This is a genomic window from Bradyrhizobium canariense, from assembly GCF_018130465.1.
GTDB lineage: Bacteria > Pseudomonadota > Alphaproteobacteria > Rhizobiales > Xanthobacteraceae > Bradyrhizobium > Bradyrhizobium canariense_C.
Genome location: NZ_JAFCKJ010000007.1, coordinates 55,621 through 165,135, shown reverse-complemented (window position 1 = coordinate 165,135; position 109,515 = coordinate 55,621). Strand labels below are relative to the sequence as shown.

The window sequence follows — 109,515 nt, the reverse complement described above, 5'->3', positions numbered from 1 at the left end:
ATCTCGCCGACCTTCGAAGCCATGATCATGCTCGCAAACGAGATCAGGCTGCCGATCGCAAGCGCGATGCCGAGCGCTTCGTCGCTGCCGCCGGTCTTGCGGATGCGGGGGATGCAGAGCAGCGCAAGGTAGATCGCAAAGAACGCCACCACGGTCAGTCGTCCCAGTGCCAGAAGCCAGGCGGCGCGCACCGTGTCCATCCCCGCCATCTGGAGATGGTCGCTGAGGAAGAGAGCCACCGCGACGCTCGGCCGCTCATAGAGGCCGTGCACCGGCGCCACCATGATGTTGAAGGCAACGAGGGTCCAGGCCGGGATGAAATAGGCCGCCAGAAGCGCGCCGTTGACCGAACCGATCCGCCAATTTCCGAACATGCCGCTTCCCGCTTCGCCTGGACCGCGCCTTCGATGGAAGGCTTTGCCGGGAGCTAACTCGCATCAGACTGTGGCGGCAATTTAAACCCTTTGTTTACCTTAACTGCCCCGATGGACCGCGCACCAACGAAAAGGCCCCGCCTTCCGGCGGGGCCTTTCGTCACTCCTGGGTTCCCAACTCCTGGGCTCCCAAACTACTCGTTGTCCTGACCGCGCTGGCCGCCCTGTTGCTGGCCGGGACGATCGCCCTGGCGCATCGGATCATTCTGCTGCTGCTGGCCGGGTTTCTGACCACCGCCCTGCTGCTGCCCTGGCTGCCGATCGGGGCGCTGCTGGCCGGGATTCTGACTCTGCTGACCCGGATTCTGGTTTTGCTGCTTCGTCATTCGGGGAAACTCCCTTGTTGGACGTCAGGGTCGAGATAACGACTGGCATCCACTTTGGTTGCCTCGCGGAACCGGTTCCGCCCATTGCGGGGGGAACCGGAGCGCCAAATGATCTCTGTAAAAGCCTTTGTGCGGAGGTGGGGCCGGTTGCAGCCGCCAGTTCCCTCCTGTTACAAAACCAGAATGCTTAAGGGCTGCCGGGGCCCGAGAAGAAACCAGCACTCTCTCTCGAAGAGCTCCCTTTGAGCCGCGTCAGATTTGGGTACGGCAGCCTATGGATTATTTCGCCCAGCAGCTCATCAACGGCCTCGTGCTCGGCTCGATCTACGGGCTGATCGCGATCGGCTACACGATGGTCTACGGCATCGTCGGCATGATCAACTTCGCCCATGGCGATGTCTTCATGATCGGGGGCTTCATCGCGCTGATCACCTTCCTGCTCCTGGTCTCGACCGGCCTGACTGCGGTCCCGGTGATCCTTTTGATCGTGATCCTGGTCTCGATGGCGATCACCGCCCTGTATGGCTGGACCATCGAGCGCATTGCCTACCGTCCGCTGCGCCACTCCTTCCGCCTCGCCCCGATGCTGTCGGCGATCGGCATGTCGTTTGTGCTGACCAACTATTCGCAGGTGGCGCAAGGCGCGCGGGTGAAGCCAGTGCCGCCAGTGATCACCGGCGGCTATACGCTGCACGAGAGCGCCGATGGCTTCGTCATCCAGCTCTCCAACATCCAGATCGTGGTGGTCGTCACCACCATCGTGCTGCTGGCGATCTTCACCTGGCTGGTGTCGCGCACCCGGCTCGGGCGCGACATGCGCGCCTGCGAGCAGGACCAGACCATGGCGGCGCTGCTCGGCGTCAACGTCGACCGCACCATCTCCATGACCTTCGTGATCGGCGCCGCGCTCGCCGCAGTGGCCGGCCTGATGTACCTGCTCTATTACGGCCTGGTCGATTTCTTCATGGGCTTCGTCGCCGGCATCAAGGCGTTCACCGCGGCCGTGCTCGGCGGCATCGGCTCGCTGCCCGGCGCGATGCTCGGGGGGCTCGCGATCGGGCTGATCGAGACGTTCTGGTCGGCCTATTTCTCTGTCGAGTACAAGGACGTTGCCGCGTTCTCGATCCTGATCGTCGTGCTGATCTTCATGCCGACCGGCCTGCTCGGCCGCCCCGAAGTCGAAAAAGTCTGACGGGACGCGCGCGTGAAAACTCCCTCGATCAATACGGCCAAAGCTGCATCGGGCATCCCCGCTCTCCTGAAGACCGCCGGCTTCAACGCGCTGATCGCGCTGGTGCTGTTCTCGCTGATGGTCGGCGTCCGCACCGAAGCCGGCTCCGACGGCCAGCTCACCTATTGGACGCGCTTCGGCGAGGTCGCCTCCCTCGTCGCAGCGGTATTCGGCGGCTCGATCGTGATCGAGCTGCTCAAGCAATGGATCGGCCCGACCGGCGCCGAGAAGCTGGTGCCGCCGGCGGTGCAGAGCGGAATGTCGTTCCTCGGCCGCTATCTCGCGCCGGCGCTCCTGATCTTCACGCTGCTGGTGCCCGTGATCTTCTACGACCAGCGCTACATCCTCGATCTCGCCATCCTCGTGCTCACCTATGTGATGCTGGGCTGGGGGCTGAACGTCGTGGTCGGGCTGGCTGGCCTGCTCGATCTCGGCTACGTCGCCTTCTATGCGGTCGGCGCCTATTCCTACGCGCTGCTCGCCACCAATTTCGGCTGGTCATTCTGGATCTGCCTGCCGCTAGCGGGCGTGCTCGCCGCATTCTGGGGCGTGCTGCTCGGCTTTCCCGTGCTGCGCCTGCGCGGCGACTACCTCGCCATCGTGACGCTCGCCTTCGGCGAAATCATCCGCCTCGTCATCATCAATTGGCAGGATCTGACCGGCGGCCCCAACGGCGTCTCCAGCATTCCCCGCCCCTCCTTCTTCGGCATCCCGCTCGACAACAGCGACAACGGGCTCGCCGCCAGGCTCGGTATCGAATATTCGCCGACCCACCGCATCGTCTTCCTGTTCTACCTGATCCTGGCGCTCGCACTGCTCACCAACTGGGTGACGATCCGACTGCGCCGCCTGCCGATCGGCCGCGCCTGGGAAGCCCTGCGCGAGGACGAGGTCGCCTGCCGTGCGCTCGGCATCAACACCACGACCACCAAGCTCACGGCATTCGCTACCGGTGCGATGTTCGGCGGCTTTGCCGGCGCGTTCTTCGCGACCCGCCAGGGCTTCATCAGCCCGGAATCCTTCACCTTCCAGGAATCGGCGCTGGTGCTCGCCATCGTCGTGCTCGGCGGCATGGGCTCGCAGCTCGGCGTGGCGCTCTCCGCGCTCGCCATGATCGGCGGCTTCGAGCTGTTCCGGAGCCTCGAGGGCTATCGCATGCTGGTGTTCGGCATGGCCATGGTGCTGATCATGATCTGGCGGCCGCGCGGCCTGATCGGCCATCGCGCGCCGACCGTGTATCTGACCAAGGCACACGCGATCTCCTCCGACCTCGTCAAGGAGGGGCACGGATGAGCCGCGACCAGATTCTCGAGGTCGACCGGCTCACCATGCGCTTCGGCGGCATCGTCGCGGTGCAGGACTTGTCGTTTGCTGCCGAGCGGAAGAAGATCACCGCGCTTATCGGGCCCAACGGCGCCGGCAAGACGACGGTCTTCAACTGCATCACCGGGTTCTACAAGCCGAGCGCCGGCGCCATCCGTCTCACCCATGACGACGGCAAGGTGATCGCGCTGGAGCGACTGAACGATTTCCGCATCGCCAAGCAGGCCAAGGTCGCCCGCACCTTCCAGAACATCCGCCTGTTTCCCGGCATGACCGCGCTGGAAAACCTGATGGTGGCGCAGCACAACGCGCTGATGCGCGCCTCCGGCTTCACCTTGCTCGGGCTCATTGGCGCGCCCGTCTACCGCGACGCCGAGAAGCGCGCGATCGATCTCGCCACCGACTGGCTCAAGCGGGTCAATTTGCTCGATCGCGCCGACGACGCCGCCGGTAATTTTGCCTATGGCGACCAGCGACGGCTCGAGATCGCACGCGCGATGTGCACCGAGCCTGCGCTATTGTGTCTGGACGAACCCGCAGCCGGCCTCAATGCGCGCGAGAGTGCCGCCCTGAGCGAACTGTTGCTGTCGATCCGCGACGAGCTCGGCACCTCGATCTTGCTGATCGAGCACGACATGTCTGTGGTGATGGAAATCTCCGACCACATCGTGGTGATGGACCATGGTGTGAAGATCGCGGAAGGCTCCCCACGCGAGGTACGCGACGATCCAAAGGTGATCGCCGCCTATCTCGGCACCGACGAGGAAGAGGCGGCGGCCGTGATGGAGAGCGGGTCGTGACGTCGCCTAACCCCCTGCTCGCGATCCGCAGCCTTCGCGCCGCCTACGGCAAGATCGAGGCGCTGAAGGGCGTCGACCTCGAGATCAATGCCGGCGAGATCGTGGCGCTGATCGGCGCCAACGGTGCCGGCAAGTCGACGCTGATGATGACGATCTTCGGCAAGCCGCGCGCCCGCGCCGGCCAGATTCTGTACGAAGGCCGCGACATCACCGAAGTGCCCACCCACGAGATCGCGCATTTGCGCATCGCGCAATCGCCGGAAGGCCGCCGCATCTTCCCGCGCATGAGCGTGGCGGAAAACCTCCAGATGGGGGCGGACGCCACCGAATGCACCGACGCCGAACGCGAGGAGACGCTACAACGCGTGTTTACGCTGTTTCCGCGGCTGAAGGAACGCTACGCCCAGCGCGGCGGAACCCTGTCCGGCGGCGAGCAGCAGATGCTGGCCATCGGCCGCGCCTTGATGAGCCGTCCTCGCCTGCTCCTGCTCGACGAGCCCTCGCTCGGTCTGGCGCCGCTGATCGCGCGCCAGATCTTCGATGCGATCCGCACTCTGAACCGGCAGGACGGCCTGACCGTGCTGATCGTCGAGCAGAACGCCAACCATGCGCTCAAGCTCGCCCATCGCGGCTATGTCATGGTCAATGGCCTGATCACGCTGGCCGGGACCGGCGCCGAGTTGTTGCAGCGCCCCGAGATTCGCGCTGCCTACCTGGAAGGCGGCCGGCACCGTTGAGGCCGCCCAAGAACGAACCCGGTGCCCCACGTGCGGCCGAATGTGGCGAGATATCTCCACCAATGCCCGTATTTTGCCGGTGACTTCTCCTCGAATTCATTCAAGAATGGCGCCGGTTTGAACCGGGCATGCCCGGCAACGTCCACAGGCGACCACCTCGAGGTATCTCATGAAATCACTGAAGCTCATCGGTCTGGCATTCGGCGCATCGCTCGCGCTGTCGAGCGCGGCATTCGCGCAGGATGTCACCGTCGCAGTCGCAGGTCCGATGACCGGCGGCGAGTCCGCCTTCGGCCGCCAAATGAAGAACGGCGCCGAGATGGCCGTGGCCGACATCAACGCCGCCGGCGGCCTCAACGGCAAGAAGCTCGCGCTGTCCGTCGAGGACGACGCCTGCGATCCGAAGCAGGCGCGCTCGATCGCCGAAAAGATCGCCGGCGCGAAAATCCCGTTCGTGGCCGGGCATTATTGCTCGTCGTCGTCGATCCCCGCTTCGGAAGCCTATGCCGACGGCAACGTGCTCCAGATCACCCCCGCCTCCACCAATCCGAAGTTCACCGATAGCGGACTGTGGAACGTGGCGCGCGTCTGTGGCCGCGACGACCAGCAGGGCCTGGTCGCCGCCCAGTACATCGCCAAGAACTACAAGGGCAAGAATATCGCCATCCTCAACGACAAGACCACCTACGGCAAGGGTCTTGCGGACGAGACCAAGAAGGCGCTCAACAAGGCTGGCGTCACCGAGAAGATGTACGAGTCCTACAACAAGGGCGACAAGGACTTCAACGCGATCGTATCGCGGCTGAAGCGCGACAACATCGATCTCGTCTATGTCGGGGGCTACCATCAGGAGAGCGGCTTGATCCTGCGCCAGATGCGCGACCAGGGCCTCAAGACCGTGCTGATGGCCGGCGACGCGCTCGCCGACAAGGAATACGCCTCCATCACCGGCCCGGCCGGCGAAGGCACGCTGTTCACCTTCGGCCCCGATCCGCGCAACAAGCCGACCGCGAAGAAGATCGTCGAGGCCTTCAAGGCCAAGAACATCGACCCCGAAGGCTACACGCTCTACACCTACGCGGCGATGCAGGTCTGGTCGCAGGCGGCCAAGAAGGCCGGCACCACCGACGCCAAGAAGGTCATGGCGGCCATCAAGGCCGGCAAGTGGGACACCGTGATCGGGCCGATCGAGTATGACGCCAAGGGCGACATCAAGCAGCTCGACTACGTCGTCTACAAATGGGACGCCAAGGGCGGCTACGCCGCGATCAGCGGCAACGGCACGTAAGCACGCTTGCCGGGCCTGAAGGCCTCATCCAATCAACATCGCGCCCCGGCTTGCCCCGGGGCGTTTTTTCGTGGGTCAGACGGCTGCGGGCAGCTCGCCGTCCGCCGCGGCTTGGGCCTTCCGCAGTGCTTGAAAAAGATCGTTCGGCCGAAACGGCTTTTGCAGGCAGACCACGTTGGCGAGGTGGGGCGATTGTTCCATGAAGTCCAGCGCCGTCATCCCCGACACAGCAACGATCGGGAGCCTCGGTGCAAGCTCGCGCAGGGTCGCGATGACCTCGACGCCGCTGGTGTCGCCGAGGAAAATGTCCACGATTGCCGCGTCGAAGCAGGCCTCGGTGAAGGCCTTCACCCCGGCCGCGCCGCTGTCGGCCTCAACGACGTCGTAACGGTTGACGCGCAGCACGATCGCGACCATCGCACGGACGTCCTTCTGGTCGTCGATGATGAGAACGCGGGGCATTGGGAACAACTCCCGGATCCTGAAATCAAAATTCCTGATTCAAACCTGGAACCCGTAGCAGCGGGAGGGCATTATGGCACCGTCCAGTAAAGCGCATCTTACCCGATCCCTAGTGCGCGTTCCCAATAAAATTAAGTAAACTGTAACCTTCGGTTGAGTCGCGACGGGTTTTGGCATGATGCGTGCCCAGAACCCGCTACCATGGACGGAAATTCATTGGGCCAAATGAGATTGGCAAAGATGCTCAAGACCGATCTGCGAGAGCTGGACTTGTCCGCAGCGACTGATCGAAACACATTCCTTTCGACGTGGCCGGCCACCCCGACAGACCGCACCACAGCATTGACGATCGTGGGTGTCTCCTCGATCCTGTTCGCAGTAGCCGTGCCTTTCGCAGGTATCCCGCTGCTGCCTGTGCCAGCCTTCGTCGCCAGCTATCAATCCGCCCTCGCCGTCGCAGACATCGTCACCGCGGTCCTGCTGTTGTCGCAGTTTGCGGTGCTCCGGACCCGCGCGCTGCTCGTGCTCGCGACGGGCTATCTGTTCACCGCCGCGGCGGCCATACTGCATGCCCTCACCTTCCCGGGACTTTTTTCAGCGACCGGGTTGCTGGGTGCCGACCGGCAGACCACGGTCTGGCTCTACATGATCTGGCACGGCGGCTTCCCGCTCTGCGTGCTGGCCTATGCCTGGCTGAAGGAGGCCGACGGTGGCGCCCGGATCGCGGGCTCGGCACGCAAGGCGATCTACGCCAGCGTGCTCGGCGTCGCTGCAGTCATGGTCGTCTTGGCCTGGATCGTCACTGCCCAGCACGACCTGCTTCCGGTCCTGCTGCGCGATGGCCGTTACACGCAGATCATGATCGGCGTGGTGTCCTTCGTCTGGTCCCTGAGCTTCGCCGCGCTGGTCTCGCTGTGGTTCCGCCGTCCGCATTCGGTCATCGACGTCTGGCTCATGGTCGTGATGTGCGCCTGGCTGTTCGACATCGCGCTGTCGGCGATCGTCAACGTCGCGCGCTTCGATCTCGGCTTCTACGCCGGCCGCCTCTACGGCCTCTGCGCAGCGACCTTCGTGCTTGCGGTGCTCTTGATCGAAAATGTCCGCCTCCAGGCGCACACGGTGGGGCTGGTCGGCAGGCTGCGCCAGCAGTCGGCGTTGGATCGCGACTACTACGGCAAGCGCCTTGCCCTGTACGGCGCCGTCGTCGAATCCGCAAATGATGCCATCATCACGAAGACGCTCGACGGTGTCATCACGGGCTGGAACAAGGCCGCCGAACATCTGTTCGGCTATGCCGCCGCGGAGGCCATCGGCAAGCCGATCGACATCATCGTGCCGGAGGACCGCAAGGCCGAGGTCAGGGGTATCCTGAACCGGGTCGGCGGCAACGAAACGATCGCCCAGCATGAAACGGTCCGCATCCGGAAGGACGGCCGGCCGCTCGACGTCGTTCTCAATGTTTCTCCGCTGAAATCAGCCAACGGACAGATCATCGGCGCCTCCAAGATCGCCCACGACATCACGGAAGAGAAGCAGTCACGGGAAAAACTGCGCCGCGAGGTCGAGGAGCGGCAGCGGATCTTCGAGACCTCGCAGGACCTGATTCTGGTCACCGACGGTTTTGGCAATTTCATCCAGGTCAGCCCGAGCGTGAAGACCATTCTCGGCTTGAGCCCGGACGACATGATCGGGCACAGCGCCACCGAGTTTATTCATCCCGATGACCTCCAGAAGACGCGCGACGAGATGCGCGCGGCGCGGCGTGGCGCGGTCAAGCGCAGCTTCGAGGCGCGCTACTACCACTACGACGGTCACGAGGTCACGCTGAACTGGATGGGCACCTGGTCCGAACCGGTCAAGCGCCATTTCTTCATCGGCCGCGACCTCACCGAGAAGCAGGCAGCCGAGGCGCAGTTCAGGCACGTCCAGAAGATGGATTCCATCGGTCAATTGACCGGCGGTGTCGCGCACGACTTCAACAATGTGCTGACCGTCATTACCGGCACGATCGGCATTTTGGCGGACGCGGTCGCCGACCGTCCCGAACTCGCCGCCATCACCAAGCTGATCGACGACGCCGCCGAGCGCGGCGCGCAACTGACCAAGCATCTGCTCGCCTTCGCCCGCAAGCAGCCACTCCAGCCGCGCGAAATCGACGTCAACGCATTGGTGCTCGAGGCCGCAAAGCTCCTGCATCCCACCCTCGGCGAGCAGATCACCATCATGCCGCAGCTCACCGAGGATGCGTGGCCGGCACTGATCGACCCGGGCCAGCTCTCCACCGCGATCCTCAATCTCGCGCTGAACGCGCGCGATGCCATGCCAGACGGCGGCACGCTGGTGCTGGAGACCCGCAACATCTTCCTCGACGACGGCTATGCCAGCATGAATCCCGACGTGCTGGCCGGCAATTACGTGATGATCGCCGTCAGCGACACCGGCTCCGGAATCCCGCCGGAGCTGATCGACCGGGTGTTCGATCCCTTCTTCACCACCAAGGAGGTCGGCAAGGGCACCGGCCTCGGGCTCAGCATGGTGTTCGGCTTCGTCAAGCAGTCCGGCGGACACATCAAGATCTACAGCGAGGAAGGCCACGGCACGAGCGTGAAGATCTACCTGCCGCGCTCGAGCGGCGTGCAGGAGACCGAGTTCGAGGCGCTCCAGAACGCGCCCATCACCGGCGGCAACGAGAAGATCTTGATCGTCGAGGACGACGCGCTGGTGCGGCAATATGTCGTGACCCAGATCAAGAGCCTCGGCTATGCCGCCCTCGAAGCCGCCAACGCGGCCGAGGCCCTCATCATCATCGACGCCGACCAGGACATCGACCTGCTGTTCACGGACGTCATCATGCCGGGCAACATGAACGGCCGCCAGCTCGCCGATGAGGCGGCTCGCCGCCGCCCCGACCTGAAGACGCTGTTCACCTCGGGCTACACCGAGAACGCCATCGTCCACCACGGGCGGCTCGATTCCGGCGTGCTGCTGCTGGCAAAGCCCTACCGCAAGTCCGAGCTCGCCAAGATGCTGCGGACCGCGCTCGCGGGTTGAGCCAGCGGCATCCCTGCGATATCGCTGAAGCGAACGCCTTTCAGCCTGTGGAGCCGCCTTGAAAAATCTTCTCACCGATATCGCCGGCGTCCGCGTCGGCCATGCCGAGGATGCGAAAGTCGCCACTGGCACGACCGCGATCATCTTCGACGCCCCCGCGGTTGCGGCCATCGATGTTCGCGGCGGCGGACCCGGCACGCGCGAAGACGCGTTGCTCGACCTCGCCAGCACCGTCGATCGCGTTGACGCGATTGCGCTGTCCGGCGGCTCCGCCTTTGGAATCGACGCCGGCGGCGGCATCCAGGCCTGGCTCGCCGAACAAGGCCGCGGCCTGCGGATTCGCGAGGCGGTGATTCCGATCGTGCCGGGCGCGATCGTTTTCGACCTGCTCAACGGCGGCGACAAGGCCTGGGGACGCTTCGCGCCCTATCGCGATCTCGGTTACGCCGCAGCGTTGGCCGCTAGCGACGATTTCGCGCTGGGCAGTGTCGGCGCGGGCCTCGGTGCTACCACCGCCACCTTCAAGGGTGGACTGGGGTCGGCCTCCGCTGTCCTGGCCAACGGCGTCAAGGTCGCCGCGATCGTGGTCGTCAACGCGGTCGGCAGTACAACCGTTGGCGAAGGGCCTTGGTTCTGGGCTGCGCCATTCGAGGAGAACGGCGAGTTCGGCGGGCGCGGCCTGCCGTCCGCGTTCACGCCGGACATGCTGGCGATGCGCATCAAGGGCGGCCCCGCCGCGAGCGCGCGTGAGAACACCACGATCGGCCTCGTCGTCACCGATGCCACGCTGACCAAGGCCCAGGCCAAGCGGCTCGCGATGATCGCGCATACCGGGTTTGCCCGCGCGATCTATCCGGTACATGCCCCGACCGACGGCGACGTGCTGTTCGCCGCCGCAACTGGCGAGAAGCCGATCGAGCCGCTGGTGGGCCTCACCGAGCTCGGCACGGTCGCCGCCAACGTGGTCGCACGCGCAATCGCACGCGGCGTCTACAATGCGACGGCCCTGCCGTTTGCCGGTGCTCTGCCGGCGTGGAAGGATCGGTTCGGCTAGAGCATGATCCGGAAAAGTGCGAAGCGGTTTTCCGGATAGATCATGCTCAAACAAGAACCTTAAGCGCGATAACGCTTCAGAATCTCATCGCGCTTTAGAAACGAAACGGCGGATACGGCGTTTACCCTGACGGGCCAAGGTGCACCGCCATGCCGTCTTCCGTGACCCGCTTTTTCCGCTATGCGCCCGACACGCGCGAGCTGAAGGTGACTTTCGTCAGCGGACGCCTCTATGTCACGAGGACATTCCGCCCGAGGTCGCCGCCGCGTTCAGGAATGCGCGCTCAAAGGGTACGTTCTTCAACCACGAAATCCGTGATCGGTATGTCTATCGTGACATCACTCACGAATATGCCGGCTGACCGTGAGCACGGCTACACGGTCATCGACATCGATGAAGCCGATGATCCCGCGGAAGCCTGCGCCTGGCGCTGCATCATCTGCCCGAACCAGTCATAGGGCGAATTGCCGGCCCCCGCCCCATTTGAGGAGCTGGAGGCGCCCGGGACCGTCGTCGACATCTTGAAGCCGTCGGCATAGGTGACGGTGGTGGTGGTCGAGCCGTCGGCGCCGGTTGTCGAGGTCGAGGTCGAGCCGCCGCTGGACTGCGAGGAGGAATCCGAACCGCTGCCGGACGCATCGTCCGCGCCTTGCGCGTGATGGTGACCGTGATGGCCGCCCTTCAGCGCCTTCGACATCTCGTCGAGGCTGACGCTGTCGTCGGAATTCGCGTCCAGCTTGGAGAACACGTCGTCGGCCTGCGCCAGATTGGTGCCGCCGGCGCCCAGCGCGTTCTCGAATTCCGACTTGGTGATCTTGCCGTCACCGTCTGCGTCGATCCGAGAGAACAGGTCCTTCAGCGCGTCCTCACGGCTCGTCGACGTCGATGTGGACGTCGATGTGGACGTCGAACTCGACGAGGTCGAGCTGGTGGTGGTGCCGCTTGCGCTATCCGACGACTGGCTTTGCGCGGCGAGCAACGCGCTCATCGTCGCCGGCGCGATCTGTGGAGGACTGCTTGAGCTGACCAACGAGGTCGTCATGCTGCCCGTGCTGTCGATCGCGAACGGGTTGGTCGCGCCTTGCGAAGATCCGGTCTTCTGCGTCGACCCGGCCTTCTGCGTTGCCGATGACGACTTCGAGTTCGTCAGCGACTGTAACGCGTCGAGCGCACTGCCTACGGCACCAAGAGCGAACAACATTGCACAACTCCAACCGATGCGGCATGCCGCGGCCAATGTTCAGTTCCGGTGAAGTGAGCAAGCACCGTGCCAGCGCAAAAAGCTCAATGAAATCCGCGTTCACCGCGCTTTGCGCGGCCCGGGAACACCGGCAATTCATGCCGGTCGCGGCAGAAATTTCCGCCCACAGGAAGCACGCCGCCCCTGCATTGCCCGGCTGAGAGGCCCATGTTAGGCGAGTCCATCCTTCACGGCTGCCACGGGAAACCGCCATGACCCAAGCCTTCGCCCCCCGCCCCCTGGCAATCGCGCCCTCGATCCTGGCCTCGGATTTCTCCAAGCTCGGCGAGGAGGTGCGCGCCGTGGACGCCGCCGGCGCCGACTGGATCCATCTCGACGTGATGGACGGGCACTTCGTTCCGAACATCTCCTATGGCCCCGACATCATCAAGGCGATGCGCCCGCATACGAAGAAGATCTTCGACGCGCACCTGATGATCTCGCCCTGCGACCCCTTTCTCGAGGCCTTCGCCAAAGCCGGCTGCGACCACATCACCGTGCATGCGGAGGCAGGTCCCCATCTGCACCGTTCGCTCCAGGCGATCCGCGCGCTCGGCAAGAAGGCCGGCGTTTCGCTCAACCCTGGCACGCCGATCAGCGCGCTCGAATACGTCCTGGACCTGGTCGACCTCGTGCTGGTGATGTCGGTCAATCCCGGCTTCGGCGGCCAGGCCTTCATCCCCTCCGCGATCGGCAAGATCCGCGACATCCGCGCGATGACGGCGGGCCGTCCGATCGACATCGAGGTCGATGGCGGCGTCGGCCCCGACGTCGCAGGTCCCCTGGCCGCGGCCGGCGCCAACGCCTTCGTCGCCGGCACGTCCGTGTTCAGGGGCGGCACGCAGGACGCCTACAAGACCAACATCGCGGCGATCCGCAACGCCGCCGCGGGCGCACGCGGCGAAGCGATCTGAGGTCTCACGCGCTTTCGCAAAGGTGCGGCTTCTACGGGTGTTGCGACGCGCAATGCCTAAACTTGCAACCTTGATCCGTACTCCTCCGGGCTTCCCTGATTCGCGCAAATCACTGCAAGTGATTCTTGCCTGTTTTCGCGGGAGCACATCATGACGACGACCCTGGTTTGGACTGGCGTGGCGTTGTGGCTTGGTTTTTGTGCGTTTGTTGTATTTGGTCCATCGGCCGGACCGGCGAAGGTCCCGGCACGCTCGATCCGCATCGCCCGTCGCGACTGGTATCGGGCCTGAGCCCATGCAGATCGCGCTCGTGAAGCGTCAGCCGAAGCGCAGGTGCCGCATCCCACGGCGCCCGCATCCTGACCTCGACTATTTCTTCGGTCGGCTCGAACGTACCGAAGGCGAGATGCGCGACGACACCGGGCCCGACACGGCGGACCTGGATCACCCGCTCCGGTCACCGCGCCGGCATTGAATTCTTTTCTGGACCAAGCTCATGAAGCCGCATTGCCCGAACTGCCTGAAGGAAATGACCAAGGCATCCGCGTCGCGTAACCTGTTCAATTGCGAGCCTTGCCGCGAGATCATCCAGTTCTTCGGCGGCAGCGCGGATCACGGCGAGCCCGGTCCGCAATTCTCCTGGCCGATCCGCCGCAAGCGCTCCGTCCACACCGCTCACGCGGCCTGAACCTCCCAATATCCAGAGCGCGGTCCTATCCGGCCTCCTCGCCCGCATCCGCAGCCATTCGCGGCGGCCGTACCACGGTGACGGTGCAGTCCGCTTCCGAGGCCACCTTGGCCGAGACGCTGCCGAGCAGCGTGCGGCGGAACGAGGTCTGCCGTGCGCCGATGATGACATGGTCGACGTGGTTGACCTCGCAAAACTCCAGGATGGCCGCGGCGGGATCGACGGCTTCCAGCACGTGAGCCGACAGCCGGCTTTCATCCAGCTTGAGCGGCGTGGCCCAGTGTCTGAGCGCCACCAACCGGTCGATATGCTTGTTGGAGCCCTGCTCATCCAGCGTCCTGTCAATCGCGATGCGGTTGAGCTTCAGCACGTTGAGACAGGCGAGCCGCGCCGACGGCAGCGTGGCGAGAATGCGTTCCGTCGTCATGCGCAGGGCCTCGTTCAACTCCGGCTCGCCTTCCGCCGTATCGAGCGCGACCGCAACGATCGGGCTCGATGCGATTTGGGCTGCGACATCCGATTTCGCGCGGGGCGCCATGACACCCTGGTTGAACCGGCGGCGCCAGGCGACGCTGAGCGGATCGCGCTTCATTCGCTCCGAGCGCATCGTGAGCCTGATCTGGTCCGGATGGGTCAGATCGAAGGCGAGCTGCGACGCCGTCGGATAGCGCCGCACCGGCTCGATCTCGAGGCACCGCAGCACCACCTCCTGGAGCCAGGGCGGATAGTCGGCGCGCAAGCCGCGCGGCGGATGCGGATCGCGCCACAGCCGGCGCCGCATCGCACGCAGCGTCTCGCCCTCGCCGAACGGCCGCTCGCCGGTCGTGAAGAAATAGAGCAGCACGCCAAGCGAGAACAGATCGCTGCGCGGATCGTCGCGCACCCCTGACAGCCGTTCCGGCGCCATGTAGGGCGCGGTGCCGTAAGGCAGGCGAAATTCCTCCTGCAACAGGTCCGGCAGATGGTTGTGATGCGACAGGCCATAGTCGATCAGGACCGCCTCGCCGCTCTCGCGGAACATGATGCTGCTCGGCTTGATGTCGTGATGGATCACGTTCTGCCGGTGCAAATCCGCGAGCCCCGTCGCGATCCTGGCGACGAGCTGCCGCGCCTCGTCATACGGCAGCGGCAGGTCGGGCAGCCGCTTGTAGAGCGTGGTCCCGGGGATGCGTTCGATCACGACATAGGCCTGGTGGGCGAAATCGCCGGTGCCGAAACATGAGGGCACGTGCGGCCCGGCCAGTCGCGGCAGGATCATCATCTCCATCTCGAAGGAGACGATCGCCGCGGGGTCTTCGCCCTCCGATACCCGCGGAATCTTCATCAGCAGCGGCACGTCAATACCGGGATGGGTGACCGTCCACAGCGTCGCCATGCCGCCGGCATGGACGCATTCGCCGATCGTGTAGCCGTCGATCTCTGCGCCTGATTTGACCAGGGGTTTCGGCATCGGCCTCTAGCGTCCCTGCGACAGCCGGTCGGCGAGCCAATGCGGCAGGCCGTTCTCGCGGATGCGGTTCGCGGCCGTCTCGACATCGTAGGGCGCGCGGCAATAGGTGATCAGGCACGAGACCGTGTCGAACAGCACGAAAGCCGCGGATGGATCGCTATCGCGCGGCTGGCCGACCGAGCCGAGCACCGCAAGCCATTGCCGCCCGCGCAGCAGCGGTACGGAGACGTCGGTCTTGGGCACGAGTCCCGACATCTTCGCCGTCACCGACATCGAATAGATCGCCGGGCGATGGATGTGGCCGCAGAACGTGACATGAGCTGGCGTCGCGATCAGGCTCTTGGCGGCGTCCACCGTCGACCGGACATAGTGCCAGCTTCGGGGGCTGGAGGCTTCCGAATGCACGAACAGGCGATCGCCGTCCTCCACCAGCATCGGCAATTCCGCCAGGAACCGCCGCTGCGCGGTGTCGAGCCGGCCGCGTGTCCATTCGATCGCGACTTGCGCCTCGGCATTCATCGTCTCGGCCGAGGAATTCACCGCCTGGTCATGATTGCCGCGCACGGCGACGGCACCCTGGGCAACCAGCTCCATCGCGGTATCCACCACCCATTCCGGATCGGCGCCATAGCCGACGAAGTCACCAAGCAGGACGAACCGCTCGGCGCCACGCGCCCGCGCGACCTTCAGGCACGCCTCGAACGCCTGCCGGTTGCCGTGGATATCCGAGAAGACAGCGAGAAGCACGCACCCTCCAACCCAAAGGTCTTATCGGAAGCCGATAAGGCCAAATTGAGGGACGTCAAGATGCGCCGGCGCGGGTCTGTTTTCCAGCGGGCCCCTGCCGCGATCGTGAAAGGGCCTATTGCTCGTCCTTCGGCGGCATCCGGGGCGGCGGCAGCGGCGTGAACACGGCGCCTTGCGCGCCGACCGGCGGCGCCGTGAATTCGCCGGTCGAGGAATCGCCTCCGCTCGTCTCCATGATGGTCTTGGGGGTCACATATTCCCGGACCATGTCGATGAGGCTGCCATCGCCGCCGCCGAAATCGGCAGCGCGCCCGCCCTGGAGATGTCCCGACGCGATCTCGTTTTGCGCGGCATGGGTCTTGTCCGCCAGCCTGTCGTTGTATGGGATGCGGAAGGCCCGGGGGATGCCGCTTGGGCGATTGTCCTCGTCGAGCTGTTCGACCCACAGATAGATCGATCCAGGATCGCCTTCCAGCGAATGCGGCTCGACAATGCGGGCCTGGAGCAGCTTGAAGGAGGTCGGCAGCCGGTCGGCGCTGGCCCAGCCGAGCAGCCCGCGCATCTCGGTGAAGCTGACGACATAGAAGGCGCTGGTCACGACCACCGCAACCGCCTTCAGCGACCAATGCAGCCGCGCATAGACCAACACGACCAGCAGCAGTGCGCCGATGACGGCATAGGCTATCGATAGCGTGAGGATGACCGTCTGCAAGCTAGTCACGGCGCACCCTCGCAGTGTTCTTGCTCACACCGGTGCTCGGGTCCAGATCGCCGCCGTTGCGCCAACTGCTGCGGAAGGTCTCCAGCAGCGATTTCGGCCGCTGGTCCACATTGACGACCTTGCCCTCGGCATCGAGCCGGAACCGCACCGCGGTCTTCTCGTCGCCGGTGTGATCGACCGTGAACTTGTTGTCGAAGACCACTTGCGCCGTCGGATTTAGCTTCTGCACCTTCACATTGGCCGTGACAGGTTCGCCGGTCGTCGCGACGAAATGTGAGACATTGACGGTGTATTCGCCGGCAATGATGCCACGCACCGTGACGATCTCCTCGCGGATCGGCGAGGCAATCTTCTTGCCGTTGACCATGATGAAGTCGTTGGCTCCGCCGCGGTCGTCACGGTCGAGCGTGAGGAAGCCGGCCTCGCGGTGGCGATACCAGGCGATATTGCCCACGGGATCCTGCACGAACAGGTCGAGATCGTCGGGATGGCTGTCCGGCCAGTCCAGCGTGATCATGAACTCGGCCTTGGAATCGATCTTGCCGTCCTTTGCGTCCGGCGAGACCGCGAGCAGTGCGAGGAAGAACAGGAAAGCGATCACCTGGAGCGCCTTGAACAGCATCACGCCCAGGGGATCGAACGGCTCCTCGCGCGGATAGAGACCGAAATCATCCATCATGACTGGGTTCCGGCACCCATGATTCCAGAACCCGAGATTCCGGAGCCCTTGATTCCAAAACCCTTGCGCTCCAGCACCGGCGTCACATAGGTCTCGGTCAGCACCACCGCATCCGAGAACACCCGCTGGGTCGCGGCGTCCAGCATGTAATACTGGATGCGGACCAGGATCGAGCCGACGAGGCCCGCCAGCGTCGTGTACATCGCGACCGCCATGCCGTCGCTCATCAGCCCCATCGAGGATCGCATCGCGACCTTGTCGGCGGCATCCAGCCCCGCGATCGGCGCCAGCATGATGATGAAGCCGACGATGGTGCCGAGCAGGCCGAGCTTCATCAGCGTATCCGAGACGAAGGCCCCGAACCCGTTGGAGCCGCGCAGCCGGTCGGCGAGCGTCCGCAGCAACAGCGTCTGGTCGACAGGGTGGTAGTCCTGCGCCGCGGCCTTGGTCACGAGGCTCTCGATGTGGTCCCGCACCAGCCCGCGTGGCAGCGCGGCTGCGCCGGCGTCGAGCGCCCCGCCGCCCTCGGGCGCCGCGAGCACCGCGCGGCAGCGCCGGGCCGCCGCACCCTCACGGGCAATGGCCCGCGTGCGCAGGAAGCAGTGACCGCAGGTGAGGACATAGAGCAGCGCGATCACGCTGGAAATGTAGGTCCGGTCCGAGGTCAGCATCAGACGGATCAGGCCGAACCGCCACAGCAGCACGACGGCGAAGATCGAAAGCCCGGTGAAGATCATCCAGAACAGGAGCGCGCTGCGCTCGGATGGGTCGGCAGCAGGCCCCGCGATCGGCCCAATCGTCATCGAACTCATGCTGCACTGCTCCTGGCCCTTAAAGCTTGGCCTGCCGCGATTTCCCGCCCATTAGATCAAAGCCGCCGCGCCCGGTCCAAAGAGCCATGCCCAATCCGGCTTGGGAAATTTGCCCGAGCTGCCATCTTGCCTTGCCTCGCAATTGGCAAGGCGCGCCGGCGTTGTTAGGCTGACCTTACCAAACTTTGGGGTGATCGCATGCGCCTTGTGCTTCAGCTTGTCGCCCGTCTGTTTCTTATCGTCGCGCTCTGCCTTGGCGCGGCGACCATCTGGGCGACGTTCGACGCCTATCGCAGCGTCGACCGGGCGACTGCGGCCTCGGCGCAGCGGGTCGCACAGGCGCTTCAGGCGCTGTACTGGCACGAATTCTTGTTGCGTAGCAGCAGAACACGCGAGCAGCTTCTGCCGATTCCGGAGTGGCGCACGCTGGAGACGATGAAGCTGATCTCGCCCGGCGTCTGCGTCGAGTTCCAACCGGTCATCGCATTCGAAAAGCCGCTCTGCGGCCAGAGCCAGGGCATCGGCAAGACGCCGCCGCGCTGGTTCGCATCGATTGTGCCGACCTTCCTGGGCAGCCACGCCGAAGTGATACGGCCGGTCAGTCCCCGCGCGGCGACCGCCGGAACGGTGGTCGCGACGCCGGATGAAGCGGCCGCCATCTCGCTCGCCTGGGAGTACATCCTCAACGTGATCGACGTCGCGCTCTTGATGGCGGCAGCGATCGCGCTCCTGGCTTCGCTCGCGATCGCGCATGCGCTGGCGCCGGCGCGCACGATCGTGACCGCTTTGCAGCGCATGGCGCGCGGTCAGTATCGCACGAAACTGCCGCGCTTCCGCTCGATGGAGCTGGCGATGATCGGCGGCGCCGTCGACGAACTCGGCGGCCGGCTCGAGGAAGCGACCGAACAGCGCGCGGCGCTGACGCGGCGCCTGATCGAGATCCGCGACGACGAACGCCGCGCGCTCGCCCGCGAGCTGCACGACGAGTTCGGGCAAAATCTCTCGGCCATCCTAGCCTTCGCCAACATCATCGAGACGGCGGGCACGAAGGGAGACAAGCACAACGACATCGCGCAGGACGCGCGGATGATCTCGCAGGCCACGCATCATCTGATGGCCTCGCTGCGCGACGCGTTGAAGCGCCTGCGCAATCCCCTGCCCGCCGAGCTTGGACTGGAGGCGAGCCTCGTGAATTTGGTGGATAGCTGGCGCTCGCAGAGTTCAGCGCGGCCGACGATCCAGCTCGATCTCAAGGGCAACTTCACCGACATCAGCGGCCCGGCCGCCACCACCGCCTATCGCGTCGCGCAGGAATGCCTGACCAACGCGTTGCGCCACGGCGCGGCACGCGAGATTTCGCTCAGCGTCGAGCGGCGCGCGGGCGACGACGATGCCTTGCTGATCCGCGTCGAAGACGATGGCGGCGGCGACGCGGCAAGCGTAGCGCAGTCGGCCGGCTTCGGCCTCACGGGCATCCGCGAGCGCGTCGCTGCGGCCGGCGGATCATTGTCGATCCTGCCCGCCCATCGCGGCCTCAGCGTCGCCGCCACCATCCCGCTCGCCGCGTGAGGCCGGGATGAACGAGATTGCGGCAACAGGCATCTCCGTGCTGCTGGTCGACGACCATCCGATCGTGCGGCAAGGCTATCGGCGCGTGCTGGAAAGCCAGGGCGATCTGCATGTCGTGGCGGAAGCCGACAACGCCGCTGATGCCTACAGCGCCTTCAAGGCGCGCGATCCTGATGTCGTCGTGCTCGATATCTCGATGCCCGGCGCGAGCGGGCTGGAAGCCATCCGCAACATCCGCGCGCGCAGCCCGCGGGCGCGGATCCTCGTTTTCACCATGCACAACGAGGCCGTGCTGGTGAAGGCAGCCTTCAGTGCCGGCGCCAGCGGCTTCGTCACCAAGAGCAGCGAGCCGTCCGCGGTCGTGGCCGCGATCCGCAGCGTTGCCCGCGGCGAACGCGCCATGAGCGACGACATCGCGCACATCCTGGCCGAAGACAGCCTGTCCGCGGGCTCGGCGCTGGATCAACTGGGAGAACGCGAGATCGAGATCCTGCGCCAGTTCGCCGGCGGTGCCACGACCGAACAGATCGCTGCGCATCTCAATCTCAGCGTCAAGACGGTGCAGAACTATCACTATCTGATCAAGACCAAGACCGGCGCGCGCACGGATGCGCAACTCGTGCGGCTCGCAGCGACGTGCGGGCTGACAAGGATTTAGATCAGACTATTGGTAAAGCGCGCGCTTCTTCCTTCTTCCCTTGTGGCGAGGGTGCAGCGGCGCTCGTGGCTTAAGCCTTCAGCCCGCGCAACACCAGCGCCAGCGTCGCATCGACGCGCGCGGGCAAATCGGCATCCTTCCACTCATCGGCATGGGCGGGATGGTGGAAACGGACGGTCGCATCGAAGATCGCGCGTGCGGTGGTCTTGACGTCGTCCACGGCGAACACACTCTGCTTCACGCCGTCCGCCAGGATCGCCGCGATCTGATCGATCATGGTGTCCTTGTGGCACTTCACGGCCGCGCAGGCTTCGCGCGCCAGCGTCAGATAGGTGTCGAACATCTCGGGGTCGTCGAGCACGCGCGAACGCTTGGCGGCGAACAGCGTGCGCAGCCAGCGGTCGAGCCTGACAGGCGCCGGACCCTGCTCCTCGGCGATCGCCAGCAACGGCGCATCGATACGATCCAGCCAGCGTTTGGCGACGGCCTCGCGCAGCGAGGCCTTGCTCGGGAAATGGCGGTAGACGCTGCCGTGGCTCACATCGAGCGCACGGGCCACGTCGACCACGGTGGCCTTGGCGAGTCCGTAACGCCGCAGCACGTCCTCGGTGACTTCAAGGATCCGCTCCGGCGTCAAGATAACGGCTTCGTTCATGCCAGCACCATGTTCCCGTTGAGGGCTCAGTTACCCGGCGACGGAGCTGCTTCCGAAGCGCCCGTGCCGGTCGTTTCGGAAAGCTCTCGCCTTAATGAGGCAGTTTTGCAGCCTGCGCCGCGATCTGGCGCGCCACCAGTAAATTGAGCCAGTGCCCAATCGTCCCGGTCAAATTGATGATTTCGGTCGTCATTGTCGTAAGTCTCCAATCAATTGGCGGTCCCGATTGTTCAATTGCGACCCTAAATCCCCCACTTGCTTGGGACGTCGGGCTCCCGGGATGCCGCCAGACGCCCAATCGGAGCGTCCGAGAACGGATATACACGTCTCGCTGACAGATTTCAATATCTGTCAGTCAATGATCCGTGATTGACAGTTAATATCTGCGGGCCAGCCCCCTTGGGGCCGGCAGCCCATCGCCTCGCCGCGGCCGGGCCGATGACCCGGTCCAGCCCAATCATCCCCCGCTACCTTGCCGGCGCCGTTTGTTTCGTCCTCCCCGCTCTGCTAAATCACGGCGTAAAAAACATTCTGGCCGGTGCAGCCCTCTTGGGTCGCCCGCCCACCTTCCTGGAGTCGTCAGATGATCCCCCGCTATACCCGCCCGGAAATGGCCTCGATCTGGGAGCCGCAGACCCGGTTCAAGATCTGGTTCGAGATCGAGGCGCATGCAGCGGACGCCCTTGCCGAGCTCGGCACGATTCCCAAAGAGGCCGCCAGGACGGTCTGGGCCAAGGCCAAGGACGCCACTTTCGACGTCGCCCGCATCGACGAGATCGAACGCGAGACCAAGCACGACGTCATCGCCTTCCTCACCCACCTCGCCGAGATCGTCGGCCCCGAGGCGCGCTTCGTGCATCAGGGCATGACGTCCTCCGACGTGCTCGACACCTGCCTCAACGTCCAGCTCACCCGCGCCGCCGACCTGTTGCTCGCCGACCTCGACAAGGTGCTGGCGGCGCTGAAGAAGCGCGCCTTCGAGCACAAGATGACGCCGACCATCGGTCGCAGCCATGGCATCCACGCCGAGCCCGTGACCTTCGGCCTCAAGCTCGCCTATGCCTATGCGGAATTCTCGCGCGCCAAGGAGCGCCTGATCGTGGCGCGGAAGGAAGTCGCGACCTGCGCCATATCAGGCGCCGTCGGCACCTTCGCGCAGATCGATCCGCGCGTCGAAGAGCATGTCGCCAAGGCAATGGGGCTCGTCCCCGAGCCGATCTCGACGCAGGTGATCCCGCGCGACCGCCACGCGATGTATTTTTCGACGCTCGGCGTCATCGCTTCCTCGGTCGAGCGCCTCGCGGTGGAGATCCGCCACATGCAGCGCACGGAAGTACTCGAGGCCGAAGAATTCTTCTCCGAGGGGCAGAAGGGCTCCTCGGCCATGCCGCACAAGCGCAATCCGGTGCTGTCGGAAAACCTCACCGGCCTGTCGCGCATGGTACGCGCCTATGTGACGCCGGCGCTGGAGAACGTCGTGCTCTGGCACGAGCGCGACATCTCGCATTCCTCGGCCGAGCGCATGATGGGCCCCGATGCGACCGTGACGCTCGACTTCGCGCTGGTGCGCCTCGCCGGCCTGATCGACAAGCTGTTGGTGTACCCCGCCAACATGCAGAAGAACCTCGACCGCCTCGGCGGCCTCGTGCATTCGCAGCGCGTTCTGCTGGCGCTGACGCAGAAGGGCGCCAGCCGCGAGGACGCCTACAAGCTCGTGCAGCGCAACGCCATGCCGGTCTGGCGCGGCGAAGGCGACTTCCTCCAGCTCCTGAAGAAGGACGCTGAAGTGAAGAAGTATCTCACCGACGCCGAGATCGAGGAGCAGTTCGACCTCGGTTATCACCTCAAGCACGTCGACACGATCTTCAAGCGCGTGTTCGGCGAAAGCTGAGCGTCGGGTCCGTAGCCCCGGGGGGAGCACAGCGATACCCGGGGAGCACCAACAGATCCCGGATGTCGCTTCGCTCATCCGGCAACAACAACAGAGACGGAGCCCTCATGCCCATCGTCAACCGCGTTGCCGCCCTCTCCGACGAAATGGCCGCCTGGCGCCATGACTTCCACGAGAACCCGGAGCTGCAATACGACGTCCACCGCACCGCCGGCATCGTCGCCGACCGCTTGCGCGAGTTCGGCTGCGACGAGGTGGTCACGGGCATCGGCCGCACCGGCGTCGTCGGTGTGATCTGCGGCCGCAAATCCGCCTCGGGCAAGACCATTGGCCTGCGCGCCGACATGGACGCGCTGCCGATCATGGAGACGTCGGGCGTCGCCTACGCCTCCAAGGTCCCCGGCAAGATGCACGCTTGCGGCCATGACGGCCACACCGCCATGCTGCTCGGCGCCGCCAAATATCTCGCCGAGACGCGCAACTTCGACGGCACCGCGGTCGTGATCTTCCAGCCCGCGGAAGAAGGCGGCGGCGGCGGCAAGGCGATGGTCGAGGACGGGCTGATGACGCGCTGGAACATCCAGGAGGTCTATGGCATGCACAACATGCCGGGCCTGCCCGAAGGACATTTCGCGACCACGCCCGGCGCGATGCTCGCCTCCTCCGACAACATCCAGATCACGGTCCACGGCAAGGGCGGCCACGCCGGTGCGGGTCCGCACAAGTCGATCGACAGCGTGCTGATCGGCGCACAGATCGTCAACGCGCTGCAATCGATCGTCGCGCGCAATGTCGATCCGCTGAAATCCGCCGTCATCTCGATCACGCAATTCCACTCCGGCACGGCCTTCAACATCATCCCGGAGATCGCCGAGCTTGGCGGCACCGTGCGCACGCTCGACCCTGAAGTGCGCGATCTGGTCGAGCGCCGTATCGGCGAGGTCGCCGACAGCGTCGCGCGCGCCTATGGCGGTTCGGCGGAGACCAAATACACGCGCATGTATCCGGTGACGATGAACCATGCGCGCGAGGCCGGCCTTGCCGCCGACGTCGCCCGCGACATCGTCGGTGCCGAGCGCGTCAACGACAAGTTCATTCCCATGATGGGCGCCGAAGACTTTTCCTTCATGCTGGAAGCGCGCCCCGGCGCGATGATCCTGGTCGGCATGGGCGACGGCAACGAGTGCCACCACCCGGCCTACGTCTTCAACGACAACATTCTTGGCCACGGCGCGTCGTATTGGGCGCGCTTGGTGGAGACGCGGATGCCGGCGGGTTAGCGTCGCGTTCGCGATCCGTGGGGTGGGCAAAGCGAAGCGTGCCCACCATCGCGGTCTCCTCTGAGACGGTGGGCACGGCGCTTCGCGCCTTTGCCCACCCTACACTTCCCGGCCGCTCATCCCTGATATTGCAGCACGTGCATGCCGGCGTTCCAGTCGGAGACGAACATCAGCCCGTCGGGCCGGACATAAGCGTCACAGGTCTTGGCCGCGAGCGCGACGTTCGGGCGGGGGTCGATGAGCTTTTTCGGTGTCGGCGGCACCCAATACGCGATCTCCTTTGGTGCGAAGGCGTCCTTGACGTCGAACACCCTGACGCCGGCGTTGTTGTAGGTCGCAAAAATCGTGTCCTCGCTCTGGAACGAGCCCGGGCGGTTCTCGTGCAGATTATGCGGGCCGAAGGTGCCGTTCGTGCAGAAGTCGCGGTCGCGCGGGGTCGGCAGGGTTGCGATCGGCACCGGGTTTTCAGGCGCGCGCACGTCAAGAACGAATGTGTGGAACAGGCCCTTGGCGCAATTGTCCGCATTCGCCTCGTCCGCGACGATTGCGAGCTGTCGCTTGGGCAGCGGCAGCGGCGTATGCGTGCCGCCGGCGAAAGGCGGCGACCAGTTGATGTGGGACAGCAGCTTTGGATTCGTGGGATCGCTGATGTCATGAATGGTGAAGCCGCCGTCGCGCCAGGCGGCATAGCCGCGATCACCCGCCGTGATCATGTGATGGAGCGCGAAGCGTTTGCCCTTTGGCGTCGCCGGCTCGCCAGCCGCGCGGTTCATGCCCGGCAGCCACCATTTCGCGACAATCTCCGGCTTGGTGACGGTCTTGAGATCGACCACGCAAAGGATGTGGTCGGTGAACCCGTCGAGATGCGCCGACACATAGGCATAGCGGCCGCCCGGCCACCACAGCCGGTTGATGCCGAAGCCGGGCATCTCGAGGAACGCGATCTCGCGCATCTCGTTCGGCTTCGATATGTCATGGATCGAGAGGCCGCAGCGGAATTTCTTGGCCTTGGTGATGCTGTCGACCAGCGTGTTCTCGAAATAGCCGCGCATGTTATCGTAGGACTGCATCGCGACGATATTGGCGCCGTTCGCAAGCAGCAGCAGGTCCTCCGCCACCTGTAAATGATGGGTGCGGGTGTACTGTCCTGCGATGAAGAAATTGACCGGCTTCAGTGCACGCGGATCGGATGCGTCCAGGATCGTCACGCCGTCACTGAACATGTGTCCGACATAGACGTGCTGCCGGTTGAACATCACCTGCACGCTGTCGGGCCGTCCGCCGATGTCGCTATAGGAGATGTGCTTGATGCCTTTGCCGATGCCCTCCGGCGGAATGTCGTTCTCTGAAGCTGAAGCCGGCCTCGACCACCCAGGCAGCGCGGCGGATCCGAACACGGCCGACAATTGCTGAAGGTAGCGGCGGCGAGAGAGTTCAAGCATCGGTTTCCCCCATTTTTTTGGGGATGATGCTCGCCTGCGACAAGTCATGCAAGCCTCGTGTCGTCCGCCCTCATCCACACGCGCACGCCTCGCGCCGGATCATGAGCGGACCGCGACGACGATCCGGCGGGGGTCTAATTACATATCTCGGTTCGGACCATGACGCCGGTGTTGTTCTTCACATAATCCATGTGACAGCCCTTTGCGACCGGTCTGCAGCCGGCGCCGTTGCAGACCATCTGGCCGGAGGCTTGTGACTTTGGTGCCGTTGACTCGGTATTTCTGCGGTCGCTATCGCGCCTCCTCGAGTCCTCGCGCGTCGCGACCGGCTTCTTCTCTTGAATCTTCTCGCATTCGTTGTCATCGCCGACGCGGTAGCCGGCGCGGCAGGTGATCTTCACGCATTGATCGCCGTCGGCCTTGAAGCCGAAATTGCATACGAGCGGGCAGACACGTCCCGGCTTCGCCTTCAGCGCATCGAGCGCGTCGACGCTCGCAAGCTTCGCGTCGAACTGGGTGCCGGCATATTTGTTGAACAGCGTCAGCGAGCGCTGCGTTGCGGCGTTCCAGTCGCCGTCAGTGGCGGCCGAAAGACAGCCGACGCGGCGCAGTTCGCTCTGAACGGATTTCGCGAGATCGCCGGGCGGCGGGGAGCTTGGCGGCGGCGACAGCGCGGCGACCTTCCTGCTTTCGGCATCAGCCGCCTGCTTGTCCGCCGCCTGCTTCGCTGCGGCCTCAGTCGCGGCCTTCTCGAGCGCCCGCTTCTCCGCGAGCGACTTGGCCGCGGCAGCTTCCGCCGCCTTGCGATCTCGTTCGGCCGCCTCCGCCTTGGCCTGCTCGATCTGCTTGGCCTTCTCGGCCGCGATCCTCGCCTCTTCCGCGGCTTTCGCAGCGGCGGCAGCTTTCTCCAGCTCGGCCTTCTGGGCTCGTTCGGTCGCCAGCCTCGCCTTCTCCTGTTCGGCCAGACGCGCCTTCTCCGTCGCCAGCGTGCGATCCTCCTCGGCGGCAATCTTCTTCAACTGCACGCGGGCGAGGTTGGCGTAAAAGCCTTCCGGATAGGTCTGGAGGAATGCTTCCCAGGCTTCACGCAGGCCCGCCTGAAGGGCAAGCTCGTAGTCTTTGCGCACACTGTCCTGCGGGTTTGCCTGCGGACCTGCTGCCGCGACTGGCCTCAGCGGCACCAGCGGCACATCGCTGCCGCCCAGGGAGCCATAAACATACGGCTCCTGCTTGTTGCCGGTCTTCTTCAAGACGTCGTCACGGACAAACCCGAACGCCTTGCGCAGGTCGAGCCCGGGCTTCGGCAGATGATCGGTCAACGCGACCGCGAACGGGCTGTTCCGGGAATCGCCATCCGACGCCGTCGACCCCGCCTTGGCCGCAAAGGCGATCATCGTGTTCGGACTGGTCGGCTCGACCTTGGCAAGCCCGCCACCAATCGCGCGCGAGGCCATGGTGCGCTTCATCGTCTTGGCAAAGGGATTATCGCGACAGGCATCGAGGATGACGAGCCGAAGCTGCTTGGCAGGTTCAACCGCATACAGCGCACGGTCGAGCGCGACCGTCTCGTCGAGGACGTCGCCGTCGGTTTCCAGCATGGCATCGGTCGGAACGAGGTAGTTGCTGCCATCCAGCTCGATGCCATGGCCCGCATAGTAGATCACCGCCATGTCGGCATCGCGCGTCCTGGCCGCGAAATCGCGTAGCGATCGCCGCATTTCGCTGGCATTGAGGTCCAGCTTGATCTCGACCGTATCGAAGCCCGCATTCCTGAACATACCGCCGACCAGCCCGGCGTCGTTCACCGGGTTCGCGAGCCGCGGCGCGTTCTTGTAGGCAGAATTGCCGATGACGAGCGCAACGCGCTTGTCGGCGAGAGCCGGGCTGTAGCCGAGGCAGCTTGCAAGAACAACAAGCATAAGAGCGGTGGTGGCGGTCCGGAGGTCATGCTTGGTCATCAGTTACAGATTTCGGCTGGTATTTTAGCGGCGGGATTCGAAGGATGATTGGCCGTCCCGAGCCGGCATCCCTTGGCGATCGGCCTGCATCCGGCGTTGTTGCAGATCATTTGCCCGGAGGCCTGCGGCGTCGACGGCGCAGCCTCCGTTTGCTTCCGGTCCGTATCCCGTCTCCGCGAATCCTCGCGCGTTGCGACCGGCTTCTTCTCCTGAATCTTTTCGCACTCGTTGTCGTCACCGACGCGATAACCGGCGCGGCAGGTGATCTTCACGCATTGATCGCCGTCGGCCTTGGAGCCGAAATTGCAAATGAGCGGGCAGACCCGTCCGGGCTTCGCTTTCAGGGCATCGAGCGCGTCGACGCTGGCGAGCTTCGCGTCGAACTGGGTGCCGGCATATTTGTTGAACAGTGTCAGCGAGCGCTGCGAAGCTGAATTCCAGTCGCCGTCCGCAGCCGAGGCAAAGCAGCCGACGCGGCGCAGTTCGCTCTGCACGGATTTTGTCAGATCAGCCGCCGACAATGTGGATGCCGGCGCCGGCGCAAGGGCCGCAACTTTTTGCTCGACCTCAGGCATCTGCCGATCGGCCGTCGGCTTTGCCGCCTGCTCCGCCTTCTCTGCGGCCTGCTTGGCGGCAAGCTCGGCCTTGGCCTTCTCCGCCGCCTGCTTCTCGGCCTGTGCTTTTGCCGCGGCAGCCTCGGCCAGCTTGCGCTGGTGCTCGGCGGCGTCCGCTCGTGCCTGCTCGATCTGCTTTTGCTTCTCGGCCGCGATCCGCGCCTCTTCGGCGGCTTTGGCGGCCGCAGCCGCCTTGTCCTGCTCGGCCTTCTGAGCGCGTTCGGCAATGAGCCTTGCCTTCTGCTGTTCGGCCGCATTCGCTTTTTGCTCGGCCGACGCGCGCGTCTCTTCAGCGGCGATCTTGTTCATCTGGCCCTTGGCCAGATTGGCATAGAAACCTTCGGGATATTGCGCCAGGAAGGCTTCCCAACCGTCGCGCGTGGCAAGCTGCAGCGCGAGCTCGTAATCCCTGCGAATAGAATCCTGCGGGTTGGCCTGCGGCCCGGTCGCGGCCGGCTTGGTCGCGACCAGCGGCACATCGTCGCCGCCGAGCGAGCCGTAGACATAGGGCTCCTGCTTGTAGCCCGTGCTCTTGAGCACGTCGTCGCGCACGAAGCCGAACGCCTTGCGCAGGTCGAGGCCCGGCTTCGGCAGGTGCTCGACCAAAGCGACGGCGAACGGGCTGTTCCTGGAGTCACCGTCGGACGCGGTCGAACCGGCCTTTGCCGCGAACGCAATCATGGTGTTGGGACTGGTCGGCTCGACCTTGGCGAGCCCGCGTCCGATCGCGCGCGAGGCCAGCGTGCGCTTCATGGACTTGGAAAACGGATTGTCGCGGCACGCGTCCAGGATGATCAGGCGCAGCTGCTTGGCCGGCTCGACCGCGAACAGCGCACGCTCGACCGGGATGGTCTCGTCGAGCACGTCGCCATCCGTCTCCAGCGTCGCGTCGGTCGGGATGAGATAGTTGGTGCCGTCGAGCTCGATGCCGTGGCCGGCATAATAGATCACCGCCATGTCCGCGTCGCGCGTCCTGCCGGCGAACTCACGCAACATGCGCCGCATCTCGCTGGCACTGAGATCCAGCCTGACGTCGACGGAATCAAAACCGGCCTTCTTGAACATGCCGCCGACCAGAGTGGCATCGTTGACGGGATTGCCGAGCTTGGGCGCGCTCTTGTAGGCGGAATTGCCGATGACAAGCGCAACCCGCCTGTCCGCATGCGCCGGTCCGCAGGCAAGGCCCATCGCCAAAATCAACAAAGCAAATAACCGAAACGGAATCACTTGCGTCCCCCCGGATGCAATTCCCTGAGACTATTCGGTAGCATCGCCGATTGCCAATTCTTCCTGTGTGATGTCTATCACACAGGAAGCTCTATCGGGGGTATGGCTAATGCGGCGAAGCGACGCCCTGCTTTCGAGCTGACGCCGACACCGCCTGTTGGGCCCGTTACGTTTGCACCACCTCGTGGCGCATCACGAACGGTGCAAGCAGTGCGTGCACCTCGCTCGCAACCGCCTCGCGCTGATCCGCCGGCAGGCCCGCCAGCGTAACGGTGGCGATCGAACCGTGGCTGCCGTGAGCGCCGACCCTGACCCTGCAGTCGATGCCGCGCTCGGCGAGCGGTGTCAGCACCTTCGTGAACACGCGCTGCGCCGCGTCCCAGCGCAACTGCGGCTTGAACACTTTGCCGACGCCCGTCACCGGCATCGGATCGATCGGGATGACCTGCACCGGGACAGCCGCGCGCTCCGGCGTACGCTCGCGCACCCATGTTTCCAACTCGCCCGGTTCGACGATCGCGCCCGGCTTCAGCTGCACGTAACCCACCGGCAGCTCGCCGGCATAGGCGTCGGGCTGGCCGACCACCGCGGCAAAACCGACGGCGGGATGACGGAACATGATCTCCTCGATCGGCGCCGGATCGATGTTGTGGCCACCGCGGATCACGAGATCCTTGGCGCGGCCGGTGATCCAGAGATAGCCCTCGGCATCGAGCCGGCCGAGATCGCCGGAATTGACCCAGACCTCGTCGACGAAGGCACCCTTGTTGTGCTCGTCGTTGAGATAGCCGCCGAACACGCCGGGCCCGGCCATGATGACGACGCCGATCTCATCGGCTGCGCAGTCGCGGATCAGGCGGCCGTCGGCATCGAGCTGGACGATGCGGACCCGCGCGTAAGGCATGGGAAGGCCGACCGAACCGAGTCGGATTGGCCGTGACGGATAGGCCAGCGTGTGCACGCTCGAGGTCTCGGTCATGCCGTAGACCTCGACGACCGGCAACTTGAGCTTGTCCTGGATTGCAGACCCCACCGCGACCGGGATCGCCGAGCCGCCACCGGCTGCGTATTTCAGGCTGGAGATGTCGGCATTGCCAGGCGGCACCGCGAGCGTTGCGGCGAGCACCGTCGGCACGCTCGACAGCGCCTCCGGCTTGAAGCGCTCGACCAGTTGCCAGATGTTCTTCACCGCATTCGGATTGCGCCATCCGCTCGGCGACAGCACGACCAGCGAACCGCCGGCCGACAGCGTCAGCAGCACCTGCGTCAGCGATCCCCCGACGTGAAACAGCGGCATGCCGAACAGCATGTTGGCGCCCGGCTTAGACTTCAGCAGCAGATTGAGCGCCCAGGCCTGATAGACTTGGTTGGCATGCGTGTGCCGCACCAGCTTTGGCGTGCCGGTGGTGCCGCCGGTGTGGAAATAGGCGGCGATATCGCCCCCTAGAATCTTGCGGCCGCTGATAAGGCGGTCTGAAGGCTGCTGCTTGATCAGGTCGTTGAAAGCAAAGATTCCCTTCCCCGGGTCACCGCCACCGAACACCTGCACGATCGTCTTGAGATGCTTGAGTTGCGGCCGGATCTGTTCGACCTTCTGCCAGATGTCGGTGCCGGGCATCGGCCCGAGCGCCACCAGGATTTTCGTATTCGCGGCCTCGAGGATCTCCGCGATCTGATGCGGCTCCAGGAGCGGATTGACGGGATTGGCGATGCCGGCGGCCTCCGCGCCGAAGAGCGTCACGAAGGCATCGGGCACCAGCGGCAGCATGAAGCTGACGACGTCGCCCTTCTCGACGCCGAGCGCGTGAAACATATTGGCGGCCTGCGTGACGCGCGCGATGAAATCGCGGTACGTCACAACCACCGGCGTGTCGGCGGGATCGGCATTTTGCAGGAACTGGATCGCCGGCCCGTCGGGGTTACGGACCGCGCCCAGCCTGATGGCGTCGTAAGTGCTCTCGGCCGCGACGCGCTCGGCGTAAGGGGCCTGCTCGAAGGCTCGAACCTCTGCGTCCGTTGCCAGGTCCGGATAATCGCTGCCGATGAGCCGATCGAGCGCGTGGATGCCTGCCATGGAATTCCGTCCTCCCTCAGATGCATTTCCCCGAGCCCTGTCTTTTGACTTTTTGGGTTGGCGGGGCCTCGACCGATGGCCGGCCGAGCACATGCAGAATGATGGATGATTTGGCGTTCGTCCATCACCTAACGGCCGCGGCAATCGGGCTCTGATGAGAGGCTTTTGAACCTGTGCGCCCGATCCGGGGACCAAGAACAGGCATCGGACTCGCATGTCAGCGTCCTTGCCAGCGTCCTGCCAGCGCCTTGCCGCAAGACTTGAGGTGATCATGACTACGCCCCCGCGGGATTGCGCCACCCGGCTGTTCATCGCGCTCGCCGTGACAACGGGGATCATGACATCGGCGATCGCCCTGCCCCGTGCGGCACTCGCCGAGGACAGCCAGTTCGACAAGATGCGCGCCAAGATCGCGGCTTTCGTCGCCGACAAGATGGAGAAGCTCGGCGGGGCACGCATCGTCTACAAGGTGGACACCGATGGCCTGCGCGAGAGCGTCGTCACGGATTTGCGCGACGACGTCTACAAGAACCTGCGCGAGGGCAAGATCGCCTTCTCCGGCCTTGCGATCCGCGACGGTGGCGTCGAGGTGAAGATCGCCGACGTCAAGGGCCGCGAGCAACTCGCGCGCAAGCTCGCGTCGGCCGCGGAGGGATTGCCGTCGCATGCACTCGCCGTGACCGACGGCGGCGACGGAATGGTCAGGCTCGCGCCGACCGATGCAGCATCCTCCGCGCGGCAGCGCGAACTCGTCGAAGATGCGATCGCCATGATCGAGCAGCGTCTGAAGGAGGCCGGCGTCCAGCTCGCCAGCGTCCAGCCCGATGGGACCGACCGCATCCGCATTTTCCTGCCCGGTATGATGGAGCCCGAGCGCGTCACCGCGGTCTTCGCCCGAAGGGTCAAGGTCGGCTTCCGCCTGATCGACGTCTCGATGGCAGCGGAGCAAGCACAATCCGGCACGCCGCCGGCAGGCACGGAAGTCCTGCCCGGCTTCAAGGACAAGAGCCTCTATCTGGTCGCCAAGGACAGCGCACTCGACGGCGATGACATCAGCTATGCCGGTCCCGGCCTCGGGGCCGGCACGAAGGAACCGGTTGCCTCGTTCCGCTTCAACGGCCGCGGCACGCGGCGCTTCGCCCACATCACCGAAGAGAACATCGGAAGGCCCTTCGCCATCGTGCTCGACGGGAAGGTGATCTCCGCCCCCGTGATCCGCGAGCCCATCACCGGCGGCTCGGGCCAGATCTCCGGCAATTTCACCCTGGAGGAAGCGAACAGCGTCGCCATGCTGCTGCGCGCCGGTTCGCTGCCGGGGCACCTCGGCCTGGTCGAGCAGCAGGTCGTGCCGCCCGCCGCCAAGCCCTGAGGCGGAGATCGCCCGCGGCCCTTGCCCCCACCCCGTCGGGCGCCGAGGTCCACCACGCCAAGACTCATACCCGGTGGCCCCCGAATCACGGACGCGCCACGGCCAAACGCACCGCCAAACAGGCAATTGCCGAAACGCCCGATCAGGCTAAAATTTGCCTCTTGCGGCACGGCGGCCGAAAGCTTCATTCAAGAGGTCGTCGTTCGATTTCGGCTATAGGTGTCGAGAATGCCGACCGTGACTGAAGGCCTTACGCGGGGATAGTACCATGCCGTCCGGCAGCGCAGACATTTCGTCGATCCTCGACCGTATTCTCGAGGCGGCGACGGATAACCTCAGGATCGCGAAGATCCTGGTCCAGATGGGCCTCGATCCAAACAACGTCACCTATGACTCGATCTTCAATCGGATGCTGGAGATCTTCGTCCAGAACATCACCCTGGCCAATATGTTCGCCGCGGTCGGCGCCGGTTTCTTCGTCGCCACCCTCCTGATGCGGACCATGGTGCCGCTGCGCGTCGCCAACATGGTCGGCTGCGCGTTCTTTGCCGTCTTCGGCGCGCTCTCCGCCAACGTCTCGACCTTCCTGCTCTATCTCCTGCTGCTACCGATCAACGCCTTGCGCCTGCGGCAGATGCTCAAGCTCGTCAAGAAGGCGCGCCATGCGGCCGAAGGCGACATGTCGATCGAATGGCTCAAGCCGTTCATGACCGAACGCAAATATCGCCGCGGCGACACGCTGTTCAAACTCGGCGATCCAGCCAAGGAGATGCTCCTCACGGTCACCGGCAAGTTCCTGGTCAAGGAGATCAATATCGAGATCATGCCGGGGGCGCTGATGGGCGAGCTCGGCTTCCTCACGCCGGGTAACCGGCGCACCGGAACGATCGAATGCATCGAAGACGGGCAGGTGCTGACGATCACCTATGACCGGTTGCTCGAGATCTACTTCCAGGATCCGCAGTTCGGCTATTACTTCCTGGTGCTGACCAGCCAGCGGCTGCTGCAAAACATCGATCGCTTGCAGAAGCAGCTGGCGACGGAGCGGGCGGCCACCACGAACAGGATCGCGTGATCGATTGCGCGGCGCTGCTCAGCTCAGCAGCAACGCCATGCCCGGATCGCCCTTCTCCATCGCACGCCGATAGCCCGCCCGCGCGCTGATGCGGCCGAGATATTTGACCACGTTCGGACAGCGCTGGAGGTCATAGGGCTGGAAGTAGCGCATCGTGGTGAGCGAGAAAGCTGTCATGATGTCGGCGGTCGTGAAGGCGCTGCCTGCAAGATATTCGGACTCGCGAAGCCTTGCGTCGAGAAGATCGTAGGCCCGATCGAGACGCCCCTTCATCGCGAGCAGGGTCGGATTGTCCTTGGCGAGATCGAGCCGGCTCAGGATCATCATCCGTCCCATGCCGGGTTGCAGGGTACCATTGGCGAAATGAAGCCAATACAGAAACTGCGCGAAGGCGGGATCAGTGGGACCGAGCACGAGTCGACCATTGCCATATTTTGCAACGATGTAGTCGACGACCGCGCCGGATTCCGCGAGCACCAGCTCGCCGTCGGCGATCACCGGCGCCGCCCCGATCGGATGCAGCGCCTTGTATTCGGCCGGAGCCAGCATGGTGACGGAATCGCGGGTATAGCGCTTCAGCTCGTAGGGAAGCCCCAGCTCCTCGCACAGCCAGACGATACGCTCGGATTGCGACTTGCCGAGATGATGAACGATGAGCATTGCGCCTCCTGGACAGATGATTTCGGCGATTGCGCCGGCATGTGCTTGTCGTGATGCTGCATCATACTCCGTCATTGCGAGCGCAGCGAAGCAATCCAGAATCTTTCCGCGGAGGGACTCTGGATTGCTTCGCTGCGCTCGCAATGACGATGTGGAGAGACCGCCCCCTACCCCGCCTCGTCCGTCACCATCCGCGCCACGACGCGGTCGCGGCGAATGAAGTGGTGCCAGAGGGCGGCGATGACGTGAACCGCGATCAAGGCGAGCAGCACATAAGCGACGAGGATGTGGCGGTCCTCATAGGCGCCCGCCGCAGCGCGGTCGGGAGTGGTGAATTGAGGCACGTGAAACAGGCCGAAGAAGTCAGAATAATCAGGCGCGTGAGCACCCGAATGCGCCCAGCCGAGCATGGTGACGACGATGACGGCGAGGTAGAGCGCGCCGTGGCTGACATGGGCCGCGACCTTCTGCCAGCGGGACGTCTCGGCCGGCATGGTCGGCGTCGGGTTGACGAGGCGCCACACCAGGCGCAGCACCGTGAGCAGCAGGATCACATACCCGATGTCGGCGTGGATCGAGCGGTAGAAGAAGCGGTCGGGACGCGCCGGGATGTGGTTCATCCACCACCCGAAGCCGATCATGCCGATGATGGTCAGCGCCAAAATCCAATGCAGCCATCGGGAAATGCTGCCCCAGCCGTGACTGGTATTTCTGATCATGTCGGCTCTCCGGAGTTTTGCGGGCCTGTCCCTATCCGCACCGCAGTACGGCAGCTGATACCGGGAACAGGCGGCCGTCGCGAAATTGAATCGTTCCAAATCGGCCCTAAGGGCCCCTGCCGCAAAACCGCCCCAAAAACCGAATGGTAACCATGGCGGGCTAGAGTGACCACGTGACCAATTCCCCGACGATTCTGGTGTTCGATTCCGGCCTTGGCGGGCTCACGGTCCTGCGCGAGGTCGTGGCCGCGCGCTCCGACGCGCACTACGTCTACGTCGCGGACGACGCTTTCTTCCCCTACGGCCACCACAGCGAGGACGAGATCATCGCCCGCGTGGTGCCGCTGATGGGCGAATTGGTCGGCACCCACGATCCTGACCTCGTCGTCATCGCCTGCAACACGGCGTCCACCCTGGTCCTATCGCATCTGCGCGCCGCTTATTCCCTGCCCTTCGTCGGCACGGTGCCGGCGATCAAGCCGGCCTGCGCGCAGTCGAGGAGCCGGCGCGTGTCGGTGCTCGGCACCAAGGGCACGGTGAAGCGCGAATACACCAAGGCGCTGATCCGCGATTTCGCGCTGGGTTGCGAGGTGACACTGGTCGGATCGCCCGAGCTGGCCGCGCTGGCCGAAGCAGAGCTCAGCGGCTCTTCCGTCAGCGACGACGCCATCCTCGCCGAGCTCGCCCCGTGTTTCGTCGGCGATGCCGGGGACGCAGGTGCACGTACCGACACGGTGGTGCTCGCCTGCACGCATTATCCGTTGCTGCTCGACCGGCTGAAAAAGCTCGCGCCCTGGCCGGTCGAATGGATTGATCCGGCCCCTGCGATCGCCCGCCGCGTCTCGGATCTGCTCGGCCCGCATACAGGTGGCATCGCGCAGTCCGGCGCCGAGATGATCTTCACCTCGAACCGCGTGCATGGCCTCTCGGCCACGCTGACGCCGTTCTTCGGCGGCCGCATTCCCGCCTGACCTTGCGCCTCGACGGCGCGCTGCTAGGCTCCGCCGTCGTCATTGTCGCCAAGGTTATCGCAAGGCTTCCCATGTCGGTCCCCGCAACGCCGCTCAACCGTCTCCGCCAGCTCTGGCGCGAGGGTCGTCCCGCCTTCGGAGCGATCGCGACGATCCCGAGCGTGCAGACCGTGCAGATCATGGCGCGCTCACTCGACTGGATCATCGTCGATCTCGAGCACGGCCCGATTGGACTGACCGAAGCACATGCGATGATCGCAGCCACCACCGGCACACCATGCACACCGCTGGTGCGGATCGCGGCGAACGAGCCATGGCTTGCGAAGGCGCCGATGGACATCGGCGCCTTCGGCATCAATTTCCCGATGATCACCAATCGCACTGAAGCCGAGAAAGCGGTGCGCAGCGTGCGCTATCCGCCACGCGGCGATCGGCTCTGGGGTCCGTTCCACGCGCCATTCCGCTGGGGCCAGTCGATGCCGGACTACATGGCCAGCGCCGACGACGAGATGATCTGCATGATCACCATCGAGCATGTCGACGCGGTCAACCGCATCGACGAGATCATGGCGACGCCCGGCATCGACGTCGCTGTGATCGGCCCCGGCGATCTCGCCACCTCCATCAACAAGCGCGGCCAGATGGACGATCCGGAATTGCTGGAGCTGGTGGCGCGGGCCGAGGCCGGCATCCTCAGAAGCGGCGTGCCGATCGGCGGCGTGGCGCGTACCGCAGACCAGGCCAACCAGCTGATCGACCGCGGCTACCGCGCGATCGCGCTCGGCTTCGACTGGTCGCTATTCCAGCGCGGCATCATGGCGGCGTTCGAGGGGATCAAGCGCTGAACAAGCCGATTGCCACCTTGCCGGGAACGGCGGCACTGCTAGGGTCGGCCGTTCCAGGGAGGAAACAATGCTCAAAAAGACTTTGCTCGCTCTTGCCTTCACCGGCCTCGCCGTTGCGGCCTTCGCCCAGCAACCCGGCATCAAGCGCACCCCGCTCCAGAAGGTCGAATTTCCGGATGGCTACAACACCATCACCGCCATCGCGGAGGTCCCGGCGGGCGGCGCGGCCGGTCGCCATACCCATCCGGGCATCGAGACCGGCTACGTGCTCGAAGGCGAACTCAACCTCCTCATCGACGGGCAGCCGGAAAAAACCCTGAAAGCCGGCGATTCCTACCAGATCCCGGCGGGCGTCGCGCATGACGCCAAGGCCCATGGCGACAAGGCTATGAAAGTGCTTGGAGTTTACGTCGTCGACAAGACCAAGCCGCTGGCCTCGCCGGCGCCCTGATGCGGCGAACCGACCGGCCCTACGCGGGTTGGTTCGTGCTAGAGCAGGCGGCGAGCGGGAACCCGCTCGCTGCACAAACTTTAATCCGGGGAAACCAAAGAGCGATGCGCGGGAAAGCAAAAACCATTTCGCTGCCGCGTCGCCTGATCGTCGACCTCATGCACGCCTCGATGGGCGTGCCGTTCGTCTCGCTGTCCCGTTCGCTCAATATTCGCCCCCTGCTGGAGGCCCGTGCGGGCGCGATGGCGCCAGCCGGCTGGGCGGCCATGTTCGTCAAGGCTTTTGCCCTGGTCGCCAGGGACGAGCCGGTCTTGCGGACCGTCTATGCCAAATGGCCCTGGCCGTCGCTCTACGAGCTGCCGAAGAGCGTGGCGTCGGTGGCCATTGCCCGGGTCGAGGGCGGCGAGGAATGTGTGATCCTGCAGCGAATCGCGGCTCCCGAGGCCATGACGCTGGCTGCGGTCGACGCCGAGATTCGGCGCGCCAAGACCGCCCCGATCGACGAAATTCCCATGTTCCGCAAGATCATGCGGGCAAACCGCCTGCCGCTGCCGCTGCGGCGCCTGTCCTGGGCCATAGGGCTGAATTTCGGCCGCCAGCGCGGCAACTGGTTCGGCAGCTTCGCGGTGAGCTCGGTGGCCGCCTACGGCGGCGGCGAGCTTCACCCCATCACACCCGGCCCCTTCATCGTCAGCTATGGGCTGGTCGGGCCTGACCAGACCATCCATGTCGTGATCCGCTGGGATCACCGGGTGACTGACGCCGCCCCGATCGCCCGGGTCCTGACCCGGCTGGAACAGGTCCTGAACACTGAAATCGCTGCCGAATTGCGGGCAGCCGGCCCCAAGCCGATCCGGGCAGTCGGGACATGATTCCGGGGCCATTCGCATTGACAGCGAGCCCCAAACTCTCCTAAAAGCCGCTTGCTCGCGGGCCGATTTCGGCCCGCGAAGCGTTTCGCGACCCGTGGTCCAGTCCCTTAAGCTTTGGGATCGGACCTGTCAGTGCCGGGCTAGCCCGTCACACAGGAGGGCGCGTTTCCTCAAACCATGCACCTGAAGAGGACGCGATGACTAAGCGCAGTGAGGCGAAGTACAAGCTCGATCGCCGTATGGGCCAGAACATCTGGGGCCGCCCGAAGAGCCCCGTGAACCGCCGCGAGTACGGCCCCGGCCAGCACGGCCAGCGCCGCAAGGGCAAGCTCTCCGACTTCGGCGTGCAGCTGCGCGCCAAGCAGAAGCTGAAGGGTTACTACGCCAACATCTCCGAGCGCCAGTTCCACAGCATCTATGTCGAGGCCAGCCGTCTCAAGGGTGACACCGGCGAGAACCTGATCGGCCTGCTCGAGCGCCGTCTCGACGCGGTCGTGTACCGTGCCAAGTTTGTCTCGACGATCTTCGCCGCGCGCCAGTTCATCAACCACGGGCACGTCAAGGTGAACGGCCGCAAGGTCAACATCTCGAGCTATCAGGTCAAGATCGGCGACGTGATCGAAGTCAAGGAAGCCTCCAAGCAGCTCGCCCACGTCCTCGAAGCCAGCCAGCTGCCCGAGCGTGACACCCCCGACTATCTCGAGGTCGACCACGGCAAGATGACCGCGAAATACATTCGCATCCCGCACCTCTCCGACGTGCCGTTCCCGGTGCAGATGGAGCCGCATCTGGTCGTCGAATTCTATTCGCGCTGATAGTTCGGCAGATCAAAGTTCAAAGGCCCCGGTTTTCCGGGGCCTTTTTGTTGTGGTAGCCTGCCATCGATGTCGCCAATGACCGACCAGCCCGCGAACGCTCTGCCTTCGGCAATGCCGGCTGAAGCGGCGCTGCGAGCGTGGGCTACCCTCTCCCGTGACCAGCAGATCTGCCGATATCAGGGCTGTTCGCTCACCCGGATCGCAATATCTTCCCCAAACGATGCACGCGTTACATCGCAACTGCTCGACTAGATGAAATGACGAGATCAGACATGCTCTATACCCCTCCGCCCATCGATCCCAAGGCGCCGCCGGTGCGCATCAATCTGCTCTCGGACACGCAGACAAAGCCGACACCCGCAATGCGCGAGGCGATGGCGCGAGCGGAGGTCGGCGACGAGCAGGTCGGCGACGATCCGACAGTGAACGCCCTGTGCGAACGTGTCGCCGAGCTGCTCGGCAAGGAAGCCGCGGTGTACATGCCCTCCGGCACGATGTGCAACGTCACCGCGACGCTGGTGCATTGCCGTCCCGGCGATGAGATCCTCGCGCACGAGAGCGCGCACATCATCGCGCGCGAAGGCGGCGCGCACGCCGCGATCGGCGGCTTCCAGGTCACGCAATTGAAGGGGCCCGACGGCCAGTTCACGCCGGACACCTTTCGCAGAGCGCTGCATCCGCGCACGCGCTACCAGCCGCCGCAGACGGTGGTCAGCGTCGAGCAGACCGCCAATATTGGCGGCGGCACGATCTGGAAGAAGGCCGCGCTCGACGAGATCGTCGCGATCGCCAAACAACATGGCCTCGTCACCCACATGGACGGCGCGCGCCTGCTCAACGCCACCGTGGCGAGCGGCATCTCCCCGCGCGACATGACCGCGGGGTGGGATTCGGCCTGGATCGACTTCTCGAAGGGTTTGGGCGCGCCGATCGGCGGCGTGCTCGCGGGCTCGCGCGCCTTCATCGACGCGGTCTGGCAGTGGAAGCAGCGCCTCGGTGGCTCGATGCGACAGGCCGGAATCTGCGCGGCAGCCTGCATCCATGCGCTCGACCATCACGTCGAGCGGCTCGCCGACGATCACGCCAATGCGCGCGCGCTCGCCCGCGGACTGTCGCAGATCGCAGGGATCGAGGTGCAGGAGCCCGAGACCAATCTGGTGTTCTTCAAGCCCGATGGTGCCGGCATTCCCGGCGAAAAGATGGTTGCGGCCCTGCGCCAACGCGGCGTGACGCTTGCGATGATGGACGGCCGCATCCGCGCCTGCACCCATCTCGACGTCAATGCGAGCCAGGTCGAAGAGACGATCGGATATATCCGCGAGATCGTGCGCGGGGCGTAAGCCCCTAGCCGACCGCAATCACCGTCCCATCGCCTGATAGATCAGCGTCTTCAGCGCCAGTTGAATACGGCCGCGCTGCGATGGCGTCTGCACCATGAATATCCCGAACAGATCGTCCTCTGGGTCGATGAAGAAGAACGTGCCGCCGACGCCGTCCCAGCGATATTCGCCAAGTGGCCAGGATGTACCTGATGGCACCGAGGTGCGCACGGCGAAGCCGAGGCCGAAGCCGGAGCTTCCGCCCGGATAATAGTTCTGGTCGCGCGCGATCTTCGTCTCCGGCCCGATATGATCCGACGCCATCAGCGCGATGGTCTCGGGCTTGAGATAGCGCCGGCCGTCATAGGTGCCGCCATTCAGCAGCATCTGTGCGAAGCGCGCATAGTCGCCGATCGTGCCGACCATGCCGCCGCCGCCCGATTCCCATCTCGTGGGCCGCCTGATGTCGCGGACCTGCGTCGTCGGATTGATGTTGCGATCCCCAGGCATCGGCTCGGCGATGCGCTGGAATTTGGCGGGATCGGCGATGAAGAACGCGGTCTCGGTCATCCCAAGCGGATCGAGCAGCCGCTCCTTCTCGAACTGGAGCAGCGTCTTTCCGGAGATCACCTCGACGACTCGGCCGAGCACGTCGGTGGAGAAGCCGTAGTCCCACACCGTGCCCGGCTGCTCGACCAGCGGCAGCGCGGCGATCTTCGCGACGAAGTCGGCGTTGGTGAGTTCGCTGTTGAAGAGATTGGCGTCGGCGTAGCGCTCGCGCACCGCGCCGCCGCCTTGATAGCCGTAAGGCAGTCCCGAGGTGTGGCGCAGCAGGTCCTTGATCGCGACCGGACGTTCGAGCGGCTCCAGCGCCAGCGCAACTTTGCCGTCTTCTGCCTTCTTCTCGACGCCGACCTTCATGCCGGCAAAGGCCGGAATGTATTTCGAGACGGGATCGTCGAGCGAGAGCTTACCCTCCTCAACCAGCATCATCGCCATGATTGACGTGACCGGCTTCGACATCGAGTAGAGACGGAAGATCGTGTCCGCGCTCATCGATAACTCGGTCGCGACGTCGCGGACGCCGAAATTCTCGTAATAGACTGGCTTGCCGTGCTGCTGGAGCAGCAGGATCGCGCCCGGAAACGTGCCAGCGGCGATCTCTTTCCGAATGTAGTCGGAGACTTTTGCCAGGCCTTCGGGCGAGAGATTGTGCGCGGCGCGCTCGGAGCCGGCCTTCGCACCAACGACTCCGAACAGAAGAACGAGCGCCGCAACCAGCGCGCGGCGCCCGAACATGTCAATTCTCCATCGCTTCATAAACCAGCTGCTTCAATGTTCGCTGCACCCGCTGACGCTCAGTCGGGGTCTGCTCCAGCAGCACGAAGAACATGTCCTGCTTGGGGTCGATCACGAAATAGCAGCCGGAGGCGCCGTCCCATTTCAATTCGCCGAGATCGCCGGGCGGCGGCGGTTTTGCGTTGCCGGGATCGGTGCGCACCGCAAGTCCGAGACCGAAGCCAAACCCGTCGCCGGGGAAGTAGAAATAATCGCGATCGACGCCCGACTTGGGGCCGATCTGGTCGGTCACCATCAGCTTGAACGTCTCGGGCTTGAGAACCGTCTTGCCGTCGAGATTGCCGCCCTTGAGCAGCATCTGCGTAAAGCGCTCATAATCGGCCATGGTCGTCACCATACCGCCGCTGGCGAACTGGATCTTCTTGACGACCGTCGGATCGTTGATCCGCCCGACCCGGAAATCACTGTCGTTCGGCACCGGGTGCGCCAGCAGCTTCTGCTTCTCGGGATCGGTGACGAAGAAACCGGTGTCGACCATGCCGAGCGGGTCGAGCAGCTTCTCCCGCACGATCTCGATCAGCGGCTTGCCGGCCGCGATCTCCATGACCCGCGCCAGGATGTCGGTGGAATGGCCGTATTGCCACAGCGCGCCCGGCTGGTTGTGCAGCGGCAGTTTTGCGATTCGCTCGGCGAACTCCGCGAGGTCGAAATCGCCGGCATAGATGTTGGCCTCGCGATAGGCCTTGCGGACCAGGCTGTCGCCATAGAAGCCATAGGTAACGCCCGAAGTGTGCGTCATCAAATCGTGCACCGTCATCGGCCGGTTGGGCGGCACGAGCTCGAGCGACTTGGTGCCGTCCTCGGCCTTCTTCTCGACGCCGACCTTCACATTGGCGAAGGACGGAATGTATTTCGAGACGGGATCGTCGAGCTTGATCTTGCCGTCCTCGACCAATTGCATCGCGACGACAGAGGTGATCGCCTTTGTCATCGAGAACAGGCGGAAGATCGTCTTGTCCGTGATCGGCGCCTTGCTCACCACGTCCTGCACGCCGAAGACTTCGTGGTAGACCGGCTTGCCATGTTGGTTGATGAGCACGTTTGCGCCGGCGATCTTACCGGTCGCGACCTCGTTCTTGAAGAACTCGCTGATCCTCAAGAGCTTGTCCTGATTGAAATGCGCGCCGGCCGGAATCTCGTAGGTACCCTCCGCCCGCGCGAACGAGATCGTACCAAGCGACACCAGAGCGCCGCAGACCAGCGCACGCAGTCCAGATTGTGAAATCATATCCCCTCCCCGGAACATGGCCCGGCGGAGTGTACTGACCGCGTCATCAGGCACAAGGGCTGCCGTACCGCGCCAAAACGTCCGTGTGGAGATCCGCGCTCTTCTCCGAGAAACAACAAAATATGACGTCGACGACCAGCGGCGCGGCCGGCAGGGCTTCAATGGTGGCATGGACCGCAATCTTCGCAGCCTGGTCGGCCGGAAAGCCGTAAACCCCGGTCGAAATCGCGGAGAATGCCAGGGAGGTCAGCCGATTGGCCTCGCAGAGCTCAAGCGCACGGCGATAGCAGGAGCCCAGCGCCTCTGCCTCGCCGCGAGTGCCGCCGTGCCAAACAGGCCCGACCGCATGGATCACATGGCGCGCCGGGAGAAGGTAGCCCTTCGTGATCTTGGCGTCGCCGGTCTTGCAGCCGTGAAGCATGCGGCACTCGGCGACCAGCTCGGGCCCGGCCGCCCGATGGATCGCACCATCCACGCCGCCCCCACCAAGGAGCGACGTGTTGGCCGCGTTGACGATGGCGTCAACGCTCAGTGTGGTGATGTCAGCAACGACGACCTCGAGCTGAGCGCCCCTGATGCGGCGCGTCAGCCGGGTCACGTATCAGGCCGCGACAGCGACGCCCTTTTCGGAGAACAGCTGCTGCAATTCACCGGCCTGGAACATCTCGCGGACAATGTCGCAGCCGCCGACGAACTCGCCCTTCACATAGAGCTGCGGAATGGTCGGCCAGTTCGAATAGTCCTTGATGCCGTTACGCAGTTCGGCGGATTCGAGAACGTTGAGGCCCTTATAGCCGACGCCGATATGGTCGAGAATCTGGACGACCTGGCCGGAGAACCCGCACTGCGGAAATTGCGGCGTCCCCTTCATGAACAGAACCACGTCGTTCGACTTCACTTCGTTGGCGATGAATTCCTCGATGCTCATATCCGTGTCCTTATGGGGCGGAGCCCACTCCAATCGCTTCGGGCTGGCTCAGCCGATCTAACCCGATACCCAGCTATATATGTAGCCCAAACCGTTGTGCATCCAAAGTAAAATGGCGGCGAGCGGCCCCCTGGGTGGGCCGCTCTCGGCAGCGCCGGCCCATTGCATGATGGCACGAATATCATCGCCAGGGAGGACTTTCATACCGTAACGGAGCCCCTATCTAGGACGAACCCGGCGTTTTGGAACCTGACAACGCCAACAACGTTCTCTTGTCCTGTCTGGAGAAAAACGTGACGAAACAAGCCTCCGCTACGGCCCCCGCCCCGCTTTCGTCACCGTCGGCCGATTTGGGCGGCCTTGCCCAGAGGCTGGAAGACGCGTTTCTCACCGTCCGCGACGAGACCGAGCGCCGGGCCGCGCCGCTGTCGCCGGAGGACCAGCAGATCCAGTCCATGCCGGATGCGAGCCCGACGAAATGGCACCGGGCGCACACCACCTGGTTCTGGGAGCAATTCGTGCTCGGCGAGCACTGTGCGGGCTACCGGCCCTTTCACCCGGACTTCGGCTTCCTGTTCAATTCCTATTACGTCAGCGCCGGCCCGCGCCATTCCCGCAATCACCGCGGCGACATCACCCGACCGGGCGCCGATCAGGTCGGCGCCTATCGAAAATATGTCGACGCTGCCGTCGTGAAATTCTTCCGCGACGCCGGCGAGGACAAGCTTCGCGAGATCGCGCCGCTGGTCGAGGTCGGCCTCAACCACGAGCAGCAGCATCAGGAATTGATGTTCACCGACATCCTGCACGCCTTCGCGCAGAACCCGATCCCGCCGGCCTATGATCCGGACTGGCACTTCCCGACCGCGACGCCGGCCAGTGAGGATTGGCTGACGCTGAACGAAGGCATCCACACCGTCGGTCATGTCGACGACAGTTTTCATTTCGACAACGAGAAACCGGCGCATCGCGCCCTGGTCGGCCCGGTCAAGGTCGCACGCAATCTCGTCACCAATGGCGAATGGCTCGCCTTCATGCGCGACGGCGGCTACCGGACCGCAACGCTGTGGCTGATGGACGGTTTTGCGGCCGTCAACAACGAGGGCTGGGATGCCCCCGGCCATTGGCGCGAGATCGACGGCCAATGGCATGTGATGACGCTGGCCGGCCTCAAGCCGGTCGATCCCGACGCGCCCGTCTGCCACGTCAGCTACTACGAGGCTGACGCCTTTGCGCGCTGGGCCGGAAAGCATCTGCCGACCGAGATGGAATGGGAGGTGGCGGCCCGCGCGGGCCAGCTCAACGACGCCTTCGGCATCGTCTGGCAGTGGACGCGATCGTCCTACTCGCCCTACCCCGGCTATCGCGCCATCGAAGGCGCGCTCGGCGAATACAACGGCAAGTTCATGGTCAACCAGCTGGTGCTGCGCGGCTCCTCGCTTGCAACCCCGAAGGGGCACAGCCGTATCACCTATCGCAACTTCTTCTATCCGCACCACCGCTGGCAGTTCACGGGATTGCGGCTCGCCGACTACGAATAGCAGTTATCCGACGACAACCGCGCGCCGGACAGCGCGTTCAGGAGAGTATCATGAATGTGCACGCCAGCGCTTTGGCCGAAGCCCATCTTCCCGACGAGCAGACCACCGCCTTCGCGCGCGAGGCCATCGGGGACCTCTCGCAGCAGCCTAAAAAGCTGTCGCCGAAATATTTCTATGATGCGGCCGGATCCGAACTGTTCGAGGCGATCACGCGCCTGCCGGAATATTATCCGACGCGCACGGAGCTAGCGATCCTGAGGGAGCGCGGCAGCGAGATCGCGAAAATCATTCCGGAGCACGCAGCCCTCGTCGAATTCGGCGCGGGCGCGACCACAAAGGTCCGCCTGCTGCTCAATCACTGCAAGTTCGCGGCCTATGTGCCCGTCGACATCTCCGGCGACTTCCTGAAGGCGCAGGCGAACGGCTTGAAGCGGGATTTTCCGTCACTCGGCATCTACCCGGTGGCGGCCGACTTCACCACGCCGTTCGAGCTTCCCAAGGCGGTCGCGACGATGCCGAAGGTCGGATTCTTCCCGGGCTCGACCATCGGCAATTTCGAGCCGCATGAGGCGCAGGCCTTCCTGAAGAGCGCGCGCGCCATTCTGGGCCGGGGCGCGCAGATGATCATCGGCGCCGATCTCGAGAAGGAAGAGCGCGTGCTCCACGACGCCTATAACGATGCCGCCGGCGTCACCGCGCGCTTCAACCTCAATGTGCTGGTGCGGATCAACCGCGAGCTCGGCGGCAATTTCGATCTCTCCGCCTTCACCCATCGCGCGATCTACAATCGCGAGCGGCACCGCATCGAGATGCACCTGATCAGCAAGAAGAGCCAGACCGTGCGCCTGCTCGGCACCAGCTTTTCGTTCCGCGCGGGTGAAAGCATCCACACCGAGAACAGCTATAAATACAGCATCGAGCGGTTCGCGACGCTAGCGCAAGGCGCGGGCTGGCGGGTGCGCGAGAGCTGGACGGATGCGGCGAAGATGTTCTCGGTGCACGCGCTGGAGGCGGCGGAGTGAACAGCCGCCGCATCTGAGAGCGGTTCTTGCGGCGCATCCTCGAGACGCCCGCTTTGAGCGGGCTCCTCAGGGTGAGGACGGAGTGCGCGGCAACAGTTTCTACGGGCACCGACGCTGATCAGCCTCATCCTGAGGAGACCGCGCAGCGGTCGTCTCGAAGGAGGAGGCGCGCGCTCAGACCGCCGTAGCGGCTCAATGCTCCTCGGCCTCCTCCGGCGTTGATCCCAGCGAGACCGACTCCCATACCGCAACAACGATCATGATCACCGTCGCGGCGACCGACAGCCATAGCGGGGACAGTTCGGCAGCGAACCACCACAGCGCCAGCAGCAGGATGATGCCAATCCCGTGCGAGAGCTGGAGGAAGCCGCGGATCGCGTGCTTGAACAGGATGGTGCCGACCAGGAACAGCAGCGGCCCGCCGATCGTGCTCACGATGGTGCGGACGTCGGAATGGCCGACCGGATGCTTCAGCACCAGCTCGTCGGAGACCGCGGTCAGGATAATGCCGGCGACGATCGGCATATGCAGATAGGTATAGGCGAGCCGCGCCAACCGGCCGGATTCGGCCGATTTCGAGATGCGTTCGGCGCCGGCCTCGGCGCCCTTGTGGAAATAGACCCACCACATCGCGATGCTGCCGACCAGCGCGGAGACAAAGGCCAAAATGTTGTCCGCGGTCCAGTCCAGCTCGGCAAAGGTCGCGCCGTTGACGACGACGGCCTCCCCGAGCGCGATGATGATGAAGCCGGCGCAACGCTCGGCCATGTGGCCGCCTTCAACGGCCCAGGCCTCGACCGACGAGAAGCCAAGCTTCGGGACCCAGAAACGTGCCGCCGGCGAGATGTATTCCCAGCTGACCGCCGCGATCCACAGCCATAGCCGCGTCTCTCCGTCGGAAAGACCGCCCGCGATCCACATCACCGCGGAGACCGAGAGCCACGTCAGGATACGGATCGCATTGTGCCGGACCGCAGTTCGATGCCGCGGCGTTGCAAACATCCAGAAGGCGGTACGCCCGACCTGCATCGTTGCGTAGGCGATCGCAAACCACAAGCCCCGCCCCTCGAAGGCGGTCGGGATCGTGGTCGACAGCACCAGGCCGCCCAGCATCATCAGGAAGAGCAGGATCCGGACCGGCGTCAGCTCGGGATCGAGCCAGTTGGTGACCCAGGCGGTGTAGACCCACACCCACCACACCGCGAGAAACAGCACCGCGACGTGCACCGCACCGAGCGGCGTGAAATGGTGCAGCAGTGTGTGCGAGACCTGCGTGATCGCGAAGACGAAGACGAGGTCGAAGAACAGCTCGGCATTGGTGACGCGGCTGTGCTGGTTCGGCAGGATGACGCGAAACATCGCGCCGCGCGAATTGTCCGCAGCCATTGTCATGCCCCCGTCACGATCAGATCAAGCGCCCGGCACCCCGGTTTGCAGCGCCAGCGCATGCAGCACGCCGCCCATCTGGCCGCGCAGGGACTGATAGACGATCTGGTGCTGCTGGACGCGGGACTTGCCGCGGAAGGATTCCGAGATCACGGTCGCGGCATAGTGATCGCCGTCCCCGGCGAGGTCACGGATGGTCACCTCGGCATCGGGGATCGCCGCCTTGATCATCGCCTCGATATCGTGGGCGTCCATTGGCATTCGGGTCGTGCTCCTGTCTCGGCCGCAATCAGCCTTGTCGTCGAATCGCTGCCGGGGTCCCGGATCTGCAAAGCCAAAACCTGCCGGCAGGGCCAAACTTAGCGTGAACGGCCTTCTACGTCACGCCTTGAGGCATTATATCCGTGATCCCATTGCGAGAAAGCCACGACAAAGTGCCGCGCGCGGCAGACTGATCGAAAAGGCGTGAAATCATGAAGCTTCCAGGGCCCGACCACCCCATCACCATCACCCTAAATCCCCGGCGCGTCCGCGTCACGGCGGGCGATATCGTGATCGCCGAGACCACGAAGGCGCTGACGCTGAAAGAGGCGAAATATCCGGCGGTGCAATATGTGCCTCGACAGGACGCCAACATGGCGCTGCTGGAGCGGACCGACCGCGTCACCCATTGCCCCTACAAGGGCGATGCGAGCTATTACAGCGTCAAGGCCGACGGAAAGACGCTCGACAATGCGATCTGGACCTACGAGACGCCTTTCCCCGCGATGACCGAGATTTCCGGCCACCTCGCCTTCTATCCGGACAAGGTGAAGATCGAGGAAGTGGGGTAAGCCCAGTGGTGGTCATTCCGGGGCGATGCGTAGTATCGAACCCGGAATCTCGAGATTCCGGGTCTGGTGCTAACGCACCATCCCGGAATGACGAGCTGAACTACGCCCTGAAGATCGTCAGCCCCAGGATCAGCAGCACCAGGAAAATCACGATGAACACGTAGAACAGGAAGCGGGCGATGTCGGCGGAAGCGGCCGAGATGCCGGTGAAGCCGAGCACGCCGGCCACGATCGAGACAAGTAAGAAGATCAGCGCCCATTTCAGGATCGTCATCGCCAGCTCCGAAATTGTACCGCTAGTCGCGGCCCTCAAGCCCTTTTGGCGAACGCTAACTTCGTCGCGCGGAACTGGTTCCTAGCGGCGTCGCGACCTGCGGGCGTCTCAAACGACCCTTGCTGAATCCGGTTCCCGGCGGCAAAGTCTGGCCGGGATAGAAGCGCGACCGGGGCGGCCACGATGACGATGTCACATTCAGCGACGATCGGCGCAGAGGCGCACGCGGCGCCGAAGAGCAAGACGCGCAATTTGTCGCTCGATCGCGCCCGCACCTTCCTCACGCTGGTGGTGCTGCTGCACCACGCCGTCATTCCCTACACCTATTTCGGGCACACCGATCCGGCCTCGTGGATCGGTTTCGATATCGTCGTGCTGGCGACCGACAGCTTCTTCATGGCGATGTTCTTCTTCCTGTCTGGCCTGTTCACCTGGCCCGGCATCGCGCGCAAGGCGCCGTCAGTCTTTCTCCGCGACCGCCTGTTGCGGCTCGGGCTGCCGTTCGCGATCGCGGCGTTCACCGTCATCCCGCTCGCCTACTACGCAATCGCGCTGCGGCACGATCCCGGGCTGAGCTTCACGGCGTTCTGGTGGAAGACGATCACGGTTGGCCCGTGGCCGAGCGGCCCGATCTGGTTCGTGTGGGTGCTGCTGGCGTTCGACCTGACCGCAAGCCTGCTCTACCGGGTCTCCGCGCATCTGGTCGATCCGGGCAACCGCGTGTCGCTGCGCGGATTCGAGCAGCCGGCCGTATTCTGGCTGCTGCTCGTGGTCGTCACGACAATCGTCTACGTGCCGGCGCTGCTCTATTTCGGCGGCAGTAAATGGTTCGAGTTCGGGCCGTTCTCGGTGCAGGCGAGCCGCATCCTGCTCTACTTCGCCTATTTCTTCATCGGCGTCAGCGTTGGAGCTGCGAACTTCGATCGCGGCATCCTCAGCGCCGACGGCCAGTTGCCGAAACAGCGCTGGCTGTGGGTGATCGCCACGCTGATCCCCTACTGCCTGATGTGGGTCATGATCTACGTCAAACGCGAAATCCTCGGCAATCCCGACCCGCAGCCGCACTGGTACCAGGCGATCTACAGCACGTTCTTCGTGCTGTTTTCGGCCGGGATCCTGCTCGCGATCCTCGCCTTCTTCCTGCACCAGAAGTCGCCGGGACCGAACCTGCTCGACCGCATGCAGGCGGATGCCTACGGCATCTTCCTGGTGCACTACCCGATCGCATTGTGGATCCAGTACGCGCTGTTCTATTACAGCCTGCCGGCGATCGTGAAAGCCACGATCGGCTTCGTGCTCACGGTGATCTTGAGCTGGGGCCTGACCGCGGCCTTGCGGAAGATTCCGGGGGCGTCTCACGTGTTGTGAGGCGCAGCCTCCTCAGCTCGTCATTGCGAGCGCAGCGAAGCAATCCAGACCGTCTCCGCGGAAAGACCTGATTGCTTCGCTGCGCTCGCGATGACGGAGTTGGCGGCAGCGCGTTACGCTGCCTTCCCGCCCATATACTCCGGCAGCCAGCGCTCGAACGAGGTCCGCAGCGCCTCGATCGCCACCGGCGCTTCGCCCGCGATCGCGATCGCGTCGCCGCCGGTGGTGCCGATCCGCACACAGGGCACCTCGCAACCGCGCATCTTGGCGAGCACCAGGCCGGCTTCCGTTTCGGGCACGGTGACGAGATAGCGCGCCTGGTCCTCGCCGAACCAATAGGCCTGAGGCACCAGCGCGGTCGGCGCCGCGAGCAGTTTTGCGCCGATGCCGCTCGCCATCGCCATCTCGGCCAGCGCGATCAGAAGACCGCCGTCGGAGAGATCGTGCACGGCGGTCGCGGTGCCCGCATGGATCATGCCGCGCACGCAGTCGCCGTTGCGCTTCTCCGCCGCGAGGTCGACCGGCGGTGGCGCGCCCTCCTCGCGACCGCAGATGTCGCGCAAGTAAACCGACTGGCCGAGCCAGCCATGGCTCTCGCCGATCAAGAGGATCGCCTCGCCCTCGGCCTTGAAGGCCAGCGAAGCCGACTTGGTGAAGTCGTCGAGCAGGCCGACGCCGCCGATCGAGGGCGTCGGCAGGATCGCGCGGCCATTGGTCTCGTTGTAGAGCGAGACGTTGCCGGACACGACCGGGAAGTCGAGCGTGCGGCAGGCTTCCGAGATGCCCTTCAGGCAGCCGACGAACTGGCCCATGATCTCGGGCCGCTCAGGATTGCCGAAATTGAGATTGTCGGTGATCGCAAGCGGCTTGCCGCCGACGGCTGTGATGTTGCGCCAGGCTTCCGCCACCGCCTGCATCCCGCCTTGATAGGGATCGGCCTCGCAATAGCGCGGCGTCACGTCGACGGTCAGCGCCAGGCCCTTCGGGCCGTCCTGCACGCGCACCACGGCGGCATCGCCGCCGGGACGCTGCATGGTGTTGCCGAGAATGACGTGGTCGTACTGCTCCCAAACCCAGCGCTTGCTGCACATATCGGGCGTGCCGATCAGCTTTTCGAGTGCGGCGCCGAGCCCCATCGGCGCCGGCACCTCGCGCGCATGCACGACCGGCAGCGCGGCGGAGGGGACATGCGGGCGGTCATAGAGCGGCGCCTCGTCGCCGAGCTCCTTGATCGGCAGATCGGCCATGACGTCACCGCCATGCTTGACCACAAAGCGCTTGCTCGGCGTGGTGTAGCCGACCACAGCGAAATCGAGGCCCCACTTTTTGAAGATCGCCTCGGCCTCTTTCTCCTTCTCGGGCTTGAGCACCATGAGCATGCGCTCCTGGCTCTCCGAGAGCATCATCTCGTAGGCACTCATGCCGATCTCGCGCGTCGGCACCGCATCGAGATCGAGGTCGACGCCGAGGTCGCCCTTGGCGCCCATCTCGACCGCCGAGCAGGTCAGGCCCGCCGCGCCCATGTCCTGGATCGCGATCACGCAATCGGCTTCCATGATCTCGAGGCAGGCCTCGAGCAGCAGCTTTTCGGCAAAGGGATCGCCGACCTGGACGGTCGGACGCTTCTCCTCGGACTTGTCGTCGAACTCGGCCGAGGCCATCGAGGCGCCATGGATGCCGTCGCGGCCGGTCTTGGAGCCGAGATAGACGATCGGCATATTCACGCCGGAGGCGGCCGCATAGAAGATCTTGTCGGTATCGGCGAGACCGACCGCCATCGCGTTGACGAGGATGTTGCCGTCATAGCGGGTGTGGAAGCGGACCTGGCCGCCGACCGTCGGCACGCCGAAGGAATTGCCGTAGCCGCCGACGCCGGCGACGACGCCGGAGACGAGATGCCGGGTCTTGGCATGCTCCGGTGCGCCGAAGCTCAGCGCGTTGAGGCAGGCGATCGGGCGCGCGCCCATCGTGAAGACGTCGCGCAAGATGCCGCCGACACCGGTGGTCGCGCCCTGGTAAGGCTCGATGTAGCTCGGGTGGTTGTGGCTCTCCATCTTGAAGACCACGGCCTGGCCGTCGCCAATGTCGATCACGCCGGCATTCTCGCCCGGGCCCTGGATCACCCAGGGCGCCTTGGTCGGCAGGCCCTTCAGATGGAGGCGGGAGGATTTGTACGAGCAGTGCTCGTTCCACATCGCCGAGAAGATGCCGAGCTCGGTGAAGGTCGGCTCCCGCCCGATCAGCTTCAGGATGCGCTCATACTCGTCGGGCTTGAGCCCGTGGGCGGCAATCAGCTCGGGGGTGATCTTGGGTTCGTTCTTCATGGATTCGAGGCTTTCGACGGCGGTTGGCCGTTCTTAGGAACATCGGGGGACTTGGAAAAGCCCTTTATGGAGCATTTTCCCGCTGTCCCACGTTTTGCGGCCGGGGGCTGCAGGAACAGGAATTGCGGAGCGCGGACAGATCGGATTTAAGGGCAAAACACCCGCAATTGAAGGCCCATTTCCTTGCATGAATTGACCAAAGCGCCCCCGCCTCGCCGCCCCGACCTCCACGTCGCCACCGAGGGGGAATTCCAGGGCTGGCGGACCTGGATTCGCGACAGTTTTGAGTCCCATGTCGGCCCGTTCTGGCACCGGATCGAGGCGGACGGCAGCGTCCGCAGCGCCTTCCGGGTCGAGAAAAAGCACCTCAACGGCTCGGGGAACGTCCATGGCGGCTGCTACATGGCATTTGCCGACTACTCCCTGTTCGCGATCGCCACCCACGTTCTGGATAGCCGGGCCGTGACGACCAATTTCGCCTGCGAATTCCTCGATGCGGCACGGGAGGGCGAGTTGATCGAGTGTACCGGAGAGGTGAGCCGGGCCGGCGGTTCGCTGGTCTTCCTGCGCGGCAAGATGATGTCCGGCGAAAGGCAGCTGTTCACCTTTTCCGGTACGATCAAGCGGGTGAAGCGGAAGCCGCAACCTCAGCCAAACGCATAGCTCGACGCCTTCCCTTTTCCAGCCCCCTCGCCCAGACTTGTACCGAGCGCTATCGCGCCGGGAGCAATACCAAGGTGCCGCAGAGCACATCGCCGACGGGTCGCGCCACGGCCTCGCCATTGCCGTCCATGGCCGCCGCCGGCGCGCGCAACTGGCGCGACTATGCGCTGCTGGTCGCGCTCGCCTGCTGCTGGAGCTCGACCTATCCGCTGGCCAAGCTCGCGCTGGACACGATCCCGCCCATTACTTTCATCTCAGCGCGCTCGCTGATCGCGGCCGCCTTCCTGTTCGCGATCCTGTGGATGCGCGGCATCAGGATCCCGACCGACGCGAAGGCCTGGAAGCTGTTCGCGACCCAGCAATTGATCAACTCGACCTTCCCGTTCCTGATCATCACCTGGTCGCAGCAGTATGTGCCGGCGTCGAACACGGTGGTGTTGGCTTCGACCACGCCGATCTTCGCCTTCCTGATCACCTCGCTGATCACGCGTCACGAGCCGGCGACACTGCTGAAGCTCTTAGGCGCAATCCTCGGCCTTGCCGGCACAATCGTCGTTGTCGGCCTGGATGCCCTGCGCGGCTTCGGTAGCGAGATCATCGCGGAGATCGCGATCCTGCTCGCCACCATCTCCTTTGCTTGCGCCACGATCTTTGGCCTCAGGCTCTCCGAATACGACCCGATGGTGGTGGCGGCCGGCTCGCTCCTGTTCGGCGGCCTCGTGCTGCTGCCGCCCTCGCTGATCATCGACCAGCCATGGACGCTGCACCCGACGCCGACCGCGATCACAGCCACCATCGTCATGGGCATCGTCTCCAGCGCCTTGGGGCTGATGCTGTTCTACATGTGCCTGGGACGCCTCGGCACGCTGACGACGAACGCGCAAGGCTATTTGCGCATTCCGATCGGCGTCGGCCTCTCCGTGCTGCTGCTCGGCGAGAGCGTGCCCTCGAACCTGGCGCTGGGACTGGTGCTGGTGATGGCGGGCGTTGCCGCCATGACGGTGCCGGCGGAACGGCTGAAGCTACGCTAGCCATTACTTGCTATTGCTTGGCGTCGTTCGCCAGCATCTTCCGGTACTTCTCGACGTCGCGCGTCACGAGTTGCTGAAGCAGCTCCGGCGTGTGCTCGTTGTCGTCGGGCGCAACCGTCGACAGATCGGCAAAGCGTTTCTTCACCGCGTCGGTCTCCACGGCCGCGCGTGCGGCTGCATTCAGCCTAGCGATCACGGCCGGCGGGGTGCCCTTGGGCGCGAACAGGCCGTTCCAGCCCTGCGCCTCGAATTCGGGCAGGCCGGCTTCGGCTGATGTGGACAGATCGGGCAGCGTGGCGAGCCGCACAGTCGAGCCGACCACGAGTCCCCGCACCAGCTTCTCGTTGATCGATTGCGAGACGGAGGCCGCCGCATCGCAGACGCCGTCGATCTGGCCGCCGATGGCATCCGTCAGCGCCGGCGCGGCGCCGCGATAGCCGACCAGCGTCGCGTCGATGCCGGCGGCGGTGACGAAGCTCTTGCAGATCAGGTAGTTCGACGAGCCGACGCCGGCATGGCCGAGATTGATCTTGCCGGGGTTGGCCTTGGCGTAGGCGATGAACTCCTTCAGGTCCTTCGCCGGAAAATCCTTGCGCACGGCGATGATGCCAAACGTCTTCGCCACCATGGCGATCGGCACGAAGGAGTCCGGCGTGAACGGCAGTTTTGGATAGATCGTATAGGTCGCGGCGTTGGTGCCGGCATTGCCGATCGCAATGGTGTAGCCGTCAGGCTCGGCGCGGGAGGCGCGCGCCAGTGCGGTCGATCCGCCGGCGCCCGCGACGTTCTCGATCACGATGGTCTGGCCGAGCGCGATGCCCATCTGCTCGGCAACGGTGCGCGCGATCACGTCGGAAGTGCCCCCGGCCGCGAACGGCACGATCATGGTGACGGGACGCTTGGGGAAATCCTGCGCGAACGCGGCGGTCGCGAACGCAACGACGGCGACAGCGGCCGACAGTCGCTTCAGCACGAGCGCAATCACGCGGCCTTTTCCAGATGCTGGACGAGGCCTGCGAACAGGCCGCGGCCGTCGGTGCAGCCCATGATGTCTTCGACGTGGTTTTCCGGATGCGGCATCATGCCGAGCACGTTGCCCCTGTCGTTGACGAGGCCGGCGATGGAATGCGCCGCGCCGTTGATGTTGTGACTCTCGTCGACCACGCCGTCGGCGGAGCAGTAACGATAGAGCACCCGCCCCTCGCCTTCGAGCCGCTTGACGGTCTCGTCATCCGCCTCGTAATTGCCCTCGCCGTGCGCAACGGGCACGCGGATCACCTGGCCGGCATTGTAGCCGCGGGTGAACGGGGTGTCGGAGCGCTCGACGCGCAGATGTACGTCCTTGCAGATGAACTTCAGCCGCGCGTTCCGCATCAGGACGCCCGGCAGCAGCCCGGATTCGCAGAGGATCTGAAAACCGTTGCAGACGCCGAGCACGAGGCCGCCCTTGGCCGCATAGTCGCGCACCGCGTCCATCACCGGCGCGCGGGCCGCAATCGCGCCGCAGCGCAAGTAATCGCCGTAGGAGAAGCCGCCGGGGACGACGACGAGATCGGTCCCCGCAGGTAGCGAGGTCTCGGCATGCCAGACCATCGCCGGCTCATGGCCCGAGATCAGCCTCAAGGCGCGCGCCATGTCGCGCTCACGGTTGATTCCGGGAAAGACGAGGATGGCGGCTTTCATGGCAGAGGTTCCGAAGAGGATTGAAATGGGGCTGGCACGGCTGCCAAATCGCCAGCAGACATAACCATTTGACGGGGATTTTACCAGTGCTAGCCTTGCCAGTGAGCGTTGTGCACAGGCCATAGCCCGCCATTCGGCCGATCGACTTGCCCGGGATTGAAGCCATGAATGTCCCGTCGCTGCCCGCATCCCTCTCCGAGCCGGTGTCCACCGAGGGCGTCATCGCCGCCGGTGCCTATGTCGACGGCCGGCGCGTCGCCAATATCGCCATCAGCGAGGCCTCGAGCTGGCGGGCGAAACCCGGCCATGTGGTCTGGATCGGGCTGCACGAGCCCGACATGGCGCTGCTCAGCGCGGTGCAGAAGCAGTTCGACCTGCACGAGCTCGCCATCGAGGACGCCAACCACGCCCATCAGCGACCGAAGATCGAGCAATATGGCGAGGCCCTGTTCATCGTGGCGCGGACCGCGCAACTGATCGAGGGCCGGATCGCCTTCGGCGAGACGCACATCTTCGTCGGCGAAGGCTATCTGGTCTCGGTGCGCCACGGCGCTTCGACATCCTACACGCCGGTGCGCGAACGCTGCGAAAGCTGCCCGCGAGCGCTCGCGCGCGGCGAGGACTACATCCTCTACGCCATCCTCGATTTCATCGTCGACAACTACTCGCCCGTGCTCGAGAGCATTCACGAAGAGGTCGAGAGCATCGAGGATGACGTGCTCTCCAAGGCGATCAGCAAGGCGCAGATCGAGCGGCTCTACATGCTGCGCCGCGACCTCTTGCGGCTCAGGACCGCGATCGGGCCCCTGGTGGAGGTCTGCCGCCGGCTCGAGCATGACGAGCTTGCGATGGTGCGCGCGACGATGCAGCCGCTGTTCCGCGACGTCACCGACCACGTCAGAAACATCCAGGAGCGGATCGATTCGATGCGCGAGGTGCTGGCCTTCGCCTTCGAAGCGAGCCTGCTGGTCGGCCAGGCCCAGGAGACGGCGGTCTCCAAGAAGCTTGCCTCCTGGCTCGCGATCATCGCGATCCCGACCGCGCTTGCCGGCATCTACGGCATGAACTTCAAGCACATGCCGGAGCTTGACTGGGAGTACGGCTATTACACGCTGCTCGGCGTGATGCTGGCGGCGTGCGGCGCGCTGTACTGGCGTTTTCGGCGGGTCGGGTGGCTGTGAGCCATCCGTTCACCCGATCAGCTCGACCCGATAGTTCTCGATCACGGTGTTGGCCAGCAGCTTGTCGGCGGCGTCCTTCAACGCCGCCTCGGCCTTGGCCTTGTCCGCGCCGGCGAGCTCGATGTCGAACACCTTGCCCTGACGGACGCTGGCGACGCCGTCGACGCCGAGCGATTTCAACGCACCCTCGATCGCCTTACCCTGCGGATCGAGGATACCCGTTTTCAACGTAACGGTGACACGTGCCTTCACGTCAGATCCCTCTTAGCTCTTCACCAGCACCGGGCCGGAGCCCGCCGGACGCTCGTTCTCCATGAGAATGCCGAGACGCTTGGCGACTTCGGTATAGGCCTCAAGCAGCCCACCGAGATCCCTGCGGAAACGATCCTTGTCGAGCTTCTCGTTCGACTTGATGTCCCACAGACGGCAGCTATCCGGCGAGATCTCGTCGGCGACGATGATCCGCATCATCTCGTTCTCGAACAGCCGGCCGCACTCCATCTTGAAGTCGACGAGGCGGATGCCGATGCCGAGGAAGAGACCGGTGAGGAAGTCGTTGACACGGATGGCAAGCGCCATGATGTCGTCGATCTCCTGCGGCGTCGCCCAGCCGAAAGCGGTGATGTGCTCTTCCGACACCATGGGGTCGTTGAGCTGGTCGTTCTTGTAGTAGAACTCGATGATCGAGCGGGGCAGCTGCGTGCCCTCCTCGATGCCGAGGCGCTGCGACAGCGAGCCGGCGGCAACGTTCCGCACCACCACTTCCAGCGGCACTATCTCGACTTCGCGAATCAACTGCTCGCGCATGTTGAGGCGGCGGATGAAATGGGTCGGCACCCCGATGTCGTTGAGGTGCTGAAACAGGTACTCCGAGATCCGGTTGTTGAGGACACCCTTGCCCTCGATCACCTGATGCTTTTTCGCATTGAACGCGGTGGCGTCATCCTTGAAGTGCTGGATCAGGGTACCGGGCTCCGGGCCTTCGTAAAGAACCTTTGCCTTGCCTTCATAAATGCGACGCCGACGGCTCATGGGGATGTACCGTGTTTTGTTGAAATCCATGTATCTGGTGTGCTCCGGTTGACGAGACTACGACCCACAGCGGAGCTGCCGTGAACGGCCCGGAACCCGTGAAAACAGAACGGGAACCCAACCTTAGGCAACCTATCCGATTGGCTCCCCCAGCACAATCGATCCAGCCGTCCGGCATCAAACTTATACCGCCTTGCCTGCGGCTTAACGGCTCGTTGTTTTGCCGATTCGTGCCCCCTATCTAGGCATGCACCGGGGCTCTCGCAACGAGGGCCGCCGGGGCCGGTCAGCAGGGAATTGGAAAAGGCATGAGCACGTTGGACAAGCGCGAGGAAGGCTTCGAGAAGAAGTTTGCCCTCGACGAGGAGCAGAAATTCAAGGCTGAAGCCCGCCGCAACCGGCTGCTCGGCCTGTGGGCGGCCGAAAAGCTCGGCATTACCGGCGATGCCGCCACCGCCTATGCCAAGGAGGTGGTCGCGGCCGATTTCGAGGAGGCCGGCGACGCCGACGTCCTGCGCAAGGTCATGGCCGATTTTGCCGCCAAGAACGTCGCCGTCACCGAACAGGCGATTCGCGCCAAGATGAACGAGCTGATCGCGGTGGCCGCCGCCGAGGTGAAGGCGGGGAAATAAACCGCCCTTCTCTATCTGACCTGCCGGCGCGCAATCCTCTTGCGCTCCGGCCGTTCCTTCCTTGGTCGCCGAATCGTCATGGCGCCGGTTGGGCCATAATCGCGCCGGATGGCCTCCAGCAAATGCTGGGCGGCCAGGCTCAAGAACCCGCCGCGCCGCGTCACCAGGGCGATGTCGTGGCTGGCGACGAGATCGCCGACCGCAACGGTGGCGATGGCGGCAGAGCTCAACTCCTCAGCCACATGGCTTTCCGCCAGGAGCGCGAGGCCGAAGCCCGATTCGACGAGCCTTTTCTGGGCGGTGAGACTATCGACCGCCGTCCATTCAACATCGGACAGTCCGCGAGTCAGAAACAGCGCAAAGACGTGCGCGGCGGCGATCTCGCGCCGTCCGGGCACCTCGGGAAATGCGATCCAGCGCTCACCACCGAGCTCGGCGAGCCGCTTCACACGCTTGCCGGCGAGCGGATGATCGGGTGCGCAGACGACCTGCAGCGCCTCAGTCAGGATCGCCTGGCAGTCGAGGTCGCGCGAACGATCCATGTTGTAGCGCAGACCGATTGTCGCCTCGCCGCGGCGCACGAGGCCGCTGACCTCCGCGCTGGTCGCGGTGCGCAGCGTGAGCGCGACACCGGGATTTTCCTTCGCGAACGCCGCCATGATCTTCGACAGGCGATTGTCGGCAAGCGTGCCGGTCACTGCGAGCGACACCGGACCGGCACTCTGTTTGGTCAACGCCCGGATCGCCTGCTCGGCGTCCTGCGCGGCTGCGACCGCGCGCTCCGCGTAAGGGATCAGCACCCGTCCCGCATCGCTCAGCATCGTGCGACCCGCTGAGCGATCGAACAGCGGCACACCGAGCTCCTGCTCCAACAGTGCAATGCGGCGAGAGATCGCCGGCTGCGAGCGGAGCAGGAATTTGGCGGCGTTCGAGATCCCTCCCCGACGGTGAACCGCAAGGAAGGTGTTGAGCGCATCGCTGTCCATCGCCGCACCTCATGCAAAAAGCTGATGATATGTAGATAAATAACAAATTTGTTGGATGACGGAAAGGCGCCTATGGCTGAGGGCACGTCGATCAGGATGTGCGGAGCGAATCATGACAAGCCAATTGGAGAAGGCGAAAGCGTTTCAGGCCCTGCACACGCGCCCAGGCGCCTTCATCATTCCCAACCCGTGGGATGCCGGCACGGCAAAACTGCTCGCCGCGATGGACTTCGAGGCGCTCGCGACGACAAGCCTCGGTCTCGCCAACACGTTGGGCAGTTCGACGGTCAGCCTCGACGCCATCCTCGAGAATTGCCGCGCGATTGCCGCCGCAACAGAACTCCCGGTCAACGTGGACCTCGAGAACTGCGGCGCACATGAGCCAAAGCGCGCGGCGGACGCAATCCGGCGCGCAGCCGAGGCAGGAGCGGTCGGCGGCTCCATCGAGGATTCGACCGGCGAGCGAGAACGTCCGATCTATGATTTCGCGTTGGCCGTGGAGCGCGTGCAAGCCGCCGTGGAGGCGGCGCGCTCCCTGTCCTTTCCGTTCACGCTGACGGCCCGGGCCGAAAATCTTCTGCACGGGCGCAACGACCTCGACGACACCATCAAGCGATTGCAGGCATTCGAGGCCGTCGGCGCCGACGTGCTCTATGCGCCGGGCGTCCACACCCTCGCAACGATCACGACCGTGGTGTCGTCGCTGAAGAAGCCCTTCAACCTCGTCATGGGCTTCGCCGATCCGACGCTGACCTTGCCGCAACTGTCAGCGGCCGGAGTCAAGCGCGTCAGCGTCGGCGGCGCGATGTCGCGATTTGCGCTCGCAGCATTCCTGACGAGCGCACGCGAGATGAAGGAGAACGGCTCCTTCACCTATGTTCGCGAAATGGCGCCGATCAAGGAACTGCGCGACGCGTTCGCCGCGGTCAGCCTTCCTTGAAGCCGTATTCCGGCACGTTGCCGCTGGCGCCGTAATATTTATACGGCAGGAATTTGCCGCTCATCGTGAACTTGACGCGGTCGCCCTTCGGGTTGGCGACGCGCTCGATCGCCATGTCGAAGTCGATCGCCGACATGATGCCGTCGCCGAACTCCTCCTCGATCAGCGCCTTCCAGGCCGGGCCGTTGACCATCACCATTTCGTAGAAACGGTAGATCAGCGGGTCGGTCGGCGGCATCGGCGTGCCGGTGCCGCGCATCGGCACCTCGTTGAGCATCGCGGTTTCCGCCTTCGACAGGCCGAACAGCTCGCCGGCGTTGGCCGCCTGCGGCTTCGTCAGTTTCATCTGCCCGAGGATCGCGCCGACGATCAGTACCTCGGCATAGCCGCCGATTTGCTCGCAGATATATTTCCAGCTCCAGCCCTTCTCGCGCTTGATGTCGAGCAGCTTCTCGGTGAGGTCTTCGCGTTTCATGTCGGGGTCTCCCTTCAAAAGCATGATCCGGAAAAGTGTGAAGCGATTTTCCGGAGATCATGCGTCTCCAAATTAGGCAGTCAAGCCGGGACTGCTCCCGGGTATCCAGGCCTGTCGTTGGTCGTCGCCACCGGACGCGACGGTCAGTCCGGGCTTACCGATATGCACCACCGGCACATTGCGCGGATCGTGACCGGGCGTCTCGGCCGCGAAAGTCTTGCTGCGCATCACCAGGAAATCAATGATGTGATTGCGCAGCGCGTAATACAGCGGGTGGCGGTGCAGGTCGGTGCGGCCGCGGTCCCGCGGCAGCGGGTTCTCGACCACTTCCGCCAGCACCGCGCCGGGACCGTTGGTCATCAGGAAGATCTTGTCGGCGAGATAGATCGCCTCGTCGACGTCATGGGTGATCATGAACGCGGTCTGCCCGGTCTCAAGACAGATGCGCCGCACCTCGTCCTGCAGCGTGCCGCGCGTCAGCGCGTCAAGTGCCGAGAACGGCTCGTCCATCAGCATCATCTTTGGCGTGATCGACAATGCACGCGCGATGCCGACGCGCTGCTTCATGCCGCCGGAGAGCTCGGAAGGTCGCTTGTGTTCCGAACCCGTCAGGCCCACGAGATCAATAAACGTCTGCGCATGCGCCTTCACCTTGGCGCGATCCCAGCGCCGCCATTTCGAGCTCACGGCGTAGGCGACGTTGCCGAGCACGGTGCGCCAGGGGAGCAGCGCATGGCTCTGGAAGATCACGGCACGGTCGAGGCTCGTCCCTGAAATGGCCTGCCCGTCGACGATCACCGCGCCCTCGCTCGGCGCATCGAGGCCGGCGAGGATGTTGAGCACCGTGGTCTTGCCGCAGCCGGAATGGCCGATCACGCAGCAGAACTCTCCGCGCGCCATCGACAGCCACAGATTCTCGAACACGGTCGTCGTCGCTCCGCCCGCGCCCGGATAGCGCTTTGCGATGCCTTCGATGGAGATGAATTTCTCGGTCACGGCCCTACTCCGGAAACGTGACCATGCGCGTGAAGCGCGCGAGGATCTGGTCGAGCAGCATGCCGACGATCCCGATCAGGAGGATCGCGATGATGACGTTGGTGATCGACAAATTGTTCCACTCGTTCCAGACGAAGTAGCCGATGCCGGTGCCGCCGACGAGCATTTCGGCCGCGACGATCACGAGCCAGGCGATGCCGATCGAGATGCGCATGCCGGTCAGGATCGTCGGCGCCGCCGCCGGCAGAATCACGGTGAAGGCGCGCCTGATCGTTCCGACCTCGAGCGTTCGTGCGACGTTGATCCATTCCTTGCGTACGCTCGCGACCCCAAACACGGTGTTGAGCAGCATCGGCCAGATCGAGCAGATGAAGATGACGAAGATCGCGGAGATCGAGGAATCCTTGATGGTGTAGAGCGCGAGCGGCATCCACGCCAGTGGCGAGATCGGCTTCAGCACCTGGATGAAGGGATCGAGCGCTTGGCTCAGCAGCGGCGACATGCCGATCAGGAAGCCGAGCGGAATGGCGACGAGCACGGCGAGCAGATAGCCGGCGCCTACGCGCGCGATCGAGTAGCCGAGCTGGATGCCGAGCCCCTTGTCGTTCGGCCCGTTGTCGTAGAACGGCCGCTTCAAATGCTCCCAGAGTTTTACGCCGACATCGAACGGCCCGGGCATGGCGGATTTGCCCTGCGTCGCGGTCAAGCCCATCAGCTTGGCGTATTCCGGGCTCATCGTGGCCACCGGTGCCGTCGAGCGCACGGCGAGATGCCAGATGCCGAGGAACGCGGCGAGCAGCACGATCGAGACGAGGCCGGCGCGGAGACGAAGGGAGGAGGTGGTCATCGAGCAGGACCTCTCCACGCGTCGTCCCGGCGAAGGCCGGGACCCATAACCCCAGGGAGTAGTTTGACGAAGACTCGCTGTTCGGTACTGCTACCTTTCGCAATCGATAGATCACGCGGTATGGGTCCCGGCCTTCGCCGGGACGACGGCGGAGAGGCAGCGCGGCCCCTCACGACGCCTTCCTGATCTTGAAGCTCGCCAGGTAGTCCTCCGGCTTGGCCGGATCGAAATTCTTGCCCATCACCGCGAACGATTTGTAGCTGCTGGCTGGCGGCGTCAGGCCCATCTCGGTCATCAGCTTCCTGGTGTCGGTGGCGAGATACACCTGCTCGGCAACCGCCTTGTAATCGACGTCGCCCTTGATCTGGCCCCAGCGCTTCATCTGCGTCAGCATCCACACCGCGAAGGACTGCCAGGGGAACGGGTCGAAATCGACGCGCTTTTCATCCGTCTTCACGCCGCCGAGGCCGTCGGCATAGGTGCCGGTCAAGACCTGTTCCAGCACCGTGACCGGCGCGTTGATGTAGTTCGCCGGCGCGATCGCCTCGGCGATCTGCTTGCGATTCTCCGCCTTCGACGCATAGGCGGTCGCATCGACGATCGCGCGCGTCAACGCCGCAAAGCTGTTCGGCGCCGTGGTGATGAACTCGCGGCTGGCGGCGAAGCTGCAGCAGGGATGGCCGTCCCAGATTTCCTTGGACAAAAGATGCATGAAGCCGACGCCGTCATAGATCGCGCGCTGGCAGATGTTGTCGGGTGCGAGGAAGCCGTCGATGTTGTCGGCGCGCAGGTTTGCGACCATTTCCGGCGGCGGCACCGAACGCAGCTGCACGTCGGTGTCGGGGTCGACCCCGTGTTCGGCGAGATAGTAGCGCAGCAGATAATTGTGCATGGAATAGTCGAAGGGGATCGCGAATTTCAGGCCCTTCCAGTCCTTCGGATCGCGCTTGTCCTTGTGCTTGGTCGCGAGCACGATGCCCTGCCCGTTGATGTTCTCGATCGCAGGGACAGCAAACGGAATGGCGTTTGCCCCCAAGCCAAGCGAGATCGCGAGCGGCATCGGCGCCAGCATGTGCGCGGCGTCGTATTCCTTGTTGATGGTCTTGTCGCGGATCACGGCCCAGCCGGCCGTCTTGACCACTTCGACGTTGAGCCCATGCTTGGCATAGAAGCCGAGGGGAGCGGCCATGATGATCGGCGTGGCGCAGGTGATGGGGATGAAGCCGACCTTGAGGTCCTTCTTCTCGGGCGCGCCCGTCTCGGCGAACACCTCCGTGGCGGTCTGAAGCGGGAAGAATTGCGACAGCGCGGCCAGCGCGGTCGAGGCCCCGACCGATTTCAGGAATGCGCGCCGCGCCAAATCCTGCGGAAACATCGCCCGCATCAATGCGGAGGCCACGACGCCCTCGTAGCGCTTTTCCTCGCTCTCGACGGGCTCGCAGCGCAGCGCCAAAGCCGCCTGCTCGTGCTCGGAAGCCGAACGGTGCCGGCCGCACGCGCAACCGGACTGAAGACTGCGGTCGGCATCGAACGGATCGTCGAACGTGGCCATGCTGCTGCGCCCCTTTGTCACACTGCGCGAGGGACGCCGTTGTCCGCCGCGTCAGGTCAAAATTGTATCGTGGCCCGGCCGCTCTTTGCGCAGCCGGGCCACGGAAAACATGCAGGTTCTATGCCGCCTTGCCTGTTACCTGGGCAGCGATCGGCAATCCCTGCTCGATCGGCAGCGACGGATCGCGCGACCATTCGTTCCAGGAGCCGAAATACATCCGCACGTCCTTCACGCCGGCGTTCTTGAGCGCCAGAAACGTGTTCGAGGCGCGCGCCCCCTTGAAGCAGTAGAGATAGACCGGCGTGGACGGCGAGATGCCGACAGTGGCGCATTCCGCCAGAATCTCGTCCTTGGACTTGAAGCGCGGTCCCTCGGCGGTCGGCTTCATCATGCGATACCATTCCAGCCACACCGCACCGGGAATGCGACCCTTGCGCGGGCAGAAATCCTTCCCATACGGAGACGAGCTGTCGCCGATCCATTCGTCGACGTCGCGCACGTCGAGGATGGCGACGCCCGGCTTGCCGACGGCCCCGAGCATGGTCTTGGCGTCGATCAGGATCTCGCCCGCTTCAGGCACGATCGAGAACGACGCCTTCGCCGGCGCCGGCACATCCTTCGTCACCGGAAGACCTGCGGCGGCCCAGGCATCGAAGCCGCCATGCAGCACCTTCACTTTTGGATAGCCGAGCATGGTAAGCAGGTAGTAGCCGCGGCAGGACTGACCGAAGCCGGAGTTCATCGACTGCTCGTAGATCACGGCCGTCTCCTTGCCGGAAAGGCCGGCGCCGCCAAAGGCGTCCGCGAATTTCGTCTTCAGCTCGCTGATGCCTTCCGGCGTCGAGGTCGCAAGAAACGTGAATATCTCATGCACGCTCACGGCGTTGGGAAGGTGCCCGGCGCCATAGGCGTCGGGGTTGCGGGTGTCGATCACGACACAGGGCTCGGTCTTCAAGAGATCGGCAAGTTCGCTGGCAGAGATCAGAACGTCCGTCATTGGCAGCCTCTCCGTTGAGGTTAGGTGGTGGACTGGAGTGGTGGACTTGGGTGGACTCGTAAAGATCAGGAATCGGCAAGCATCTTGCGCAACTGCTTGGTGGCAGGCGTGACGATCGCGACGAAATAGGCCTCGCGCAGGCGCCGCTGCGCGCGGTGGCTCATAAGGTAGCCGCGCGCGCCACAATGCAGCATCGCGGCATGCGCCGCCGCGACGCTGGCCTCGCCGGCGCGAAGCCTGAGCGCGATCACCTTGCGCCAGTAGGTCTCCTCTTCATTGTAGGGATCGCGCGCCAGCGCCATGGCCTCGGTCTCGAGTTCGGCGGCGAGATCGCGGAAAGCCACCGGCTGTTGCGGCAAATAGCGGTTGATGTGGCCGAGGGGATTATCGACCTCGTCCATGATGTTGATGCAGTCCTTGATGAGCCCGAGCGCCATGCCGGCCTGGAGCAGGATGAAGCCGCCGCGGATCTTCTTCACGAAGGGGCCGGCGGGATCGGCCAGGATCAGATCATCCGGCACGAAGGCGTCGCGGAACTGCACGCCGTAGGTGCCGGTGCCGTCCATGGCGAGGAACGGCTTGCATGGCGTCAGCGTGATCGCAGGGTCCGAACAGTCCGCGAGGAACATGACCGTGCCCGGCTCGTCCTCGCGCTCGAAGATGGTGCCGAAATAATGGTCGGGGCCGAGATTGGAGACCCAGGGCAGCGCGCCGCGCACGATGTAGCCGCCTTCGACCTTGCGCCCCTTCAGTTTGAGCTTTTCGATGCCGAAAAAGCTCTTCATCGGATTGGAGAGCCCGGTGCCGCCGAGCACGCGGCCGGTCGAGAACGCATCGCCGAAGCGCTTTGCCAGCTTCATGTTGGTCGAGTTGGCGGCGTACCAGACCAGCGTGTTTTGGCACCACGCCATGAAGGCGGTTCCGCCGCAGACCTCGCCGATTGCCGCCATCGCCTGGATGGCACAGCGCAGATCGGCAGGCCCTTCGTGCGGCACGTGACTGCCCCAGGCGCCGACCTCGCCGAATTTGCGCAGCACCTCGGCTGGATAGACGGTGCCGGCGTCGATGCCGGCAGCGAGCGGCGCGAGCTGCTCCCGGGCGATCCGCGCCACCTCGCCTGCAATGGACGGTGCGGGCTGATCCAAAACTTCGGCCCGTGATAAAGCCAGTGAACCCATGATCGTCTCCCGCACCTTGTCCTGTTGCCGTCTACTAGATGCCGACCTCGAGATTGACCGGGCGGGTGAAGGTGTTGGCGACCGGCGACCATTGCTTCACATGGGCGACCAGCGCATTGATCTCGTCCGGCGAGATCCCCTCACATTCCATGTCGACCTTTACGCGCACGTCGGTGAAGCCGACCGGCTTGTCCGACATGTCGCCGGTGCCCCAGACCGCGGTGATGTTGAGATCGCCCTCGAGCTCGAGCTCGAGCTTGTTGACGATCCAGCCGCGATGCACGGCGTTGGCGTGCAGGCCGACGGCGAGGCAGGAGCCGAGCGCGGCGAGCGAGGCTTCGGACGGATTGGGCGCGGTGTCGTCGCCGAGCAGACCGGGCGGCTCGTCGACAATGTAGGGCGGCAAATTGCGGATGTAGTTGGCGTGGCGGAATTTTCCTTCCGCGACCGTCTTGCACTTCAAGGTCTTGATGACCTTCGGATTGGCCTTGCCGTTGGCGATCAGTTGCTCGAGGCCATTCTTGTCGATGGGCGCGAGGCAACCCGTCAGCACTGTCTTCTGAACGACGGCAGTCATCATTTTCTCCCTGGCAGGAAATCGGCAGGATACCGAACGGTCTGTTTCCTTGCATGGAGCGTGCCAGAGAAGGCCAAAAACAAAATGCGAAGCATTGGAGCCGCTTAGCGAGAGCTGCCTGCGGATTGATCAGCGACCGTTTGCTCAAAGGCGATGCAGACGGCCTTTCCCTTGCGAATCTTTTCAGCGCGGAACAGATGCGGCTTGCTGATGCGGCATCGCTGCAGGTAAGTTTGGACTCATGGCCAAGTCCTTACTCAACAAGACGTCATCGAAGAAGACCTCGCCCCACGCCGCCGCCGGCGAAGACGAGTCCGCGCGCGGGCGCCTCTTGAGCGCCGCGACACATCTGTTCTGCAAGAACGGCATCAACGCCACCGGCATCGATGCGATCATCGAGGAAGCCGGCACCGCAAAGACCACGCTTTACAAATTATTCGGTTCTAAAACCAATCTCGTCAACGCGGTGCTGGAGAGCGAAGGCAAGCAGTGGCGCGAATGGTTCATCGGTGCCATGGAAGAAGGCGGCGGCGACGCGCAGACGAAGCTCACGCGTATCTTCCCGGCGCTGAAAAGCTGGTTTGCCGAAGAGCGCTTCTACGGCTGCCCCTTCATCAACGCGGTCGGCGAGCACGACAAGGACGCCAAGCAGTTCCGCAACATCGCGATGAAGCACAAGAAGATCGTGCTCGGCCACATCGAGAAGCTCGCCGGCGAGCTTGGATCCAGCGAGCCTGTCGTGCTCGCGCACCAGCTCGGCCTCCTGATCGACGGCGCGATCGTCGCCGCGATGGTCTCGCGCGATCCGGGCGTGGCGGATACGGCGGCGCTCACGGCAGGTCCCCTGCTCAGCCAGTGGAAGGCGAAAAAGAAGCGCGCTGCGGATCAGCTCGAGGCGGTGTGATCGCGGCCTTCATAGGGTGGATTAGCCCCGCGGGATTGCGCGAAGCGCAAACCGCTCGGCGTAATCCACCTCTTTGAGCTCCGCGGAAACAGAAGTGGTGGATTACGCCTTCGGCTAATCCACCCTACCAAGTGCGCCTCGGCAAACCCTCCATAAACCGCCCGATCGCCGCGAGCACCGGCTGCTGATCGCCCGCAAAGAACCAATGATCATTGCCGTCGAGCTCGACGAATTCCGCGCCTTTGATCCGGCTCGCCACATCGCGCCCCGCCGCGATCCGTACGGCCTTGTCGTCCCGACGATGCAGCACCAATGTTGGCACGGCAATCTGCGCCAAAAGGTGCCGCACGTCGGCGTCGCGAAACGCCTCGAGCACCGCCGAGATGCCGCCCGGACTGGAGGCCGCGCGCAATAGCCCCGCCCACCAGGCGCGCGCCTGGGGATCGCCGGCAAGGCTCGGCGCGAAGGTTTCAATCTCTACCGGGCCTCCCCATTGCGCGATGAGGTGCTTGCTCCAGGCGTCGTACTGGCTGGCGCGCAACGCGTGCGGATAGTCCTGCGACCAGCAGCCCTTGGCCAATGCGCCGAACAGAATGAGCCCGGCCACGAGACGCGGCTCATCGACAGCAAATTTGATGCAGGCGGGCCCGCACTCGGACGCTCCGAACAGCACGACGCGGCGCCCATCCACGGCCCGCAGCACGGTGCCGATATCCTCCGCGGTGGCGTCGATGCCCGGCGCCGATCCAACCCGGTCGGACAACCCGATGCCGCGACGATCGAAAACGATCAGGCGCCCCAACTTCATCAGTGAGGCCAGAAACGTCCGGCTCGCGGGATGCTCCCAGGCGCGCTCCACATGCGACACGAAGCCGGGCATGACCAGGATATCGAGCGGACCGCTTCCATAGGTCTGATACGCCAGATGCACACCGGCGCCCTTGACGTAGCGCGTCGTCGGAACGGCGGCGAGCGACGAAGCCGCGCCGGGGTCCATGAGCGCCTCGGTCTCGGCTTCCGGCGCGACTCCAAGCTCGTCCCGCAGCCGCTGCGTCAGGGCCTCGTGGTGCCGTTCGGCTGCGCTCCTGTCGCCGGCCAGCAAAAGGCTGCGGAGCAGATGCCGGCCATAGACCTCGCTGAGCGGATCGAGCTCGACCAGGCGTCCCGCATGCACTGTGGCGGCAAAATGGTCGCCGGCTGCATTCTTGTCCTGCACCAGACGCTCCAGCGCGTGCATCAGCCGTCCCCGTAGCGCCTCCCGCCGAAAGAAAGCCCAGTCGTCGAATTCGGGGCAGCCGTCCAGAGCGAAGCCCGCCAGGAAGTCCCCCCGATACATCAGGCAGGCTTCCTCGAAGGCGCCGCGATTGCAGGCGCTCTCGAACAGATGCGTATCGACCTTCAGCTCAATCTCCGGAGACCATCGCACGCTGCTGCGGTCGGTCTCGAAGATCCGCTGGCCGAGCGCGAGTTCGATGCGATGAAGCAGCCGCCGCAATCGCCCGAGGCCCGTCTCGCGGGACGTCTCGGGCCATAGCAGCGTAGCAAGGACGTCCCGCGCGACCGCGCCGTTGGCCTCCCCGAGATAGATCAGCAGCGCAAGACCCTTGCGCAGGTTCAGCTTGATCGTGCGGTCGTCGGCATGGACCTCGGGGAACCCGAACGCTCCCAGTAAAAAGGCGGTCATGGAGATCCTCTCTCCCCTCGCGGCGTCTCCCGGGGGGACGCGCAGGGGACGGTCCGCCGATATGAGTCGGGCCAGATCGAGCCTGCCCGCCAGCGAGCGGTTCGCGCTCCTGCATGGGGCACCGCTGTATCAGGCACAATAGGAAAAAACATGTTCGCGCGCCTCGCAATCCTGCTCTACGCCATCGTGAGCTATGCGGTATTCACGGTTTCATTTCTCTACGCACTCGGTTTCGTCGGCAATTATGTCGTGCCCAAGTCGATCGATATGCCGATCGACATGTCGATGGACATCGGCAGCTCCACGAATTTGGGCGAGGCCATCGTCGTCAACCTGCTGCTGATGAGCCTGTTTGCAATCCAGCACACCGTCATGGCGCGCCCGGGCTTCAAGCGATGGTGGGGAAAATTCCTTCCCCTCGCCTGCCAGCGCAGCACCTACGTGCTGCTCTCCAGCCTGATCCTTCTGCTGCTGTTCTGGCAGTGGCGCCCGATCCCGGCACCGATCTGGCAGACCAGCGGCATTGCGGCCTGGTTGCTGATCGGCCTCCATTGGCTCGGCTGGCTGATCGCGTTTGCCGCGACCCACATGATCGACCATTTCGACCTATTCGGCCTGCGCCAGGCTTTCGCCGCGCTACGCGGGGCCGAGATACCAGGTCAATCCTTCAGGACACCGCTGCTCTACAAGATCGTGCGGCATCCAATCATGCTGGGCTTTCTGCTCGCCTTCTGGGCGACGCCTGAGATGACCGCCGGCCATCTGCTGTTCGCGATTGCGAACACGGCCTACATCCTGGTCGCCCTGCAGTTCGAGGAGCGGGATCTGATCGCCGAGTTCGGCATGACCTATCAGCAATATCGCCGCCGCGTTCCGATGCTGCTGCCGCGTCTCTTCGGTCGTCGAACGGAAGATCGCCAGCCGCCTCGGCCTGCTGGAGCGCCACAATGAACGCAGTGCCATGCCGCGCATTTGCGGTCGAGCGGGGGCCCGTTCCGGTGGCCGCAAACGCCGCCGTGTTCGCCGATACCCTCGATGGGCTCGACGCCAGCCTCTTTCTCGTCGACACGGACGGACGTCTCATTCACGCCAATACCGCCGGGCAGGCCATGCTCGATGCGTGCAACGTCCTGCTTGAGCTCCGTGGGCTTCTGATGGCCTGCGATTCCACGGTCAGCCAGACGTTGCGGCAAGTCTTCGCGGCAGCCGGACGCGGCGACCAGGCCCATGGCATCAACGGACTCGCGATCTCGATGATCGGGCTGGACGGAGAACGCCACGTCGCCCATGTCCTGTCGCTAGCATCGGGCACGCGCCGAAATGCGGGTGCCGCCTACGGCGCGGTTGCCGCATTGTTCGTCCGCAAGGCGGCGCTGACGATATCGCCTCGTTCGGAAGCTCTCCGTGGCGCGTTCAAACTGACGCCGACCGAGTTGCGTGTGATGCTCGCGATCGTCGAACTCGGCGGCGTTCCCGAAGTGGCGGCGGCGCTCGGCGTCGCCAATACGACGATCAAGACGCATGTCCGTCGCCTGTTTGAAAAGACCGGTGCAGCGCGACAGGCGGATTTCGTCAAGCTCGTCGCGGGATATGCGACGCCGTTGAGAGAACCTGCCGATTATGGACAATCCGTTGGAGCGATACGATGAGAGCGGTTCTATGCAGCTCGTTCACCGGACCGGGCGATTTGCGCCTCGGCGAGGTCGACGAGCCGAAGCCGGCCGGCGACGAGATTCTGATCGACGTCCATGTGGCCTCGGTCAGTTTCATGGACCAGTTGGTGGTCTCGGGCCTCTACCAGATGCGGCCGCCGACACCCTTCGTGCCCGGCACGGAAGCATCCGGTATCGTCGTCGCGATCGGCGACAAGGTCACGAGATTCGCGCCCGGCGACCGCGTGGCGTGCAGCGCATGGACCGGCGGCTACGCCGAACGGATGATTGCGAAGGAATCGAAGGGCGTGCTTCTGCCTGACGGTGTCGCGTTTGAAGCCGCGGCGACGGTCCTGCACAATTACGGCACGGCCTATTATGCGCTGGTCGAGCGGGCCGGGGCGCAGCGCGGCGAAACGCTGCTCGTCACCGGCGCTGCCGGCGGAGTTGGCCTTGCCGCGGTCGATCTCGGCCGCCATCTGGGCCTGCGCGTCGTCGCCGGTGTCGGCTCTGACGACAAGGCTGCCCTGGCGCGAAGCTACGGCGCCAGCGAAATCGTCAACTATCGCAGCGAAGATCTGCGCGACCGCATCAAGTCGATGACATCAGGAGAAGGCATCGACATCGGCTTCGACAATATCGGCGGCGCGATCTTCGAGCAGATGGCCCGGCTGATGAAATGGGGCGGACGGCTGATGCCGATCGGCTTCACCAGCGGCGAAATTCCGTCACTCCCGATGAACCTGCCGCTGCTGAAGAACTATTCCATCCTCGGGGTCTTCGTCGGCGCCTGGGCGGAGAAATTCTCCGCCGATGCCGCGCGTATGAATGACACGCTGATGCAATTGCTGGCCGAGCGAAAAATCCTCCCGCATATCGATCGCATCCTCCCTTTGGAGGAGGCCGGAGAAGCCATGCGCGCCGTGGCCAACCGAACGGTTCAGGGACGAATTGTCCTCAAGATCAGGTAAAGTGCAACGGGAAGAGAGAACAAGACCGATGACACCGATCATCATCGACAAGCGCTTTTGCGGTCCTCCCAACTCCGGCAACGGCGGCTATGTCTGCGGCCGGCTGGCCCGTCACATCCCAGGGGCTGCGGAGGTGACGCTGCGTGCACCGCCGCCGCTGGACCAGCCGCTCGATGCGATCGCAACCGACGACGGCACATGGGAGCTTCGCGATGGCGCCCGGGTCGTCGCGACCGGGCGAGCGGCCAGCATTGAACTTGCGCGTCTGGAAAAAGCCAGCTTCGAGGAGGCCTGCGCCGCCGAGTTGCTGACCCCGGTCAAGCCGCACGAGCATCCGCTGCCGACATGTTTCGTCTGCGGCCCCGCAAGGGCGAAAGGTGACGGTCTGCGCATCTTCGCCGGATCGCTCGGGCGCCATAGCGCCGTCCTCGCCGCGAGCTGGACGCCGGATCAGAATCTGGCCGCTGAAGACGGCCTGGTCGCCCCCGAATTTCTCTGGTCGGCGCTCGATTGCCCCACCGGCTTTGCCTGCAATTGCGATCAGGGAAGCGGCAGCTTCGACAAGGCACCGCTGCTGCTGGGGCGGATGTCGGCACGGATCGAGGCCCGCCCGCGCCCGGGCGAACGCTGCATCATCACCGCCTGGCCGACCGGCCGCGACGGCCGCAAACGCACGGCAGAGGCTGCGCTGCATGATGAAACCGGGAGGTTACTGGCCGCGGCGACGGCGACATGGATCGCGGTCGATCGCGACGTGCAGCTTGGGCGCACTTCGTAGGGTGGATTGGCGCAGCGTAATCCACCACTTTGGCAGCGGCACGAGAAGAGGTGGATTACGCCTTCGGCTAATCCACCCTACGAAGCCTACGCGCTTTGCTCGATCATCGCCTGAAGCCGCGCCAGCTCCGCCTCGATATCCCGCTCGACATCCGCCGCCCGCATCTCGATCACGCGATAGTCGCGCGCTTCCAGCCACGTCCGCCGTCCCGCACGGTCGGCAGCGATCGTCTCCCCTTCGCCCGGATTGACGAGCTCGATCGCGATCCGGTGCGGGAACGAGACGAAGTCCGGGATATGCCGCCCCACAGGGGTCTGGCGCTTGAACCCTCCCGCGAAGCGGCGGTCGCGGGTCAGTCCCTGCCACAGCAGGCGCTCGGCATCCGTCGGGTTGCGGCGGAGCAGGCGGGCGAGGCCACGCACGGTGCTGCCGCTGTCGGGCACCCCGCCGCCCTGCCCGTGCTCGGCCAGCAGCGCGCGCAGCCGCGTGGCCTGCTCGCCGTCGAGCACGCCGCCCTTGGCCGGGCCCTTGCGCCCTTCCGCGATCGCCATGACGACTCCATGCAGGGTGTGCATGTCCTGCTTGGTCGGCTCCATCCGGCTGAAGATGTTGCGCAGGTTGACCAGCATGGTGTCGCGCTTCTCGACCGGGCGCAAAAATTCGACCCGGTCGAGCTCGCGGATGAGGTTGTCGAAGAACGCCTGCATCTGGTGCTGCGAGGCGCGCTCGGAGCGCTCCGGCATGGCGTGCGGCAGCTCGCCGGAGGTCGCCCGCTTGAACCATTCGTAGCCGACCAGCAGCACCGCCTGGGCGAGGTTGAGCGAGGCAAAGCCCGGATTGACCGGGAAGGTAATGATGCGGTTGGAGAGCCCGACCTCCTCGTTGGTCAGGCCCCAGCGCTCCCGGCCGAACAGGATACCGGCCTTGCCGCCCGCCGCGACGTGCCCGGAAATCTCGCTTGCTGCGGCTTCCGGCCCCACCACCGGCTTGGCCTGGTCGTGGGGGCGCGCGGTGGTGGCGAACAGCAGGTCGAGATCGGCGACCGCTTCACCGACCGTGTCGAACAATTCGACCTTATCCAGAATATAGTCGGCCCCGGCGGCGGCGCGCTGGGCGGCGATGTTGGGCCAGCCGTCGCGAGGGTTGACGATGCGCAAGGCGCCAAGCGCAAAATTGCCCATGGCGCGCGCGGCCATGCCGATGTTTTCGCCCAGCTGCGGCTCGACCAGGATCACGATGGGACCGTCGAGGGAAAGGCCGGCCTTACTCTTGTCAGTCCCCGACATCTCGCTTCGCTTTCACACTGGTTCTCAAGGCCTTGGACAGGCGCTCTCAGGAATTGATTCAAGGCCGGTCTTGACCTGGTCCTGACCTGATCTTGATCAGGTCTTGAGCCGGCTGCCCGTCCGCCTGTCGTTTGCCTGTCCTGACGAAATTCTCAAGGGAAATAACGGGTTGGATTCGACTTTTGAATCTCGCCTGAAACTTCACCCCGGCCCCCGCGGCAGGGCTGCTCCCGCCCCCCATCTGCGGAGGCTGGATGAGCTAAAAGTGCATAATCCCTTGGCTTTCGCCCGCTGCTATCAGGTGCTAAGAGGCGGCGGATATTCCCGTGGCGCGCCAAAAGCGCCGTTCCCAAGAGGCTTCCCCGATCATGGCAAAAATCAAGGTGTCCAACCCCGTCGTCGAACTCGATGGCGACGAGATGACCCGGATCATCTGGCAGTACATCAAGGACAAGCTGATCAACCCGTTCCTGGATGTCGAGCTGCAATATTTCGACCTGGGAATGGAGTACCGCGACCACACCAACGATCAGGTCACCATCGATGCCGCCGAGGCCATCAAGAAGGTCGGCGTCGGCGTCAAGTGCGCCACCATCACCCCGGACGAGGCCCGGGTGAAGGAGTTCAACCTCAAGCAGATGTGGAAGTCGCCGAACGGCACCATCCGCAACATCCTCGGCGGCGTGATCTTCCGCGAGCCCATCATCTGCAAGAACGTGCCGCGCCTCGTTCCCGGCTGGAGCAAGCCGATCATCATCGGCCGCCACGCCTATGGCGACCAGTATCGCGCCACCGACATCAAGTTCCCGGGCAAGGGCACGCTGACGATGAAGTTCGTCGGCGAGGACGGCACCGTGATCGAGAAGGAAGTGTTCAAGACCCCCGGCGCCGGCGTCGCCATGCAGATGTACAATCTCGACGATTCCATCATCGACTTCGCCCGCGCCTCGCTCAATTACGGCCTGCTGCGCAACTATCCGGTCTATCTCTCGACCAAGAACACCATCCTCAAGGTCTATGACGGCCGCTTCAAGGACATCTTCCAGGACATCTACGACCGCGAGTTCAAGAAGGAATTCGAGGCCAAGGGCCTGACCTACGAGCACCGCCTGATCGACGACATGGTGGCCTCGGCGCTGAAATGGTCCGGCGGCTATGTCTGGGCCTGCAAGAACTACGACGGCGACGTGCAGTCCGACACGGTGGCGCAGGGCTACGGCTCGCTCGGCCTGATGACCTCGGTCCTCCTCACCCCCGACGGCAAGACGGTGGAAGCCGAAGCCGCCCACGGCACGGTGACCCGCCACTATCGCGAGCACCAGAAGGGCAAGGAGACCTCGACCAACTCGATCGCGTCGATCTTCGCCTGGACCCGCGGCCTGTCGCACCGCGCCAAGCTCGACAACAATGCCGAGCTCGCCAAGTTCGCGAACACCCTGGAGAAGGTCTGCGTCGACACCGTCGAGGAAGGCTACATGACCAAGGACCTCGCGCTCCTGGTCGGCGCCGACCAGCGCTGGCTCTCGACCACCGGCTTCCTCGACAAGGTCGCCGAGAATCTCGGGAAGGCGCTGGCGGCGTAAGTCGTCCGCAATTTCGCCCGACTGGGCCGGACATCATCACGGGCCGCGCCTCAGGTGCGGCCCGTTTTTTTAGACCCCTCGCGCGGAGATGCGACCATGTCGATCAAGCTTGCCGTCCCCTGCCTGTTGCTGCTCGCTGGACCGGCTCTGGCCGCCGACCCGCTCCCCGACGCCATCGCAGCACCAGGCGAGACTGTCGTGCTGAGTGTCCACGCCGAGGGTGCGCAGGTCTATGAGTGCAAGGCCGGCATCGACGGCAAGCTCGCCTGGGCGTTCCGCGAACCGATCGCGACGCTGCTGTCCGAGGGCAAGACGATCGGCCGGCACTATGCCGGGCCGAACTGGGAGCATGCCGACGGCAGCGCCGTGGCCGCCAAGGCCGCCGGCAATGCTCCGGGTACCACCGCGGCCGACATTCCCTGGCTGAAGCTGGAAGTGACGACCCACCGCGGCAGCGGCGTCCTCACGCCCGTTACGACGGTTCAGCGCATCAACACCCATGGCGGCAAGCTCGAGGGTTCTTGCGACAAGGCCGGCGACTTCAAGAGCGCGCCCTATTCGGCCGACTACGTCTTCCTGAAGAAGGACTGAGCACTCAGCGGTCGGTGCCGTCGCGCTCCGCCTGCGCCAGCTCTGCCACCGCAAGGTCGCCGGTTCCCTCCAGCCGCGCCTTCGCCGTCTTGTGAACGTGCGCGGCGAGCGTCGGCATGCGCTCGATCAGGGCGTGAAAGTCCTGGGCGTCGAGCACCAGCAGCCGTGTCTTGCGCGTTGCCGTCACCGTGCCGCTGCGTTTTGTTTTGTGCAGCAGCGCGATCTCGCCGAAGAAGGTGCCATCCGCGAGCCGCACCTGCTGGTTCGGCAGCGTGATCTCGACCTCGCCGGCGGTGATGAAGTACATCGACGAAGCCGCATCGCCCCGCCGCACCAGGATCTCCCCCTGCTCGAGGGTGCGCGCCCTGAGCAGCCGCATGATGTCGGCGATTTCGGACGCCGCGAGATGCGAGAACAGCGGCACCCGCGCCAGCATGCTCCAGGTGACGACGAAGTCGCGCCGCTTCACCTCTTCGGCAAAGGCCGTCGAGATGATCGCGACCGGCAGCGCGATCATGGCGAAGCCGGCGATGATGGTGAAGACGGAGATGAACTTGCCGAGCGCCGTCACCGGCACGACGTCGCCGTAGCCGACGGTGCCGAGCGTCACGATCGCCCACCACATCGCTTGCGGGATGGTGCCGAGCTTGTCCGGCTGCACGTCGCGCTCGATGGCGTAGAGCAGCGAGGCAAACGTCAGAACCGCGCCGATCAGGATGACGATGCAGCCGATCAGCGCCCGCCGCTCGGCGTGCACGGCCGCAAGCAGCGAGCGCATCGCCGGCGAATAGCGCACCAGCTTGAAGAACGGCAGCACGCCGAGCGCTGCCAGCGTCGCATGGCGGCCCGTAGCGAGCACGATCGCAGCCGGCAGGAACGCGAGAAGATCGATGATGCCGAGTGCGGAGAAGACATAGCTGAGTCGGTCGGACAGCGCGGACGCCGGGCGCTGGGTATGGCCCGCCACCGTCCACAGCCGCGCTGCATATTCCAGCGCGAACACGATCACGGACAGGACGGCGACCGCGCTGAACAGCGTGCCGAACCGCGCGTCCAGATCCGGCACTGAAGCGAGGATCATCGCGACCACGTCGAGCACGATGACGCTGATGACCATCTGGATGAAGCGCGATCCGACCGAATAGGCCAGCGGATCGTGCTCCAGCAATTCGTAGAGGCGATCCCTCAGATTGGGATCGGCTGAGCCTCGTCCTCGCGGAACGGGGCGCACGACCTCACGCGCCGATCATGGCTTTTTCGATCGCCGTGAGCGCCGCGGCCGCATTCGCGCCATCAGGGCCGCCCGCCTGCGCCATGTCGGGACGGCCGCCGCCGCCCTTGCCGCCGAGCGCTTCGGAGGCGACCTTCACCAGATTGACCGCATTGAAACGCGAGGTGAGATCGGCGGTGACGCCGACCACGACGCCGGCCTTGCCATCTTCGGTGACGCCGACGATGGCGACGACGCCGGAGCCGATCTGCTTCTTGCCGTCGTCGGCAAGGCTCTTGAGATCCTTCATCTCGATGCCCTCGACCGCGCGCGCCATCAGCTTGACGTCGCCGACCTCGCGCACGCCTGAGGCCGCGCCATTGCTGGCAGCAGCGCCGCCGCCCATCGCGAGCTTCTTGCGGGCGTCGGAGAGTTCGCGCTCGAGCTTCTTGCGCTCCTCCATCAACGCACTGATGCGCGCCGGGACGTCGTCGATCGAGGTGCGCAGCTCGTTGGCCGCGGTCTTCGCCAGCGCCATGGTGTCGTTGGCGTGTTTTCGCGCGTAGTTGCCGGTTAAAGCCTCGATCCGGCGGACGCCGGAGGCGACCGCGCTCTCGCCGGTCAGCGTGATCAAGCCGATGTCGCCGGTGCGCCGCACATGGGTGCCGCCGCAGAGCTCGACCGACCAGCCGAGCGCGTTGGCGCCGCGCTCGCGCGCGGTCCGGCCCATCGAGACGACGCGAACCTCGTCGCCATATTTCTCGCCGAACAGCGCACGTGCGCCGGCCTCGCGGGCCTCGTCCACGCCCATGACGCGGGTCGAGACTTCGTCATTCTCCAGCACCACGTTGTTGGCGATGTCCTCGACGCGCGCGAGCTCCTCCGCCGTGATCGGCTTCGGATGCACGAAGTCGAAGCGCAGGCGGTCGGGCGCGACCATCGAGCCGCGCTGGGCGATGTGGTCGCCAAGCACCTGGCGCAGCGCCTCGTGGATGAGATGCGTCGCTGAGTGATGCGCGCGGATCGACGAGCGCCTGCCGTGATCGACCTCGAGCTGGAGCGCGGTGCCGAGCTTCAGCTCGCCGCTCTCCACCGTGCCGACATGAACGAAGAAATCGCCAAGCTTCTTCTGCGTGTCGGTGACGCGGAATTTGATGCCGCCATCGCCGACCAGCACGCCGGTGTCGCCGACCTGGCCGCCGGACTCCGCGTAGAACGGGGTCTGGTTCAGCACGATGGCGCCGGTCTCGCCGGCCTTGAGGCTGGCGGTTTCCTTGCCGTCCTTGACCAGCGCGGTCACCACGCCTTCAGCACTCTCGGTCTCGTAGCCCAGAAATTCGGTGGCCCCGAGCTTCTCGCGCAGCGGGAACCAGATCGCCTCGGAGGCAGCTTCGCCAGAACCCTTCCAGGACTCGCGCGCCTTCGCCTTCTGGCGCTCCATCGCGTCGGTGAAGGAAGCTTGATCGACGCTGATGCCGCGTGACTTCAGCGCGTCCTGCGTCAGGTCGAGCGGGAAGCCGTAGGTGTCATACAGCGTGAAGGCGACGTCGCCGTCGAACATGTCGCCCTTCTTCAGGGATGCGCTCTTCTCGTCGAGGATGGCAAGGCCGCGCGTCAGCGTCTTGCGGAAGCGGGTCTCTTCCAGCCGCAGCGTTTCCTCGATCAAATTTTCCGCGCGCATCAAATCGGGATAGGCCTGGCCCATCTCGCGCACCAGCGCCCAGACCAGCCGATGCATCAGCGGTTCTTTCGCACCCAACAGCTGCGCATGGCGCATCGCGCGGCGCATGATCCGGCGCAGCACATAGCCACGGCCCTCATTCGAGGGCAGCACGCCGTCGGCGACGAGGAAGGCCGAGGAACGTAAGTGGTCGGCAATGACGCGGAACGAGGCGACGGTCTTCTCGTCCGGTCCGCTTCCGAGAGCGGACGCCGTCGCATCGATCAAATGACGGAACAGGTCGGTCTCGAACACGCTGTCGACGCCCTGCATGATGGAGGCCATGCGCTCCAGTCCCATGCCGGTGTCGATCGAGGGACGCGGCAGATCCACGCGCTCCTCCTTCGTCACCTGCTCGTACTGCATGAACACCAGGTTCCAGAATTCGAGGAAGCGATCGCCGTCCTCCTCCGGGGAGCCCGGCGGTCCGCCCCAGATGTGCTCGCCGCGATCGATGAAGATCTCCGAGCACGGGCCGCACGGGCCGGTGTCGCCCATCGCCCAGAAATTGTCCGAGGTCGGGATGCGGATGATGCGGTCGTCGGAGAAGCCGGCGATCTTCTTCCACAGCCCGGCCGCCTCATCGTCGGTGTGGTAGACCGTGACGAGCAGCTTGTCCTTCTTCAGCCCGTATTCCTTGGTGATCAGCTTCCAGGCCAGCTCGATCGCGCGCTCCTTGAAATAGTCGCCGAACGAGAAATTGCCGAGCATCTCGAAGAAGGTGAGATGGCGCGCGGTGTAGCCGACATTGTCGAGATCATTGTGCTTGCCGCCGGCGCGCACGCATTTCTGCGAGGTGGTGGCGCGCTGATAGGGCCGCTTCTCGACGCCGGTGAAGACGTTCTTGAACTGCACCATGCCGGCATTGGTGAACATCAACGTCGGATCGTTGCGCGGCACCAATGGCGAGGACGACACGATCTCGTGGCCGTTCTCGGCAAAGAAGTTCAGAAAGGTCGACCTGATCTCGTTGACGCCGCTCATGTTCATCCAATCGGGTGTGCTTGGGCCCGCTTCCCAGCCATCCAAACCGCGAGTTTGGGGTGATATCTGCGGGCCAAAGCGCTTTTAGACAAGGAGGCACCTGCTGTCCAGAAACTGTGCAACGTGATCAGTGGGTTGCCGCAGGCGCTCAATCCCGTTGAAAGCCGCAAACCGCGCGTTGACAGGCTTGGCCGGCCTGTGGTCTTTACCTATCTGTATCGTACGGCCACGTCGGGAGAGACCGGCACTGGTAGCCGGCGCCGAAGGAGCAACCGCCCCGGAAACTCTCAGGCAAAAGGACCGCGTGGCTTTGACAGCATCTGGAAAGAGGCGCCGACGGGCTTAAGACCCGGATAGCGTCCGCCGACGGGATAATACTCTCAGGCACAGCGACAGATGGGGCTTCGACTGGTTGCTACCGGGGAATCGTCCCCGGGGAACCGCCGAGGGCCCCGTGATGCTTGCGCGCGACGACCAAGATTCCCTGAAAAAAACACCGCTTCACGGGCTTCACGTGTCGCTTGGCGGCAAGATGGTGCCGTTCGCCGGCTATGACATGCCGGTGCAATATCCGGCGGGCGTGCTGAAAGAGCATCTCCATACCCGCGGCCAGGCCGGCCTGTTCGACGTCTCCCACATGGGCCAGATCGCGCTCAGGCCGAAGTCGGGCAAGGTCGAGGACGCCGCCCGCGCGCTGGAACGGCTGGTGCCGCAGGACATCGTCGCGATTGCACCAGGCCGGCAGCGCTACGCCCAGTTCACCAATGCCGATGGCGGCATTCTCGACGATCTGATGGTCGCCAATTTCGGCGATCACCTCTTCCTGGTCGTCAACGCCGCCTGCAAGGCCGAGGACGAGGCGCATCTGCGCGCGAATCTCTCGGACGACTGCATTATCGATTCACTGGCCGACCGCGCGCTGATCGCGCTGCAGGGCCCGAAGGCGGAATCGGTGCTGGCAAAATTATGTGCAGAGGCGCCCGCCATGAAGTTCATGGACGCCGGCCCGCACAAGGTCGCCGGCCTCGACTGCTTCGTCTCGCGCTCCGGCTACACCGGCGAGGACGGTTTTGAAATTTCGGTTCCTGCCGGCGATGCGGAGCGCCTCGCCAGGACGCTCCTGGAAAACCCTGACGTGATGCCGATCGGCTTAGGGGCCCGCGACAGCCTGCGGCTGGAAGGCGGCCTCTGCCTCTACGGCCACGACATCGACACCGAAACCACGCCGGTCGAAGCCGCGCTGGAATGGTCGGTGCAGAAGAGCCGCCGCACCGGCGGCGCGCGCGCCGGCGGCTTTCCCGGCGCCGAAAAGATTCTGGCCCATTTCGACCACGGCGCATCCCGCCGCCGCGTCGGCCTGCGCACCGAGGGCCGCGCGCCGGTGCGCGAGGGCGCGCTGCTGTTTGCGGACGCGACCTCCGGCGAGCCGATCGGAAAGGTCACCTCGGGCGGTTTCGGCCCGAGCCTGAATGCGCCGGTCGCGATGGGTTATGTGCCCACCGCATCGAGCGCGATCGACACAAAACTCTTCGCCGAGGTGCGCGGCCAGCGGCTGCCGCTTACCGTCGCCGCCATGCCCTTCGTGAAAAACACCTACAAACGCTGAGGACTGAGAAAATGACCACGACGCTCTACACCTCCGACCACGAATGGCTCGCGATCGACGGCGATGTCGCCACCGTTGGGATCACCGACTACGCGCAGTCGCAGCTCGGCGATGTCGTGTTCGTCGAATTGCCCAAGGTCGGCCGCACGCTGAAGAAGACCGAAGCCGCCGCCGTCGTGGAATCGGTGAAGGCCGCATCGGACGTCTACGCGCCTGTTACGGGCGAAGTGCTCGAGAACAACGCCGCGCTCGCCGCCGAGCCCGCGCTGGTGAACTCGGATGCGCAAGGCGCGGCCTGGTTCTTCAAGATCAAGATTGCCGACAAGAGCGAGCTCGGCGGCCTCATGGACGAAGCCGCCTACAAGGCACACACGGCGTGAGATGAAGCAGACCCAAGCGGTCGTCATGCCCCGCGAAGGCGGGGCATCCAGTAGCCACCGGCAGCGCGGATTGAACCGAGAGGCCGCGGCGTACTGGATCGTCCGCCTACGCGGACGATGACGACGAGAGATGATTGAAAGCGAGGACCCATGATGACCGCGCACCGCAAATCCAACGGCGACACCGCCAGCTTCGTACGCCGCCACATCGGCCCCTCGCCACGCGACGTCACCGCGATGCTCGAGGCCGTCGGCGCGAACAGCGTCGACGCCCTGATGGCGCAGACGCTGCCGGCCTCGATCCGGCAGGCTGCCCCGCTCGATCTCGGCAAGCCGCTCAGCGAGACCGAGGCGATCGCGCATATGGGCGAGCTCGCCGCCCAGAACCAGGTCTTCACCTCGCTGATCGGCCAAGGCTATTCCGGCACGATCTTGCCTGCGGTGATCCAGCGCAACATTTTGGAGAGCCCGGCCTGGTACACCGCCTACACGCCCTACCAGCCCGAGATCAGCCAGGGCCGGCTTGAGGCGCTGCTCAACTTCCAGACCATGATCTGCGATCTCACCGGGCTCGACGTCGCCAACGCCTCGCTGCTCGACGAGGGAACCGCGGCGGCCGAAGCGATGGCGCTCGCGGAGCGGCACTCACGGGTCGAAGCAAAGGCCTTCTTCGTCGACAAGGACGTGCACCCGCAGACGCTCGCCGTGATGCGCACCCGCGCGGAGCCCCTGGGCTGGACCCTGGTCGTCGGCGATCCCCTCACCGATCTCGACAAGACGGACGTGCTTGGTGCGCTGCTGCAATATCCTGGCAGTTCAGGCGCCGTGCGTGACCTCAGGCCCGCGATCGCGAACCTGAAGGCCAAGGGCGCACTCGCGATCATCGCCGCCGATCTGCTGGCGCTGACACTGCTCGCCTCGCCCGGCGAACTCGGCGCGGACATCGCCATCGGCTCGGCGCAACGTTTCGGCGTCCCGATGGGTTATGGCGGGCCGCACGCAGCCTATATGGCGGTGCGCGATGCGCTGAAGCGTTCGCTGCCCGGCCGCATCGTCGGCCTCTCCGTGGACTCGCGCGGGATGCCGGCCTATCGCCTCGCGCTGCAGACCCGCGAGCAGCACATCCGTCGCGAGAAGGCGACCTCCAACATCTGCACCGCGCAGGTGCTGCTCGCCGTGATCGCCTCGATGTATGCGGTCTATCACGGCCCCGAGGGACTGGCGCAGATCGCGCGCAACGTGCATCGCCGCGCCGCTGTGCTGGCTGCAGGCCTGCGCAAGCTCGGCTTTGCGCTACAGTCCGACAGCTTCTTCGACACGCTCAGCGTGGATGCCGGCGCCAAGCGTGCCGAGATTATCGCGCGCGCGGCCGCCGAGAAGATCAATCTCGGCGTTGGCGACGACAGCTTGCGCATCGCACTCGACGAGACCACGACACCCGCGACGGTGGAAGCGGTCTGGCGCGCCTTCGGCGGCACGCTTGCCTATGCCGAGATCGACGCCACCACGCGTGAGGCGCTGCCGGAAGCGCTGAAGCGCACGACCTCCTTCCTCACCCACCCCGTGTTCCACGCGCATCGCTCGGAGACAGAGATGCTGCGCTACATGCGCAAGCTCAGCGATCGCGACCTCGCGCTCGACCGCGCGATGATCCCGCTCGGCTCGTGCACCATGAAGCTGAACGCGACCACCGAGATGATGCCGCTGACCTGGCCCGAGTTCGGCTCGTTGCATCCTTTCGCCCCGCGCGAGCAGGCACGCGGCTACTCCGCGCTGTTCGCGCGCCTCGAGAAGTGGCTGTGTGACATCACCGGCTATGACGCGATCTCGTTGCAGCCGAATTCCGGCGCGCAGGGCGAATATGCCGGGCTTTTGGCCATCCGCGGCTATCATGCCGCGCGCGGTGAGACGCACCGCAAGATCTGCCTGATCCCCTCTTCCGCCCACGGCACCAACCCGGCCTCGGCCGCGATGGTCGGCATGGACGTCGTGGTGGTCGCCTGCGAGAAAAATGGCGACGTCGACGTCAACGATCTCCGCGCCAAGGCGGAGAAGCACGCGAACGACCTCGCCGCGGTCATGATCACCTATCCCTCGACGCACGGCGTGTTCGAGGAGCACATTCGCGAGATCTGCGACATCGTGCACGGCCATGGTGGCCAGGTCTATCTCGACGGCGCCAACCTCAATGCGCAGGTCGGCTTGTCCCGGCCCGGCGACTACGGCGCCGATGTCAGCCATCTCAATCTGCACAAGACCTTCTGCATCCCGCACGGCGGCGGCGGCCCGGGCATGGGCCCGATCGGCGTCAAGGCGCACCTGGCACCATTTCTGCCCGGCCACCCTGCAACGCAGGCTGACGCGCCGGTCGGCCCGGTCTCGGCGGCGCCGTTCGGCTCGGCCTCGATCCTCACCATCTCCTACATCTACATTCTGATGATGGGCGGCGAAGGATTGAAGCGCGCCACGGAGATCGCGATCCTCAACGCCAACTACGTCGCAGCAAGGCTCGATGCGCATTTTCCAGTGCTCTACAAGAACGAGAAGGGCCGCGTCGCCCATGAATGCATCGTCGATCCCCGCGCGCTGAAGACGACGTCCGGCGTCACCGTCGACGACATCGCAAAGCGCCTGATCGACTACGGCTTCCATGCGCCCACCATGAGCTTCCCGGTGCCGGGCACGCTGATGATCGAGCCGACCGAATCGGAATCGAAGGCGGAGCTGGATCGCTTCTGCGATGCCATGATCGCGATCCGGAAGGAAATCGCCGAGGTCGAAGCCGGCCGCTTCAAGATCGAAGCGTCCCCGCTCCGTCACGCGCCGCATACGGTGCACGACATCGCGGATGACGACTGGAAGCGCGCCTACACCCGAGCCGAGGGCTGCTTCCCCGCGGGCACCTCGCGCACCGACAAATACTGGAGCCCTGTTGGGCGCGTCGACAACGTCTATGGCGACCGCAACCTGGTGTGCTCGTGCCCGCCGGTGAGCGATTATGCGGAGGCGGCGGAGTAGGACCCGACGGAGGTTTCGTAGGGTAGGCAAAGCGACTCGTCCGCCGTAGCTCGAAGAGCGAAGGCGGAAGTGGGCCCACCTCCTTTGTCTGAGTTGAGATATGGTGGGCACGGCACTTGCGCGCCTTCGCCCACCCTACGGACCCTGCACTGTGGATGCATGTCAGGGCTTGACCAGCGAGCGCGTCTCGCGATCCCATCGCCACAGCCGCTCGTTGGTCAGTTCAGTCCCACCCCACCAGCGTTTGATCGGGTTGTGGCGCCACATGTCGTCTTCGCGGGCGAGAAGGGAACGCCCGAGTTCAGTCAACGTGACCTTCCACTCGCTCCTGCCAAAGTAGCGGTCGTCGTTGTCGAACGACGGATCGCCCAACAGCACCGGCGGCGTCGAATATTCCGCCAGTTCGAGCAAGGCATCGCTCGCGTCGTTTTCGTCGAACACATCGCGAAGCCAGCACGCCTCGCAGACGCGCCCCGGGTCGGTGTACCCTTCGTTCACATAATCCAGCAGATCCATCTCGCTGGCACCGAGTCCTGTCACGCTGTCCGGCAGCTCTTCAAGCACTGCAATCAACGCCGATCGAAGTCTCGGCAGGATCGCCAGATCCGTCATCAGCAGATCGAAACAGGCCTCCGGCGTTTCGGCTTGGTAGGCTCGCCAGGCGCGGCTTGCGGCCACCAAATGGTTATCGGTCACCTTGAAGGCCGGCAGCCGCCATTTTGCAACAGACTCCCGGGCATAGTTGGCGACCTTGTCATCCGTATGCACCAGGCTCAGCTTCGTCGTGATCTCCTTGTAAGGGCGAAGCAGGTCGAGCAGCCAGACGAGTACGAGCTGATCATTGGGCAAGGGATCGACCCATATTTCAATTGAGTCGAACTTCGCACACAGTTCGAACAAACCGATATCGCGTGTCCCGAACCCCTCCAGCGAACCGCAGCCAACGTGATCGAGCCAATGATCGCCTGGATTGCAGTGCTTTGCTGATCGCCGATCGAGCCCCATCAAAAGCTGCTCCTCGGATGGCAATTTCCTCCAGACGAAGCGCAGATAGAACCCGAGCGCAACGTTCGCCAAGCCTGCCTGACGAAGCGCGTTTGCTGCAAGATAGTTCGTGGCGAGGATCAAATGTGACACGGTGATCTCTCAATCAAAGACAACATGAGAATCAGGAATGTCATCAGGAGCGCCCCCACATCAGGTCGGCGCGATCAACGAGCGGGTCTCGGGGCCCCACCGCCAGAGCCGCTCGTTGGTCAGATGAGTGCCGCCCCACCAACGATCAATCCGGTTGTGGCGGTGAAAATTCTGGTCGCCTCCCAGCACCGCCTTGCCGAACTCGGTCAGCGACAATTGCGACCCCTTGTATCGATCGAAGCGACTTGAATCGTTGTGCATCTCTAGCGAAAACGGACCTTCATCCAGTCCCGCCACGGCCGGCCTCTCGCAGCGCGCAAGGCCGTCAAGCAGGGCTCCAACTTCCCAATAACCATATACATCCAGCTCGTAGCACTTCTGATGGCCCGGAAAGACATCGAAAGGCTGCATGCCGCCTCGCGCGATGAGCTGGAGTATCCGCGCTTCCGTGGCTCCAAGGCCTGAGGCGGGGCGCGGAAGTTCTTCGAGGAGAGCCCTTACGTGAGGGCCGAGTTGTGGCAGCCAGCTCAAATCCGTCTTGAAGAGATCCCTCCAACTTTGCGGGGTCGGCGCACGATAGGCCCGCCATGCACGGCTGGCCGATTTGAGTTGACGAGGTGTGATCGCGACAACCGGCGGATAGAGTTCGCCTCGCGGTGGGTCGACATCCCTGACACCCAAGAACAGGGAGCGCACGACAAAATCGGGATTTGCATCGTGTCGGCGGCCCCAATAATCGAGCAGCCAGAGCAGGATCAATTGCGCATTTGGCTCCGCCCCTCGCCAAAACTCGACCGAGCCATATCCCGCGAGCAGTTCGATCAGTCCTTGATCCTTCGCGCCTGATCCGTCGAGACGCCAGGACGGCGTATCGTCGAGCCAATGAAGCCCGCGAGGCTGCGTCGTACGCGGCGCAAAGAACGCGTCCAGCTCTGCTTCGGTCGGCAAGGGTCCCCAGACCAGCCGGCGCTCGATCGCAATCACGAGGTCGGCAAGGCCCGCCTGTTGAATGGCGCCGGCGATGGACGAGTCAGTCGTGACAATGAGCCGCGTCATGCATGGCCTCAAGGCTTCGTCAAAACATGGCCGTAACGCCACAGCCGTAGGCCGCCAACCGGGCAGTCTCGAACTCTCGAGCCGTGATACGCACGACATCAATGTGCGGCTCGGACGCAGCGAGATCCTCACCGCGTTCCGTCGTCAGCTCGGATGCCACAAGTCGAAGTCTAAGCTTTCGCGTTAGCGCTGAGCAGGAGCTGAGGTGGTCCAGCAAGCAGACGAGCTGCAACTGATCCCTGGGAGCTCGGGCGAACCAAAGTTCGACCACGTCATATTGCTGGCAGAAGTCCGCAAGGGGCAGGTGTTTGCGGTCCTTGATGTCCTTGGGCCACCGAATGCCCCAATCAGACCAATGATCACCTGGCCTGAGATTCGCTGAACGCGCCCCGAAATAAGCTGCGAGCTTCTCGGGCGAGGGCAGCGGTCCCCACTCAAAGTGAAACGAGGAAGAGATGACAAGCTCCGCCAACCCCGATTGGGCGAGCTCGCTTCCGGACGAGCTGGTCAGGATCAACCGTTTCATCGCGCCCCCCGAGCACGAACAATCCCGAACGAAAACAGGCGCCGAAGACGTCGGCAACTCAACGTCCTCAGCGCCCGCTCCTCGCGAAAAACTCTAGCCGTTGAAGCTTACTCGTCCGCCGGCTCCTCGCCGTCGGCGTCACGCTCGGGGCTGCCGGCGAGAATCTGCTCGGCGATCAGGCCGGAGTTCTGGCGGATCGAGGTTTCGATCTTGGCGGTGATGTCGGGGTTGGCCTTCAGGAACGCTTTCGAATTCTCGCGGCCCTGGCCAAGACGCTGGCTGTCATAGGAGAACCATGCGCCGGACTTTTCGACGATACCGGCCTTGACGCCGAGATCGAGGATCTCGCCCATCTTGGAGACGCCCTCGCCGTACATGATGTCGAACTCGACCTGCTTGAAGGGCGGCGCCAACTTGTTCTTCACGACCTTGACGCGCGTGGTGTTGCCGACCACCTCGTCGCGCTCCTTGATCGCGCCGATGCGGCGGATGTCGAGGCGGACGGAAGCATAGAATTTCAGCGCGTTGCCGCCGGTGGTGGTCTCCGGCGAGCCGTACATCACACCGATCTTCATGCGGATCTGGTTGATGAAGATCACCATGGTGTTGGACTTGTTGATGGACGCCGTCAGCTTGCGCAGCGCCTGGCTCATCAGACGGGCCTGCAGACCCGGCAGCGCATCGCCCATCTCGCCCTCGAGCTCGGCCTTCGGCACCAGGGCCGCGACCGAATCGATCACCAGCACGTCGACCGCGCCGGAGCGCACCAGCGTGTCGCAGATTTCCAGCGCCTGCTCGCCGGTGTCCGGCTGCGAGATCAGGAGCTCATCGATGTTCACGCCCAGCTTGCGCGCATAGACCGGGTCGAGCGCGTGTTCGGCGTCGATGAAGGCGCAGATGCCGCCCTTCTTCTGCCCTTCCGCCACCGTGTGCAGCGCCAGCGTGGTCTTGCCCGACGATTCCGGCCCGTAGATCTCCACGACGCGCCCCTTCGGCAGGCCGCCGATCCCGAGCGCGATATCGAGCCCGAGCGAGCCCGAGGAGACCGCCTCGACATCCATCGAACGGTCGTTCTTGCCGAGCTTCATCACCGAGCCCTTGCCGAACTGCCGCTCGATCTGGGAGAGCGCGGCGGCCAGAGCTTTACTCTTGTCCATGGAGGATCCTTCGACGATACGCAGGGCAGTGGTGGACATTGGGTCGTGCTCCTTATGGCGAGGATTCGCTAGTTGGACAAACGGCTGGCGAGGCGGCGCGGCGATAAAAGCAATGTACCCTATTTGTTCCAGGTTCGCAATATGTTCTTTTGCGGATTTGAGCGGTGGCCTGTTTCCGACCTCAGTGGCCTAGTTTGATTTTGGGAGTTGCCTGATTTGATTTTCTGGAACTATCCCACCTAGGTCTCGTACTTAGTCCTACAGAGCGGATACGCTCGGCCATCAACGGCGAGCTAACGGTTGATCGCATCAAGGAACTAGTGAAGCAATTGCAGGCCGAGAGAACGACCCTGCACAGAGTAAGGCCGCCTCAGTCGGCCAACTCACAAAGGAACAATCGGCCTGGCGGCGCGTTTGTTTGCGCCCCCAGCCGAAAGGTTGGCCCCCCACTGCTGGAGGAAAACCCGCAAGGCGGGTTGGCGGCCCCCTACTGGGGCCGTTTAAAATTCAGGTGCTGGCATATTTCCGGCGCTAGTGGCCTAGTTTGAAATGGGCAGTGGCCTGATTTGCTTCGTTAACTTTTGCGAGGTGATCAAGATTGACCATATTTCAGGTACCGCACATGCCACACTGAGCCATCACCGCGCGGTCCCTGGCTTTCATCGGTGATGAGAACGCAACTAGCGCTCCCGCCTCCTCTAAGGAAAGGAGCACCGCCATGCACCGACGCCGTTTCAAGCAAACCACCTCCCTTGAAGAGCGCCTTGCAGAACAAGCCCAGCGGCTTCACCAGGAAGCCAAATCGCTCCCACCAGGTATCGAACAGGAGCGGGCAGTCCGCAAAGCTCGGCAAGCCGAGACCGGCGCTCACATAAGTGAGTGGTTAAATTCGCCCGGCTTACAGCCGCCGAAGTGATTTCCTAACCAAAGAGGGGCGCGTGATCCCACCAGACTTGGTTTTGAAAGTTGCCATCGTAGGGCTGAGCGTCTTTTCGACGGTCCTAGCGTCTATGCTGTATTTCAATTTGTGAGGCCGCCTCGGTTGGGGCCTCTTTCATTTCATAGCCCCTTGCCGACCAGCACCCGGATTTGGCCGCTGCCTGCCCGCCGTCGGTCCGATGTGAGACCGAAGCCTGCTTCGTAAGCCGGCGCAAAATTACGAGGAAGTCTCAGTTGCACGACGGCTGCCATAGCCGGTACGCGCAGATGCTGGGCAGGCCCCTGCCATTAGGGCGAGCCGTCCGAGGACCGTAAGAGGCCGCCCCAGCTGGCGGCCTCTGTCGTTTCACGGAGCGGCCGGAGGATTCTCCATCCCTCCTCACCCAAACATGACGCGCATCAACACGGATGACCCGAACACGGATGGCCTGCGCGCCGTCAGAATTCCGTAATCCTGCGGCACCGAACCTTTTCGCGGTCTGCGCCTTCTCTTGAATGGGACCGCAATTCTGGGGACCTCAGTCATGACGGATCACACGCATCACGATACGGCCAAGCGCAATCCCCTGCTGAAGGCGGCGCAGGAGGAGATGACCAAGTTCGAGCGCAAGGAAAACGAGTTCCGCAAGAAGGACCGCGAAGAGCGTGCCGCCGAGCTCCGCTTGCCGCTGGACGCGATCAAGGTTCATTAGCCCGCCAGGACGGGCTTCGGAGCCGACCGAGGCCGGGTTGCCGACGCGGCCTGCGGCGGGCGGTGTTCGCCGCCGGGACCGCGTTGGAGACGATGTCCGCGGGGAGCGGCCGCCCGTGATATCAACGGGATCGGCGTGGGAATCGGGATTCGCCTGCCTTGGAGGCGAGTCCGAGCACGATATGGCATCTCAATGCTACCAGCAAACCATTGATTGAACGACACAATTTCCCAGCGGGCTACTGTGCATGGGGTTGTTTTCGATTTTTTTGAAGGCGCGCAGGGGCCTTCCACCACCGAAAGCGCAATCTGGGCGCGGGGCTGCCGCCGTCCCGTGCCATGGCCTACAGCAGCGCCAGCAGCACGATGCCGATCACCAGCACCACGAAGCCAGCCGCCGTCGCGGCGGCGAATGACCGCTCTACGTTGTCCATGATGCCACCCCGTTGCCGGCGCGCCACGTTTCCCCCATGGCTGCACCGTCGCTACAAAATCTCGCCTGCGCTTGTGTCCTGAGTTGTGCGAACGGATGTCGAAATTGGGACGGGTGCGGGGCCAGTCTGGGGCCTCACCGCCCCCCGACTTTCGCGGCCATTGTCTGTTTGCGGGCACGGGCGAACGCACCGGGCCGGATGCGATTCGTGGCCCTGTCAGGCTGTCGTAAGCTGAGCCGGCTAGGGTCGTCTGGCTATGGTGTTGCAGCCCAGCACCTCAGCCTCCAATAACCTTCTCCCCGCTTGGCTCTCCCCAAGCGGGTTTTTTTTCATGCCGATTTTTATGCCGGCCGGCCGGTTTGCGAACCGCCCTCCTCCTGCGTCAGCCGCAGCGAGAAGGCACGGATCGCCGGCGCTGCGAGCAGCACGATCGGCAGCATCGCCGCCCATGCGATCAGCCACGACACCATCCAGTGCGAGAGGAAGACGAGCGCGTTCCCTGCGGGAAAGCTGGCGATGCCCGCGGCGATCAGCGAGGTCAGTCCGGACTGGATGATTCCGAACACGAAATGAGAATAACGGCGAGGAATGCCCGGCATGACGCGCCCATGTTGCTTAGCCTCATCGGACCAAGCAAGGCACATGCCGTCGCGCGCCGGAGGGCGCCATTTGCCCGGCCCAGGAACTCTGTTCTTGGTCGGAGAACCACGGGCACGAGGTCTCGCGGCGCCGCGCGCGGCCGGCGTCCTTTCGGAACGCGTGCGTTGCGAGATAGCCGTGAAATATCCGGGGTTTACCGACAGATTTAACTTCCCGGGAATATTATGCAGCCCAGCATGTTTGCAGTGATGGAAGTGAATCGTGGGGAGATGGCCATGAATCACAGGGGCGTCGAGTTCACCGTCGCCAAGACGGCAATTCCCGGAATCTGGCAGTGGCAGTTCCGGATCGGCGAGCAGATCAAGACCGGCAGGACCGAGACCAAGATCGATCTATTGGCGATCCGGCGGGTGCAGCTGCGCATCGACCGGGAGCTGAAGGCGATCGGGCGCAAGACGGCCTGAGCCGCCAGCCTGAGACGTCGGCGCCCTGCGCGCCGCAGGGCGCACACGCGCCCATGGGGGCTATTCCGTAGCCGCCCGGAATTGATCTGCGGGTGGTTTGGGAATGGAGTGCCCGCGATTATGGCCGTGGGGACGGAGCCATCACGCGCGATCGGTGCGAACCATGCCGCTCTACTTCTTTCGAATCCGGAACGGCCGCTATTCCGGCTGTGCCGACCAGGCGTCGGAATTTGCCGATCGCAATTTGGCCTGGAAGGAGATGACCAGCGTCTGCGCCGACATGGCCGCCGGCATCGCCCGCAAGCTCCAGGAAAATTCCGAATGGCACATGGAGCTGCTGGACGAGGCCAAGGAGCCCGTCTTCCGGATCCGCATCACATCCGAAACCTTCGAATAGGGGCCGGCGTTAGTCCGCGCTGGGCAGCCGCCGCATCGTGAATTCGATGTCGCCGCCGGGCAGCTCGCGCCAGTTCTCGACCGCGCTCATATAGCCGGCCTTGGGGTAGCGGGCGAAGAAGGCCTGCGCCCTCTCCCGCGCCGCCGCGCGCGGCAGTGTGAAGGTCTCGCGCAGATAGCCGTCGCCGGCCATTTGGCCGGGCTTGCCGCCCATCTTGCGCCGGCGCGCCATCCGCTCGGCGAGATCCCGCGGACGATCGGCCATGCGATCAGCCATGTCCTGCCCTCCTCGACGCAATACGCTCCCGCGCAATGTAGGAAGCAGGCCGATCAAAGAGGAGTCCCGGCCGGAGGCATCAGTCGCCTCCGATCGGGCAGAAGGTCAATTGGCGGTCGTGCCGGACTTCTTCTTCGGCGCACCGGTTGCGGCCGACGCCTTTGGCGCCGCCGGCTGCTTCGGCGGGTCGGAGCGCATGCCGCCCCAGGGATCGTTGGACGCCTTGGAGTCCGGAATCTTCTTCAGCGTTTCCTTGTAGGCCTTGTCACGCTCGGCTTCCGCGGCCTTCTCCTCGGGGGTCTTGCTCGGACCGTCCTGCAGCAAATTGAGATTGGGCATTTGCGCGTAGGCCGGTCCCGCCAGCACGGTCGGTCCCGCCAGGACAGCCAGTACCGCGGCCATACGGAAAAGCTTCATCATTGACTCCTTGATCATCCATGGCGGCGCGGGTCGCCCGCACCTTGTCACCCCTGTCACAGCCGCAGGGGCCGCTCGGCCCGCTAGAGCCGATCCGATCTGCACGATTTCGGCGAATGTAGCCAGTCGTCCCAGATCGGGCCGCACTTGGTGCACCCGTTCAGCAACAGGCCGAGCGCGGCCAGACAAAACACGAGGACATACCGACGCAACATCATCCACCCATACCCACTCCGTGGCATCATATCGGGCGAAGTCAGGCATTTTCAAGCCGACGGGACCCGCGGCAGACCGGGTGACTTTGCCGTGCCGATCCGCTCAGAATGGCCGAAACATCCGGCAACACGAAGGAAACGACAGCAATGCCATCGCAGCCAGAAGCCGAGTTCGGCATCACTGAGGCCAGACGCATCCTCGGCGACGTCTTTGCGCCCTGGGTCCAGGATCTCAACCTGTCGGTCGAGCGCATCGAGCACCTTCCGCCGCCGGACGTGCCCGACTGGCAGCCGGCAGCGCTCTTGCGCATGCCGTTCTCGGAGCGCCTGTGCCGCAACGGCGGCGTGGTCTGCGGCCAGGCGCTGATGGCGCTCGCCGACACCGCGATGGTCATCGCGAACCTCGCCGCCAACCGCGGTTATCGTCCGATGACGACGGTCGACCAGACCACGCATTTCATGCGCGCCGTCTCCTCGTCGGACGTGCTGGCCGACGCCCGCGTGGTGCGACTCGGACGCACCATGAGCTTTGGCCGCGTCACGCTGCTCTCGGCCACAGACAACAAGCCCGTGGCGATGGTGTCGAGCGCGTTCGCGATGCTGCCGGGGTGAGCATCATCCGAAAAGAAGAAAGCCGCGTGAGCGCAAAGCGAACCGCGGCTCTCGATGGCGATCGTGTCGAAGCAAGGGACCGAGGCGCGGTTGCAATCACGCCTCGGCCGCACGCATCGGAAGTTACTTGCCGAGCACCTCGTCAGCCGCGGTGACGATGCTGACGTTCGGATTCTTTCCGCAATAGGTGCCAAACTTCTTGGCGTTCTCGACGAACACATCGGTGTCGAAGATCGCGTTGTCCTCGTCGCCCTTGTACCAGCCGTCCATCCAGGTCAGCACCATCTTGATGGTGTCGTCGCCGCTCTCGAGGAACTGCTTGCAGCTCATTGTCGCGAGATCGAGCTTGGTGGCGTGGGCGGGCATCGACGACAGCGAGAACGCTGCGGCGAACAGAAGCGAAAGCGTGGTCTTCATCAATATCTCCATCGGCGCGTAACGCCACAAAGGAAAGGCTTGGGGGAAAGTCGGCGGAGCTGCCTCCGCTTCACGTCGTAAACGAAGTCTGAAGCGCTGTGCAAGTAGCGCCAGTATTGAGTTTAGTTCAACGTAATTTCTATGCACTATTTCACAAATGTCATTATGGATTAACGCGGATGATCGAGAAACGTGCAGCGCAGCGTTACCGTGTTTTCAAGGGTGGAACGATCACCTTCGAAAACAGCGGCATCGCGTGCACGGTGCGAAACATGTCGGCGAACGGAGCCGCAATCGAGCTCGACGCCACCGTCGCATTGCCGCAATCGTTCACGCTCGCGATCGCGCGCGACAATTTCGTGCGGAAATGCCGCGCAGTCTGGCGCAGCGAGAGGCGCATCGGCCTCGCTTTCGTACAGTAGCGCGCACGATGTGAACGATCGTTCGCATCACATCCACAACACGATGATGATTGCCTTGATTCATTGCGGCGGCTCGAGCGCAGATTCACACCGGCTTGCCGGTGTCGCGGTCGAGCACGACGACGAAACCTCGCCTGGCCGGCGTGCTCGCCATCGGCCTGCCATTGGCTGCCCGATGCCTGGCTACGGTGACGATACGAGGCGCGTGATGAGAGAGGTCAAATGGCCCGGCCGGAGTTCGTCAACGCCCGCCTCGCCTATTTCGGCTTCTTGGCAGGTTCAGGCGGACGCGCCCCGCTCCACGGATCGTACTTCTCCTTGGACTCGGGAATGCGCTCGAGTGCGGCCTTGTAGGCCTTCTCGTCGACCTTGGGCTTGTTGTCCGCTTTCTGGCCGCCCTCGTTAGGCTGACGCCTGCCGCCGCCCATCTGCGCCTGCGCCGAGGCAACCGCCAGCGCCAGTACCGCGGCCGCTATGACCAAAATCCTCATTGGCGCAATCCCCCTCGTCTGGGATACAAATTAGCCTGCAATCCCGGAATAGCAAATGCGGCGGGTTCCAGGCCTTCAGGAAATTCTACCTTCAGGAAATCCTGCCTTCAGGAAATCCTGGCCTCAGCAAATCTTGATCGGCCGGGACTTCGTCGGATCGCATTCGTGCCTATCTGTTGGCCCGCAGGGGACCTTCACGGATGTTGCGGATTATTGCTCAAGCGGCGCTGCTGGCCGGCGCGCTCGCGCTCGGTGCCTGCGGCTTTGCCGACAGCCGCGCTCCGGTGCCCGAGTTCATGCGCATGAAGGAAGCCGAGCAGCCGCCGCCCGAATCGCCCCCAGACGTCAAACGCGTCGTGCGCGAGCAGATCGAATTCGTCTTCCTCAGCACGTCCTATCCGCGCGAGGTGCATGTCGCCACACCCCATCGCGAGGTGCGGGGACCGGGCTGGACAGCTTGCGTCCGCGCCCAGCTCACCTCGGCGACCGGCTCGTCGCTCGGCCCACAGACCTACATCGTGACCATATCAGGCGGAAAGGTGGTCGATCGCCGCCGCGCCGAAGCCGACGACATCTGCGGGTCAGAAAGCTACGAGCCGATCTAGGAACCAATCACGCCGGACACGCGATCCGGTTCCGGGAAAAACCTGTAATTCTGCCGGAACGATCACCGCCTCCCTTTCTTGTTACCGCCGAGGGCAGTTTCGAGGAGGACATGATGAGGACGTTCACGATTGCATTGCTGGCGGGCGTCGGAGCCTTGGCCGCGGTGAGCGGCGCGAAGGCCGCCGACATCTACACGACCAGCGAATACACCAGCCCCGATCTCGTCCAGGAAGTGCGGCTGGTCTGCGACGATTCCGGCAATTGCTATCGCACCCGCGGCGGCTCGCGCGTGATCGTGCGCGACTCCTACGCGACCATGCCGCGCGACCACTACTATGAGCGCCGCAGCCATCGCGACTGGGACGATGGTCCGCGTGGCGGCGTCGGCATCCGCGCACCCGGCGTCAGCGTTGGCGTCGGTGTCGGCGGGGACCGCTGGTAGTCAATCTGGTAGTCAATGATGACATGACAGGCGGACCGGACGAGGCAACTCGCCCGGTCCCGCCTGTATGATCGCATCACAGACGTCAGGCGGCGACTGTCTGCTGCTGGAATTGCTCGTAGGCCGCGATTGCATCCGCGGCATACATCAGCGACGGTCCGCCGCCCATGTAGACGGCCATACCGAGTGTCTCCTCGACCTCCTCGCGCGTTGCACCGAGCTTGACCAGGGCTTCGGTATGGAAGCCGATGCAGCCGTCGCAATGCGCGGCAACACCGAGCGCGAGCGCAATCATTTCCTTGGTCTTCTTGTCCAGCGCGCCGTCGCGCGTGGCGGCCTGGGCAAGCGCGGCAAATCCCTTCATGGTGTCGGGAATGTCGCTACGCAGCTTGCGCATGTTGGCGGAGATTTGGCGGGTGATCTCGGGGTAATTCTTGTCCATGACTTACTCTCTGCGTTTACTCTAGGTGTCGAGCGGGTCGGCCGGCGTGACGAAGCGCGTCAACGACGGCAGGTGAGCGATGAAGCGGGCGAGCACCATGCCGGCGCTCATCGAAGCGACGAAAATGACGGCGGACACGGAGCCAAATCCGAGCGCGGTCAGCGCCGGCCCCGGACAGAAGCCCGCCAGTCCCCAACCCACACCGAAGATCGCGGGACCTGCGATGATCCTGGGATCGATGTCGCTTCGCGTCGGAAGATAAAATCGTTCGGCGAAGTAGGGACGCGCGAGTTTCAGGACGCGTTTGAAGCCGGTGAAAGTCACGGCCACCGCGCCAGCCATCACGAAGGCAAGGCTCGCATCCCACGTCCCCGCCGGAATACCGCCGACGTCGAGGAAGTTCAGGACCTTCGCCGGATTCGACATGCCCGAGACGATCAGGCCGAGGCCGAAGATCAGGCCGATCAGGAATTGAAACGGTATAGCCATCGCCATCAGTTCCAGTGCCGCATCACGAGGACCGTCGCCATGCCGGCCGCCATGAAGGTGATGGTCGCGACCAGCGAGCGCGCCGAGAGCCGCGACAGGCCGCAGACGCCGTGGCCGGAGGTGCAGCCACTGCCCCAGACCGAACCGAAACCCGTGAGCAAGCCGCCGACAATCAAAATGGCCGGGCTCGCCTCGATCGTCTGCGCCGGCAGGCTTCCGGTGACGAACCGCACCAGCAATGGCGCGGCGACGAGACCTGCGACGAAGGCAACCCGGCCAGGAAATTGGCGGTCCTCGTAAGGGGGAAACAGCCCCGCCGCGATGCCGCTGACGCCGGCGATCCGCCCCGTCGCCCACATCAGCAGAACGGCAGCCAAGCCGATCAGCGCGCCGCCAACAAGGGAGGCGATCGGCGTAAATGATGTCGAGACCATGCGACCTCCGGATCGAGAGCACGCCCGGCGCGGGCACCGAATACCGTTATTTTAGTTCTTTCGTATTTTCGAATATACTAATATATAGATCGACCATGAAACGCAAGCTCCGCAATCAAGAGTTGGTCGCGCTTGAGGAGAAGGCCGAGGAGGCCTCCCGCCTCCTCACGGCCATGGGCAATACGAAGCGGCTGCTGGTCCTCTGCAACATGCTGGACGGCGAGAAGTCGGTCGGCGAACTCGCCGACATCGTGAGCCTGTCGTCGGCCGCACTATCTCAGCATCTCGGCAAGATGCGCGCATTGAGCCTGGTCAAACCCAGAAGGGATGGTCAGACGGTATACTACAGCATCGCGAGCCAGGAAGTCCGCACGTTGCTGGAGACGCTGTACCGCCTCTTCTGCACTCCCGGATAGGCCTCTCGCCCGCGCTAGACGCGAGGAGCGCAGGATGACCGACGACACCATCATCGAGGGACCGCTCTACGAGAAGCGGAAGAAGGTCTACCCGCAATCGGTCCACGGGCCGTTCCGCCGCATCAAATGGGCGATCCTCTGCATCACGCTCGGGACCTACTATCTGCTGCCCTTCATTCGCTGGAACCGCGGACCCGGCCTGCCGAACCAGGCTGTCCTGGTCGACTTGCCGCATCGCCGCTTCTATTTCTTCTTCATCGAACTGTGGCCGCAGGAGGTCTATTACTTCACGGGCCTGCTCATCATTGCCGCCATGGCACTGTTCCTGATGAACGCGGTGGCCGGTCGCATCTGGTGCGGCTACATGTGCCCACAGACGTTATGGACCGATTTGTTCTATGCAGTGGAACGCTGGGTCGAGGGCGACCGGCGCGAGCGCATGCTGGGCGACAATCGCTACTGGACTTTTGCTCACGTCCGGAGGGTCGCAACCAAGCACTTTCTCTGGATCATGATCGCCTGGTGGACCGGCGGCGCCTGGGTGCTCTATTTCGCGGACGCGCCGACGCTGGTGCAGGAGCTCGCCACCTTCCAGGCTCCCTTCGTCGCCTATCTCTGGATCGGCATCCTGACCGCAACGACCTACGTTTTTGCAGGTCACGCCCGCGAGCAGATGTGCATCTACATGTGTCCCTGGCCGCGCATCCAGGCGGCGCTGACCGACGAATGGGCGCTCAACGTCACGTATCGCCACGACCGCGGCGAGCCACGCATGTCGGTGAAGAAGGCGCAAGTCGCCCGCACCCATGGCGATATCGCGGGCGACTGCATCGACTGCCACCAGTGCATCAATGTCTGCCCGACCGGCGTCGACATCCGCCACGGCATCCAGCTCGGCTGCATCCAATGCGGCCTGTGCATCGACGCCTGCGACAACGTCATGCGCGAGATCGGCCGGCCCGCCGGCCTGATCGGCTACGATACCGACATCAACATGCAGCGCCGCAGCGAGGGCAAGGCGCCGATTTACCGCATCATCCGCGCGCGCACCCTGATCTATACCGCGGCCATTGCCATCGTCGGCGGCATCATGCTCTACGCGCTCGCCACGCGCGCGACGATGGACGTCAACGTGCTGCACGAGCGCAACCCGCTCTTCGTTCAGCTCGCCGATGGCGGCGTCCGCAACGACTACACCGTGCGCATCCTCAACAAGGGCGCGCAGCGGTCGTTTGCGCTCGAAATCTCCGGCCTGCCGGGCGCGACAATTCGCGTCGCCGGCATCGAGGCCGGAGCTGACGGCAAGCCCGTCGTTGAGGTCGGACAGGATCAGACCCGCGAGGTCCGACTTTCGGTGCTGGTCGGCCCGGCGCAGCTGCCGCAGACCTCGCGCGACATCGACATCGGGATCACCGACACCGCCGGCGGCGGTCGTGCAAGCGCCCGCGACCATTTCGTGCTGGGTGACCGGTAGGCACCGTCTCCCGCGGCATCCGGCGGCTTGCCGCCGGATGCTCAACGAGACATTAATATTACCACTCGAATTGAAGCGGCGTCCCAACGGTATTTTCCAATCTTTGCGCTAAGCATGGCCTCCTGAACGGGGACGACGGGACGTGGTCGATATCGCGCACCAGGCTGCGGTCAATCCGGCATCGGCAAAGCATGCCGCGGCGTCGCGCGCGCGCGTCCCGCTCACGGCGATCGAACCCGGCCAATGGCGCGCACTCGCGCAGCGCGCGATCGAGCCGAACGGATATTACCTGCCGGGCTGGGAGCTCGCCGTCAGTGCAACCGCGCGCAGCCGCACGGATGCCTCGGCGCTTCCCGCCTGCGATGGATCGCGGCTAATCGGGCTGATGCCGGTGATCTCACTCTGGCGCGCATGGAAAATCCCCCTGCCCGCGCTGGTGAGCGCGCATCCCTACGGCACGCTGTGCAGCCCGCTGATCGACCGCGAGGCCCCGATCGAGGCAGCGACGCGCCTGTTGCAGCAAGCCCGCGCGGCCGGAGCGCATGCGCTCGTGCTGAACGACGTCGCGCTCGACGGGGCGGCAATGACCGCCCTCAATCAGGTTCTAAATCGCGACGGGCTGAAGCCGCGCCTCCTGAGCTCCTACATCCGCGCCAGCCTGGACGCGACGCAGGACAGTGAGACGCTGCTACGCGACGCGCTCGGTACCAAGAAGCTCAAGGAGCTGCGCCGCCAGCGCCATCGTCTCGAAGAACACGGCGCCGTCGCGTTCGACGTGGCGCGCAGCCCGGACGAGATCAGGCCGGCGCTCGAAACATTCTTGCAGCTCGAAGCCAGTGGCTGGAAGGGCAAGCGCGGCACCGCGCTGGTCCAGCATGCCGGCGATGCAACCTTCATCCGCCGCGCGGTTCCTGCGCTGGCAGAAACCGCGCAATGCGAGATCATCACCCTTCGCGCCGGCGCGACGCCGGTGGCAGCCGGCATCGTGCTGCGCCATCAGGACCGCGCCTTCTTCTTCAAGCTCGGCATCGACGAGCGCTTTGCACGATATTCACCGGGCGTGCAGCTCACGCTCGAGCTCACCCGCCGCCTCTGCGCCGATCCCGCCATCGCCAGCGCGGATTCCACGGCGAGCCCCGATCACCCCATGATCAATCCGATCTGGCGCGGGCGCTTCGCAATCGGGGACGTGCTGATTCCGTTGCGGCGGAATGACCCCATCGTGGCGCTCGTTCACGCAGCGCTTGCGGCGCACGGCATCGCCTACGCGGCGGCGCGCCGCGCAGTTCGCCTGCTTCGTAAATAGGACAGCTCCTACTCCGCCGCCTGGGCGTTGATCTCCGCCGAGACCTCGCGGATGGCGCGCGCGAGCATGTTGGGATCCTGTGCGCCTGAGACGGCGTATTTCTGCGCGAACACGTAGGTCGGCACGCCGGAGATGCCCTTCTCGGCGGCTTCCTGTGCGTCCGCGGATACGCGCGCGACGTCCTCGTCGGTAGCGAGGCGCTTGCGCACGTCGTCGGCATCGAGGCCGACGTCGGCAGCCGCCTGCACAAGCACGTTCAAATCGGTGAGGTCGCCGCCGTCGCGGAAGTAGAGCTCCATCAGGCGCTGCTTCATCTCGGGCGCCTTGCCGATCGCCTCGGCCCACAGGATCAGGCGGTGGCAGTCGGTGGTGTTGGGCTGACGCGCGACCAGCTCAGGCCGGTAGACGAGCCCCTCTTCGCTCGCGGCCGCAACGACGCGCCCCGCAATGCCCTTATAGGCCTCGACCGAGCCGAACTTCTTGGTGAGATAGTCCTCCCGGCTGATGCCCTCGGACGGCACCCAGGGATTGAGGAAGAAGGGACGGAAATTGAGCTTGACCGGAACGTCGGGCACCAGCGCCAGCGCGCTCTCGATCCGGTGCTTGCCGATATAGCACCAAGGGCACACCACGTCGGAGACGACGTCAATCTGGAGCGGTTTCAGCGTGCTCATGTCAGGCGCCTCCTTCGAGCGGTACAGGTTTGCCCAAAGATAAGCCGAACCCGTTCCGAGGCAAGGCCGCTAGCTCATGGCTGCTGCCATTTGTCGGAGCCGCTCGGCAGTGCGCTCGTCGGCCGGAAAGAAGGTCTCCAGCGCCAGCTCCGACAGGGTGATGTCGACGGGCGTACCGAACACCATGGTGGTGGAGAAGAAACTTAGTATCTCCCCGTCGTGGCGCAGCTTGAAGGGGATCGCGACATTGTCGCTCGACAGTGGTGCCGCGCGCGCCGGGATCGGATAGCTCTTCAGGTCGTTGTAGAGCTTGATCAGCTCAGGATCGGCGGTGGCCTCGCATTGCCGGTGCAGCCGCTCCAGAAGATGCCCGCACCATTCCGCGAGATTGACCGTGCGCGGCGCCAGCGCCTCGGGATGGAAGGCAAGCCGCAGCACGTTGAGGGGCTGGCCGAGCAGCCGCTGCGGAATGCCGGCGAGCAGTGGCGCCAGCATGCGGTTGGCGGAGACCAGATTCCAGTGCCTGTCATAGGCCAACGCCGGATTGGGCTCATGCGCCTTGAGGACAAGGTCGATCGCCTGGCGGGCTGGTTTCAAGGCGGGATCCTCCAGCGGGCGCTGCGGAAAGGCGGGGGCATACCCGGCTGAGACCAGCAGCACGTTGCGTTCGCGCAAGGGCACGTCGAGGCGCTCGGCGAGCCTGAGCACCATGTCGCGCGAGGGAGCGGCGCGGCCGGTCTCGACGAAACTCAAATGCCGCGCAGAGATCTCGGCCTCGCCGGCGAGATCGAGCTGGCTCATGCGGCGGCGCTGCCGCCATTCGCGCAAATGGTCGCCGATATGGACCGGCTGGCTGCGTTCGGCCTGTGCCGTGGATGCATGTGCGTTCATGGTCGAAAACCTAGCACGCAGATTTCGGCGCTTCCATTACGTCAGAGGTAATCGAATTGGGCCCCGGGCCGGCGCATCTTCGGTCGCAACAGGAGACGACCATGATCGCACTGCTGCTCTACCGGACTGTCGCGGACCACCTTGTTCCCTGGGCCATGGCGTTCGCAACCCGGATGCTGGCGCGCAGCCTCAACATGCCGGAGCCGCTGGTGCATTCGACCGGCGACTATGTCGTCGCGCAGGTCACCGCCTTCGAGCATGGCCTCGGCAGGAACCTCTGCCCGTTCCGCCTCGCCCGCCTGCTCCGCGCCCGGTGGCGCGGACGGCACTGAGTTTTCCCTGAGCCCAACCCAACCATGGAGACCCACGATGATCGACGCATCCAGCTTCCTCCGCCGCGCGCTTCTTGCCGACGCGATCTTCAGCGGCATCGCCGCTCTCGGTTTCACCTTCGGCGCCAGCGCGTTCGCGTCGCTGTTCAACCTGCCCGAAGCGCTGCTGCGCGAGACCGGCCTGTTCCTGATCGCCTACACCGCACTGGTCGGCTGGCTTGCCTCACGCGCCTCCGTGGCAAAGCCGCTCGTGCTGCTGGTCGTGGTCGGCAACGCGGCATGGACGGTCGGCAGCATCGCGCTGCTGCTCTCGGGCGCGGTGTCGCCGAACCTTGCCGGCGAGCTCATGGTCGTGGCGCAGGCGATCGCGACCGGCGTGTTTGCCGAGCTGCAATATGTGGGATTGCGCAGGAGCGGGAGTGTGTTGGCAGTGTGAGGCCACATCACTCGCTGTCGTCGCCCAGCTTGACCGGGCGACCCAGTATTCCGAGAAGTCAGTTGGATACGGAGAAGCTGCGGCGTACTGGATGCCCCGCTTTCGCGGGGCATGACAGTTGTGCCAGAAGCTCGAACTCAGGCTACGCCCGCGCGCGGCCGTTGGCCTTGCCGACGGCATGGCCATTGAGCTTCTTCTTCTTGGCGCCTTTGGCGCCCGCCTTCTCGGCCTTGCGCTCCGCGCGCGCCTTCACCTTGGCGCGTTCGGTCCGTGCCTCGGCGCGCAGCTTCTTGCGCTTCTTCTCGCAAGATTCGCACTTGCAGCCGATCGGCTTCAGATAGGCTTTGAAATAATCGGTGCCGTAGTCGTAGTTGATCTCGTCGCCAGGCTCGATGTTCTTGATGGCGCGGATGAAGACCTTGCGCTCGCGCGGCCGCACGTCGGATTCGGCGTTGGGCCGGCACGAATGGTTGATGTAGCGCGCGAGGTTCTTGCGCACCGAGCCGTCGATGGTCCAGCGGCCGTTGAGCTCGAACAGGTATTTGTTCTCGATGTCGTCGTGCTCGGGAATCCGGGAGTCCAGGATCGGTCCGTAATAGCGGATGATCCGGGTGCCCTTCTTGATCGGCTTGGTGGCGAAGAGGCCGAGCCCGGTTTTCGAGCGGCCGACGCGATAAGGTTTGTTCGAAGAGGTGGCTGGCATGATCACGAAAAACGAGGACGCGAATGAGGCTGAAAGAGCCCAAGCGAAGCCGCCCTTCTAGAACGATTCCGCGCCGCTGTCAGGTGTCTGTCGACCCTGTTTGAACCTTGCCCACAATCAAGACGTCTGATGGTACGGAGTTCCCGCTCGATCAAAGGCGCCGTCATGATCCGCATCACCACCGCAGGCCTGGCCGTGTTGCTGATGTGCGGTCTCGACCGCGCCGACGCCCAATTCGTGGGCAGCCAATATACCTCGACGGCCCCGAAGGATTGCCGCCAGATCGGCAAGCCCAGCGAGCTCGACGGCAGCACCACGCGGGTCTGCAAGGGCAAGGATGGCCTCGTGGTCCTGATCGCCGAGGACGATCTTCGTGAAATCGTCTCCGTCGGCCGCAATCGCAAGGCCGCGGCCGAGGAACCTGCGGCAAAGGTCTGGTTCGCTCCGTTCAACTCGTCCGAGACCACCGTCGAATGGCGCACGGCGGCCGCCAAGCCGTTTGCGATGATCCAGCGCTGGCACATCGCCGATGGCACCGATCCCGACAAGCAGGGGCGGCCGAACACCAAGGCCATGCTCATCGTGACCCGGTTGCCGCCCGGCCCTGTCTGCCATGTCGCTTATGTCGACGCGATCGCCAACCCGAACAGCAATGAGCTCGCGCGCAAGGCGGCAGACGACTTTGCCCGCAGCTTCGTGTGCGGCAAGGACGAGGTGAAGATCGTTGGTGCCAGCGGCCGCGCGGTCGAGCTGGCGACGAAGCGCTAGGCTTTCGTCTTGGCGCGGTCATCGCAAGGGTTGCGCTCGTCCCGGCTGAATCAGGGACCCGGCGGCTTCCCGGTTATGGGGGCCGTCAGCATCGCCTCGAGCAGGCGTTCGGCCGTCGTCCCCTCGGGCAGCCGCCCCAGGATGTCCGAAAGCCGTCCGTCGAGCAGCAGCGTGGTGAAGCCATGCACCATCGACCAGGCGCGCGCGATCGCGGCGCCCTGATTGAGCGTCAGCGCATCGCCGCTGATCTGCTCCTGCCGCATCATGCCGACGGCGTTGGCGAGCCCGGCAAAGGAAGCCTCGGCGGCCTCGTGCAGCGACGGCCTGGAATAGTCGAGGCGCTCGGTGCGGAACATGATGCCGTACATGCCGGGATGAGCCTGGGCATAGGCGACATAGGCTTTCGGCCGCGCCAGCGCGCGCTCGAGCGGGGTGGTGGCGGTGTCACAGGACGACGCCATCGCCGCATTGAACTGACGGAAGCCGACCGCCGCGAGCTCGCTGAGAAGCCCGGTGAGGTCGCCGAAATGATGGGTGGGCGCGGCATGCGAGACGCCCGCCTCGCGCGCCACCGCGCGCAATGTCAGGCCGGCGAGGCCGTCACGCTCCAGCACCCGTTCGGCGGCCTGGAGCAGCGCCTCGCGCAGCGCGCCGTGGTGATAGGGCGCCTCGGTCTTGACGCTCGATATGCGGCGCGCGGAACGCGGCGGCGTCCCCGCTGCCGACGATGTCTTTCGCGGCGTGCGCGCGCGCCGCGGGGATTCGGTCCTGATTTCACTCTTGCCCATGGTGAAGCTATAAGACGCAATATTGACAGTGTAAAGATTTCCCTTGACTGCCGCGACGGCCGGCATTATTTGATCTTTACGTTGTAAAGATATGGAGGATACGCCGTGCAGCAGGACGCCGTCACTGAGCGCCGCCACAACCTCGCGCCGATTCCGTTCGAGGCCGACGCCCGCTTCCTCAAGATCATCGGTGAATTGCCGCGTGAGCTGAACGGCACGCTCTATCGCAACGGCCCCAATCCGCAGTTCGAGTCGCCCGGCGCGCACTGGTTCGTCGGCGACGGCATGCTGCACGCCTTTCACCTCGAGAACGGCCGCGCCAGCTATCGCAACCGCTGGATCCGCACGCCGAAATGGCTGGCTGAGCACGATGCCGGCCGCGCGTTGTTCGGCGGCTTCGGCCGCAAGCTGCCGGATGCCCCGGCGCACCTCACCGACGGCGGCGTCGCGAATACCAACATCATCTTCCATGCCGGCAAGCTGCTGGCGCTGGAGGAAGCGCATCTGCCGACCGAGATCGAGCCTGATACGCTCGCAACGCGCGGCTATCACAATTATCAGGGCCGCGTCGCCGGCAGCTTCACGGCGCACCCGAAGATCGATCCGGTCACCGGCGAACTCGTGTTCTTCGGCTACAATGCGGCGGGCCCGCTGACGCCTGCCCTCTCCTACGGGTCGGTCGACGCGTCCGGCAAGGCGACGCGCTTCGAACGGTTCGAGGCGCCCTATGCCAGCATGGTGCACGACTTCATCGTCACCGAGAACCATGTGTTGTTTCCGATCCTGCCCATCACCGGCAGCATGGAGCGCGCGATGAGCGGGCGGCCGCCCTATGCCTGGGAGCCGGACAAGGGCGCCTATGTCGGCGTGATGAAACGCAACGGCACGGCCAAGGACATCGTCTGGTTTCGCTCTGAAGCCTGCTACGTCTTCCACGTCATGAATGCGTGGGAGGACGGCAACCGCATCATCGCCGACGTCATGCAGTTCGAGGAAGCGCCGCTGTTTCCGCATCCCGACGGTCGGCCGACCGATCCGGAGAAGTCGCGCGCCCGGCATTGCCGCTGGACGTTCGATCTCTCGGGGAATACCGACCGCTTCCAGCAGGCTTATCTCGACGATCTCACCGGCGAATTCCCGCGCATCGACGACCGCCGCGCCGGATTGAAGAGCCGTCACGGCTGGTACGCCTGCGCCAATCCGAAGCTGCCGATGTTCGGCGCGCTATCCGGCGTCGTCCATGTCGACGGCAATGGAACGCGCCTCGGCCATTATCTGCTGCCGGCCGGCGACACCATTTCCGAACCCGTCTTCGTCGAGCGGTCGAAGGATGCTCCTGAGGCCGACGGCTGGCTGCTGGCGGTGATCTGGCGCGCGCGGGAGAACCGCAGCGACCTCGCCGTGTTCAACGCCAGGGATGTCGAGGCCGGCCCGGTCGCGCTGGTGCAGCTCGGCCACCGCGTGCCCGACGGATTTCACGGCAATTGGGTCGACGCGCAGTAGCTCTCCCCTCGTCATTCGGGCGCGACGAAGGCGCGAGCCCCGAACGACGTCGCGATGCATCACCAGCAAGGGTTCGCATGCACGTCGCCACGATCACCGCAAACTATCTCGCCGTGCTCGCGCTGATCTACGCCGCGCTTGCGCTGGAAGTCATACAGTCGCGGCGGAGCAGCCAGGCTGCCTTCGACGACGGCGGCAACCTGCGCAGCGCGATCCGCGCCCACGGCCATTTCATCGGCTACGTACCCATCATCGCGCTGATGGTCGCGCTGCTCGAAATGTCCGGCGCACCGCCCTCGCAGATTCACCTGCTGATGGGTGCGTTGGTGCTGTCCCGGCTGTTGCATTCGCTCGGGATATACGCGACGGCCGGCTCGCTGCGGTATCTGGTCTGCCGCGGTGGCGGGGTCGTTCTCACGATCGGCCTATTGACCACGAATGGACTGACGATCCTGGCGCACCTGAACTGGGCCGACATAGCCGACGAGCTCTCCGACCAAGCCTTTGCAACAATTCACCTTTTGCAGACAATTCATGCCATTTTGACACTGTAAAGATTTCACTTGACCCCAATTCCCGCTCCGGGTAGATATCTTGACGTTGTAAAGATAAGGCCTGACCGAGGCGGACCATGGCGATTTTCCTGATCCTCGCGCCCTACGGCGCCTACAGCTTCCTGATGCTGGTGACATCAGCCACGATCAGCGTGTTCGCGGCCTCGGCAATCTGCCTCGCCACCGTCGCGATCGATGTCGCGCGCGGCCGCTCGGTGAAGATCCTGGCTATGGGCTCGGCGCTGCTATTCGCCGCAATCGGCCTCCACCTCGCGCTGTTCGACCCGACGCTCGGCACGCTCGGTGTCAAGCTGTCGGTCGACATCGGCATCTTCGTCATCTCGCTCGGCTCGATGCTGGTCCGCCGTCCCTTCACGCTGCAATACGCGCTCGAGTCCGTGCCGGCCGAGACCGCGGCAATGCCCGGCTTTCTCTATGCCAACTACGTCATCACCGGCGCATGGACCGCGGCTGCGCTGCTGATGGCGGCCGCCAATCTCGTGCTGCTTTATGTCCCCGGCCTGCCGCTCTGGTCGAGCCTTGCGGTCGCCTTCGCTGCTCGCAACAGCGCGATCTATTTCACAAAATGGTATCCCGAATATCGCCAGATCAAGTACGGTACGCCGGCCAGCGCAATGCCCCACACTCGCTGAACAGGATCGACGATGAAGGACGTATTCGCCCGCCTCGCCTCCGACTTCCTCTCCGCCATCGTTTTCCTGGTCATCTACCTCATCACCGACAACGTCGTCCTGGCAACGTCGGTGGCGATTGCCGGAGCGATCGCGCAGGTGATCTACGCCCGCGTCAAGGGGCAGCAACTCAACTACATGACCTATGCGAGCGTCGCGCTCGTCGTCGTGCTGGGCACGGTCACGCTGCTGACCAACGATCCCCGCTTCATGCTGGCAAAGCCCTCGATCGCGCATTTCGCGATCGGCACCATCATGCTCAAGCGCGGCTGGATGCTGCGTTACATGCCGCCGATCGTCGTCGAGACCGTCCCGGAATATGTGACGGCAGCGGGCTATGCCTGGGCGGTACTAATGTACGTGATCGGCGCCGGCATGATCGCGGTCGCCTCCACGGGCGATCTGAAGCTGTGGGCGTTCTACATCACGGTGGTCGCAGGCGGCGCCAAGATCCTCGCCTTCGCCGTGCAGTATGTCGTGCTTCGCCTCA

At 64.3% G+C, this 109,515-nt stretch carries 117 protein-coding genes and 1 riboswitch (2 of these 118 cut by a window edge); of the genes, 61 read left to right on the top strand and 56 right to left on the bottom strand.

The features are described 5' to 3' along the window. Window positions 1–374 carry the 5' portion of a hypothetical protein gene (locus JQ591_RS19980; protein ID WP_211397717.1) on the bottom strand. 163 nt of this gene lie to the left of the window's left edge, so 374 of the gene's 537 nt are visible here — the first part of the coding sequence; it begins with the start codon at window positions 372–374; its stop codon lies off the left edge, out of view. A 194-nt stretch (window positions 375–568) separates the two neighbouring features. After that, window positions 569–760: a hypothetical protein gene (locus JQ591_RS19975; protein ID WP_211397716.1), complete on the bottom strand. Its 192-nt coding sequence runs from the start codon at window positions 758–760 to the stop codon at window positions 569–571. Between the two features lie 274 nt (window positions 761–1,034). On the opposite strand from JQ591_RS19975, the gene JQ591_RS19970 reads away from it, so the two are divergent. The 5 genes from JQ591_RS19970 to JQ591_RS19950 all read left to right on the top strand — a co-directional run bounded on the left by JQ591_RS19970 (window position 1,035) and on the right by JQ591_RS19950 (window position 6,139). Continuing rightward, window positions 1,035–1,952 (top strand): ABC transporter permease subunit, encoded by a 918-nt coding sequence (locus tag JQ591_RS19970; RefSeq protein ID WP_211397715.1) that lies wholly within the window; start codon window positions 1,035–1,037, stop codon window positions 1,950–1,952. A 12-nt stretch (window positions 1,953–1,964) separates the two neighbouring features. After that, on the top strand, window positions 1,965–3,284 hold the full coding sequence (livM, locus tag JQ591_RS19965) for a high-affinity branched-chain amino acid ABC transporter permease LivM (protein ID WP_211397714.1): 1,320 nt from the start codon (window positions 1,965–1,967) through the stop codon (window positions 3,282–3,284). Further along, complete coding sequence (locus JQ591_RS19960; protein ID WP_211397713.1) at window positions 3,281–4,114, top strand: ABC transporter ATP-binding protein; 834 nt, start codon at window positions 3,281–3,283, stop codon at window positions 4,112–4,114. Before livM ends, JQ591_RS19960 begins: the two co-directional genes overlap by 4 nt. Then, window positions 4,111–4,851 carry an ABC transporter ATP-binding protein gene (locus tag JQ591_RS19955; RefSeq protein ID WP_211397712.1) on the top strand — a complete coding sequence of 247 codons (741 nt, stop codon included), beginning with the start codon at window positions 4,111–4,113 and terminating at the stop codon, window positions 4,849–4,851. The genes JQ591_RS19960 and JQ591_RS19955 overlap by 4 nt, the downstream gene beginning before the upstream one ends. 169 nt (window positions 4,852–5,020) lie before the next feature. Continuing rightward, window positions 5,021–6,139 carry a branched-chain amino acid ABC transporter substrate-binding protein gene (locus JQ591_RS19950; protein ID WP_211397711.1) on the top strand — a complete coding sequence of 373 codons (1,119 nt, stop codon included), beginning with the start codon at window positions 5,021–5,023 and terminating at the stop codon, window positions 6,137–6,139. A 75-nt stretch (window positions 6,140–6,214) separates the two neighbouring features. Here the strand turns inward: JQ591_RS19950 and JQ591_RS19945 are convergent, their stop codons facing one another. After that, the gene (locus JQ591_RS19945; RefSeq protein ID WP_211397710.1) at window positions 6,215–6,601 is read right to left on the bottom strand and encodes a response regulator; all 387 of its coding nucleotides are present in this window, start codon (window positions 6,599–6,601) and stop codon (window positions 6,215–6,217) included. A 240-nt stretch (window positions 6,602–6,841) separates the two neighbouring features. Between JQ591_RS19945 and JQ591_RS19940 the strand changes: the two genes are divergently transcribed. The 3 genes from JQ591_RS19940 (at window position 6,842) to JQ591_RS35680 (ending at window position 11,067) form a co-directional block, all read left to right on the top strand. Further along, a complete protein-coding gene (locus JQ591_RS19940) occupies window positions 6,842–9,652 on the top strand; it encodes a PAS domain S-box protein (RefSeq protein WP_211397709.1) in 2,811 nt (936 codons plus the stop codon). 58 nt (window positions 9,653–9,710) lie between these two features. Beyond that, window positions 9,711–10,706 (top strand): P1 family peptidase, encoded by a 996-nt coding sequence (locus tag JQ591_RS19935; RefSeq protein ID WP_211397708.1) that lies wholly within the window; start codon window positions 9,711–9,713, stop codon window positions 10,704–10,706. A 139-nt stretch (window positions 10,707–10,845) separates the two neighbouring features. Beyond that, window positions 10,846–11,067, top strand: coding sequence for a KTSC domain-containing protein (locus JQ591_RS35680; protein WP_433995209.1), 222 nt, complete (start codon window positions 10,846–10,848; stop codon window positions 11,065–11,067). Window positions 11,068–11,079: 12 nt separating this feature from the next. Here the strand turns inward: JQ591_RS35680 and JQ591_RS19925 are convergent, their stop codons facing one another. Then, the gene (locus JQ591_RS19925; protein ID WP_211397707.1) at window positions 11,080–11,907 is read right to left on the bottom strand and encodes an EF-hand domain-containing protein; all 828 of its coding nucleotides are present in this window, start codon (window positions 11,905–11,907) and stop codon (window positions 11,080–11,082) included. 251 nt (window positions 11,908–12,158) lie between these two features. Here JQ591_RS19925 and rpe point away from each other — a divergent pair, with 251 nt between their 5' ends. The 4 genes from rpe to JQ591_RS19905 all read left to right on the top strand — a co-directional run bounded on the left by rpe (window position 12,159) and on the right by JQ591_RS19905 (window position 13,548). Further along, the gene (rpe, locus tag JQ591_RS19920) at window positions 12,159–12,860 is read left to right on the top strand and encodes a ribulose-phosphate 3-epimerase (RefSeq protein WP_211397706.1); all 702 of its coding nucleotides are present in this window, start codon (window positions 12,159–12,161) and stop codon (window positions 12,858–12,860) included. A gap of 150 nt (window positions 12,861–13,010) precedes the next feature. Then, on the top strand, window positions 13,011–13,151 hold the full coding sequence (locus JQ591_RS19915; RefSeq protein WP_211397705.1) for a hypothetical protein: 141 nt from the start codon (window positions 13,011–13,013) through the stop codon (window positions 13,149–13,151). A 4-nt stretch (window positions 13,152–13,155) separates the two neighbouring features. Next, the gene (locus tag JQ591_RS19910) at window positions 13,156–13,335 is read left to right on the top strand and encodes a hypothetical protein (protein ID WP_211397704.1); all 180 of its coding nucleotides are present in this window, start codon (window positions 13,156–13,158) and stop codon (window positions 13,333–13,335) included. Between the two features lie 21 nt (window positions 13,336–13,356). Continuing rightward, window positions 13,357–13,548 (top strand): hypothetical protein, encoded by a 192-nt coding sequence (locus JQ591_RS19905; protein WP_007602380.1) that lies wholly within the window; start codon window positions 13,357–13,359, stop codon window positions 13,546–13,548. Between the two features lie 25 nt (window positions 13,549–13,573). Here the strand turns inward: JQ591_RS19905 and JQ591_RS19900 are convergent, their stop codons facing one another. The 5 genes from JQ591_RS19900 to JQ591_RS19880 all read right to left on the bottom strand — a co-directional run bounded on the left by JQ591_RS19900 (window position 13,574) and on the right by JQ591_RS19880 (window position 17,957). Beyond that, window positions 13,574–14,998, bottom strand: a complete 1,425-nt coding sequence (locus tag JQ591_RS19900) for a bifunctional serine/threonine-protein kinase/universal stress protein (RefSeq protein ID WP_211397703.1) — start codon at window positions 14,996–14,998, stop codon at window positions 13,574–13,576. 6 nt (window positions 14,999–15,004) lie between these two features. Beyond that, a complete protein-coding gene (locus JQ591_RS19895; RefSeq protein ID WP_211397702.1) occupies window positions 15,005–15,745 on the bottom strand; it encodes a metallophosphoesterase family protein in 741 nt (246 codons plus the stop codon). 115 nt (window positions 15,746–15,860) lie between these two features. Beyond that, window positions 15,861–16,466, bottom strand: coding sequence for a hypothetical protein (locus tag JQ591_RS19890; RefSeq protein ID WP_211397701.1), 606 nt, complete (start codon window positions 16,464–16,466; stop codon window positions 15,861–15,863). Beyond that, complete coding sequence (locus JQ591_RS19885) at window positions 16,459–17,145, bottom strand: hypothetical protein (RefSeq protein ID WP_211397700.1); 687 nt, start codon at window positions 17,143–17,145, stop codon at window positions 16,459–16,461. Before JQ591_RS19885 ends, JQ591_RS19890 begins: the two co-directional genes overlap by 8 nt. Beyond that, on the bottom strand, window positions 17,142–17,957 hold the full coding sequence (locus tag JQ591_RS19880) for a MotA/TolQ/ExbB proton channel family protein (protein WP_211397699.1): 816 nt from the start codon (window positions 17,955–17,957) through the stop codon (window positions 17,142–17,144). The genes JQ591_RS19885 and JQ591_RS19880 overlap by 4 nt, the downstream gene beginning before the upstream one ends. A gap of 198 nt (window positions 17,958–18,155) precedes the next feature. Between JQ591_RS19880 and JQ591_RS19875 the strand changes: the two genes are divergently transcribed. Together JQ591_RS19875 and JQ591_RS19870 are read left to right on the top strand one after the other, a co-directional pair. Next, window positions 18,156–19,526 carry a sensor histidine kinase gene (locus JQ591_RS19875; protein WP_211397698.1) on the top strand — a complete coding sequence of 457 codons (1,371 nt, stop codon included), beginning with the start codon at window positions 18,156–18,158 and terminating at the stop codon, window positions 19,524–19,526. Window positions 19,527–19,533: 7 nt separating this feature from the next. Further along, complete coding sequence (locus JQ591_RS19870) at window positions 19,534–20,184, top strand: response regulator (protein ID WP_211397697.1); 651 nt, start codon at window positions 19,534–19,536, stop codon at window positions 20,182–20,184. Between the two features lie 70 nt (window positions 20,185–20,254). Here the strand turns inward: JQ591_RS19870 and JQ591_RS19865 are convergent, their stop codons facing one another. Continuing rightward, entirely contained in the window at window positions 20,255–20,839 is a 585-nt protein-coding gene (locus JQ591_RS19865) for a TetR family transcriptional regulator (protein WP_211397696.1), read from the bottom strand. 583 nt (window positions 20,840–21,422) lie between these two features. Between JQ591_RS19865 and purB the strand changes: the two genes are divergently transcribed. Continuing rightward, on the top strand, window positions 21,423–22,730 hold the full coding sequence (purB, locus tag JQ591_RS19860; protein WP_211397695.1) for an adenylosuccinate lyase: 1,308 nt from the start codon (window positions 21,423–21,425) through the stop codon (window positions 22,728–22,730). 107 nt (window positions 22,731–22,837) lie between these two features. Next, window positions 22,838–24,010, top strand: a complete 1,173-nt coding sequence (locus JQ591_RS19855; protein WP_211397694.1) for a M20 aminoacylase family protein — start codon at window positions 22,838–22,840, stop codon at window positions 24,008–24,010. A 116-nt stretch (window positions 24,011–24,126) separates the two neighbouring features. On the opposite strand, the gene JQ591_RS19850 is transcribed toward JQ591_RS19855, so the two are convergent. From JQ591_RS19850 to JQ591_RS19835, 4 genes are all read right to left on the bottom strand, one after another. Beyond that, window positions 24,127–25,452 (bottom strand): LVIVD repeat-containing protein, encoded by a 1,326-nt coding sequence (locus JQ591_RS19850; RefSeq protein WP_211397693.1) that lies wholly within the window; start codon window positions 25,450–25,452, stop codon window positions 24,127–24,129. 134 nt (window positions 25,453–25,586) lie between these two features. Then, on the bottom strand, window positions 25,587–27,371 hold the full coding sequence (locus tag JQ591_RS19845; RefSeq protein WP_211397886.1) for a caspase family protein: 1,785 nt from the start codon (window positions 27,369–27,371) through the stop codon (window positions 25,587–25,589). A gap of 38 nt (window positions 27,372–27,409) precedes the next feature. Continuing rightward, window positions 27,410–29,212, bottom strand: coding sequence for a caspase family protein (locus tag JQ591_RS19840; RefSeq protein WP_211397692.1), 1,803 nt, complete (start codon window positions 29,210–29,212; stop codon window positions 27,410–27,412). Between the two features lie 205 nt (window positions 29,213–29,417). Then, on the bottom strand, window positions 29,418–31,325 hold the full coding sequence (locus JQ591_RS19835) for an acyl-CoA synthetase (protein WP_211397691.1): 1,908 nt from the start codon (window positions 31,323–31,325) through the stop codon (window positions 29,418–29,420). 271 nt (window positions 31,326–31,596) lie between these two features. Here JQ591_RS19835 and JQ591_RS19830 point away from each other — a divergent pair, with 271 nt between their 5' ends. Beyond that, entirely contained in the window at window positions 31,597–32,694 is a 1,098-nt protein-coding gene (locus JQ591_RS19830; protein ID WP_211397690.1) for a SecDF P1 head subdomain-containing protein, read from the top strand. A 268-nt stretch (window positions 32,695–32,962) separates the two neighbouring features. Further along, window positions 32,963–33,769 (top strand): Crp/Fnr family transcriptional regulator, encoded by an 807-nt coding sequence (locus tag JQ591_RS19825; protein ID WP_211397689.1) that lies wholly within the window; start codon window positions 32,963–32,965, stop codon window positions 33,767–33,769. 18 nt (window positions 33,770–33,787) lie between these two features. On the opposite strand, the gene JQ591_RS19820 is transcribed toward JQ591_RS19825, so the two are convergent. Beyond that, window positions 33,788–34,429 (bottom strand): glutathione S-transferase family protein, encoded by a 642-nt coding sequence (locus JQ591_RS19820; protein ID WP_211397688.1) that lies wholly within the window; start codon window positions 34,427–34,429, stop codon window positions 33,788–33,790. Window positions 34,430–34,596: 167 nt separating this feature from the next. Further along, the gene (locus JQ591_RS19815) at window positions 34,597–35,148 is read right to left on the bottom strand and encodes a cytochrome b (RefSeq protein WP_211397687.1); all 552 of its coding nucleotides are present in this window, start codon (window positions 35,146–35,148) and stop codon (window positions 34,597–34,599) included. A 173-nt stretch (window positions 35,149–35,321) separates the two neighbouring features. Here JQ591_RS19815 and murI point away from each other — a divergent pair, with 173 nt between their 5' ends. The 6 genes from murI to JQ591_RS19785 all read left to right on the top strand — a co-directional run bounded on the left by murI (window position 35,322) and on the right by JQ591_RS19785 (window position 40,445). Next, window positions 35,322–36,119, top strand: coding sequence for a glutamate racemase (gene murI, locus JQ591_RS19810; RefSeq protein ID WP_211397686.1), 798 nt, complete (start codon window positions 35,322–35,324; stop codon window positions 36,117–36,119). Window positions 36,120–36,190: 71 nt separating this feature from the next. Continuing rightward, a complete protein-coding gene (locus JQ591_RS19805; protein WP_211397685.1) occupies window positions 36,191–36,964 on the top strand; it encodes an HpcH/HpaI aldolase family protein in 774 nt (257 codons plus the stop codon). 67 nt (window positions 36,965–37,031) lie between these two features. After that, on the top strand, window positions 37,032–37,415 hold the full coding sequence (locus JQ591_RS19800) for a cupin domain-containing protein (protein ID WP_211397684.1): 384 nt from the start codon (window positions 37,032–37,034) through the stop codon (window positions 37,413–37,415). Window positions 37,416–37,519: 104 nt separating this feature from the next. Then, window positions 37,520–38,287, top strand: a complete 768-nt coding sequence (locus tag JQ591_RS19795; protein ID WP_211397683.1) for an acyltransferase — start codon at window positions 37,520–37,522, stop codon at window positions 38,285–38,287. A gap of 197 nt (window positions 38,288–38,484) precedes the next feature. Continuing rightward, entirely contained in the window at window positions 38,485–39,102 is a 618-nt protein-coding gene (gene rpsD, locus JQ591_RS19790) for a 30S ribosomal protein S4 (RefSeq protein WP_211397682.1), read from the top strand. Between the two features lie 275 nt (window positions 39,103–39,377). Continuing rightward, a complete protein-coding gene (locus JQ591_RS19785) occupies window positions 39,378–40,445 on the top strand; it encodes a threonine aldolase family protein (RefSeq protein WP_211397681.1) in 1,068 nt (355 codons plus the stop codon). Between the two features lie 18 nt (window positions 40,446–40,463). Here the strand turns inward: JQ591_RS19785 and JQ591_RS19780 are convergent, their stop codons facing one another. Genes JQ591_RS19780 through grxD form a run of 4 tightly spaced genes read right to left on the bottom strand, consistent with a single transcriptional unit; the run spans window position 40,464 to window position 43,939 of the window. Then, entirely contained in the window at window positions 40,464–41,723 is a 1,260-nt protein-coding gene (locus JQ591_RS19780; RefSeq protein WP_211397680.1) for a serine hydrolase domain-containing protein, read from the bottom strand. A 1-nt stretch (window position 41,724) separates the two neighbouring features. Continuing rightward, the gene (locus JQ591_RS19775) at window positions 41,725–43,011 is read right to left on the bottom strand and encodes a serine hydrolase domain-containing protein (RefSeq protein WP_211397679.1); all 1,287 of its coding nucleotides are present in this window, start codon (window positions 43,009–43,011) and stop codon (window positions 41,725–41,727) included. 46 nt (window positions 43,012–43,057) lie between these two features. Beyond that, a complete protein-coding gene (locus tag JQ591_RS19770; RefSeq protein WP_211397678.1) occupies window positions 43,058–43,609 on the bottom strand; it encodes an O-acetyl-ADP-ribose deacetylase in 552 nt (183 codons plus the stop codon). A 3-nt stretch (window positions 43,610–43,612) separates the two neighbouring features. Then, window positions 43,613–43,939, bottom strand: coding sequence for a Grx4 family monothiol glutaredoxin (gene grxD, locus JQ591_RS19765; RefSeq protein ID WP_007602294.1), 327 nt, complete (start codon window positions 43,937–43,939; stop codon window positions 43,613–43,615). Between the two features lie 242 nt (window positions 43,940–44,181). Here grxD and egtB point away from each other — a divergent pair, with 242 nt between their 5' ends. Then, window positions 44,182–45,480: an ergothioneine biosynthesis protein EgtB gene (egtB, locus tag JQ591_RS19760; protein ID WP_211397677.1), complete on the top strand. Its 1,299-nt coding sequence runs from the start codon at window positions 44,182–44,184 to the stop codon at window positions 45,478–45,480. Between the two features lie 50 nt (window positions 45,481–45,530). After that, on the top strand, window positions 45,531–46,502 hold the full coding sequence (egtD, locus tag JQ591_RS19755; protein ID WP_211397676.1) for an L-histidine N(alpha)-methyltransferase: 972 nt from the start codon (window positions 45,531–45,533) through the stop codon (window positions 46,500–46,502). Between the two features lie 192 nt (window positions 46,503–46,694). Here the strand turns inward: egtD and JQ591_RS19750 are convergent, their stop codons facing one another. Both JQ591_RS19750 and JQ591_RS19745 read right to left on the bottom strand, forming a co-directional pair. Continuing rightward, entirely contained in the window at window positions 46,695–47,888 is a 1,194-nt protein-coding gene (locus JQ591_RS19750) for a low temperature requirement protein A (RefSeq protein ID WP_211397885.1), read from the bottom strand. A gap of 24 nt (window positions 47,889–47,912) precedes the next feature. Next, window positions 47,913–48,149, bottom strand: a complete 237-nt coding sequence (locus JQ591_RS19745; RefSeq protein WP_018316584.1) for a BolA family protein — start codon at window positions 48,147–48,149, stop codon at window positions 47,913–47,915. A gap of 212 nt (window positions 48,150–48,361) precedes the next feature. Here JQ591_RS19745 and JQ591_RS19740 point away from each other — a divergent pair, with 212 nt between their 5' ends. Further along, a complete protein-coding gene (locus JQ591_RS19740) occupies window positions 48,362–48,721 on the top strand; it encodes a DUF427 domain-containing protein (protein WP_211397675.1) in 360 nt (119 codons plus the stop codon). Between the two features lie 100 nt (window positions 48,722–48,821). On the opposite strand, the gene JQ591_RS19735 is transcribed toward JQ591_RS19740, so the two are convergent. Next, window positions 48,822–48,995: a DUF1328 domain-containing protein gene (locus JQ591_RS19735; protein WP_211397674.1), complete on the bottom strand. Its 174-nt coding sequence runs from the start codon at window positions 48,993–48,995 to the stop codon at window positions 48,822–48,824. 189 nt (window positions 48,996–49,184) lie between these two features. Between JQ591_RS19735 and JQ591_RS19730 the strand changes: the two genes are divergently transcribed. After that, window positions 49,185–50,363, top strand: coding sequence for an acyltransferase family protein (locus JQ591_RS19730; protein ID WP_211397884.1), 1,179 nt, complete (start codon window positions 49,185–49,187; stop codon window positions 50,361–50,363). A 113-nt stretch (window positions 50,364–50,476) separates the two neighbouring features. On the opposite strand, the gene purL is transcribed toward JQ591_RS19730, so the two are convergent. Further along, on the bottom strand, window positions 50,477–52,687 hold the full coding sequence (gene purL, locus JQ591_RS19725; protein WP_211397673.1) for a phosphoribosylformylglycinamidine synthase subunit PurL: 2,211 nt from the start codon (window positions 52,685–52,687) through the stop codon (window positions 50,477–50,479). Window positions 52,688–52,870: 183 nt separating this feature from the next. On the opposite strand from purL, the gene JQ591_RS19720 reads away from it, so the two are divergent. Both JQ591_RS19720 and JQ591_RS19715 read left to right on the top strand, forming a co-directional pair. Then, window positions 52,871–53,350 carry a PaaI family thioesterase gene (locus JQ591_RS19720; RefSeq protein WP_211397672.1) on the top strand — a complete coding sequence of 160 codons (480 nt, stop codon included), beginning with the start codon at window positions 52,871–52,873 and terminating at the stop codon, window positions 53,348–53,350. A 74-nt stretch (window positions 53,351–53,424) separates the two neighbouring features. Beyond that, complete coding sequence (locus tag JQ591_RS19715; RefSeq protein WP_211397671.1) at window positions 53,425–54,381, top strand: DMT family transporter; 957 nt, start codon at window positions 53,425–53,427, stop codon at window positions 54,379–54,381. Between the two features lie 10 nt (window positions 54,382–54,391). On the opposite strand, the gene JQ591_RS19710 is transcribed toward JQ591_RS19715, so the two are convergent. Together JQ591_RS19710 and purQ are read right to left on the bottom strand one after the other, a co-directional pair. Continuing rightward, window positions 54,392–55,366 (bottom strand): tripartite tricarboxylate transporter substrate binding protein BugD, encoded by a 975-nt coding sequence (locus tag JQ591_RS19710; RefSeq protein ID WP_211397670.1) that lies wholly within the window; start codon window positions 55,364–55,366, stop codon window positions 54,392–54,394. Further along, window positions 55,363–56,064, bottom strand: coding sequence for a phosphoribosylformylglycinamidine synthase subunit PurQ (gene purQ, locus JQ591_RS19705; protein ID WP_211397669.1), 702 nt, complete (start codon window positions 56,062–56,064; stop codon window positions 55,363–55,365). The genes JQ591_RS19710 and purQ overlap by 4 nt, the downstream gene beginning before the upstream one ends. Before the next feature lie 164 nt (window positions 56,065–56,228). Between purQ and JQ591_RS19700 the strand changes: the two genes are divergently transcribed. Further along, window positions 56,229–57,245 carry a magnesium and cobalt transport protein CorA gene (locus JQ591_RS19700; RefSeq protein WP_211397668.1) on the top strand — a complete coding sequence of 339 codons (1,017 nt, stop codon included), beginning with the start codon at window positions 56,229–56,231 and terminating at the stop codon, window positions 57,243–57,245. Window positions 57,246–57,254: 9 nt separating this feature from the next. Here JQ591_RS19700 and purS read toward each other — a convergent pair whose 3' ends face one another. Together purS and purC are read right to left on the bottom strand one after the other, a co-directional pair. Next, entirely contained in the window at window positions 57,255–57,497 is a 243-nt protein-coding gene (gene purS / locus JQ591_RS19695; RefSeq protein WP_007602264.1) for a phosphoribosylformylglycinamidine synthase subunit PurS, read from the bottom strand. Window positions 57,498–57,509: 12 nt separating this feature from the next. Continuing rightward, window positions 57,510–58,277 carry a phosphoribosylaminoimidazolesuccinocarboxamide synthase gene (gene purC, locus JQ591_RS19690; protein WP_008974302.1) on the bottom strand — a complete coding sequence of 256 codons (768 nt, stop codon included), beginning with the start codon at window positions 58,275–58,277 and terminating at the stop codon, window positions 57,510–57,512. 308 nt (window positions 58,278–58,585) lie between these two features. Here purC and JQ591_RS19685 point away from each other — a divergent pair, with 308 nt between their 5' ends. Continuing rightward, entirely contained in the window at window positions 58,586–58,909 is a 324-nt protein-coding gene (locus JQ591_RS19685) for a DUF1476 domain-containing protein (protein ID WP_018455521.1), read from the top strand. A gap of 11 nt (window positions 58,910–58,920) precedes the next feature. On the opposite strand, the gene JQ591_RS19680 is transcribed toward JQ591_RS19685, so the two are convergent. Continuing rightward, window positions 58,921–59,895 (bottom strand): LysR family transcriptional regulator, encoded by a 975-nt coding sequence (locus tag JQ591_RS19680; protein ID WP_211397667.1) that lies wholly within the window; start codon window positions 59,893–59,895, stop codon window positions 58,921–58,923. 112 nt (window positions 59,896–60,007) lie between these two features. On the opposite strand from JQ591_RS19680, the gene JQ591_RS19675 reads away from it, so the two are divergent. After that, window positions 60,008–60,835: an isocitrate lyase/PEP mutase family protein gene (locus JQ591_RS19675; protein WP_211397666.1), complete on the top strand. Its 828-nt coding sequence runs from the start codon at window positions 60,008–60,010 to the stop codon at window positions 60,833–60,835. Here the strand turns inward: JQ591_RS19675 and cynS are convergent. From cynS to JQ591_RS19640, 7 genes are all read right to left on the bottom strand, one after another. Further along, the gene (cynS, locus tag JQ591_RS19670) at window positions 60,822–61,310 is read right to left on the bottom strand and encodes a cyanase (protein WP_211397665.1); all 489 of its coding nucleotides are present in this window, start codon (window positions 61,308–61,310) and stop codon (window positions 60,822–60,824) included. The genes JQ591_RS19675 and cynS overlap by 14 nt on opposite strands. A 72-nt stretch (window positions 61,311–61,382) precedes the next feature. Then, entirely contained in the window at window positions 61,383–62,306 is a 924-nt protein-coding gene (locus tag JQ591_RS19665; RefSeq protein WP_211397664.1) for an ABC transporter ATP-binding protein, read from the bottom strand. A 4-nt stretch (window positions 62,307–62,310) separates the two neighbouring features. After that, window positions 62,311–63,153 carry a nitrate ABC transporter permease gene (ntrB, locus tag JQ591_RS19660; protein WP_211397663.1) on the bottom strand — a complete coding sequence of 281 codons (843 nt, stop codon included), beginning with the start codon at window positions 63,151–63,153 and terminating at the stop codon, window positions 62,311–62,313. Window positions 63,154–63,322: 169 nt separating this feature from the next. Beyond that, window positions 63,323–64,705 (bottom strand): CmpA/NrtA family ABC transporter substrate-binding protein, encoded by a 1,383-nt coding sequence (locus tag JQ591_RS19655; RefSeq protein ID WP_211397662.1) that lies wholly within the window; start codon window positions 64,703–64,705, stop codon window positions 63,323–63,325. A gap of 118 nt (window positions 64,706–64,823) precedes the next feature. Next, on the bottom strand, window positions 64,824–65,702 hold the full coding sequence (locus JQ591_RS19650) for a sulfurtransferase (RefSeq protein WP_211397661.1): 879 nt from the start codon (window positions 65,700–65,702) through the stop codon (window positions 64,824–64,826). A 65-nt stretch (window positions 65,703–65,767) separates the two neighbouring features. Then, on the bottom strand, window positions 65,768–66,880 hold the full coding sequence (locus tag JQ591_RS19645; RefSeq protein WP_211397660.1) for an acyl-CoA dehydrogenase family protein: 1,113 nt from the start codon (window positions 66,878–66,880) through the stop codon (window positions 65,768–65,770). 34 nt (window positions 66,881–66,914) lie between these two features. Next, window positions 66,915–67,457 (bottom strand): OsmC family protein, encoded by a 543-nt coding sequence (locus JQ591_RS19640; protein WP_007602244.1) that lies wholly within the window; start codon window positions 67,455–67,457, stop codon window positions 66,915–66,917. Between the two features lie 241 nt (window positions 67,458–67,698). Between JQ591_RS19640 and JQ591_RS19635 the strand changes: the two genes are divergently transcribed. After that, a complete protein-coding gene (locus tag JQ591_RS19635) occupies window positions 67,699–68,361 on the top strand; it encodes a TetR/AcrR family transcriptional regulator (RefSeq protein WP_211397659.1) in 663 nt (220 codons plus the stop codon). A gap of 124 nt (window positions 68,362–68,485) precedes the next feature. On the opposite strand, the gene JQ591_RS19630 is transcribed toward JQ591_RS19635, so the two are convergent. Next, complete coding sequence (locus JQ591_RS19630) at window positions 68,486–70,045, bottom strand: alpha/beta fold hydrolase (RefSeq protein ID WP_211397658.1); 1,560 nt, start codon at window positions 70,043–70,045, stop codon at window positions 68,486–68,488. Window positions 70,046–70,195: 150 nt separating this feature from the next. On the opposite strand from JQ591_RS19630, the gene mddA reads away from it, so the two are divergent. Genes mddA through JQ591_RS19610 form a run of 4 tightly spaced genes read left to right on the top strand, consistent with a single transcriptional unit; the run spans window position 70,196 to window position 73,446 of the window. After that, entirely contained in the window at window positions 70,196–70,996 is an 801-nt protein-coding gene (gene mddA, locus JQ591_RS19625; RefSeq protein ID WP_211397657.1) for a methanethiol S-methyltransferase, read from the top strand. Window positions 70,997–71,043: 47 nt separating this feature from the next. Further along, the gene (locus JQ591_RS19620) at window positions 71,044–71,694 is read left to right on the top strand and encodes a helix-turn-helix transcriptional regulator (RefSeq protein ID WP_349630391.1); all 651 of its coding nucleotides are present in this window, start codon (window positions 71,044–71,046) and stop codon (window positions 71,692–71,694) included. Then, complete coding sequence (locus tag JQ591_RS19615) at window positions 71,691–72,668, top strand: NADPH:quinone oxidoreductase family protein (RefSeq protein ID WP_211397655.1); 978 nt, start codon at window positions 71,691–71,693, stop codon at window positions 72,666–72,668. Before JQ591_RS19620 ends, JQ591_RS19615 begins: the two co-directional genes overlap by 4 nt. Window positions 72,669–72,696: 28 nt before the next feature. Next, a complete protein-coding gene (locus tag JQ591_RS19610; RefSeq protein ID WP_211397654.1) occupies window positions 72,697–73,446 on the top strand; it encodes a PaaI family thioesterase in 750 nt (249 codons plus the stop codon). An 86-nt stretch (window positions 73,447–73,532) separates the two neighbouring features. Here JQ591_RS19610 and JQ591_RS19605 read toward each other — a convergent pair whose 3' ends face one another. Beyond that, window positions 73,533–74,732, bottom strand: a complete 1,200-nt coding sequence (locus tag JQ591_RS19605) for a TrmJ/YjtD family RNA methyltransferase (RefSeq protein WP_211397653.1) — start codon at window positions 74,730–74,732, stop codon at window positions 73,533–73,535. Window positions 74,733–75,100: 368 nt separating this feature from the next. Here JQ591_RS19605 and JQ591_RS19600 point away from each other — a divergent pair, with 368 nt between their 5' ends. Both JQ591_RS19600 and JQ591_RS19595 read left to right on the top strand, forming a co-directional pair. Further along, a complete protein-coding gene (locus tag JQ591_RS19600; RefSeq protein WP_106944448.1) occupies window positions 75,101–76,315 on the top strand; it encodes an NADP-dependent isocitrate dehydrogenase in 1,215 nt (404 codons plus the stop codon). A 96-nt stretch (window positions 76,316–76,411) separates the two neighbouring features. Beyond that, window positions 76,412–76,906 (top strand): DUF3455 domain-containing protein, encoded by a 495-nt coding sequence (locus JQ591_RS19595; RefSeq protein ID WP_211397652.1) that lies wholly within the window; start codon window positions 76,412–76,414, stop codon window positions 76,904–76,906. A 4-nt stretch (window positions 76,907–76,910) separates the two neighbouring features. Here the strand turns inward: JQ591_RS19595 and JQ591_RS19590 are convergent, their stop codons facing one another. After that, on the bottom strand, window positions 76,911–78,137 hold the full coding sequence (locus tag JQ591_RS19590) for a cyclic nucleotide-gated ion channel (RefSeq protein ID WP_211397651.1): 1,227 nt from the start codon (window positions 78,135–78,137) through the stop codon (window positions 76,911–76,913). Window positions 78,138–78,141: 4 nt separating this feature from the next. Beyond that, complete coding sequence (alaS, locus tag JQ591_RS19585; protein WP_211397650.1) at window positions 78,142–80,820, bottom strand: alanine--tRNA ligase; 2,679 nt, start codon at window positions 80,818–80,820, stop codon at window positions 78,142–78,144. 222 nt (window positions 80,821–81,042) lie between these two features. Further along, window positions 81,043–81,132, top strand: a riboswitch (glycine riboswitch). Window positions 81,133–81,277: 145 nt separating this feature from the next. Between alaS and gcvT the strand changes: the two genes are divergently transcribed. The 3 genes from gcvT (at window position 81,278) to gcvP (ending at window position 85,824) form a co-directional block, all read left to right on the top strand. Then, window positions 81,278–82,426, top strand: a complete 1,149-nt coding sequence (gene gcvT, locus JQ591_RS19580; protein ID WP_211397649.1) for a glycine cleavage system aminomethyltransferase GcvT — start codon at window positions 81,278–81,280, stop codon at window positions 82,424–82,426. An 11-nt stretch (window positions 82,427–82,437) separates the two neighbouring features. Beyond that, the gene (gene gcvH, locus JQ591_RS19575; protein ID WP_211397648.1) at window positions 82,438–82,806 is read left to right on the top strand and encodes a glycine cleavage system protein GcvH; all 369 of its coding nucleotides are present in this window, start codon (window positions 82,438–82,440) and stop codon (window positions 82,804–82,806) included. 153 nt (window positions 82,807–82,959) lie between these two features. Beyond that, window positions 82,960–85,824, top strand: a complete 2,865-nt coding sequence (gene gcvP / locus JQ591_RS19570; RefSeq protein WP_211397883.1) for an aminomethyl-transferring glycine dehydrogenase — start codon at window positions 82,960–82,962, stop codon at window positions 85,822–85,824. Window positions 85,825–85,986: 162 nt separating this feature from the next. Here gcvP and JQ591_RS19565 read toward each other — a convergent pair whose 3' ends face one another. The 4 genes from JQ591_RS19565 to recA form a co-directional block, all read right to left on the bottom strand. Then, on the bottom strand, window positions 85,987–86,961 hold the full coding sequence (locus tag JQ591_RS19565) for a hypothetical protein (protein WP_211397647.1): 975 nt from the start codon (window positions 86,959–86,961) through the stop codon (window positions 85,987–85,989). A gap of 60 nt (window positions 86,962–87,021) precedes the next feature. Further along, window positions 87,022–88,017 carry a hypothetical protein gene (locus JQ591_RS19560; RefSeq protein ID WP_211397646.1) on the bottom strand — a complete coding sequence of 332 codons (996 nt, stop codon included), beginning with the start codon at window positions 88,015–88,017 and terminating at the stop codon, window positions 87,022–87,024. A 19-nt stretch (window positions 88,018–88,036) separates the two neighbouring features. Then, entirely contained in the window at window positions 88,037–88,543 is a 507-nt protein-coding gene (locus JQ591_RS19555) for a hypothetical protein (RefSeq protein ID WP_249137320.1), read from the bottom strand. A gap of 107 nt (window positions 88,544–88,650) precedes the next feature. Beyond that, complete coding sequence (gene recA / locus JQ591_RS19550; RefSeq protein WP_026233157.1) at window positions 88,651–89,739, bottom strand: recombinase RecA; 1,089 nt, start codon at window positions 89,737–89,739, stop codon at window positions 88,651–88,653. A gap of 679 nt (window positions 89,740–90,418) precedes the next feature. Here recA and JQ591_RS35355 point away from each other — a divergent pair. After that, window positions 90,419–90,616 carry a hypothetical protein gene (locus JQ591_RS35355; protein ID WP_249137319.1) on the top strand — a complete coding sequence of 66 codons (198 nt, stop codon included), beginning with the start codon at window positions 90,419–90,421 and terminating at the stop codon, window positions 90,614–90,616. Window positions 90,617–91,163: 547 nt separating this feature from the next. After that, window positions 91,164–91,331, top strand: coding sequence for a hypothetical protein (locus tag JQ591_RS19545; RefSeq protein WP_211397645.1), 168 nt, complete (start codon window positions 91,164–91,166; stop codon window positions 91,329–91,331). A gap of 774 nt (window positions 91,332–92,105) precedes the next feature. On the opposite strand, the gene JQ591_RS19540 is transcribed toward JQ591_RS19545, so the two are convergent. Further along, on the bottom strand, window positions 92,106–92,363 hold the full coding sequence (locus tag JQ591_RS19540) for a DUF2798 domain-containing protein (protein ID WP_211397644.1): 258 nt from the start codon (window positions 92,361–92,363) through the stop codon (window positions 92,106–92,108). A gap of 276 nt (window positions 92,364–92,639) precedes the next feature. Between JQ591_RS19540 and JQ591_RS19535 the strand changes: the two genes are divergently transcribed. Then, a complete protein-coding gene (locus JQ591_RS19535) occupies window positions 92,640–92,828 on the top strand; it encodes a hypothetical protein (protein WP_211397643.1) in 189 nt (62 codons plus the stop codon). A gap of 163 nt (window positions 92,829–92,991) precedes the next feature. Further along, on the top strand, window positions 92,992–93,225 hold the full coding sequence (locus tag JQ591_RS19530) for a DUF6894 family protein (RefSeq protein ID WP_211397642.1): 234 nt from the start codon (window positions 92,992–92,994) through the stop codon (window positions 93,223–93,225). A 9-nt stretch (window positions 93,226–93,234) separates the two neighbouring features. Here JQ591_RS19530 and JQ591_RS19525 read toward each other — a convergent pair whose 3' ends face one another. Then, a complete protein-coding gene (locus JQ591_RS19525; protein ID WP_211397882.1) occupies window positions 93,235–93,489 on the bottom strand; it encodes a hypothetical protein in 255 nt (84 codons plus the stop codon). 117 nt (window positions 93,490–93,606) lie between these two features. After that, window positions 93,607–93,918, bottom strand: a complete 312-nt coding sequence (locus JQ591_RS19520; RefSeq protein WP_211397881.1) for a hypothetical protein — start codon at window positions 93,916–93,918, stop codon at window positions 93,607–93,609. Window positions 93,919–94,280: 362 nt separating this feature from the next. Here JQ591_RS19520 and JQ591_RS19515 point away from each other — a divergent pair, with 362 nt between their 5' ends. Then, entirely contained in the window at window positions 94,281–94,745 is a 465-nt protein-coding gene (locus JQ591_RS19515) for a PaaI family thioesterase (RefSeq protein ID WP_211397641.1), read from the top strand. 123 nt (window positions 94,746–94,868) lie between these two features. On the opposite strand, the gene JQ591_RS19510 is transcribed toward JQ591_RS19515, so the two are convergent. After that, window positions 94,869–95,162 (bottom strand): HdeA/HdeB family chaperone, encoded by a 294-nt coding sequence (locus JQ591_RS19510; protein WP_211397640.1) that lies wholly within the window; start codon window positions 95,160–95,162, stop codon window positions 94,869–94,871. 179 nt (window positions 95,163–95,341) lie between these two features. On the opposite strand from JQ591_RS19510, the gene JQ591_RS19505 reads away from it, so the two are divergent. After that, window positions 95,342–95,584 (top strand): PilZ domain-containing protein, encoded by a 243-nt coding sequence (locus JQ591_RS19505; RefSeq protein WP_211397639.1) that lies wholly within the window; start codon window positions 95,342–95,344, stop codon window positions 95,582–95,584. 257 nt (window positions 95,585–95,841) lie between these two features. Here the strand turns inward: JQ591_RS19505 and JQ591_RS19500 are convergent, their stop codons facing one another. Beyond that, window positions 95,842–96,075: a hypothetical protein gene (locus JQ591_RS19500; RefSeq protein ID WP_007602200.1), complete on the bottom strand. Its 234-nt coding sequence runs from the start codon at window positions 96,073–96,075 to the stop codon at window positions 95,842–95,844. 200 nt (window positions 96,076–96,275) lie between these two features. On the opposite strand from JQ591_RS19500, the gene JQ591_RS19495 reads away from it, so the two are divergent. Both JQ591_RS19495 and JQ591_RS19490 read left to right on the top strand, forming a co-directional pair. Then, entirely contained in the window at window positions 96,276–96,680 is a 405-nt protein-coding gene (locus JQ591_RS19495) for a hypothetical protein (protein WP_211397638.1), read from the top strand. A 110-nt stretch (window positions 96,681–96,790) separates the two neighbouring features. Continuing rightward, complete coding sequence (locus JQ591_RS19490) at window positions 96,791–97,123, top strand: hypothetical protein (protein WP_211397637.1); 333 nt, start codon at window positions 96,791–96,793, stop codon at window positions 97,121–97,123. Between the two features lie 85 nt (window positions 97,124–97,208). Here the strand turns inward: JQ591_RS19490 and JQ591_RS19485 are convergent, their stop codons facing one another. The 3 genes from JQ591_RS19485 to JQ591_RS19475 are packed head-to-tail and all read right to left on the bottom strand — an operon-like array spanning window position 97,209 to window position 98,488. Beyond that, window positions 97,209–97,565 (bottom strand): carboxymuconolactone decarboxylase family protein, encoded by a 357-nt coding sequence (locus JQ591_RS19485; protein WP_211397636.1) that lies wholly within the window; start codon window positions 97,563–97,565, stop codon window positions 97,209–97,211. Window positions 97,566–97,586: 21 nt separating this feature from the next. Next, complete coding sequence (locus JQ591_RS19480; RefSeq protein WP_211397635.1) at window positions 97,587–98,054, bottom strand: DUF6691 family protein; 468 nt, start codon at window positions 98,052–98,054, stop codon at window positions 97,587–97,589. Between the two features lie 5 nt (window positions 98,055–98,059). Beyond that, window positions 98,060–98,488 carry a YeeE/YedE family protein gene (locus JQ591_RS19475; protein ID WP_211397634.1) on the bottom strand — a complete coding sequence of 143 codons (429 nt, stop codon included), beginning with the start codon at window positions 98,486–98,488 and terminating at the stop codon, window positions 98,060–98,062. 95 nt (window positions 98,489–98,583) lie between these two features. Here JQ591_RS19475 and JQ591_RS19470 point away from each other — a divergent pair, with 95 nt between their 5' ends. The 3 genes from JQ591_RS19470 to JQ591_RS19460 all read left to right on the top strand — a co-directional run bounded on the left by JQ591_RS19470 (window position 98,584) and on the right by JQ591_RS19460 (window position 101,684). Continuing rightward, on the top strand, window positions 98,584–98,904 hold the full coding sequence (locus tag JQ591_RS19470; RefSeq protein WP_211397633.1) for an ArsR/SmtB family transcription factor: 321 nt from the start codon (window positions 98,584–98,586) through the stop codon (window positions 98,902–98,904). Between the two features lie 34 nt (window positions 98,905–98,938). Continuing rightward, complete coding sequence (gene ccoG / locus JQ591_RS19465) at window positions 98,939–100,378, top strand: cytochrome c oxidase accessory protein CcoG (protein ID WP_211397632.1); 1,440 nt, start codon at window positions 98,939–98,941, stop codon at window positions 100,376–100,378. Window positions 100,379–100,520: 142 nt separating this feature from the next. Continuing rightward, window positions 100,521–101,684, top strand: coding sequence for a GNAT family N-acetyltransferase (locus tag JQ591_RS19460; RefSeq protein WP_211397631.1), 1,164 nt, complete (start codon window positions 100,521–100,523; stop codon window positions 101,682–101,684). A gap of 8 nt (window positions 101,685–101,692) precedes the next feature. Here the strand turns inward: JQ591_RS19460 and JQ591_RS19455 are convergent, their stop codons facing one another. Together JQ591_RS19455 and JQ591_RS19450 are read right to left on the bottom strand one after the other, a co-directional pair. Beyond that, window positions 101,693–102,358, bottom strand: coding sequence for a DsbA family oxidoreductase (locus JQ591_RS19455; RefSeq protein ID WP_211397630.1), 666 nt, complete (start codon window positions 102,356–102,358; stop codon window positions 101,693–101,695). Between the two features lie 69 nt (window positions 102,359–102,427). Next, window positions 102,428–103,249: a helix-turn-helix domain-containing protein gene (locus tag JQ591_RS19450; RefSeq protein WP_211397629.1), complete on the bottom strand. Its 822-nt coding sequence runs from the start codon at window positions 103,247–103,249 to the stop codon at window positions 102,428–102,430. Between the two features lie 101 nt (window positions 103,250–103,350). Here JQ591_RS19450 and JQ591_RS19445 point away from each other — a divergent pair, with 101 nt between their 5' ends. Together JQ591_RS19445 and JQ591_RS19440 are read left to right on the top strand one after the other, a co-directional pair. Next, window positions 103,351–103,581, top strand: a complete 231-nt coding sequence (locus JQ591_RS19445) for a hypothetical protein (RefSeq protein ID WP_211397628.1) — start codon at window positions 103,351–103,353, stop codon at window positions 103,579–103,581. Window positions 103,582–103,618: 37 nt separating this feature from the next. Further along, window positions 103,619–104,017 (top strand): hypothetical protein, encoded by a 399-nt coding sequence (locus JQ591_RS19440; protein ID WP_211397627.1) that lies wholly within the window; start codon window positions 103,619–103,621, stop codon window positions 104,015–104,017. Between the two features lie 142 nt (window positions 104,018–104,159). Here the strand turns inward: JQ591_RS19440 and JQ591_RS19435 are convergent, their stop codons facing one another. Beyond that, window positions 104,160–104,720, bottom strand: coding sequence for an SET domain-containing protein (locus tag JQ591_RS19435; protein WP_211397626.1), 561 nt, complete (start codon window positions 104,718–104,720; stop codon window positions 104,160–104,162). A 165-nt stretch (window positions 104,721–104,885) separates the two neighbouring features. On the opposite strand from JQ591_RS19435, the gene JQ591_RS19430 reads away from it, so the two are divergent. Beyond that, window positions 104,886–105,488 carry a hypothetical protein gene (locus JQ591_RS19430; protein WP_211397880.1) on the top strand — a complete coding sequence of 201 codons (603 nt, stop codon included), beginning with the start codon at window positions 104,886–104,888 and terminating at the stop codon, window positions 105,486–105,488. A 50-nt stretch (window positions 105,489–105,538) separates the two neighbouring features. Here the strand turns inward: JQ591_RS19430 and JQ591_RS19425 are convergent, their stop codons facing one another. Then, on the bottom strand, window positions 105,539–106,276 hold the full coding sequence (locus JQ591_RS19425) for a TetR/AcrR family transcriptional regulator (protein WP_211397625.1): 738 nt from the start codon (window positions 106,274–106,276) through the stop codon (window positions 105,539–105,541). 105 nt (window positions 106,277–106,381) lie between these two features. Here JQ591_RS19425 and JQ591_RS19420 point away from each other — a divergent pair, with 105 nt between their 5' ends. From JQ591_RS19420 to JQ591_RS19405, 4 genes are all read left to right on the top strand, one after another. Continuing rightward, window positions 106,382–107,779, top strand: coding sequence for a carotenoid oxygenase family protein (locus tag JQ591_RS19420; protein WP_211397624.1), 1,398 nt, complete (start codon window positions 106,382–106,384; stop codon window positions 107,777–107,779). A 77-nt stretch (window positions 107,780–107,856) separates the two neighbouring features. Beyond that, the gene (locus tag JQ591_RS19415; RefSeq protein WP_211397623.1) at window positions 107,857–108,333 is read left to right on the top strand and encodes an MAPEG family protein; all 477 of its coding nucleotides are present in this window, start codon (window positions 107,857–107,859) and stop codon (window positions 108,331–108,333) included. A gap of 77 nt (window positions 108,334–108,410) precedes the next feature. Further along, window positions 108,411–108,986: a hypothetical protein gene (locus JQ591_RS19410; protein WP_211397622.1), complete on the top strand. Its 576-nt coding sequence runs from the start codon at window positions 108,411–108,413 to the stop codon at window positions 108,984–108,986. Window positions 108,987–108,998: 12 nt separating this feature from the next. Next, window positions 108,999–109,515: the 5' portion of an inner membrane-spanning protein YciB gene (locus tag JQ591_RS19405; RefSeq protein WP_211397621.1), read on the top strand. 38 nt of this gene lie beyond the right edge of the window; only the first 517 of its 555 coding nucleotides appear in the window; it begins with the start codon at window positions 108,999–109,001; its stop codon lies beyond the right edge, outside the window.

What these genes read in the sequence shown, in the direction of transcription:
- JQ591_RS19445 (WP_211397628.1), top strand. Translation starts at nt 103,351, where the DNA reads ATGATCGCACTGCTGCTCTACCGGACTGTCGCGGACCACCTTGTTCCC.
- JQ591_RS19845 (WP_211397886.1), bottom strand. Translation starts at nt 27,371, where the DNA reads ATGCTTGTTGTTCTTGCAAGCTGCCTCGGCTACAGCCCGGCTCTCGCC.
- grxD (WP_007602294.1), bottom strand. Translation starts at nt 43,939, where the DNA reads ATGAGCATCGAGGAATTCATCGCCAACGAAGTGAAGTCGAACGACGTG.
- JQ591_RS19440 (WP_211397627.1), top strand. Translation starts at nt 103,619, where the DNA reads ATGATCGACGCATCCAGCTTCCTCCGCCGCGCGCTTCTTGCCGACGCG.
- gcvT (WP_211397649.1), top strand. Translation starts at nt 81,278, where the DNA reads ATGCTTGCGCGCGACGACCAAGATTCCCTGAAAAAAACACCGCTTCAC.
- JQ591_RS19870 (WP_211397697.1), top strand. Translation starts at nt 19,534, where the DNA reads ATGAACGAGATTGCGGCAACAGGCATCTCCGTGCTGCTGGTCGACGAC.
- JQ591_RS19975 (WP_211397716.1), bottom strand. Translation starts at nt 760, where the DNA reads ATGACGAAGCAGCAAAACCAGAATCCGGGTCAGCAGAGTCAGAATCCC.
- JQ591_RS19830 (WP_211397690.1), top strand. Translation starts at nt 31,597, where the DNA reads ATGACTACGCCCCCGCGGGATTGCGCCACCCGGCTGTTCATCGCGCTC.
- recA (WP_026233157.1), bottom strand. Translation starts at nt 89,739, where the DNA reads ATGTCCACCACTGCCCTGCGTATCGTCGAAGGATCCTCCATGGACAAG.
- JQ591_RS19535 (WP_211397643.1), top strand. Translation starts at nt 92,640, where the DNA reads ATGAATCACAGGGGCGTCGAGTTCACCGTCGCCAAGACGGCAATTCCC.
- JQ591_RS19630 (WP_211397658.1), bottom strand. Translation starts at nt 70,045, where the DNA reads ATGACCGCCTTTTTACTGGGAGCGTTCGGGTTCCCCGAGGTCCATGCC.
- JQ591_RS19940 (WP_211397709.1), top strand. Translation starts at nt 6,842, where the DNA reads ATGCTCAAGACCGATCTGCGAGAGCTGGACTTGTCCGCAGCGACTGAT.
- JQ591_RS19450 (WP_211397629.1), bottom strand. Translation starts at nt 103,249, where the DNA reads ATGAACGCACATGCATCCACGGCACAGGCCGAACGCAGCCAGCCGGTC.
- JQ591_RS19545 (WP_211397645.1), top strand. Translation starts at nt 91,164, where the DNA reads ATGACGGATCACACGCATCACGATACGGCCAAGCGCAATCCCCTGCTG.
- JQ591_RS19835 (WP_211397691.1), bottom strand. Translation starts at nt 31,325, where the DNA reads ATGGCAGGCATCCACGCGCTCGATCGGCTCATCGGCAGCGATTATCCG.
- JQ591_RS19875 (WP_211397698.1), top strand. Translation starts at nt 18,156, where the DNA reads ATGCGCCTTGTGCTTCAGCTTGTCGCCCGTCTGTTTCTTATCGTCGCG.
- JQ591_RS19855 (WP_211397694.1), top strand. Translation starts at nt 22,838, where the DNA reads ATGCCCATCGTCAACCGCGTTGCCGCCCTCTCCGACGAAATGGCCGCC.
- JQ591_RS19520 (WP_211397881.1), bottom strand. Translation starts at nt 93,918, where the DNA reads ATGAAGCTTTTCCGTATGGCCGCGGTACTGGCTGTCCTGGCGGGACCG.
- JQ591_RS19645 (WP_211397660.1), bottom strand. Translation starts at nt 66,880, where the DNA reads ATGGGTTCACTGGCTTTATCACGGGCCGAAGTTTTGGATCAGCCCGCA.
- JQ591_RS19815 (WP_211397687.1), bottom strand. Translation starts at nt 35,148, where the DNA reads ATGATCAGAAATACCAGTCACGGCTGGGGCAGCATTTCCCGATGGCTG.
- JQ591_RS19960 (WP_211397713.1), top strand. Translation starts at nt 3,281, where the DNA reads ATGAGCCGCGACCAGATTCTCGAGGTCGACCGGCTCACCATGCGCTTC.
- JQ591_RS19970 (WP_211397715.1), top strand. Translation starts at nt 1,035, where the DNA reads ATGGATTATTTCGCCCAGCAGCTCATCAACGGCCTCGTGCTCGGCTCG.
- purL (WP_211397673.1), bottom strand. Translation starts at nt 52,687, where the DNA reads ATGAAGAACGAACCCAAGATCACCCCCGAGCTGATTGCCGCCCACGGG.
- JQ591_RS19480 (WP_211397635.1), bottom strand. Translation starts at nt 98,054, where the DNA reads ATGGCTATACCGTTTCAATTCCTGATCGGCCTGATCTTCGGCCTCGGC.
- mddA (WP_211397657.1), top strand. Translation starts at nt 70,196, where the DNA reads ATGTTCGCGCGCCTCGCAATCCTGCTCTACGCCATCGTGAGCTATGCG.
- JQ591_RS19915 (WP_211397705.1), top strand. Translation starts at nt 13,011, where the DNA reads ATGACGACGACCCTGGTTTGGACTGGCGTGGCGTTGTGGCTTGGTTTT.
- JQ591_RS19850 (WP_211397693.1), bottom strand. Translation starts at nt 25,452, where the DNA reads ATGCTTGAACTCTCTCGCCGCCGCTACCTTCAGCAATTGTCGGCCGTG.
- alaS (WP_211397650.1), bottom strand. Translation starts at nt 80,820, where the DNA reads ATGAGCGGCGTCAACGAGATCAGGTCGACCTTTCTGAACTTCTTTGCC.
- JQ591_RS19905 (WP_007602380.1), top strand. Translation starts at nt 13,357, where the DNA reads ATGAAGCCGCATTGCCCGAACTGCCTGAAGGAAATGACCAAGGCATCC.
- JQ591_RS19900 (WP_211397703.1), bottom strand. Translation starts at nt 14,998, where the DNA reads ATGCCGAAACCCCTGGTCAAATCAGGCGCAGAGATCGACGGCTACACG.
- JQ591_RS19750 (WP_211397885.1), bottom strand. Translation starts at nt 47,888, where the DNA reads ATGGCTGCGGACAATTCGCGCGGCGCGATGTTTCGCGTCATCCTGCCG.
- purB (WP_211397695.1), top strand. Translation starts at nt 21,423, where the DNA reads ATGATCCCCCGCTATACCCGCCCGGAAATGGCCTCGATCTGGGAGCCG.
- gcvP (WP_211397883.1), top strand. Translation starts at nt 82,960, where the DNA reads ATGACCGCGCACCGCAAATCCAACGGCGACACCGCCAGCTTCGTACGC.
- JQ591_RS19600 (WP_106944448.1), top strand. Translation starts at nt 75,101, where the DNA reads ATGGCAAAAATCAAGGTGTCCAACCCCGTCGTCGAACTCGATGGCGAC.
- JQ591_RS19415 (WP_211397623.1), top strand. Translation starts at nt 107,857, where the DNA reads ATGCACGTCGCCACGATCACCGCAAACTATCTCGCCGTGCTCGCGCTG.
- JQ591_RS19865 (WP_211397696.1), bottom strand. Translation starts at nt 20,839, where the DNA reads ATGAACGAAGCCGTTATCTTGACGCCGGAGCGGATCCTTGAAGTCACC.
- JQ591_RS19515 (WP_211397641.1), top strand. Translation starts at nt 94,281, where the DNA reads ATGCCATCGCAGCCAGAAGCCGAGTTCGGCATCACTGAGGCCAGACGC.
- JQ591_RS19640 (WP_007602244.1), bottom strand. Translation starts at nt 67,457, where the DNA reads ATGACTGCCGTCGTTCAGAAGACAGTGCTGACGGGTTGCCTCGCGCCC.
- JQ591_RS19680 (WP_211397667.1), bottom strand. Translation starts at nt 59,895, where the DNA reads ATGGACAGCGATGCGCTCAACACCTTCCTTGCGGTTCACCGTCGGGGA.
- purC (WP_008974302.1), bottom strand. Translation starts at nt 58,277, where the DNA reads ATGAGCCGTCGGCGTCGCATTTATGAAGGCAAGGCAAAGGTTCTTTAC.
- JQ591_RS19675 (WP_211397666.1), top strand. Translation starts at nt 60,008, where the DNA reads ATGACAAGCCAATTGGAGAAGGCGAAAGCGTTTCAGGCCCTGCACACG.
- JQ591_RS19775 (WP_211397679.1), bottom strand. Translation starts at nt 43,011, where the DNA reads ATGATTTCACAATCTGGACTGCGTGCGCTGGTCTGCGGCGCTCTGGTG.
- JQ591_RS19950 (WP_211397711.1), top strand. Translation starts at nt 5,021, where the DNA reads ATGAAATCACTGAAGCTCATCGGTCTGGCATTCGGCGCATCGCTCGCG.
- JQ591_RS19430 (WP_211397880.1), top strand. Translation starts at nt 104,886, where the DNA reads ATGATCCGCATCACCACCGCAGGCCTGGCCGTGTTGCTGATGTGCGGT.
- rpsD (WP_211397682.1), top strand. Translation starts at nt 38,485, where the DNA reads ATGACTAAGCGCAGTGAGGCGAAGTACAAGCTCGATCGCCGTATGGGC.
- JQ591_RS19735 (WP_211397674.1), bottom strand. Translation starts at nt 48,995, where the DNA reads ATGACGATCCTGAAATGGGCGCTGATCTTCTTACTTGTCTCGATCGTG.
- rpe (WP_211397706.1), top strand. Translation starts at nt 12,159, where the DNA reads ATGACCCAAGCCTTCGCCCCCCGCCCCCTGGCAATCGCGCCCTCGATC.
- JQ591_RS19700 (WP_211397668.1), top strand. Translation starts at nt 56,229, where the DNA reads ATGAATGTCCCGTCGCTGCCCGCATCCCTCTCCGAGCCGGTGTCCACC.
- JQ591_RS19945 (WP_211397710.1), bottom strand. Translation starts at nt 6,601, where the DNA reads ATGCCCCGCGTTCTCATCATCGACGACCAGAAGGACGTCCGTGCGATG.
- JQ591_RS19655 (WP_211397662.1), bottom strand. Translation starts at nt 64,705, where the DNA reads ATGGCCACGTTCGACGATCCGTTCGATGCCGACCGCAGTCTTCAGTCC.
- JQ591_RS19610 (WP_211397654.1), top strand. Translation starts at nt 72,697, where the DNA reads ATGACACCGATCATCATCGACAAGCGCTTTTGCGGTCCTCCCAACTCC.
- JQ591_RS19885 (WP_211397700.1), bottom strand. Translation starts at nt 17,145, where the DNA reads ATGATGGATGATTTCGGTCTCTATCCGCGCGAGGAGCCGTTCGATCCC.
- JQ591_RS19745 (WP_018316584.1), bottom strand. Translation starts at nt 48,149, where the DNA reads ATGCCAATGGACGCCCACGATATCGAGGCGATGATCAAGGCGGCGATC.
- JQ591_RS19530 (WP_211397642.1), top strand. Translation starts at nt 92,992, where the DNA reads ATGCCGCTCTACTTCTTTCGAATCCGGAACGGCCGCTATTCCGGCTGT.
- JQ591_RS19560 (WP_211397646.1), bottom strand. Translation starts at nt 88,017, where the DNA reads ATGACGCGGCTCATTGTCACGACTGACTCGTCCATCGCCGGCGCCATT.
- JQ591_RS19505 (WP_211397639.1), top strand. Translation starts at nt 95,342, where the DNA reads ATGATCGAGAAACGTGCAGCGCAGCGTTACCGTGTTTTCAAGGGTGGA.
- JQ591_RS19485 (WP_211397636.1), bottom strand. Translation starts at nt 97,565, where the DNA reads ATGGACAAGAATTACCCCGAGATCACCCGCCAAATCTCCGCCAACATG.
- ntrB (WP_211397663.1), bottom strand. Translation starts at nt 63,153, where the DNA reads ATGACCACCTCCTCCCTTCGTCTCCGCGCCGGCCTCGTCTCGATCGTG.
- JQ591_RS19525 (WP_211397882.1), bottom strand. Translation starts at nt 93,489, where the DNA reads ATGGCCGATCGTCCGCGGGATCTCGCCGAGCGGATGGCGCGCCGGCGC.
- egtD (WP_211397676.1), top strand. Translation starts at nt 45,531, where the DNA reads ATGAATGTGCACGCCAGCGCTTTGGCCGAAGCCCATCTTCCCGACGAG.
- JQ591_RS19555 (WP_249137320.1), bottom strand. Translation starts at nt 88,543, where the DNA reads ATGAAACGGTTGATCCTGACCAGCTCGTCCGGAAGCGAGCTCGCCCAA.
- JQ591_RS19470 (WP_211397633.1), top strand. Translation starts at nt 98,584, where the DNA reads ATGAAACGCAAGCTCCGCAATCAAGAGTTGGTCGCGCTTGAGGAGAAG.
- JQ591_RS19840 (WP_211397692.1), bottom strand. Translation starts at nt 29,212, where the DNA reads ATGGGCCTTGCCTGCGGACCGGCGCATGCGGACAGGCGGGTTGCGCTT.
- JQ591_RS19490 (WP_211397637.1), top strand. Translation starts at nt 96,791, where the DNA reads ATGATGAGGACGTTCACGATTGCATTGCTGGCGGGCGTCGGAGCCTTG.
- JQ591_RS19880 (WP_211397699.1), bottom strand. Translation starts at nt 17,957, where the DNA reads ATGAGTTCGATGACGATTGGGCCGATCGCGGGGCCTGCTGCCGACCCA.
- ccoG (WP_211397632.1), top strand. Translation starts at nt 98,939, where the DNA reads ATGACCGACGACACCATCATCGAGGGACCGCTCTACGAGAAGCGGAAG.
- JQ591_RS19730 (WP_211397884.1), top strand. Translation starts at nt 49,185, where the DNA reads ATGTCACATTCAGCGACGATCGGCGCAGAGGCGCACGCGGCGCCGAAG.
- JQ591_RS19615 (WP_211397655.1), top strand. Translation starts at nt 71,691, where the DNA reads ATGAGAGCGGTTCTATGCAGCTCGTTCACCGGACCGGGCGATTTGCGC.
- purQ (WP_211397669.1), bottom strand. Translation starts at nt 56,064, where the DNA reads ATGAAAGCCGCCATCCTCGTCTTTCCCGGAATCAACCGTGAGCGCGAC.
- JQ591_RS19635 (WP_211397659.1), top strand. Translation starts at nt 67,699, where the DNA reads ATGGCCAAGTCCTTACTCAACAAGACGTCATCGAAGAAGACCTCGCCC.
- JQ591_RS19650 (WP_211397661.1), bottom strand. Translation starts at nt 65,702, where the DNA reads ATGACGGACGTTCTGATCTCTGCCAGCGAACTTGCCGATCTCTTGAAG.
- JQ591_RS19800 (WP_211397684.1), top strand. Translation starts at nt 37,032, where the DNA reads ATGCTCAAAAAGACTTTGCTCGCTCTTGCCTTCACCGGCCTCGCCGTT.
- JQ591_RS19410 (WP_211397622.1), top strand. Translation starts at nt 108,411, where the DNA reads ATGGCGATTTTCCTGATCCTCGCGCCCTACGGCGCCTACAGCTTCCTG.
- JQ591_RS19820 (WP_211397688.1), bottom strand. Translation starts at nt 34,429, where the DNA reads ATGCTCATCGTTCATCATCTCGGCAAGTCGCAATCCGAGCGTATCGTC.
- JQ591_RS19475 (WP_211397634.1), bottom strand. Translation starts at nt 98,488, where the DNA reads ATGGTCTCGACATCATTTACGCCGATCGCCTCCCTTGTTGGCGGCGCG.
- JQ591_RS19540 (WP_211397644.1), bottom strand. Translation starts at nt 92,363, where the DNA reads ATGCCGGGCATTCCTCGCCGTTATTCTCATTTCGTGTTCGGAATCATC.
- JQ591_RS19925 (WP_211397707.1), bottom strand. Translation starts at nt 11,907, where the DNA reads ATGTTGTTCGCTCTTGGTGCCGTAGGCAGTGCGCTCGACGCGTTACAG.
- JQ591_RS19805 (WP_211397685.1), top strand. Translation starts at nt 36,191, where the DNA reads ATGTCGGTCCCCGCAACGCCGCTCAACCGTCTCCGCCAGCTCTGGCGC.
- JQ591_RS19455 (WP_211397630.1), bottom strand. Translation starts at nt 102,358, where the DNA reads ATGAGCACGCTGAAACCGCTCCAGATTGACGTCGTCTCCGACGTGGTG.
- JQ591_RS19500 (WP_007602200.1), bottom strand. Translation starts at nt 96,075, where the DNA reads ATGAGGATTTTGGTCATAGCGGCCGCGGTACTGGCGCTGGCGGTTGCC.
- JQ591_RS19825 (WP_211397689.1), top strand. Translation starts at nt 32,963, where the DNA reads ATGCCGTCCGGCAGCGCAGACATTTCGTCGATCCTCGACCGTATTCTC.
- JQ591_RS19595 (WP_211397652.1), top strand. Translation starts at nt 76,412, where the DNA reads ATGTCGATCAAGCTTGCCGTCCCCTGCCTGTTGCTGCTCGCTGGACCG.
- cynS (WP_211397665.1), bottom strand. Translation starts at nt 61,310, where the DNA reads ATGAAACGCGAAGACCTCACCGAGAAGCTGCTCGACATCAAGCGCGAG.
- gcvH (WP_211397648.1), top strand. Translation starts at nt 82,438, where the DNA reads ATGACCACGACGCTCTACACCTCCGACCACGAATGGCTCGCGATCGAC.
- JQ591_RS19785 (WP_211397681.1), top strand. Translation starts at nt 39,378, where the DNA reads ATGCTCTATACCCCTCCGCCCATCGATCCCAAGGCGCCGCCGGTGCGC.
- JQ591_RS35355 (WP_249137319.1), top strand. Translation starts at nt 90,419, where the DNA reads ATGCACCGACGCCGTTTCAAGCAAACCACCTCCCTTGAAGAGCGCCTT.
- JQ591_RS19740 (WP_211397675.1), top strand. Translation starts at nt 48,362, where the DNA reads ATGAAGCTTCCAGGGCCCGACCACCCCATCACCATCACCCTAAATCCC.
- JQ591_RS19605 (WP_211397653.1), bottom strand. Translation starts at nt 74,732, where the DNA reads ATGTCGGGGACTGACAAGAGTAAGGCCGGCCTTTCCCTCGACGGTCCC.
- JQ591_RS19435 (WP_211397626.1), bottom strand. Translation starts at nt 104,720, where the DNA reads ATGCCAGCCACCTCTTCGAACAAACCTTATCGCGTCGGCCGCTCGAAA.
- JQ591_RS19685 (WP_018455521.1), top strand. Translation starts at nt 58,586, where the DNA reads ATGAGCACGTTGGACAAGCGCGAGGAAGGCTTCGAGAAGAAGTTTGCC.
- JQ591_RS19910 (WP_211397704.1), top strand. Translation starts at nt 13,156, where the DNA reads ATGCAGATCGCGCTCGTGAAGCGTCAGCCGAAGCGCAGGTGCCGCATC.
- JQ591_RS19510 (WP_211397640.1), bottom strand. Translation starts at nt 95,162, where the DNA reads ATGAAGACCACGCTTTCGCTTCTGTTCGCCGCAGCGTTCTCGCTGTCG.
- JQ591_RS19780 (WP_211397680.1), bottom strand. Translation starts at nt 41,723, where the DNA reads ATGTTCGGGCGCCGCGCGCTGGTTGCGGCGCTCGTTCTTCTGTTCGGA.
- JQ591_RS19425 (WP_211397625.1), bottom strand. Translation starts at nt 106,276, where the DNA reads ATGGGCAAGAGTGAAATCAGGACCGAATCCCCGCGGCGCGCGCGCACG.
- JQ591_RS19495 (WP_211397638.1), top strand. Translation starts at nt 96,276, where the DNA reads ATGTTGCGGATTATTGCTCAAGCGGCGCTGCTGGCCGGCGCGCTCGCG.
- JQ591_RS19795 (WP_211397683.1), top strand. Translation starts at nt 37,520, where the DNA reads ATGCGCGGGAAAGCAAAAACCATTTCGCTGCCGCGTCGCCTGATCGTC.